Below are 115,343 nucleotides of genomic sequence, written 5' to 3'. Positions count from 1 at the left end.
TACTTCGCCATTCACACCTTCATGAATAACCAGATCAATCGCACTGCAGTGATCCTCAACATACAGCCAATCACGGATATTCATTCCGTCACCATATACAGGCAGCGCCTGATCAGCCAATGCACGGGAGATCATCAGCGGAATCAGCTTCTCCGGGAACTGATACGGGCCGTAGTTATTGGAGCAACGAGTAATATTGACCGGCAATCCAAAGGTCTCGTGATAGGCACGCACCAGCAAATCCCCGCCCGCTTTGCTGGCGGAATAAGGGCTATTCGGCGTAAGCGGCGTTTCTTCCGTGAACAAACCTGTAGCACCAAGTGATCCATAGACCTCATCCGTGGAGACTTGCACGAATTTAGTTATACTGTATTTCTTAGCTGCATCCAGCAGTACTTGAGTGCCCAGGACATTCGTCTTCACAAACACTTCCGGCTCCAGAATACTCCGGTCCACGTGGGACTCAGCAGCGAAGTTAACCACTACATCCACACCATCACCGATTAGCGCATCCATCGCCGCACCATCAGTAATATCCGCTTTGACGAACGTATAGTTGGGATGATTCTCAATCGATTTCAAGTTCTCCAGATTACCTGCGTAAGTCAACGCATCCACGTTGACGATCTTGTAATCAGGGTGTTGCTGCAGCATGTATATTACGAAGTTGCTGCCGATGAAGCCGGCTCCGCCGGTGATGAGAAGTTTCATTTGTGTACCCACCTTTTACTAGAGAAATGATTTATGCTATCGATTCCAGAGCGGAAACAATTCTGTACATCAAGTATTAATCAAAATTCAACTCTGCATCCTTCAATAACGGATGATGCTGATCTTTGCTAGACAACACCGGACTCGCTGTCGGCCAGTCAATCCCAAGTGCCGGATCACTCCATAGTATGCCACGGTCATTCTCAGGGGAATAATATTCGTCCACTTTCTATAAGACTTGGGTGTTTGGCACGATGCCAAACACTAGGTGTAAATATTCACTCGTAATAGCTAAGTCCCTTAGTTGTAATGGCTTTTCCGAACAAAATATAAACTGTATAGATTGAATTGAAAAACTCTACACCCGAATCAGTAGTCGATCAATAACCTCAAGAGGGGCCAGATTGACCGGTTCATGAAGGCTGCGACATGAGATTGTTTACGACATCTTGTTTCAGCCATTTCCACATTCCCTCAGCGGGATTAAGTTCAGGACTGTACTTAGGAAAAAAAGTTGGCGCCTCCGATGCTTCCGAAGAAGGGCTGAATTCCACCAGCAGGATGAGTGTGACATTGTCTAACACCATAACAAGTTTGCCTTTGGAATAGGCCTGCAGCATATCTACCAAAAACCGTTGAAAAGCCGTTGCATCGAACTTTTCATTCTTCTCAATGGATTACATGGCTCGTATCGTAGTCGATGGCAGCAAATAGTTTAGCTCCTTTATGTTCGCAATGAGTCGCGATCTTACGTTACTGTCCCCACAAAAAAGAGGGTCGATCTTTCCTTGGTTCAGTTGCTCTTTAAGTTCAGCAAAGTGACTTCGCGGAATTGTTTCTGTTCCGTACCGGAGTATACGTGGCTTTCGTATAGCTAAAACCCAGCCGATTCAGCATCTTGGAGATTCCTTTTAGCGTATACTTCTCACCGAACTCGCGAAGAATCCAGGCACGGATAATTCTTAAAGACCAATATACTTGGCCTCGAATCCAACATCCACAGGTCTTTGGCCTGCAATCGTTTCTTTCAGCCGTTCTTCTTTTCGTCGGAAAACTTCCGAATTGCACCGGCCAAATTCCAAGCCTGAGTCCTTGCTTGAGATAATCGTTCCAATACCCGTTAATCGCAGGAAATGACATGCCAAAAATTTTCGCAATTTCGGTTAAGGTCCGGCCTTCCAAATGCAAACGGACAGCTAAATATATTTCATACAGGCGTGTGCTCTCCGTTTCTTTCATAGCAATGATCAGCTTTTTAATCTCTTGTTCATGCTTCATTTCGATCCCCGCCCTTTTCGATTCATTACTTTCTTTTGCCCGTTTAGGCGGCTCTCAATTTTATGAGTTCAATCTATATAATTCATTTATTAATCATTCTCAATTCTACTGACTCTTCCTCATCAATAATATTTAGTTCTTCTTTTACTAGAAAAAGAGGTCTTCGTTTAGATTCGTTATAAATTCTACCTATATATTCCCCAATAACTCCTAAAGTTATTAATTGAACGCCCCCAAAAAATAATATTGCAACCATTAAAGAAGGATATCCTGGTACTGGATTACCTAATGTAGCAGTTATTATAACTAAGTAGGTCGCGTACAGTAAAGATAATACTGCAATTAGAAGTCCTAAATAAGTTGCAAATTGCAAAGGTGCAAAAGAAAATGACGTTATTCCCTCTATTGCAAAATTCCATAACTTCCAATAATTAAAACTACTTTTCCCTGCATATCTAGGTTCCCTGTAATACTCTACACTCGTTTGGTTATAACCAACCCAACTAAATAACCCTTTCATAAATCTATGCTGCTCAGGAAGTAGATTTAAAGCTTCTACAACTTGTCTGGTCATCAGTCGAAAATCGCCGGTATCTGCCGGTATATCAAAACGAGTCATTTTGCCAATAACTCTATAAAAGGTATGTGCAGTGGCTTTTTTAAACCAGGTTTCTCCATCTCTTTTCAGACGTGTCGCATATACAACATCATATCCTTCTTCCCACTTTTCAATTAAAAGAGGGATAACCTCTGGCGGATCCTGCAGATCAGCATCAATAGGAATCACTATATCTGACTTGGAATATTTCAACCCTGCTGACATAGCAATTTCTTTACCAAAATTCCTTGATAAGTCAATCACTTTAATTCTTTTATCGTAATTAGCAAGTAAACGCAGTCTTTCCATAGTGTCATCCTTACTACCATCATTAATGCATATAATTTCATAATTGTAATCATGATGTTCTAATACCTTAGTGATTTTCTCATAAAACAAACTAATATTTTTTCCCTCATTATACATAGGAACAATTATAGATAACGTGAAACTAGCAGTTTCCATTTTACAACCCTTTCTTTATAAAGAATAATAAATCAAATACTATAATTTATGAGTGAGTGATCACCAATGTCTAAATGCTACAATGTACAAAAAGTCATCTCAAGGTTTTTTCAAACTTAGATATTCTATTGAGAGTGCTAATAAGCGCTCATCTTCATTTATTCCTAAACTTTTAGGCGACGCTGCATCCGGTAATTTCAATGAAACATTGAGCTCATTTTTAATAATGTCACTGGGTATGGAGAATTGATAAGTACTATTGGAATCTATAATAGTTTCACTTATTTTTTTATTATTTGCGAAGACTAATAAATGTTGTCCCTTAATTCCACCACCAAGTAGAGGTGACATCTTTATAGATAAAACTAGATCTGTATTAGGTTCCTTTATCGAAAAAAGCAATGATGCCTCATTCCCCTCCGTCCAAGTATAATTTTCTTCTGCAAAACTCCATCCACTTCTTTTCACATTAAAGGATTCTCCATCTGCACCAAAGCTAATAACCTCACCATATTTATAATCAAAACTATTTGCATCCAGATTAAGATTTTTTAAATTCGGATCCATAGTCCCATTAGGTATGAGAACATTGAACCCATCAGCAGAAACTAACAGATCAGTATCCTTTTTGGTCTCTTTTACGTTTTCGATCATAGAACTATCAATAATATAAATATCTTTTGAATTGAATTCTCCTTTATCAAAATCACGAATCAATTTTTTACTGTATGCTTCCCTTTTTTCATAATCGTCTCTTGCAGTATAAACAGCATTTATTGTCATGTTTTTTTCAGCTGCTAACATTGAAAATGCTACATATTGACTATTAACAAGCGATGGAACAAAAACTATATTATTGTATCTTTCTCCATCAATTCCACTCCATAAACTTGATCTCAAAGGAGTTTCCCAATTCATTTCATTTGAATACAAATCATGAAATTCAGTGAACTTTCCTGAAAGATCAGCAAATTGAAAAGACAACGCCAATATTAGTAATAAAGCAGCAGCTTTTTCTTTCGTATTTCTAAGAATTTCTGTTAATGTATAAATAATAATTAAATAATATACTGGCCAGAAAAACCTCCCTGACGCTCTGACTATCCCACCAATCTTCAGCGCAAATCCCGGTAAAGGAATATCAAATAATATATGATCTGAAAATGTTACTACATTACTTATTGAAATCAATATAAAGATAATGGATATAATTATAAGCCCAACTTTATCTTTAACCTTTCTGTTTTTTGTATAATTAGTAATAAAAATAAATATAGAGCATATTAGCAATAAAATTACTCCGAATCCTAAATAGTTAAAACCCTCATACTGACCTGGAGTTGCCGAAGGTTGATCTTTAAGGAAATAATAAGACCACCCTTGTGGGTTAAATATGGAATTTATATTCATTGAATAATTTCCAAATCCATCGGAAACCCCTGACGAACCAATATAAAAGTAACCGACACACCAAAGAACTATTAGAATTAATAGGGCTGCAAAAAGATAATGAATGACGCATGTGAGTATGCTTATTTTTCCTGTGAAAAATAATTCTAATACTTTTATGAAATACACTGTGAAAACCATCAAAAATAAATATGGGTGAATTAAAAGACTTACCAACAACAATAGGATCCATAGTAAATTTTTGTAAGAAGATTTATAGAGATATAATGAGGCAAGAATAATCCAATGGCCCATTAATGCTTCATGTCCATAGGCTCTCCAAAGCATTATAGGGCTCATGATAAAAAACATAAGTCCCAAAAATTGCAGTGCAAAATTACTGGTCATTTTTCTCATTAATAATAATCCGAAAACCCCTTGCAAAATATAGCAAATAAGAATCCAGATGCCTAAATACTGAAATGTCTCCGGCAAGATCGAATTAAATATTTTAAAAGAAAAAGCTAATAGGGGAATAGAATCAGTATATGTAATAGAAGTTCCTATCGGCGTATTTAAACTGCTTATCAAACCTGGAGGAAAAGACCACGGATCATTTCTAAAAAAATGCCAACCTAAAAAATGCTGAGCAGGATCCCCTCTAGACAATAACCAATTAATATAAGAAGTATTCAATATCTTTGGACTTAGTATAGTGATAAAAAAAGAAGCTCCCAGCCCACCACTTAATATTAGTAATATACTATTCAATTTTGTTTTACTCAGTTTCCCCATTTTTTCATTTAAATAGAGAAAGATTAAACTGGTAAATATACATAGACCCACAGACGTATATAAAGTGCCGTATTTCCAACCAAAAACTAAAACTAATATAGTTGTTAAAAATATAAACATAAAATTATTTTCTTGTTGATTGTACAGCTTTTTTTTCATAAATCCCCCAATGATTTTGTAGTGAACGTTATTTTTTTGTGACCAATAAACCCTATAATTGTATAGATTCCCGATGAAAAAATAATCACAAAATTATCAAATATCTCTATACTTGGAATAATATTTTCTATTAAATTGCCAATGTAATAACCAAGGCTATAAGAAATTATATAAGAAATTAGAGAAACTAATAGGAATTTAAATAGGCTCTGAGCTTTAACTCCATTATATTTAAAAGTGTAACGTTTATTTAAAAAGAAGCTAACTATAATTCCAATTATATTTCCAATAGATGTAGCAATCCAATAATTTAAATGGAATATATTAAACAATATCAAAATGGAGGTTAATCCCACTAAAGTATTTATCACTCCAACACACAGATACCTCAGGAAAATAAATAAATTTCCTTTTTTCATCGCACACCTCATTTTTCACTTCTAATTTACAGATATTAAACTTTCCCTGTTATATAGGTTAATTTGAAGATTAAATTATCTATCATTGATTGTCTAAAAAAAGGCGTCCTACCAATATATAAAACTCGAAATATCCAGTTACGATTCAGAATATCTAAAAATTGTTCAATAGCCTGCCGATCTTGCGGATCCATTACTGAATAGAAGCAAGAGAGAAATTCACGTGCTTGATATCTTCGAATATAATAGTATTCCCCTTTAAAATAGCGACAAATTCTTATTTTTGCCTTTTCAAAAATAGATCCTGTTTTTCCACCAAGTAGATTATTATTATGTTGTCGATATAAAATATATGGCTCTTCATCAAAAATAACTCTTCCAAACGCGGAAACACATAAATATACCCACCAATCATGCATAATAACTTTTGAAGGATCATCTGGAGGGAATTTCGATATAAGGTTAAGTGTTTGCCGATTAATTACTATTGTGCAACCAACAGCCATATTTTCTATTAATGCGTTGTATAACGTTAACGACTTTGCGGGAATATTAGGCCATCTTGTTAATGATGTTAGTTCAGCATCTACCATCTGGGTTACCGAACAATACATCATAGGAACCTCCTGTTCCTCATTACCATCTTTGTTCATTAGATTTACGGCCTGATATAATTTATTTTGTCCCCACACATCATCCTGATCGCAAAATGAAAAAAAATCGTAATTGCTCTCAATTGATAATGCGTATTTCATGAGCTCGAAGAAACTTCCTCTAGCCCCCAGATTCTCACCAACATATAAATAAACAGATTCATTGTGCGTATTATGATATCGTTTTAAAATATCAATTGTAGAATCTCTAGACCCATCATCCCTAATTACAAGTACTACCTTCACTCCTTTTTGGGATAGCACACTTTTAAGTTGTTCCTCTATATATTTTTCCCCATTAAATGTCGAGAGCAGCACTAGTACGGCTGGTTCTTTCAATTTCTTTACCTCCGTATTTCATTAGGTCTTCAAAATTCAAAACTGAATCCCTCTTGTTTTACAGATAATTTATTGTAAGATGGCTTTTTTAATATCTCCCCATATTAGGGCATCTCTGAAAACATCTTCCTCAAGCAATTCGCCTTGCTGGATTTCAATTATTTCCAGATCCTCATTAGCTTTTATGCTATGCTTTTGACCTGCGTATATCTTAACTAAGTCACCTTCCTTTATTAGTATTAATTTATCATCCAAAATCATTTCTCCGTTGCCAGCTATGATACTCCAGGTTTCATTCCTCTTCATATGTTTTTGATAGCTTAGATTCTTATCTTTTTTGATACAGATTCTTTTTGTTAGAACTTCTTCTTTTTTTGCATTTACTGTGTAATCCAGTACCCTAAACCAGCCCCATCTGCGCTCTTCATACATTGGTCTTGTACTTGATGACTTCAATGCCTCTTTAAGTTTTGGCGTCATTGAAATCTCTGAAACTAAAATGCCATCAGGGCTCGCTGCAACTATTACATTCTGTAATCCCATAAGAACTACTGGAAGATCCAACTCATTAATTAGATTGACATTAGAACAGTCAGTGATAATGCCATTGCCAAATAGTTCTGAGTCCATTTCCTCAACCAAAGCATCCCAAGTGCCCAAATCCTTCCAAGACCCATGGTATGGAACAACAAAAAGCGTTTGTTCTTTTTCCAACACTTCAAAATCGAAGCTGATTTTTTTTTGGTTTTTATATTCTAGGAGCAAGCGATCATAATCACCTGGGATGTCTCGATCTTCCATAATTCCCTTCAAATAGTTCAAATTAAAAGCGAACACTCCACAATTCCATAATGCGGATTTCTCGATTAATTTTTTAGCTTCTGTTGCAAGTGGCTTCTCAACAAAATGATCTACCTCAATTAAGCCTTCATTCGCCCAAGAATCTAAAGGAACAATGTATCCATATTTCTCTGCCGGAGAAGTTGGCGTTACTCCCAGCAAAGCGATAGCAGCATTTTTTGACTTCATCATAGATTCTAAATTTATTATGTGTTTGAAAAAATCATCTTCTACGTACATGTCAACTGGAAGAACTATGACGATTTCATCTTCCTCAGTATTTGTGTTTGATAATAGATATGAAACGGATAGCGCAATAGCAGGAAACGTATCCTTTCTCTCTGGTTCAATGATTAGAGGAGGGCAATCCTCGATCTGAGATTGTAACATCTCCACCTGAGACTTACTAGTTGTTATATAAGATGCATTTTGTAAACCTGCTTTATTAATTTGCCTCCAAACTCTTTGCACCATTGATTCATAATTGAGATTATCATCTTTCAATATTTTAAGAAATTGTTTTGAACGTGAATCATTTGATAGAGGCCAAAGTCTGGTACCAGAACCTCCAGAAAGTAAAATTATCCTCATAATACACCTCGATTAGTTTTGCCCTTTTTAATATAAAATGGCAAGAGCTTAATAAAACCAAATAACGCTTTTATTTTAGCCTTTTTCAAAGCCGGTTTTTGCCGTGTTGTTAGTGTTTCTTTAAGAACATGCCAAACATAACGAGCAAATTGCTTGCAGAATATTGGCAAGGGGAAATTTTTATATATAAAAATTAACTTATTACGGTATATATGGTATACAAAAAATGGGGACCACTCCTGACTACTTCCTGTATGGATATGCCGTACTACAGCCGTAGGACAAAAGTATAGCTTGAATCCTAGCTTTTTAATTCGATAGGAAAGATCAGTATCTTCATAATACATAAAAAAACGTTCATCAAAACCACCAACTTTATCAAATAGCCCCTTATTTATCATCATTGCGGCGCCACAACTAGAATCTAGTTCATAAACATTATTATACTGACCCTTGTCTACTTCGCAGAATCCGATATCATAACCATCAAACTTTTCATTTATTCCCGAGCCTGCATTTTGAACCAGCGTTAGTTTATTAGCTGAAACTACGTTTTCAGTTAAGGTGAAGCTCTTTGTCATTGGCAAGATTTCATCTTCTATAACCCATGAATCAATATTGGAATTATTGATTCTAACAAAATCAAATTCAATATTTAGTCCTGTTTCTTCAACATTAATAAGTGGTACATATATTGTAGTGTGTCCAAAACAAGTTATATCATTTTCACCATACAAAACATTTTCCGTGAACTTGGGATCGATTGTATACTTTTGACCGTTAATGGTAACTCCCTTAGAAAGAAAAACTTTATCATGTGTATTTATATTCAGTTTAATAAAATCATAAAAGAAAATTAACTTTGAAGATACTATTCCAATATCAGAGTGTGTTTCGCTAAATAAAGATAACTCTTGCAACCAATTCTTAGATACGGCTGTGTCATTATTCAAAAACACAACATATTCGCCTTCCGCAAATTGAACACCGAAATTGTTGCCACCAGCAAAGCCAAGATTTTTCTCCGATTTAACTATTTTTAGAGAAGGAAATAAATCCTGATACTTTTCTGTTAAATACAATACAGAATCATCAGACGAATTGTTATCAACAAAAACAATTTCATATGTAACTCCTTGAACATCTAAATTAATGAAAGATTGAAATAAATTATCAATATACCTTTTCCCGTTATAATTTACAATAACTATTGAAATATTATAAGGCATTGAATATCTCCTCATTATGTTTATAGAAATTCTCAACTGAGAAAAACTCCGCCCGCTCTATTGCTTGCAAGGCTAGTTCTTCACGTTTATTGGGATCGGAAATTAATTCAAGAGAATATTCCAAAAGCTCTTCTCTGCTATTCCATAACAACCCATTTTCTTGATGGTTCACTATCTCTGTTTGTCCACCTTTGTTAATGACGATCGGAACTACACCATTACTCATTGCCTCAACTGTAGTTATTCCAAAATGCTCCATTTTGTCCGGAAACATGTCACTTTCTTCGTCTAGCCCTGTTGCATGCCAGAATAGTTTTGCTTTACCGTATAACTCATCAACTTCAACTAATGGTATATTTATATGAAGGTATATAGGGTAATCTTTAATTTTATTTCTTATACTGTTAACATATTCAACATCATTCGGATTATTGGATAGTGCGCCAACTAAGTGCAATTCCCATCCCTCGAACATTGTATGATTTGCAATGTAAAAATCCACCAATATGTCTTGTTTTTTATTATGTGCACCTACAAAAAACCTTCCAACTGATAAAATCACATTCTCCTTCTTCAGTAAATCCACTTTCACCATTTCAGATTCTGAGAAAACCGGTGGGTATATAGGTTTGTTTCTTTTTCCGGTTTCCCAATAATGTTGCTGCCAGTGATTAGTAAATAGTGAGTTAGTAATGAAATAATCGTAGCTATTCTTAAATTGAAAATCTAAAGAACGACCAATTATATTCTGCGGAAATTTACTGAAATTATATTTTTGAGGAGGAAACATGCAACAGTAGATGTTTTTATCGGCTCTTCCTACATGTTTACTAAGGAACATAAAATTAATAAACAAATCATAATTCTTTGTGATCCTTTCAATAAATCGTTTGTTTTTATAATGGCTAGTAAGTGTGTTAGCTGAAGGTAAATCCACTTTCACTATTTTTGTTTTCTCTAATCTAATTCCGAATCTTTCTTCCAAATCATTAATTGTAGGATAATCAGTGGAATGTATATTCACATTATTATAGTTATGAACCATGATGTCTATGGTGACATCCTCGTAGTAAGATTCTATAAATTTGCAAAGATATCCCATGTGTTTCTCCCCACCACCTAATGTGGGCAAATAAGGGTTTAAGACAAGCACTCGTTTAGTCAATGATTTTCTTCCTTTCCTAAGCCTTTATAAATCTGGCTCAGTAAATTCTCATTTTGGTGTTTCATTTGATGAAACTCTTGTTGAAGGCTTTCATATGCATCTACTAGCTCTTTATTTTTAACAGTATTTTCATGGTTTTGTTGTGCTAAATGTTTGTTTTGCAGTTCAACATTGTGATATTTATCTGATATTTCAGTTAAATGAGTATTTAAATGATTAATTTCCAGTTGACCTGATAATACACCTTCTCCATACTGCTCTAATTTAAGTTCCATTTCCTCTAATCTGTGTTGTAGATCTATAATTTCTTCATTTTTCTTAGAAACAAGTTTCGCCTGAAATTCTTCGATCCTCAGTTCATTAGACTTTTCAACCTCTTGGCTTATACCAAAATATTCAGTGCCTATGATTTTCTTTACAACAGTCCCTCTCCAAGTCGCTTCAATACCTCTTATTTTTCTTATTATGTTAGCAATATGAGCATCTGCAGTCACTATTGAGTTACTTAAAATATCTATTTCATTTTTTGCCTGAAGTATAGAACTTTTTAGATTGCTATTCACTTCTTCTGAATTTTTAAATTTATTTTTGTATTCCTCAGACTGAAATTGAGCATGTGTGAGTTTCATAGCAATTTCATTTTTTTGTTGCTTAACAAAATCAATTTCTCTTATTAATTCTTGGTTTTCCATTAAGCTACTCGCTAATAACATTTTACTTTCTTCCAAACTGACGAGATGCTCATTTGTCTGGTCTTTCAATTCAGACAAATGAATAATTCGGCGACGATAATGAGTATTTATTTCATATTGACGATTTCCCAAAACATAAGATTGAAAGCCTGTTTCCATTTCTTGATATAGTTTAATATCTGATATATCTAACACCTTAAAAACTTCTTCAATCTTCAAGAATCCTCTCAAATAATCGCCATACTTCCAAAACAATCGACTGATACTGCGATAAATAATATAATTCAAGGGAGTTTGTGTGTGGAAAATCCATTCAAAATCAATAATCACCTTATTAGATTCATTAATTAAAATATTATCAAAAGTGAGATCTACGTTTGTTTCGGAAAAACACTCAACATTCTCTAATTCAGTTTGAATTTTAAATACCTTCAAAAATTCCTTATCAGATTGGAATTTTGGAATTATCTTTGTTCCTAATGATTTTAAAAGATCGATATATTCTCTTAGATATTTGAAAAACTGATTCATATCTTGTGATCTTATTGACGATAATAACAATTCATCCATTGTATTCCCTTCAATAAATTCAAAACGGATTCTATCTTCCCCCAATATAGTGGTTTTTACAAATTTCACGTTCTGATATTTCGATTGCAATAAATTATAGTTATTATATATATTTTGAATGTGAGCACACGCCGCTTCATTCAGCGCCTGCTTTTCCACATAGATACTTCCTTGATCTTTTAGAATACTCGTTTTTATTTGAAAACCAGGAAGTCTATTTCGGCTGAATTTAGAATATAAGATTTTCATAGTGGGTACTCCTCACCATTTTTACAAAATACTAGAAATGAATTAGCGAAAAAATCAAATTGCGCATTTTCAATAATATTGTTAAATGCCAGATATTCTTGAAAAGTAGCTACTTGATCGGAATCAAAACTGTGAAATTCTTTATCTATGTCACCCATCCCAGGAAGGTAATCGTCAGAAAAAATCTGTGTTGGAATTTTATAATCTGGCATTGGATAGTAAAATTCCGGTTCTATTAACCCCGCTTTATTTATCAATTCGTTCAGTTCATTTTTACTAAAAGTTTTAATCCCCTTGTCATCTATATATCCTTCAATACCCTCAAAACTTATTCCTGTATGATCTTCTTTCTTCCCTGCCCAATATTTAAGACCAAATTTATTCTCAATAGCAATAATCAGCTCTCCATCAGGCTTTAAATATTTTCTTATATTCTTGATAAACTGTAAGTACGGATCTTGAGCTTTTGTGAATTTCCCTGCATATTCAAGAACACCTATCAAAGTGATATAATCAAATTTTTGTTCAAACACCATATCTTCCATATTGCCAACAATAATTTCAAGATTATCTCTCTCACTATTTCGATGAGCATTAATTTCAGCTCTCTTCTTAGAAAGTTCCACAGCAACTACTTTTTTGTTTTTTTCACATAACACTCCTGTTATCCCACCACAACCCGCACCTATCTCAAGAAGTGTACTTTCAGTTTTAAAAGGATACCATTCCAATAAATTGTACCGGTAAGGAGTTAGATGATAAAGTATTGGCCATCTGTGGTCGCTAATGAGGACATTATTAATTTCATTTTCACCCTTTTTGACAATTGAGAGCAATTCATCCTCAATTTCCCCATCACTATATTCATCCAAACCGGTATAAAATTCCAGGTTCAGATATACGTTTCCAATGTTTTCATTCATACCATAGCCCTCGATTTTTCATTTTTATAGACCTCTACTGATGACTCAACATCATAAACTCCAACGATATTTTTAAAAATAGAAGCCTCAAAAGAAAGTACATCGTATAGTCTATGATAAACTACTAATTCTTCATTTTGAAATCCGGTACAGCCAAGCGAAAGAGTGTAGAATCCGCTTTGTAGTTTTAAACTTTGAGTAAAGGTTATTGTTACAGTTTCACCATGAGTCACAGGTGTCATGATAACATTTTCATACATAGTATTTGTTCCACAAAGTTCATTGCCTTTTAAGTCTTTAATTGTGAAAGCAAAAATCGGTTCACTAACTTCCCCGTGAAAGACCACCCTCATTTTTATGACTACCGGTTCTTCACTAATAATCTTAGAGGCTGGGTAATTTTCTGTATCAAAAATTCCAAAATCAATAATTTCGGCGGTTTTATCTCCATATTCTAATAAATTGTTATTTAATGAGAAGTTACTTTTCCATTCGCCTTCTTCAGACAGTTTAGTACTTTTGTTAATCTTCATTTCTTCACTTATATCGTACAGGTTGACTAAAATTTTTTTGTAAACATCAACCATCTCTTTTGCTGTACCCTCAGCTACATTTTCACCATTGTGTATTACTACAGCCCTATTACAGTACTTTAAAATAGTATCCATCGAATGAGTAACAAAAATTATTGTTTTTCCTTGTTCGATAAACTCATTAATCTTTCTGAAGCACTTTGTTTGAAAGGCAACATCTCCAACAGAAAGTGCCTCATCGATAATCAGAATATCTGGTTCAACATTGATAGCTACTGCAAATGCCAAACGAGCAAACATTCCACTTGAATAAGTTTTAACAGGTTGGTTAATAAAATCATTAATATCTGCAAAATTCAAAATCGATTCCAGACGATCATTCATATCTTCTCTGGAAAACCCCATAATATGGCCATTAAAATAGATGTTTTCTAATCCTGTTAACTCGGGATTAAAACCCGCCCCAAGCTCTAGTAATGCAGCAACTTTACCATGTACGGTGACCTCACCAGTTGAGGGGTTAAGGACTCCGGTTATTATCTTTAACGCTGTAGATTTCCCAGCACCATTCTTCCCTAGAATTCCAATACATTCTCCTTTATATATATTCAACGTGAGGTTTCTCAGAGCATAAAAATCTTTATGTCGTTTAGTTTTTCCCGGAATGATCGCTTCCTTTAAACGATCTGAATTACTTTCATAAAGTTTATAAACTTTTGAAACGGACTCTATCTTAATAGCAATTTCTTTATTCTCACTAGTAGAATTCCCTTTATGTTTGGTGTTGATATCTTTCATAATTTACCTCCTAAATTATAAAACGTCAGCAAAGTGAGGACGAAGTCTTTTGAATAATACACGTCCTATAAAAAGAGTAACCAAAGCAACTACCCAAAAGTATATTGTAAGCTGCGGACGTTCCCAAAACCAAAAGCGATAGATAAAAATCCCCCTGTAACCTTCTGTAATATAGTACAACGGATTCAATTTAATCAAAAATGCATACTTCTCAGGCAATGCTGCAAATGAATAGAAAATCGGAGTTAACCAAAACCCAAACTGCAACAACATTGATATTAGTTGACCTATATCCTTTAAAAAAACTACCAAAGAAGATGTAATCCAAGATAATCCAAGAAGCAATACAAACAAACAAATTAAATAGTACGGTATCTGCAAATAATAAATATCTGGATAATACCCATAGATTGAAAAGAGCGCAAATAAAAACAATATAAAGAAAAGATGTACCATTAAAGAAGAATAAATCTTTATCAAAGGTAATATTTCTACTTTAAAAAGAACTTTTTTAACCAAGAAACTTGTTTCTACGACTGCATTGGTCGCCGATTGTAAAGCGTCCGAGAAAAAATTCCAAGGAATCATTGCAGCCGATAGCCACAAAATAAATGGAACATTATCTACAGGTTGATTCTTAAGTCCATATTGAAAGACAAACCAAAAAATCATAAGACTAATAGTCGGTTGAATAAAGGCCCAAGCAATACCAAGATAAGATCCTGCATATTTTCTTTTAAAATCATCTTTTGACATTTGAATAATAAATTTTTGCTGTTGAATAAATGATCGAAGCCAAGTTTTAAACATCTGATTTTTCCAACTTTCGTATTATTTGTTTGATTTATCATGAAGCATGTAAACTCGAAATAAAATATCAATTTCTCACAAATAAAAGTAATATAATGGAATTTTAATAATCGGCAGTCGAATCCAGTATACGGCAAAAAAACCTAACAGTCGAGAAATGCCTTGCCTTTTTAATTTTACTATAAAGCACTTATGATGTAGTCCTATTGTATTTTTTTTATAGATGTCGTTTCAAGTGGGATTATTTAACGAAAAAGAATTAAACAAATAAATTTATTAAAATCACGTAATTTACTTGTCATTTATCATTACCGGTAATTTTAATAACCTCTTTGTAAATGGACAAGTAGTTATTGTTGATAAGAGTAGAATGAATATACTCATAATCAATCAAAGTTTTCCGGAATCTGATTTTCAGTTATCTAGAAAGAGTTGAACTTACAATGAAGGGCATGATCTTAGCTAGTAGCAGCGGAACACTTTTGCACTCCCTAACTATGGTCTCAATTAAATAGTTACTTCCAATCTATTATAAACCCATGATTTATTATCTCCTGTCCCCTTTAATGTTAGCTGGAATCAAGGGAATCTTGATTATCTCCACCCCAGAAGATACACCAAGTTTCTTCGAATTATTCGGTGATGGATCAAATTCGAAATTTCATTTGAATATATTGTCTAACCCAGTCCTGATGGTTTGGCACAAGTTTTTATCTTGGGTGAATCTTTTTCGAAAATGATTCGGTTGCCATGATCGTTGGAGACAATTTAATTAGGCGTATCTGGAACTAGGTGAATTGGATGTTGATCTTTTGGGCCGTGGCTTTACTTGACTAGATACAGGGACTCATCAAAGTTTAGTTGACGCCACCAATTTTGTAAGAACATATAAAAGTTCACCTGGGCATCAAGATTGCGGTGCTGGAGGAGATTGCATATATTAATGGATGGATCACAGAAGAGCATTTTTGGGATTGCGGGCGAAAACTTAGTAAAACTGGTACGGCCAATATCTAATGCAGGTAGCGATAGGTGAAATTCAATATTAAATGAAAGAAAGAGTGGGAACAATGCAATTCACAGAAACTGAGTTAACTGGTGTATGGATAATTGAACCTAAGGTATTTGGCGATCACCGGGGCTGGTTTATGGAAACCTACAGTGACAACAAATTCAAGGAACAGGGCATCGACCTAAACTTCGTTCAGGATAACCAATCTTATTCTGCAACTAAAGGGACTTTGCGCGGACTTCATTACCAGTTAAACCCAAAAGTTCAAAGAAAGCTTGTACGTTGCACAAAGGGAGCTATATTCGATGTTGCTGTCGATATCCGCAAGGGTAGTCCTAATTATTGACTATGGTTTGGCATTGAATTAACTGCAGAGAATAAAAAGCAATTACTAATTCCAAAAGGCTTCGCCCATGGCTTCTGACGTTGGTTGAAGATGTTGAAGTTCAATATAAATGTGATGAACTATACGCTCCTGAATGTGATGGTGGAATCTTGTGGGAATGATCCTACCATCGGGATAAATTGGCCTATTGATGTGATTCCGGTCTTATCTGCCAAAGATGAGAATGCCCCTCTTCTAAAATATACGAATCTGAATTTCATATATTAAATTTCCCATAAAAGACTAATTCCAGAAAACGGCCTATACCCTAATGTTCCATTACGGAGCATGAGGCATAGGCCTAGTATTTGTTTTTTTGTTCTATTGGTAAGTGTTACTTGAAACATAGGCAAGACTATGTTAATAAATATATGCTAAAATAGCTCTTAGCTCTTGTATTTTCGGAAAAGGAGATCATAACGTGTCGAAACCAGTATACGGTAAAAATGCAGTACAGTCGAGAAATGTTGAAAAGATATCCAGCTACATATGGGCTTTGGTTATTGGTTTCATTGTGTTTTTGGTTTGGACCCCGTTTCAAGTGGGATTATTTAATGGGCAGCAGATCGACTTCGAGAAGCCGATTTATGTGTCATCGCTGCTGAGCAGCCTCTTGCTGCTGGTATGGATAGGCTTGTACATCACAAAGTTCAAGCTGGAAGGACAGCGTGACTTGCTCGCCGTGGCCTCGCTGCTGCTTCCTGCTACGTACGCGTTGTCGCTTATTGGCGCTGTTTCGCATTATATGGCGATGAACCTGCTGTTTATACAGAGCATGTATGTCGCAATATTCATTATAGCGTTATATCTGCTCCAGCAAAAGCAACTAAATGTTGTCATTCAGAATGCCATTCTGGCGATTGCCTATTTCATCGTGGGCTTTGGCCTGCTGAACTGGCTTGGAAGCTGGAAATTCGCTGGAGGCCTTGTAGGCTGGTTCTCCAACACAGTACGCAGTGGTAAATACTTGGATGCCGTGATGACAGACTCGAACGGCCTGCGTCTGACTTCTATTTTCCAGTATGCCAACACTTACGCTGCTTTCCTGATGGCTTTCTTGTTTGTTGCAGTGTTTGCACTCGTCCGCTCTAAAAAGTGGTACGGTACATTGACTCACAGCTTCATGCTTGTACCGATTATTGTATCTCTGCTGCTGACCTTATCCCGTGGCGGGCTCGTAATGTTGCCTGTAGTGTTTATTCTTCTACTGTTGTTCCTGAAGCCTGCTCAGCAGATTCTGTGGATTATGCATCTTGCGATTTCTGGTATCGCCGCTCTGCTTGTTACCAGTCCGTTAACTACACTTGGAACTGAGCTGAACACTACCTTCACTTCATCAGCTGCATTAAAAGCCTGGGCGTACCTGCTTGTTGCCTCAGCGGTTGTTGCCGCTCTGGGCTGGGCAAATCAGCGTTTCGCCGCTCCGTGGCTGCAAGAGAAGCTGGGAAGCTGGGAAACACGTAAATTAACAGGGCTGTGGATTCCACTCGGCTCAATCGTTCTTGTAGCTATTGTTGCTTTCCTGCTTATCGGGACAAGCGTACGTAGTATATTACCTGATAATATTGAAACCCGGCTGGAGAACATTAACTTCAAACAGCATAGTGTACTGGAGCGCATCACTTTTTATAAAGATGCTATGAAGGTTGTTAAGGATTATCCGATCATTGGATCTGGTGGCGGAGGCTGGGCCTCCTTGTATGAACATTATCAGAACAACCCTTATGTAAGCCGCCAGGTTCACAATTTCTTCCTTCAGTATTTGATTGAGGTCGGAATCGTCGGATTTATCGTGTTTATGGGATTTATTGGATATATTTTCTATAAATATATCCGCGCTTACTTGAAACGGGACAAGGACGAGTTCAATAATGGCTTCTTCTTCTACATTATCGCTCTATCCATTCTTGTTCACAGTCTGCTGGACTTTAACATGAGTTACGCGTTTATGGGGATTCTAGTTTTCATTGGTTTGGCAGGTATGGGAGCAGGTATGGACAACAAGCCTCTACGCCAGAGCTGGAACAAGGCTGGACTGCGCTTCGGGTACTTTGCTGTGCTGGCCATCGGTTCTGTGTTCCTGCTCTTCCTGTCCATCAGCTATATCGGGTCCAGCAATGCTGCACTCAAAGGTAAAAATCTAGTTAGCGTGAGTCAATCATACGAAGAGATTAAGACTCCGCTGGTTGAGGCGCTGAAGAGCCGTCCGTTCCAACCGGAAGCAGCAATCTACCTTGCATCCCTTGACCTGACGGTCTTTAAACAAACACAAGATGAGCAGTATCTGGCTGAAGCTTATAATGTTCTGAGCCGTGCACTCAAGGATGAGCCTTACAATAAAGATCTACTGAAACAATTGATCAGTTACTACGATCTCAAAGGACAAAATGATCTGGGCTTCAATGTCTACCGCGACAACGCAGATAAATTCAATTGGGATATCGATTGGTATGAAGCATTGATTCGCCGTGCACAGGCTTTTGCAGCTGCAGCCAATGTGCAAAAAGACGAAGCTAAGAAACAGGAGTACCTAACTGCCGGTCTTGAGGCGTACCAGCATGTGGTTGACGGGGTAGAGCACCTGAAGACTTTGCCGCCTGAACAGCTGCAGGGCCGCCCGTTCTCAATCACGCCAACAATTGCATTGAATGCCGGAAAGCTGCAATTGCTATCAGGACAAGCTGAGCAAGCTGCTGCTACCTTGAAGCTCGGTTTTGCAGACAATTATGCAGATATCGTCAGTAGCACAACACTATGGGACACTAACTGGTATAGCTCTCTTATCGCCCGCGCCTTTGAACTGGCGCAACAATCCTTCACTCAGCAAGATGAGGCTAACAAGATCATTCATATCAACATTGGACTGGATGCCTACAACCAAGTGGCTTCTGATCTGCAAGGCCAACCTCTTCCTTCGTCAATCAACTTGAATGCAGGAAAACTTCAGTATATGGCAGGTCAGGTACAGGCAGCTGCGGCGACTTTAAAACTTGCCTTGAGCGATGACTACAGCGATGCAGCCAACCGCGATGCAGCCCGCTGGTATTTAGCGGCACTGAAAAAGACTGGGGCGGCACAGGATCAACCTGTGTACGATAAGCTCATTGCCGCTGATCCTTCAGAGGCTGCAGAGATTGACGTCATTGCGAATAAACAGTACTAATCGTTCAAAGGAAACATCATAAGAACACATAGAGAAAAGCGGTCCACTGTCTGAGTACAGTAGACCGCTTTTTTATGATTAAATGATTATATTTCGCGCAAGAATTGTATTTAATAATGATTCAACCTGCTACCTGCTGTACAGCTTCTCTTCATTTTCTATAACCTCTTTAAGATACTGCAATAGCCCTTCTTTAAGCTCCTCATGCTGAAGTGCATAATGGATGCTTGTCTGAATGAAGCCCATCTTCTCACCGACATCATGACGTTTGCCTTCAAAATCATAAGCAATGATCCGCTCCACTTCACTTAAACGGGAGATAGCATCGGTAAGCTGGATTTCTCCGCCTACACCCACTTGCTGTTCGCCAAGCATATCGAAGATACGCGGAGTCAGGATATACCGTCCCAGGATCGCCAGGTTGGATGGAGCATCTTCTCTCTTCGGCTTTTCGACTAGGCGGTTGGCCTTGTAGACACGTTCTGCTAATTCAGTTCCATCCACTAGTCCATACCGGGACACTTCTTCCCATGGCACCTGCTGAACTCCCACAATAGAGGATTTGTACTGATCGTACACATCAATCATCTGCTTGAGGCAAGGCTTATCCGACTCTACAATATCGTCCCCAAGCAGAACGGCGAAAGGTTCATTGCCGATGAATTTACGTGCGCACCAGATGGCATGTCCGAGGCCGCGCGGTTCTTTTTGACGGATGTAGTGGATATCGGCCATTTCCGAGGATTTACGTACCGATTCAAGCAGCTCCCACTTCTGCTTCTCAGCCAGGTTGAATTCCAGTTCGAAGGAATTGTCAAAATGGTCTTCGATGGCACGCTTGCCTTTCCCGGTCACAATGATAATATCTTCAATTCCGGAAGCAACCGCTTCTTCAACAATATATTGGATCGTCGGTTTGTCTACAATCGGCAGCATTTCTTTGGGCATCGCTTTGGTCGCGGGCAGAAAGCGGGTACCCAGACCAGCCGCGGGAATAATGGCTTTACGGATCTTCATCTTATAGCTCCTTTTATTATCTTGTTTGCACTACTTGATTCTTATAGAAAAATGGCATATTTGATTCAATTATAGCAGTTATAGCAGATTTTTGGCAGGGTGATTGTGTTACATCTTAGAACAGATGTAAAAAAGCAAAGGCCAGATGTCCTGAGAGTGTATTGCTCCTCAAAGGCAGTCTGGCCTAGCATGTATTTATTAGATCCTGCATCAGTACATATACGTCTGAAGATTACACAAATTACCTACTTCGCATTAACCAACTGCCCGCGTGTAACCCCAAGCTGGTTGGTAGCCTTCAGGCTTTTCCAAACCTGCGTTCCGGAGATTTCTCCGCGCAGTGCGCGGCTGTACAGGCTGATAACCTCGGCAACCTGCTCCGGCGTTTCCTCCAAAAACTCTATACGGAAAGAAGAGACTCCAAGCTCACGGAAGTGATTCAGGTATTCTGCCCCTGACTGTTCAACAGCGTTATAGACAGTGTTACGGCAGCCTTCATCTACACGGACGGGATGGGACATGCCGATGCGGTCCTGCAACGAAGCACGCTGCTCCTCGCAAGGACGTCCGCAGTTAGTATAGTCTGTACCTTCACTCATGAAGGTGCAGTAAACGCAGTGCTCGGTGTGGAACATCGGCAGATGCTGGTGAATAACAACCTCCATCCGCGAGGTGTCGCTGTGTCCGAGCAGATCAACCATCTGCTGGATGTTCAGGTCATACGACGGTGTCACCACGTCACAGCCAGCATTCAAGAACAGATCAACCGCTCTGTGGTTGGCGATGTTCAGCGAGAAATCGCCGATCAACCGGGGATGCACAGCATCCGGATGCTCCATCCGGTGGCGCAGGTAATAATACAGCGCGCCGGTATTGCGCACCAGCACAGCATCCGGCTGCAGCCGCAGGATGTTGGCATGGTAGCCGTTCTCGTTCGGCATATGGATGCGCGGTGTGGCCAGCGTGATGCTGGCCCCTGCAGACCGCACAGCGTCTACTGCCGCCGGGAACTGCTTAATGAACTCGAAATCGGCGTAAATGCTCGTCACGCCGGCTTCGAGCGCAGCCTGCACCTGCGGCAGGCTGCGGCACAGCGCGGTGAGCTCCGCTTCACCGCGCGCCTCTGCGGCGCCCCTGCGGGAGGCGCCGCCGTAGACCTCTACCTCCCGTTTCACATACACGGGAGGCTTCGGGCGCTCGCCTGCAAGCAGCTCCACCGCCTGGCGGCGGATGCTGTTCAGCTCGCGCATGGGCACAATCACGTCGCCTTGCAGATGCGATTCCAGCGCTTCAAGCTGGAACACGGTTCCGCCCAGGCGGCCAAATTGTTCTTCCAGCAGCGCGGTATCCATCGGACGCTTTTGCGCTGTCTCCAGCGCGAGCTCCGAATCCACACGGACGGTTACCTTCTTCTGAATGTCCGTCCACCAGGTCGTCAGCTTCTCACCGGCACAGCCTTGCACTCTCACGTGAACCGGGAATACCCGGTAAGGCTTCTCGGTCTCATACGACTGGCGCAGCGCCTTGTCGAGCGCCGGATCATTCGTCTTCCAGATGCGGTCGCCAACATGGAGACGACGCAGATCCACATCATTGCGGCCGGGCACGATGTCGATAATCCAGCCCTCCCCGGCTTCGCCTTCCAGCTTGACGCCTTTGCGGCGCAGATCGTAGACGCGGCCGCCTTCTTCCTTCTTGGTCGGATCTCCGGCATCGAACACGATTCCGTCTCCGCGCTTAAGCGGAGCATGAATACGGCAGACCACACCGTCGCGCAGAATCTGTTCGACGGTTCCCATGAATACGCCCCGACTTTTCGGGAAGGTGCCATCGACTAATTTCTTATTGTTAGTACCGTCCAGGAAACCATGAGTGAAGCCGCGCGAGAAACTCTGCTGCAGCTCACGCATGTCCTCCTTCGAGGTCGGTGTCCAGTTACCGTCAAAATACTTATCAATCGCCTTGCGGTATTTACTAACCACATTCGCAACGTATTCGGGAGTCTTGAGCCGGCCTTCAATTTTGAAAGAGGTCACTCCAGCTTCAATCAGTTCGGGCATCAGATCAATGGCGGCAAGATCTTTCGGGGACAGCAGATAGGTTACATCACCCATCGGCTTCACTTCTCCGTCTACCACCAAGTCATACGGTAGGCGGCAGGCCTGAGCGCATTCTCCGCGGTTCGCAGAGCGTCCGCCCCACATTTCTGAAGTCAGACACTGACCCGAGTAGGATACACAGAGGGCACCATGCACGAAGACCTCCATCGGCAGGCGGGCTTGTTCGCCAATCGTGCGGATCTGCTTCAGATTATTTTCACGGCCAAGCACTACACGCTCCAGCCCCCAAGGCTTCGTGAATTCCACCGCTTCCGGTGAAGTAATCGTCATTTGTGTAGAACCGTGAATCGGGAAATCCGGAGAGATCTCTCGGATCATCTGGACCAGACCCAAGTCCTGAACAATTACCGCATCCACACCGGCATCCACGCAGGCATCAATCAGTTCTTTTGCATCCGGCAGCTCATTCTCAAACACCAGTATATTAAAGGTCAGAAACCCCTTCACTCCATAGCTGTGCAGAAAGGCCATAATCTCCGGCAGCTCGTCCATACGGAAGTTGTTGGCTCTGGCACGTGCATTGAATTTCTCTACGCCAAAAAAGACAGCATCCGCCCCGTTCGCCACCGCTGCACGCATGCAGTCCCAGTCTCCCGCCGGAGCCAGCAGCTCCACGTCTTCTCTGCGTAATCCTTGCTCTTTCATTTATATCCTCCTAAACCGCCGTTCCGGCGGATGTATGTCATCCCTCTAACTAATCAATTGTATCAAATATCACAGCTATCTGCCAGCAAAATAGAAACACTTGGGTGTAATTTTTAACTCTGAGGAATTCTAAAATAGGCTTGCGGTCTTGCCTTAATAGACAAATCAAGAACAACCAGCGTAAAATATGAATGGAAAAGAATAAATACGCAAAAGATCTCACTGTTCCCAAAATTTATATGTAGCAAAAGGAGAGTTGGAAACCAATCATGAAAGGCATTATTCTTGCGGGGGGAAGCGGCACCCGCCTTTATCCACTGACAATGGTAACCAGTAAGCAACTACTGCCGGTCTATGATAAACCAATGATTTATTATCCTCTATCTACACTGATGCTGGCTGGCATCAAAGAGATTCTTATAATTTCTACCACTGAGGATACACCACGTTTTGAAAATTTGCTCGGCGACGGCTCCCAGTTCGGAATCTCGCTGCAATACATTGTTCAGCCAAACCCGGATGGACTAGCGCAGGCTTTTATTTTGGGTGAAGCATTCATCGGGGATGACTCCGTAGCTATGATTCTTGGAGACAATATATACTACGGGAACGGCATGACCAAAATCTTGAAAGAAGCTGCCGGAAAAGAACGTGGGGCAACCGTCTTTGGCTACCACGTGCCCGATCCCGAACGCTTTGGTGTAGTGGAATTTGACGGAGACGGCAAGGTTCTTAGCGTTGAAGAAAAACCGGAGCATCCTAAATCCAATTATGCTGTTACTGGTTTGTACTTCTATGATAACCGGGTGGTTTCTTTAGCTAAGGAAGTAAAGCCATCACATCGCGGTGAGCTCGAAATCACCTCGATTAATGAGGCCTATCTGAAGCTGGGAGAACTGGATGTCGCCTTGCTTGGTCGCGGGTTCACTTGGCTGGATACCGGAACTCATCAAAGTCTGGTCGACGCCACCAATTTCGTTAGAACGATTGAAGATCACCAAGGCATTAAAATCTCTGCACCTGAAGAAATTGCTTATATTAACGGTTGGATTACAAAGGAACATCTGCTGGAATGCGGGCATAAGCTGAGCAAGACCGGCTATGGACAATATCTGATTAAGGTTGCTACAGGCAAAATCCAATTTTAAACAATAGAAAGAGTGAATACAATGAATTTCACCAAAACTAATCTGGAAGATGTTCTCGTTGTCGAACCGGCAGTCTTTGGAGACCACCGCGGCTGGTTCATGGAAACCTACAGCGAGGCTAAATTTCAGGAACAAAACATCAATTATCAGTTCGTTCAGGACAATCAATCTTATTCAGCTGTAAAGGGAACCCTGCGGGGACTTCATTTTCAATTAAATCCAAAAGCGCAGACCAAGCTTGTCCGCTGCACACGCGGATCCATTTTTGATGTGGCTGTAGATATCCGTCAGGGCAGTCCTTCTTACGGCAAGTGGTTCGGAATTGAACTTACAGCCGAGAACAAGAAGCAACTTCTGATCCCTAAAGGCTTTGCCCACGGTTTCATGACACTAACTGAGGATGTAGAAGTCCAATACAAATGCGACGAGTTGTACGCACCTGAATGTGACGGCGGGATTCTGTGGAATGACCCTGATATCGCCATTGAGTGGCCAATTGATGTTACTCCTGTACTTTCTGCCAAAGACGAAAAAGCACCGTTGTTAAAAGACGTTACACTTAATTTTGTATATTAAATGTCAGCATTCGGTTTGTAATGACTACTGAATGTTTTAATGCAGAATCCATTCTGAAATTCAACAAAAATAACGCCCCGGCTCATCGTTAGCCTAAGGCGTTATTTTCTGTTCTTTAGTTTCTTGTCAAAGGACTACCATAAATTTACGTCTGGCCTCATCTCCCCTATTCCCCCCACCCAAACGACCCCAGCACCCTCTCCAGCACCGCCTGCTGACTGGCCGTTGCATTGGCATCGTTCAGCGTGACGGTGATCGTGTAAACCACATCATTTTTGCCGAAAATAATGTTTCGCGTGCTCACAGGGATACTGTTCTTGGTCTGCTGTACGGTGAGGATTGTGGCGGGCACTCCTACAAAGGTGGTTTCCTCCATACTTGTCACCTGCGGCCCTTTCGGGTCTTTTTTGGTGTTCTGATAATAGCTTTGCAGCTGGCTGACGGCATATTCCATGGTAACATCCGGACTGGCATAAATCTGGAACCGTCCGCCGGTGAAGCGGTATTCCACGGTCTGGCTCTCAAAAAGATCCTGATATGGCGTCCACAGGCGCGGAATATCAATACTGTAACCGTAAGCTTTGGAGCTCTTAGGGATCGACTTTGTGCTGAGCAGCGCGTAATCATCGGTTTCCAGACGGCCAAAGTTCTCCTTGATCTGCGCAAAATCAATATCAATGGAGTTAAGCACATCTGTGAACCGCGCCTTGTCGCCATCCTGTCCGGACGCTGTCCGGTATTCAAAATAATAGCGGTAGCCGTTCTTCAACAGCAAAATCTGATATTCCGTACTCCAGCCGTTGCCTGGATTGAGTCCGATTTCATTGATCAATGCCGGTTCACCGGAGACTTTGCCTGCGATGCCCTTCTTCAGCGTATAAGCTTCGGCCACGTAGGTGTCACGCAGCTGCGACTCCAGTTCCCGGCTCCAGCTCTCGAGCGTTGAGCCCGCAGGGGCAGAGCTTACTTTTACACGCAGATAGCTCCCCTGTTTGCTCTCATAATATAAATGCTGGTCATCCACACTCCAGTCTGCCGGCACCAGCAGTGAGATTCCGTAGTCTTCGTTATATCCTTCGCGCAGCCCGTTGGTGACTGTGGAGAGATCACGGATGCTTTTGTCGGAAGAATTATAGGAAGGTTGGAAGGAGTCCAGCAGCACGGCATACTGATCCAGATCTTTATAGTTCACCGCGTTATCTTCCGTCAGATAAATTTCATACAGCCTGCCGTCAGCATAATATTGCCTGCCTTCCCATAGCGCTCCACTGGAATCCTTGCTGACTATCCGGGCGTAAGGAACCTTGGCTTCAGGCACGACCTCCCGGTCCAGTACAGTCTCTCCGCCCTCCTCCGATGACCGCACCAGATTCTCCAGCAGCCCTTCCGGATCAAGCAGCACCTCCTGCGGTGAAGCATGGACCTCCAGATAATAATCATTCTCTGCACTCATAAAAGTCGCTACATTCTCATTCCCCCCGCTGTCACCCACAACAAGTCCGGGAGGATAATTCATGCTCCATTCAAAATAACTGTTGCCGATCCGGGTCTTGCCGACATCACTGTCGATGCCGCTCTCCGATTCTGCTGCCGCTTCCTTCTCCGAAGGAGTAAGTGTAACCAGCAATCCCCCGCCATCTGCCGCAGTAATCCGCGCACCGAGCACTCCGGTCACGAACCGCAGGGGCACCATCAGCACACCGGAAACCATCCGCGGCGGCGCAGCAAGCTTAATTTTGATGCCATCCTTCCAGGCAGTGGTACTGCCTATCGTCATCGCTCCGGTATGTGCACCGTACATCACCTTCACCACATCGTTACCTTCAAGCGAGACTGTGCTGCCGAATGCTTTTTTGAAAATTCCCAGCGGTACCATGACCGCTCCGCTCTCCGTAAAAGGCTTCTGAATCACTATCGGTTCCCCGTTAACCTTTGCAGATGCACTGCCTACTTTGAGGCTTAGCTTTAGAATCGGAGTTTCTGCCGCATAAGCATTCATGCCCGGATATACAGCTAGCAACAATAGCACTACCAACATGACAGACAGTCCGCGGAATATATATCCCATCCCCAATCGCGGCGTTCCTGCTCCTGCAAGCCTTCTACTCTTCCGCCTGATCATCGCCATCCCCCTCCGCCTCTTCCGCATTCACCAGAGGATCACCTTGGCCAAGGACCAGGCTTCTGGCGACGATATCGCCGTCACTTTGCATGAGCAGCTTGACCACTGCACCCGGCTTGTATTGCTTGAACCATTCGTTAATATCTACAAGCGACGTGACCCGGTGGCCATCTATCGCATACAGCACATCTCCCTCGGCAATCCCCGCCTTACGCGCTTCTGCAGTGACTACCTTCGTAACCGTTAAAGGCTCCTGCGTAGGCAGCCCCACAATAACGGGCCAGCTCTCCTCCAGCTCAACTCCGAGACTCGGACGGCGGACTTCACCGTATTTGAGCAGCTGATTCATAATATACTGCACCGTATCCGCCGGAATGGAGAAGCCCATATTTTCCACACCCACTGCCGCATATTTCAAGCTGTTGACCCCAAGCACCTCACCCTTCATGCTGACCAGCGGCCCCCCGCTGTTGCCGGGGTTAATCGCAGTATCGCTCTGGATCAGCCGGTAAGCCGCATCGACCGAACGGTTGAGGCCACTAATTACTCCTACGGTAGCCGAATTTCTGAGGGAGAACGAAATAGGCGTACCGATCGCTATAACCTTTTCTCCGACTTGTATGCCTGCCGGGCTAGCGGCGAACTTTGCCGGCTTCAGGGATTTGGCTGTAATCTTGATCAGAGCGAGGTCACTCACCTCATCCAAATATGTATCCGTAATGTTATAGCTCTTGCCGTCTGAGGTAACCACCACTGCATTCTGCAGCCCCTCCATGACGTGGGCATTGGTAATAATCCACCCGTCTGCTTTGACGATAATTCCGGACCCGTGTGTCAGATTGTAGCGGTCATCCGGGCCTACGGGGTCGCCACTGGCTTTGCCGATAATGCCCACGACTGATGGCGACACAGCGCGGATAATTTGTGGTACCGGATCCACTGCGGGTTTAGCCGTTTGCTCCTTGTTAACGGGTTTGACTCCACCTATTTGTCCAGCCGTTACAGGGCCTGTCCCTCCGTACACTGTGCCAAATGCAGACAGCGGACTACCTGTGAATCCCGACAATATCAACCCGCACAACAGCACAACGCCACTCCGGGCAACTGCGTTCTTTCCCCCGTTCATCGCCTTCCCCCTTTCTCCTGTACAGCTGATTCCTTTATCCTGTTAAAAAAAGACGCCTTTAGGCTCGCCGGGTGGCGGATAAAGGTGTCTTTGAAAGACCTTGCTTCTGAAGTTAGTTGTGCCTGAACTTAGCTGAACCAATTCATAATCATTGCATAGTCAGAGACTGCAAAAACCAGCAGGCTCACCACTCCGAAGCCGATTGCAAATTTGTTCTTCTGCGGAGCTTTCAATAGCCGGACCACACCAATAAGAATCAGGATCGTGAATAGAATCATAAATACATCGAAGGTATGAAATGTAGACGGTTCTTGCGCGGCAGCTTCTGCAAGCAGCATGGCAATCCCTCCCTGAAAGTGTTGTCAAGCAAGTTCATCTAATCCATATCACCTTCTATGTTATCGCTACCATTTCAGTGACGCAATAGAAATTGTCTAAAAATTATGTATTTGTCATAAAAAATATTTCCGAAGCCGGAAATCAGCTGAAATTCAGAGATATTTATCATTGACCACTCGTTGTAATATGTATTTTTCAAGGAGCTGATTCCTATTGCAGCCGCAAACAGCCTTTGCTAATCATTCAACGCAAAACCCTCTCTTTGAATCTTACTGCGGACATGCTGTAGTTATGACTGTTCTGTCTCTCTCCCGCCAGCTTAATTTTTGTCTGCACACATCAAATCGCATGCCACAACCCTCACTGTAAAACTCCGGACGACGATGTTATGATCAGTCATGCAGAACTGGAGGTGCCCGCCGGCTTGAAATACATCGAATTCGGAATAGGAAACAGATGGCTGGTACGAACTGAGACCGAGAAGCCTGATGGTACAGAGACCGAAGCACGGGGAATTATCAGACCTATTAAATTCCGTTCCCTGTATCTCAGACTCTGGATCAGAAGAACGGTATGGATTCTGGATTCACAGGACGGCTTCAAGAAAGCCACCAAAGCGCGCAATCAATTCAAAGTGATCTTCGGCATCCGTAGTGAGTTGTAATAGTGGGTGCACCTAAAATAGACAGAGTTCGAGCGTGTCAGGGTAATTTAGACAAAACATCAAAGCGACTTGAAGATATTGAAAAGGCTCATCTTTTCCAAAGCTTACTGATGCACTCAGACAATTATTTACCCACCATGCGCTTCATACCAGTCTGACGTACCACAACATATAACCTAGAATAAGCGTATGACTACTCATCCACTACTTTATGGAACCATTGCCAAAGCAATGGTTATTTTATACAATGAAGTTGAATTGTATATCCAATTTATGGGAGAGATGGTTTTGAAAAAAGTATTCATTTTCATGATTGTTATTACATCTTTATTTTCTTTTTCTAATAGCACTAGCAGTAATGGTTTAAGGACGAAATCAATTCAAATGAATAAGTTTTTCCGTGCCTGGCAAGGCGTAGGAGCTGATAAGAAAAATATCTATGTGACAACGGATAGGAATACGAAATTTTCTCTTTCAAATACAATATCTGTATATGATGTTTCAGGGAAATATGTTGTAGAAAAACAGTCCGCTTACACCGGTAAAGATGAACAAGGGCGTTTCATGTCTTTTGGAGATTGTTTTGTTTCCAATAGTTTTTTGTATGCTACAGTCTATAATTTCAATTCATCACCGCCTATAAATGAGCGTATTAGCCGTGTTGTAAAATACAGTCTACCAGACTTAAAACAGATAAAAGAGTATGATATCGGACAGGGTACAGCAGAATCATTAGCGACCTACAAGGGGTCTTTCTGGGTAGTGTATCACGATAGAAATGAAGTCAAGCGTTTTGATAGTAAATTTAGATATCAGGCAACCTATCCACTGTCAGCGCAATTTGGGGGCGAGGGAGGATATCAAGGCATATTTTTTAAAGATAACGAACTTTATGGTAACCTGCATGGTTCCAACCAATATGGTAAGGAATATGCCCAAGGATTGGATCATTACAAATTTAACGGTAATACTTTTGAATTTATAGAAAGGATTAAAGCCCCTACTTATGGAGCAGGTCAGGGTGTTGAAAAGGTAGGGAATAGAGTCTATTGGGTCGATCGACCAGCAAATAAGATTATTATTACAAATGAATTTTAAAAAATAATTACTGGCAGGAATAAGTGTTTTTATTTTACTCTCGAATCATAAAGCATAAATTCGGTGGTATGGGAGTTGCTGGAACGCAATACTAAAATGGATATTAGTAATTTTACGGGTACGCCTTTAACTGTGGACTTTGATTCTAGGAAGTATAGCTTAAATTATTGGATGTATAATCATATATGACCGAATTAAGCCTTTTAAAAGGCAGGTTAAATTAAAAACTATTAGCAGAGTTTTATGGCGGTGCTTCTTGTAAATCAGGTAGCGCTTTTACCGTCTGCCTCCTTAAGATTCCGCCTCTCTGCGGGTACTTTGTTCTTGGCTAAAATAGGCGCATGCCTACCACTACACAGGACTTCCACCTAGAGATTACAACCATAATAAGCGTAAAAAAACAGCCCATGCCCCACCTCTCAGTGGACCATGGGCTATTTAAGTTCGCAGCTTCCTCCGGTTACAAAGTATCAGAGGTCTGAAGTTCAAGCGCCTGAGTACGTTCGGTGTCGCGGATGAGGACCGGCTTCAGATACCGGCCTGTGTAGGATTCCTCGACCGTTATCAGCTTCTCCGGCGTTCCGGTTGCAAGCACAGTTCCTCCGCCGCTTCCGCCTTCCGGACCCATATCAATAATATAGTCAGCTGTTTTGATTACATCGAGGTTATGCTCAATGACCAGGACCGATTCACCGGAATCCACCAGACGGTGCAGCACCTCAAGCAGACGGCCAATGTCATCTACATGCAGGCCGGTCGTCGGCTCATCCAGAATGTACAGCGTCTTGCCGGTACTGCGGCGGTACAGCTCGGAAGCCAGCTTCACGCGCTGCGCTTCACCACCGGACAAGGTTGTCCCCGGCTGGCCGATGTTGATATAGCCCAGACCCACATCAAGCAGCGTCTGCATTTTGCGGTGGATACGCGGGATATTCTTGAAGAATTCTGTTGCATCCTCGACGGTCATCTCCAATACATCGGAGATACTCTTGCCTTTATATTTCACTTCCAGCGTTTCGCGGTTATACCGTTTGCCCTTGCAGACTTCACAAGGCACATACACATCCGGCAGGAAGTGCATCTCAATCTTGATAATCCCGTCTCCCCGGCAAGCCTCACAGCGGCCGCCCTTCACATTGAAGCTGAAGCGCCCCTTCTGGAAGCCGCGTACCTTAGCCTCATTGGTCTTGGAGAACAGGTCGCGGATATCATCGAACACACCTGTATACGTGGCCGGATTGGAGCGTGGTGTACGCCCGATCGGTGACTGGTCAATCTCAATTACTTTATCCAGATTCTCCAGACCGCGGATTTCTTTATGCATACCGGGACGGACCTTGACAGCCTTGTTGAGCTGGCGTGCCAGGCTCTTATAAAGAATTTCGTTAATAAGCGAAGATTTGCCGGAACCGGATACTCCGGTTACTGCTGTAAAGACACCAAGCGGAATCTTCACATTTACATTCTTCAGATTATTCTCTTTAGCCCCGCGAATCTCTATCCAGCGCTCATTATCGGTAGGCCGGCGTGTCGAGGTAACAGGGATGAATTTGCGTCCGCTTAAGTATTCACCTGTCAGGGAGTTCGGATCGTCCATAATCTCCTGAGGTGTACCTTGAGCAATTACCTGTCCGCCATGTATTCCGGCACCGGGACCAATATCGATAATATAGTCGGCAGCCATCATGGTATCCTCATCATGCTCAACGACGATCAGAGTATTGCCCAGATCGCGCATATGAGCCAGCGTAGCAATCAGCCGGTCATTATCCCGCTGATGAAGCCCGATGCTCGGCTCATCCAGAATATACAGTACACCCATCAGACTGGAGCCAATCTGTGTAGCCAGCCTGATCCGCTGCGCTTCACCGCCGGATAACGAGCCCGCTGCGCGGCTAAGCGTCAGATAGTTCAGTCCTACATTTACGAGGAATCCTAAGCGGCTGCTGATTTCCTTAAGAATCAGGTTAGCGATAGCCGTTTCTTTCTCACTAAGCTTGAGATTCTCGAAGAAGTCCAGACAATCTCCAATCGAAAGATCCGTAACATCGGCAACATTCTGCTGATTAATCGTCACGGCCAGAATCTCTTTCTTCAGTCTTTTGCCTTTGCAGACATGGCATGGCTTGGCGCTCATGAAGCCTTCGATAAACTCGCGGATGCCTTCAGAGGCAGTGTCGCGGTAACGGCGCTCCAGATTCGGGATGATTCCTTCAAAAGCAACAAGTGCATCCTTGCGCTGGCCAAAGTCGTTCTCATAACGGAAGCGGATCTTCTCACTGCCCGTTCCGTGCAGCAGCTTGGTCATATGCTCCGGTGACAGGCTGCTGACAGGAACATTCTGCGGAATTTTGAAATGCTCACATACCGACTTCAGGAACTGCGGATAATAGTTCGACGTACTGCCTGTCCAGGCCAAGAATGCACCTTCTTCGATGGACTTCTCCGCATCCGGGATCAGCAGATCCGGATCGACTACCATCTTCACACCAAGCCCGTCACATTCCGTGCAGGCACCAAACGGGCTGTTGAACGAGAACATACGCGGAGCAAGCTCTTCTATACTGAACCCGCAGATTGGGCAGGCAAAGCTTGCGCTGAATAAAAGCTCTTCCTGGCCCATCACATCGACCAGAATCTGACCGCCTGACAGCTTCAGTGCAGTCTCCAATGAATCGGTAAGACGGGTCTCAATATCGTCCTTAATGACAATCCGGTCGACAACAACTTCAATCGTATGCTTCTTATTCTTCTCCAGCACAATATCTTCCGTAACTTCGCGAAGCTCACCGTCAACACGCACACGAACGAAACCTTGCTTGGAGATATCCGTGAACAAGCCTTTATGTTCACCCTTACGGCCGGAAATCACAGGTGCCAGAATCTGCAGGCGGGTCTTCTCCGGGTATTGCATAATCCGGTCAACCATCTGTTCCACAGTCTGTGATGTAATCTCTATGCCATGATCCGGACAATGGGGATGCCCAACCCGTGCAAACAGCAGCCGCAGATAGTCATAAATTTCTGTAACCGTACCTACGGTCGAACGCGGGTTGCGGCTTGTGGTCTTCTGGTCAATCGATATTGCCGGGGATAGACCGTCAATGGAATCTACATCCGGCTTCTCCATCTGGCCCAGGAACTGGCGGGCATAGGCAGACAGCGATTCAACGTAACGGCGCTGGCCCTCGGCATATATGGTATCGAATGCCAGTGATGATTTACCCGAGCCGCTCAGTCCCGTCAGCACGACGAAGCGGTCACGCGGAATCGTTACGTCGATGTTCTTGAGATTATGGGCCCTTGCGCCCTTGATTATTATACTTTCGTTCGCCAACGGTACCTCTCCTTTATAAAAAACTATTTCAAAAGCTAGTTTTTTTCTATTTAAAAACTTAATTCAAAAGTTCTAATTCAAAAGCTATTTAAAATATTTTCGATCCCTCCCAAACCCTCCCTTCCAAGGGAGGGCCCCAAGGGTTGCACCCTCTGGACACCCGCAAGCTCGGCGGAAAGAGTTAGGACTGGGATGGAATTGGTTACTGGGGCAACGGGAACGCTAGTCCCTACGGGAACGCTATACTGTAGAGCAGGACACAGTTAGAGCAGGATACGGCTCGCTACTGCTTGCCGATAACGCTGTCCCTACGGGATACGCGAACTGCGGCTGTTCCTACGGAATGCGCTAAGAGCTTGACCACAAGCTGTCCCTACGGGATACGCGAACTGCGGCTGTTCCTGCGGAATGCGCTAAGGGCGTAACTACAAGCTGTCCCTACGGGATGCGTGAAGTGCGAATGTATCTTCAAAAAGAACGGCCAGTGAAGCGCCGTTCCGTGATCATTAAGTGTAAGTGCTGGCGGGGCCAGCTTACTCGGCCCGCAGTTCAAGCAACGCATCGCGCAGCTCTGCGGCGCGTTCAAATTGCAGGTTCTTGGCCGCGTCCTTCATCTCGGCCTCCAGACGCTGCATCAGGCTCTGCTTCTCTTTCTTGTTCAGCTTGCCGCCGGCGCCGGTGAGATAATCGGCCTTCGACTCGGCCACTTTAGTGGCCTCGATGATGTCACGCACTTTCTTGTTGATTGTCGTAGGTGTGATGCCGTGCTTCTCATTATGGGCAATCTGAATTTCACGGCGGCGCTGGGTTTCGCTCATCGCCTTCTCCATGGAATCCGTAATACGGTCGCCGTACAGAATGACACGTCCATCAGAGTTACGGGCCGCCCGGCCGATCGTCTGAATGAGTGAACGCTCGGAGCGGAGGAAGCCTTCCTTGTCAGCATCTAGGATGGCGACAAGGGAGACCTCCGGCAGGTCAAGACCTTCTCTTAATAAGTTAATACCCACCAGTACATGGAACGTACCGAGCCGGAGATCACGCAGGATGGCCATTCGCTCCAACGTCTTGATATCGGAGTGCATATAACGTACCTTAATCCCGATTTCCTTGAAATAATCGGTCAGATCCTCGGACATCTTCTTCGTAAGTGTTGTAACGAGTACACGCTCATCACGCTCTACACGGTCACGGATTTCACTGATCAGATCATCGATCTGCCCCTCTGTAGGGCGTACTTCGATGATCGGGTCCAGCAGGCCGGTAGGACGGATAATCTGCTGCACCATAGTATCGCAGTGCTCCATTTCGTACGGTCCCGGTGTAGCAGACACATATACAATCTGGTTCACTTTCTCTTCGAATTCCTCGAACTGCAGCGGACGGTTATCCAGCGCGGACGGGAGGCGGAAGCCATGCTCCACCAGTACAGTCTTACGCGCACGGTCACCATTATACATAGCCCGGATCTGCGGCAGCGTTGCATGGGACTCATCAATAACAATCAGCATATCATCCGGGAAGTAATCCATTAAGGTATATGGAGTCGCTCCCGGCTCACGGAAGGTAAGCGGGCCGGAATAGTTCTCGATACCGGAGCAGAAGCCCACTTCCTTCATCATCTCAATATCGTACCGCGTCCGCTGCTCCAGGCGCTGGGCTTCCAACAGCTTGCCCGCATCACGAAGCACGGCCAGCCGTTCCTCAAGCTCCCGCTCAATGTTGATAATAGCTACACGCATTGTTTCTTCCTGGGTGACAAAGTGCGAAGCCGGGAAGATCGCTATATGATCGCGCTCACCAATCAGCTCTCCTGTGAGAACATCAATCTCGGTAATGCGCTCTATCTCATCTCCGAACAGCTCCACACGGATCGCATGCTCCCCCTGTGAAGCCGGGAAGATCTCGACCACATCGCCGCGTACCCGGAACGTCCCGCGTACGAAGTTAATGTCATTGCGCTGGTACTGGATCTCCACGAGCCTGCTCAGAATCTGATTGCGCGGCTTCTCCATCCCTACCCGCAGTGTCAACAGCATACTTCCGTATTCCTGCGGCGAACCGAGGCCGTAAATACAGGACACACTCGCAACAATAATAACGTCACGCCGTTCAAACAGCGAACTGGTGGCGGAGTGCCGGAGCTTGTCAATTTCTTCATTTATGCTGGAATCTTTCTCTATGAAGGTATCGGAGGAAGGAATGTACGCCTCAGGCTGGTAGTAATCGTAGTAACTGACGAAGTAGTCAACGGAATTGTTCGGGAAAAATTCTTTGAACTCACTCGCCAGCTGCGCCGCAAGCGTCTTGTTGTGCGCAATGACCAGCGTCGGGCGGTTCAGTTTGGAAATCACTTGTGCGATGGTAAAGGTCTTGCCTGTACCTGTCGCTCCCAGCAGCGTCTGGTGCTTCTTGCCCTGCCGGATGCCGTCCAATAATTCTTCTATGGCATGAGGCTGATCGCCCTGGGGTGTATACTCGGACTCCAGTTCAAATGTCTTTGTACTGACGACAATATCACTCATTTGCCCGTCTCCCCTCTATCGTCTAAAATATATGAATATATTATAATTGTAGCCCTAATAGTTGCCTATCCATACCGTACTGAAAAATATGGAAGATAGGAATACACGTTCCCGTTTATTATACAGCGTTGCCCAGATTGATGCAAACCATAATATATAGAAATTTAAGGAGCCTGAACTTATGGATATCACTTCAATTATCGGCCTGCTGGCAGGCCTTGCCGCAATGATAGGCGGCTTTCTCTGGGAAGGCGGAAGCTTATCCGGCCTGCTGCAGCTGAACGCCGCGCTGATCGTATTCGGCGGCACCCTTGCCGCTGTACTCATCAGTTTTCCGGCCTCCAGATTACGCAGCGTCCCGGCGGCTCTGCGCCTGGCATTCGGCAGACATCCCGACACCACCCAGGAGAAGGCCGAAGAGCTGATCTCCATGGCGGCGATTACGCGCCGCGGCGGCGTGCTCGCACTGGAGAAGAGAGCGGAGGAGCACCCCGATACCTTTACCCGCGAAGGGCTGTTTCTAATTGTCGACGGCACCGATCCTGATCAGGTCCGGCAAATTCTTGAACTGGAGATGGACGCCAAGGAACTGAAGTATGAAGGCTATGCCAAAATCTTCGAAGCCGCCGGCGGCTATGCTCCGACTATGGGCATCATCGGCACCGTAATGGGATTAATACGGGTACTGAGCAATCTGACGGATCCCTCTAATCTGGGGGCCTCGATCGCTGTAGCTTTTACAGCAACGCTCTATGGCGTAGCCAGTGCTAATCTTATATTTTTACCCATCGCCTCCAAAATCAAATCCCGCAGCCAAAGCGAACTGGGCAGCATGGAGATGCTGCTTGTCGGTATCCTGTCCCTGCAGAATGGGGATCATCCGCATCTGGTCCGCAAAAAACTGACCGCCTTTATTCCCGATGTCTCACCTAGACGCAGCAGCAATAATAACCCGGGAGACCCGCTATGAGACAAAGAAACCGCCGCCAGGGACGTAGTAGAGGTAAGGAGAACCGAGACCGCTGGATGATTACTTATGCGGATCTGATTACGCTTCTGCTCATTTTTTTCATCATCCTGTACGCCATGAGCAGTCTGGATACGCAAAAATACGCGATCGTTACCGGTTCATTATCTGATACCTTTAAGAGCGGCAGTCCTGTGCTTGAAGGCGGAAATGGAGTGCTGGATGGTAATCAGGGGAACACGGGAGCCGCAGTCTCGAATGAACAGGAAGCAGGCGGAAGCACTGGTGGCGGTCTTTCTTCCGGGGGCAATGTGAAGGAGAGTGGTTCGAACGGAACCGGGACGGGCACAGATACATCCGGGCAAAACGGGGAAACTGCAGAACACCAGCCTTCGGCGCGCGAGCTCGCTTTTCGTGAGCAGGAGGCCAAACTGGCCGCGCTTATGGGGGTAATCACCAAATACGTGGAAGATAACAACCTTGGGGAGCAGATCTTTGTAGCGGATAAACCGCAGGGCATTGCCATCACGCTTAGCGACCGGTTCCTGTTCGATGCCGGCAAAGCTGAGCTGAAATCACCTGCCTTTCCGGCACTGCGCCAGCTCTCCGGCCTGTTCCGCGGAATCGGTGCCACGATCAGCATCGAAGGCCATACCGACAATGTTCCGGTAACCGCCGCTTCAGATTACACGGATAACTGGGAGCTATCCGGCGCCCGCGCACTCTCTGTGCTGCGCTTCTTCCTGGATAACGAGGGGCTTAGCCCCGATACTTTCCAATATGCCGGTTACGCGGATACCAGACCTGCTTACGATAACACTACCGTTGAAGGACGGCAAAAAAACCGCCGGGTCGAACTCATTGTCCTGCGGCAGCTTCAGGAGGAAGAATAACGCGAATCCGCAAGCGAATCAGCTCAGAGTTCTGCAGATGAGAAGGCACGGCAACCATTTGCTAGTATAAGGAGATTGAACGCTATGCAGACTACAAACGGAACGACACCGGACGCCACCCGTTATCTCTATTTTCTGCGGCAGCTGGTTTCGCTGATCATGATTGTTTTTGCCCAGGGAATAATCACCTTCTTCGCGGGTTTATTATCTGTATTTATGATGTTCTTCTCCTCCGATTACTTCTGGGGAGACCTGGCCCATTTGTATCCACCCGATAAACTGATGTATATAGGCATTGACTTCCTTATTGCCGGCGCAGTCTTTGCCCTGCCCTGGCTCGGGGTCTGGTGGATGCTGTACGGTTTGTCCGAGGATGGACGCATCCGCTGTTTCCCTCTTCTTTTACTCTTCGCCTATCTGACATTTGTGATCCTCTTTCTGCAGATCAATCCGGTCTATAACCCGGAAGCCATGATCCCTTCCTCCGCCGGGGAATCCACCTTTCTGGTCTGTATGGGCATGTCTGCCGTGGTGCTTTTCCCGTTTTATTCGGCCGGTGTGTATTACTTCGTGCTCAAACCCAATACCCGTCCCAGAAAAAGATACCGGTTCCTATTGCTGTGCCTTATCTTTGCCGTTGCGGGTTTGGCTCTGCTCCCCGCCCTTTGGCACTTGGCTCCCCGCATTTATCCGGGCCTGCTCAGCTTTCCGGAATGATACAGAAACGCAAAAAGACAGACCTCTCACATTAGTAACATCTAATGTAATAAGAGAAGCCTGTCATGTTCATCTGTTCGTAAATCCAGTTCAGTCATCTATTCAAAAAATCCGGGTACATAAACGGTTGAAACTATTCCCCAACCAATTCCTTATAAGCAGCCGCATCCAGCAGGCCGGAAGCTGCCTCGGCGAACTCACCGTCAAGCTCCAGCTCAAAAATCCATCCGCCGCCGTATGGCTGATCATTGATCAGCTCCGGACTGGTTTCGAGTGCGTCGTTGATCTTGGTTACCTTGCCGGATACCGGCGAGTACAGCTCCGACACCGTCTTAACAGACTCGATGCTGCCTACGCTGTCGCCCGCGGAAATGGCTGCGCCGACTTCCGGAAACTCAACAAACACGATGTCGCCCAATAAATGCTGCGCATGATCCGTAATTCCCACACGTACTACGCGTCCTTCACCCTGCTGTGCCCATTCATGCTCTTCGCTGTATAGCAGGTTGTCCAACACTTCACTCATTTCCAAGCCGCCTCTTTTCCACATTTGGAGTTCTAAATTTAGTTATAGCCTAAGTTATGACCTTGCCTAATGTCAATATAACTGACAGGAAAATTAAATTTGTCATCTTTTTGACGTTTTTTGATTGACATCGTGCTTGTAAACCCGGTTTAATGGAGTCAGTAGAAAAACATATGGTTTGCGAATGATGGCATAGGGAGAGACTGACCCTCAGGGGCAGCGCCGAAGGAGTAAGCCCGGGATGGGTGAATCTCTCAGGCAAAAGGACCTTTGCCGGACGCATCTCTGGAGAGCATCCACAGCCTGGACAACAGGAAACGGATCACCAACGGGGAAACCTGCGGGCAGGATAGCAGGGTAACTCTCAGGTACAAAGGACAGAGCGAACGTCTATTGATGCATGTTTGATGTGCATTGATGGACTTTCGCCTGTCCTTTTTTGCATGTAAACAGACTAAGGGGTGACACGATGGAGTCTTTGAGAAGAACGCCTTTTTATGATCTCTATGCCGCTTATGCGGAGTCCAGATGCATTGATTTCGGCGGCTGGGAGCTGCCGGTGCAGTTTACTGGCATCGTTAAGGAACATGAAGCGGTCCGCCAGCAGGCCGGACTGTTCGATGTATCGCATATGGGTGAATTCATGGTTGACGGCAGCGGCGCTGAAGCCTTCCTGCAGCAGATGACCACCAATGATGTCAGCCGCCTAGCAGATGGTGCAGCGCAGTATACCCTGATGCTCTATCCGAATGGCGGCGTAGTAGATGATCTGCTCGTCTACCGCCTGGACCATGAGCGCTACATGCTCGTCGTGAACGCCTCCAATATCGACAAGGACTTCCAGTGGCTGCAGGAGCATCTCACCGCTGAATTCAGCGGTGTCAGCCTGAAGAATGTCTCCGATGAGACGCTGCTGCTCGCTCTGCAGGGTCCGCTGGCTGAGAAGATTCTGGCCGAAGTTACCTCTGCCCCGCTCGCAGAGCTGAAGCCCTTCCACTTCATCGAACACGCCGAGGTCTGCGGCGTTTCTGTACTGCTCTCCCGCACCGGCTATACCGGGGAGGACGGCTTTGAGCTGTACGCCCCGGTCCACACAGCGGCTGCACTCTGGAATGGTCTGCTGGCCGCAGGCGCGCCGCATGGCCTGACCCCTGCCGGACTCGGCGCACGCGACACGCTCCGCTTCGAAGCCAAGCTGCCGCTGTACGGCCAGGAGCTCTCGGCGGATATTACGCCGCTCGAAGCGGGTGTCCAGTTCTTCGTGAAGCTGGACACAGCGGATTTTATCGGCCGTGATGCCCTGCTGAAGCAGAAGGAAGCCGGCCTCCCGCGCCGCCTTGTGGGGCTTGAAATGATCGACCGCGGGATTCCCCGCTCCCATTATCCCGTATATGCAGACGGTGTGAAGATCGGTGAAGTCACAACCGGCACACAATCACCGACGCTGAAACGTAATCTCGGACTTGCCTTGCTGGATGCTGCCTATACTGAGATCGGCACAGAGGTGTATGTGGAGATCCGCGGCAAACAGCTGAAGGCTGCCGTGATCAAAGCCCCGTTCTACAAAAAGAGCCAAGGAGTGAAGCCGTAATGAAGCACCGCTATCTGCCTATGACGGAGCAAGACCGCGCAGAGATGATGGAAACTGTAGGGATTCAGTCCATTGATGAGCTATTCGCTGACATCCCTCAATCTGTCCGCTACCAGGGAACGATGCCAATGTCCGGCCCGCTGGACGAATATGCGCTGCTGCGCCATATGAAGGGTCTGGCTGACAAAAATGCCGACTTTGATACCCATGCCAGCTTCCTCGGCGCTGGCCTCTATGACCACCATATTCCTGTTGTCATTAACCATATTATTTCCCGTTCGGAATTCTATACTGCCTATACCCCTTATCAGCCGGAAATCAGCCAAGGCGAGCTTCAAGCGATCTTTGAATTCCAGTCGTATATCTGTGAGCTGACCGGTATGAAGGTCGCCAATGCCAGTATGTATGACGGCGCAACGGCCTTCTCCGAAGCAGCCGTGCTTGCCGCAGGCGCCACCAAACGCAAAAAGCTGATTGTCTCCCGTACGGTACACCCGGAAGCACGCCAGGTACTTCGCACTTCCGCCAATGCCTGGGGCCTGCAAATCGTGGAGATCGATTATAAGGACGGGGTTACCGATCTTGCCAAGCTGGCTGAGGCCATTGATGCCGATACTGCCGCTGTTCTGGTCCAGTCGCCCAACTTCTTCGGCGGCATCGAGGATCTGCGCCAGATTGAGCCGTTGATCCACGCCGTCAAGGGATTGCTCGTGGTCAGCGCGAATCCCATTGCACTCGGCGTGCTGGAAACGCCCGGCAAGCTGGGCGCCGACATCGTAGTCGGCGACGCACAGCCGCTGGGTATCGCCGCATCGCTCGGAGGACCAACCTGCGGATTCTTCGCGGTTGCCGAACCGCTGATGCGCCGCATGCCGGGCCGGATCGTCGGCCAGACCGTTGACCGTAACGGCAAGCGCGGCTTCGTCTTGACCCTGCAGGCGCGCGAGCAGCACATCCGCCGCGAGAAGGCGACTTCAAACATCTGCTCCAACCAGGCGCTGCTGGCGTTATGCGCTTCTGTCTACTTGTCCGTCATGGGCAAAGAGGGCATGCGCGAGGTTGGCGAGCTGAACATCCGTAAGAGCCATTATGCCGCCGGACGGCTGGCTGAAATCACCGGTGCAGAGCGCGTCTTCACAGCCCCGTTCTTCAATGAATTTGTCCTGAAGCTCCCGGAAGGCAGCAACGTCAGTGAAGTGAATTCCAGGCTGCTGAAGGCAGGCTATCTGGGCGGCTATGATCTGGGCCGCGAGTATCCAGAGCTGGCCGGACATATGCTGGTTGCCGTGACTGAGAAAAGAAGCAAAACCGAAATTGACGAATTCGCCACTGCACTGGAGGGCTGTATATGAAACCGGAACAAACTTTGATCTTTGAATTAAGCCGGCCCGGCCGCTCGGCTTACTCTTTGCCTCTATGTGATGTGCCGCAGGAAGAGAGCATCAGCTCACTGATTCCCGAGGGCTTGCTCCGCAGCGAGCCGGTAGTGCTGCCGGAAGTATCCGAAGTGGATGTTATCCGCCACTATACTGCCCTGTCCCGGCGTAACTTCGGGGTCGATAACGGCTTCTATCCGCTAGGCTCCTGCACGATGAAATATAATCCGAAGATCAATGAAGATGTCGCCCGCTTCCCCGGCCTTGCCAAGATCCATCCGTACCAGCCGGAAGAGAGCATCCAGGGTGCACTTGAACTGATGTATACACTGCAAAAGGATCTCGCCGGACTGACCGGCATGGATGCCGTCTCCCTGCAGCCTGCCGCCGGTGCCCATGGCGAATGGACCGGCCTGATGATGATCCGCGCCTACCATGAAAGCCGCGATGAGGTCCGCTCCAAGGTCATCGTGCCGGATTCCTCGCACGGAACCAACCCGGCCAGCGCCGCAGCCGCCGGACTCGATACCGTCACCATCCCTTCCAATGATAAGGGAATGGTCGACCTCGAAGCGCTGAAGGCTGCGGTCGGCAGCGACACCGCCGCGCTGATGCTCACGAACCCGAGTACTCTCGGACTGTTCGAGACGCAGATCGTAGAGATCGCCGCGATTGTCCATGAAGCCGGCGGTCTGCTCTATTATGACGGAGCGAATTCCAACGCCATCATGGGCATCACCCGCCCGGGCGATATGGGCTTCGATGTGGTCCATCTCAACCTGCACAAGACGATGAGTACTCCGCACGGCGGCGGCGGTCCGGGAGCCGGGCCGGTCGGCGTGAAGGCGAAGCTGATCCCGTTCCTGCCCCAGCCGTCGGTGGTGCAGAACGAAGACGGCAGCTTCTCGCTTGACTCCGGCGGGCCGCAATCTATTGGCCGCGTCAAAGCCTTTTATGGCAACTTCGGTATTCTGGTCCGCGCTTACGCCTATATCCGCACCTACGGCCCGGACGGACTGCGCGAGGTGTCCGAGAACGCTGTGCTGAATGCCAATTACATGATGCACCGTCTGGCACCTTATTTCGAAATTCCATTCCCGGGTGTCTGCAAGCATGAATTCGTCATGTCCGGCAGAAACCTCAAGCAGTACGGCGTACGTACCCTGGATGTTGCCAAACGGCTGCTCGACTTTGGTTACCACCCGCCAACCGTGTACTTCCCGCTGACCGTAGAGGAATGTATGATGATCGAGCCGACTGAAACCGAAAGCAAGGAAACGCTGGACGGCTTCATTGAGACGATGATTCAGATCGTTAAGGAAGCGCAGGAGACACCAGAAATCGTAATTAATGCACCCCATACCACAGAGATCAGCCGTCTGGATGAGACCCAGGCCGCGCGGAAGCCGGTACTGAACTGCTCCTGCGGCTAAACGCGACTGGCGGCAACGCGCAGGCGAAATGACTTCACCGCAAATAAATAGCCGGGCAAGCGATACGCTAGTATCACTGCCCGGCTATTCTTATGTATATATAGCGTTACGCGCCTTCTAGGGCGTTAGCCGTTTGACGAACTGGAAGCGGTCATTCACCCGCATTTTACTGTAAATACTCTTCAGCATATTCCGAACCGTGCCTTCACTGATGCCCAGATCACTCCCGATGTGCAGCGCGCTTTTCTCAAGTAACCATAGCCTTGCTACATCCTGCTCCCGCGCGGTCAGCTTATATTCCTGTAAGGTGGCTTCCAGGCGGTATTGCTGCATCTCCGGGTTCTTCTCCATCCACTTCTCCATAATATTCTCGGCAATCTGCTGCACGAACGGAATGGCGAATTCAATCGGTTCTCCTCTATTAAAAGAAATGTCCACATATCCGAAGACGGTATCCTCATTCTGCAGCGGAGCACACACACAGTTCCAGTTCTGGAAGGCCTGGTCGGAATGCTCCGCCCCCCGCACTACCCCGATGCAATTCATCTCCATGGCCAAGGATACGGCATTCATGCCCGAGCGCTGCCTGCATAAGCTAACCCCCGGACGCAGCTCCGCCTGTTCCATCTCATCCCGGGTAACCGGAGAAGAACAAACCAGCTCCAGAATGGTTCCCTCCCTGTCCGTCAGGAATACAACATAAGGAATAGAGAGCAGCTGGCTTAATTTATTCATTTCACTGCGGATGGAAGATATCATGGCTCTATGATAGATATGCTCTTTCGATTCTTCTGGAAAAGAAACTCCGGACTGCCCGCTATGTAATTCGATTTGCTCTGCGTCAAGCGGCCGGAAGGCTTCAAGCTGCTGTGCTTCCAAATCTCCGGGCACGCTCCATGCTCTCGATTGTTCAAAGATTCTCACGACGATCCTCCTCCATTTTTACCATTTCCTATATAACCGATTTTAAAAGAAAGTATTATAACATACAATCACGGAATAAAAAACATTCAGCATTGGACCTGTAAATGAACCTGCAAGCGCTGTAAAATAGAAAAATCTGCAGTCAAAAATCACAAGTGAAAACGGCTATGTTGTCCTGTAATAAGGACCGTACCCTTTCAGCAAGGAGGTTCTACATGCTTCGCATTGGCTATATCTCGGCAGTCCTGAATCTGGCAACCGCTATGGTATCATTCATGCGCTTCGGCAGTAATTATGCGCTGGCGATCATGATCAGCTATACACTAATGTTCTTCCTGGGTTACAGGCTGCTCCGCTCCAAAAGCAATCTGGCCCTAATCCCGCTGCTCACGGTCAGCTGCTCCTGCCTGATGTACAACGTGGTCTATGTTCTATTGAAGCAGATCAACCTTGTAGACCTGTACGCTGTAGACTGGAGACTGGAAGTTCAGCTGGTGCTGCCACTGTTAATAGGGTTACTCCTCAAAGCCATTCTCGAACGAAGCGGCAAATCCCGGTTAGTCTAGTTAACCAGGGTAGCCGCTTTTTTGCAGCATCATTCGCCATAATAATCTAAATAAATATATTCATTCGATGGATTGTGATAGTTTTCGACATTGCCGCAGTGATATATTTATTCATACGTCTTTTACATAGATTGGGATTCATAAATTTATATGCTGCGAACAAGCGAACGCGCTTTCAAAGTAATTTCCAGGAGGGTTAGCCTTGAGTATTATTGAAGCCAGAGGGCTGAGCAAGTCCTTTATGCAGGCAGTGAAGGAGCCGGGCCTGGGGGGAGCGGTTAAGCACCTGTTCCTGCCCCGGCATATCGAGAAGGTGGCGGTTAAGCCGCTGGACCTGAGTGTAGAAGCAGGCGAGACGGTAGCCTACGTGGGCCCGAACGGTGCAGGCAAATCGACCACCATCAAGATGCTGACCGGAATCCTCATGCCCTCAGCCGGCACTGTTTCTGTAAACGGTATCAATCCGTACAAAAAAAGAATGGATAATGCCGCCCAGATTGGCGCCGTGTTCGGCCAGCGTACCCAGCTGTGGTGGGATATCCCGATTGTGGAGTCTTTCTCGCTGCTGAAGGATATTTATCAGATTCCTGGCGCCGTCTACAAGACGAATATGGAGCTGTTCACTGAAATGCTGGGAATGAGCGAGTTCATCCATCTCTCTGCCCGGAAGCTCTCCCTGGGTCAGCGGATGCGCGCCGATCTGGCCGCAGCCCTGCTGCATAACCCGCCGATTCTGTATCTGGATGAGCCGACCATTGGCCTCGACGTATCCGTGAAGCAAAAAATCCGCGAGTTCATCAAACAGATCAACCAGGAGCAGAACACTACGGTGATGCTGACCACCCATGATCTGGGGGATATTGAGGATCTGTGCAAACGGCTGATTATCATCGACCATGGGGCGATTATTTATGACGGCAGTCTGAGCGAGGTGAAGGCCCGTTTTGCCAAAAACCGTGTCATCTTCTTTCAGGTCGGATCGCCGATGCCGGAGTTATATGCGCAGCTCGCGCAGACACCCGGAATGAAGCTTGCGCAGCAGAGCGCGCAGGAATTCTCGGTCTCTTTTGACCGGTACGAATATACCGCCAGTGAAGTGGTGGGCCGGGTGATGAGATATGGCGAAGTGGTCGACTTCCGAATGGAAGATACTAATATTGAGCAGGTCATCAAGGCCGTCTATGACGGCAAGCTGGATCTGACCGGAACCGGGGAATAAGGAGGCTTACACACGATGATGACTGCTGCCCAGTTTAAAATGTACAGAAGTATCGCGAACCGCTCCCTGCAACGGGTTTTGGCCTACCGGATTTCTTACATCATTACCTTTCTGGCGAACTCTATCAATCTGCTGGCCATTTACTTCCTGTGGCAGGGCATTTACAGCGGGCGGGAGGTGGTAGGCGGCTATACCTGGGACCAAATGAAAACCTATCTGCTGGTTACCTTTCTGGCCAACTCCGTGTTGTCCTGGTATTCGGAATCGGCTATTTCCGGCAAAATCCTTGACGGCAGCGTCGCCGTAGACCTGCTGAAGCCGGTCGATTTCCAGACCGCAAGATTCGCGGAAACCTTGGGCTCGAGCCTGCTTGAAGGCGGCATGAGTACGGTGCTGCTGATCCTGTTCGCTACCTTCCTGACCGGAGTCACCTTTCCGGGTTCGCTCTCTGTCTATGTCTTGTTCGCAGTCAGTCTGCTCGGTGCAATCGTGGTGAAATTCGGCGTTGTCTATCTGGCAGCACTTTTATGCTTCTGGTCCACCGGATCGATGGGCATCGTCTGGACACGGATTGCTCTGACCAATCTCCTGTCCGGAGCTTTGGTACCTCTGGCCTTCTTCCCGGACTGGCTGGAAAAGCTGGCGCTCCTGCTGCCCTTCCAGGCCATCATCCACACGCCGTCGATGATTTTTCTGCAGCAGGCAGATACCGGGGAGAGTCTGCGGCTGATCGGTATTCAACTTTTCTGGGGGGCAGCACTCTGGATTGCCGGCAGAGCAATGTGGAACTGGGCGGTACGCCAGGTGACCATCCATGGAGGCTAAGGCAGGAAGAGGCCGCAGAATGAAAATGTCCCAAATGCTCTACCTCTACAAACGGCTGTATGTGCAGCAGCTTAAAGCGATTTTGGAATATAATAAGGACTTCTATATTTTGATGTGCTCGGCCGCCTTGACGCAGATTCTGGGGTTTGTCTTCCTCTGGGTGATCTATGACCGGATTCCGGATATTAACGGCTGGAAGTTCTGGGAAGTTACGTTTATGTACGCCATGATCTTTCTGACGGAGGGGATCGGCTCTTTGTTCTTCGAAGGCACCTGGCGCCTCGGGCGGCTGGTCAACATGGGCGAGCTGGACCGTTATTTGCTGCGGCCGGTGCCCGTTGTCCTTCAGGTGTTCTGCACCGGGATCGGCATCAACGGACTCGGCAATCTGCTGATCGGCGGAGTGATCGTCTGGGAGTCGCTCGTTCATAGCCCGGTTCACTGGACGCTGGGCAAAGCCGCCATCCTAATCCTGCTGTTTCTGACTGCGGTCATCATCCGGGTATCGATCAACCTCGCGGGGAACTCCGCAGCCTTCTGGATCCGCAATGCGGGCAATGCCTTTCCGCTGATGGTGCATAACCTGTCCGATCTGGCCAAATATCCGATTACCCTGTTCCCACAGGCGATCCGCATCTTTATTTCTACTGTGCTGCCCTATGCGTTCATCAGCTTTTATCCGGCAACCTATATTTTCGGCAAAAGCGGATGGTCCGGCTGGTGGCTGCTCGCCCCTGTTGCGGCAATAGGAAGCGCGGCTGCGGCCTATGGTATCTTCCGGTATGGATTGTCTAAGTATGAGAGTACGGGGAATTGATCGTCCGTTAAGTTATAAAAGTCTAGTTTTGGAGTAGGATCAGTGGTAGTTCATTGGTGGACGCTCCGCAAACGGAACGTTGTTCCAATCGCTGTTGTGTCCAGATTTTTTTGATTTCACCTTATCGGTGAAAATCCGGACACAAAGGCGACCGCTAACGCTTTTACACAATCGTTCCGTCCGCTCCGCTGTTTAAACGGGAAACGGGTTTACACCTTTAAACACATAAATGCCTGAACACCTGAATAGCTGAACACCGCAAAATAGACCTCCCTTTATAAAATCGGAATTGTTAGCAACCGGTTCAATAGGAAGGTCTCTTTGTGCATAATGATAGTTATGTTCAACTATGGCTAAAGAGCAACAAATCGCCGCTTGTCCAGATCTAACTCGTATACATGTGGCTCCGGTTCAGGATCACCGCCAGCGCCAACCAGCGGGTACACACATCCGCTTCCTTGAAGCTGATCTTATTGAACTCCAGAACATGGTGAGATGGCCGCACGAATAAGAATGCAGGCAGCTCTAATAGTAACTGATCCTGATGGTCTCCCTGTAGATGATGGTGTCGTAGCAGACAACCAACAACTCAAGCACGATGCCCGGCTGCTATTATCGCCTTTCTCGAAAATCCTGCCCAAAATACAACAATTCCCTCATACAAACGGCCGTATTCCAAAATTGTTGTACAAACGCTCATGACGCTGTGGCGTCACCCCCTAGAATGAAAATAGGTATTCTCTATGTTTCTACATTCTAAACCTGGAAAAACTGAAGATAACAAATCTGTGGACGAGCCTTTATTGGGGCCAAAAACCCTGTTGTACAAACTGTCCCATTGCGACTCTCAGGCACCGCCTATTGCACATCAAAGTGCGTGTATAAAATTCTACACTAATGAGCGCATGATTTGTGAATTGACAGGAAAGTAGGAATAGATTCATGGATGCTATACGCGAATGCTGTGCGGGTCTCGATGTTCATAACAAAACGGTCGTCGCTTTTATTCTAAACGGACCGCTGGACCACACTCCCCAAAAGCAAATCTCGACGTTCGGAACGACAACTCGTGAATTATTGCGGCTTCAAGACTGGCTTATCGCGAATCAGTGTCAGGCGGTGGCGATGGAGAGTACAGGCGTATTGTGGAAACCGGTCTGGAATGTACTGGAATCGACGTGCGACATCGTCTTGGCGAATGCCCGGACGATTAAAAACATTCCTGGACGAAAAACCGATATGAATGATGCCTTTTGGATTGCGAAACTCCACCGGTGCGGATTGGTTCAAGCCAGTGTAGTCCTGCCCGAGCAGCTGCGGGATCTGCGGGACTGGACGCGGTACCGGGTGAAAATGGTCCAAGCGATTACGGCCGAAAAGAATCGGATTCATAAACTGCTGCAGGATGGAAATATCAAATTGTCTAGTTTCATCACGGATGTCTTTGGCGTATCGGGCCGCTTGTTGCTGGAGCAATTAATGGATGGTGAGGTGCTGGACGAAGAGCAGCTTCGTGGGCTCGTGAAGACAAAACTAAAGAAAAAGGTCCCCGAACTCATGGAAGCGTTGAATGGGCGTGTGCGTCGTCATCATCGGGAGATGATGCGGCTTCACTGGGATCATCTGTTGTATCTGGAGAAGCAAATCGAGCAAGTGGAAGCCCGGATTGAAAGCAAGCTAGCACCGTATGCCGAAGAACTGGAGTGGCTCGATTCGATCCCTGGGATTGAACGCAATACGGCTGCAGCTATTTTTGCTGAACTCGGTCCGGAGGTGCATCAGCGTTTCGAAACGGAGGAACAATTGACGTCTTGGGCAGGCGTCAGCCCAGGAAACAAGGAAAGTGCAGGAAGGAAATCTAAAACGAAATGTCTGCCGGGAAACAAGTTTTTGAAACGCGCGTTAACCCAGGCGGCATGGGCGAATGAGAAATCCTCCAATCGCATCGGTCAGCACTTTAGACGGGTTCGAAAACGGCGTGGAGACAAAAAAGCGTGTGTAGCCACGGCACATTTACTGATAAAGATTATTTACAGCCTAATGAAAAACAGATCCGGATACGAAGAAAAGGACGTGCCGGAAAGCACGTCCAAGGAAAAGGCGTTAGCTTATTACTTGAAACAAATCGAAAAGTTAGGCTTAACGGTTCAAGTGACGTCCCCCGAAACGAGCTGATTTTTAAAAAATCGCTCAAAGATTGGGGTAGGGGGACTTTTTGCGCCTTTAAGAGTAAGTTTATCCGAAAGAGTTACTTTTAAAACACGTGCTAAGCTCATCCCTGCTAAAGCCTACGTTTATTTTCGTATAAAAAGACAACAATCCCCCTCATCCCGGCGGCTTAGCGGAACAATTCTTGCATTTCATACGACAATCTTCCTGAACACCCTGGAATCTAGGTAGCCGAGTTGTAATACGTACAACATTTTGTCTACACAGTGTGAACCTGAGATTCTCAATCCTGCCAGCAACAGATCTGGTATGCAAAATGAAGGGTTTCACTAGTCTGGTCACATTATTGCAGGATCAGTTACTTGTTGGGCTGCTGTCTCAAGTGCGGCCTGGTTTGGACGAAGCTGACGAAGAAGACTCCACTGCCGCCCGCAGACGGCGAAGAGCAGTGCGGACAATCCCGCACTGCTCTCATTTATGCTCTCATTACTGCTGCCAACTGCCATTGCTGTCCCAATAACTACTACTTTCCACTACTACTTTCATCAACTACTACTTCCAGCTATTCCATCCCGTTCCCTTCTTCCTGCAGCTACTTCCCCAATCAGCTAGGCAGATCCGTTGACGCCACAGTTCCGGCTGCGGCAGCCTGCTTGCGCTCTTTGGCCGATTTGCGGAAATAGAGCAGCTCATAGATTGCCGGAACTACGATCAGAGTTAACAGGGTTGCCGCAGTCAGGCCGCCGATAACTACAATGGCCAGACTCTGTGAGACGATGCTTCCCTGCTCGGACTGCCCGAACAGCAGCGGCAGCATGGCGCAGACGGTAGCAATGGCTGTCATCAGAATCGGACGCATCCGCGTGCCGGCCGCTTCAAGAATGGCTTCGCGGACCGTCATATGCTCCTCATTATGCTTAATGCGGTCGATCAGCACGATCGCATTGGTGACCACGATGCCGATGAGCATTAATGCGCCGAACAATGCGGTGAAGTCAGGGGTCACACCCGAGATCAGCAGGGCTACGATGGCCCCGATTGCTGCGAGCGGCAGGGAGAACATGATCGCCAGAGGCGCACGCAGCGTCTTGAAGGTCAATACCATGATCAGGTATACCAGGCCAATCGAGATCAATGCGGTCATGCCCAGATCACTGAAATCTCCGGCCTGATCGGCCGAGGCACCACCTGCGAACAGGGTGACTCCCTCTGGCAAGGTAATGCTGTCAGTCGCTGCTTTAATATCTGCACCGATCTCCGAGACCCGCTTCGGATCTGCCTCTGCGGTAATCCGTACATAAGGCTTGCCGTCTTTATGATACAGCATTGCCGGCTGGTCAGTGACCGTAAGCTCTGCCACCTGTGACAGCGGCTGCGGGCCGGCGGATGTCATAAGCGTAATCTTCTGCAGATCCTCCTGCGATGCAGGCTGAACCACTGGCTCCAGCACTACTGAGGCAGGGGAACCATCCAGCTCGATCTGGCCCAGCGGAACCGGATTCAGCATCGCACTAAGCTGCATGGAGATTTCCTGGGCATTCGCCACAGCCGGATTTACTTTGAACGCAAACACCGGCTTGGTATCCTCCATGTTGCTGGCTACCTTCCCTACGCCTTCGATTGTTTTTACTTTGGCAGCAACTTCCTTGGCAACCTTATTGATGGTCTGAAGATCTTCGCCCACAATATCAATGTATTCATTGGTTGAGCTGGAGCTCATCATACTAGCTGCTCCCACGGTCAATGCTGCTCCGTCATAGGAAGACTGCAAGCTGCGGATATGGTCCATGAATACCTGCGCATCTGCATCTTCCTTCATCATGACGGTATAATCCACTTGGGTCAGCGACACCACACTGCCCCATTGTGCCGAATCTGCGCTATTACCGGATTGCATAATGACGATCTCCGCCTGCGGCTGCTTCATCAGTTCAGCTTCCAGCTGCTTGCCGTTCTCCAGCACCTCTGATACCGGCACATTATTCGGATAGACCAGCTGAACGGTTACCGTGCTGGCATCTGTAGCATCGAGCGCCCCTTTGGGCATCGTGACATAGGCGCCAATGGACCCCACAAGCAGCAGCAGTCCGAGGGATAACGTAATCCACTTCCGCTGCAGATTCCACTCCAGGAAGCGGCTGAACTTGCGGGAAGGCTCATGCTCCTTCAAGGAGGAGCCCTTCAGCAGCAAGGAGCTGAGCAGCGGTACTACCGTTAAGGCAACTATTAGCGAGGTCAGCAGCGAGTAAGTGACGGTCAGCGCAAACGGCAGCAGGAAGGCTTGCAGCCCGCCGCGCAGCAGCCCCATCGGCAGGAATACAGCTACCGTGGCAATCGTAGAGGTAGTAATCGCCCGGGCGACCTCTCCAGTTGCGCTGACTACCATTTCGCGGGACAAGCGTTCTTTTTGCATCCGCCGGTAGATGTTCTCGATCACCACGATGCTGTCATCGACCAGCCGTCCAACCGCAACGGCAACGCCGCCCAGCGTAACTATATTCAGCGTGATCCCGGACACCTTCAGCAGGTACAAGGTAACCGCCAGCGATAACGGAATGGAGATAGCCGTAATCAGCGTTGCCCGTACATTGCGGAGGAAGATCAGGATCACAATCGTGGCGAATAAAGCGCCGAGCAGCACCTCACGCAGCATGCTGTTTACCGAGGTCACGACCATATCCGAAGTGCTGAAGATCATGGATACCTCGGCATTTTTGACGCTGGCGCTAAGCTCCTCTGCTGTACTGCGCACCTTGTCGCCCACATCCACCGCGTTGGCACTTGCTTCTTTGGTGATAATGAGGAACAGTACATCCTTGCCGTTCGAGCGGCTCACACTCTCTTGGTCCAGCTTGGGCTCGACAGCAGCAATATCTCCCAGCGTCACTCCCGCTGCCACCGGCAGCTTTTGAAGCGTACCGACGCTCTCAATGGACGAAACCACGTTCACATTGCCCGTGTGGCCGCCAATCGTCTGCTCACCCACTGATGCCGATACGCTGCGGCCCTGAAGCAATCCCATGACCTGCGCCGTGTTTACTCCCTTCGCCGCCATGGCTGCCGGATCAAGCTTCACCCGGACCTGCGGAGAAGTTTTACCGTAGAGGGCTACACTCGCTACACCATCAATTTTTTGCATCTCGGGCAGGATCTTGTTCTCGGCAATCTCCAGATTCTCCTTGGTGAGCCCTTCATCGAACGCTACAGTGACCTGCGACACAGGAATCATCGAGGTATTCAGCTGAATGATGAACGGGTCCATCACGCCTTGCGGGAATTGCAGGGCATGAACTGCCTTCTCAACCTCCTGCGCCGCTTCCTTCATATTGGTTTTGCCGTCAAAATAAATATCCACCTTGGCATAGCCGTCAGCGGAAGTGGACATCTGCTCCGTCTTGCCTTTCACCAGTGAGGTCGCAGCCTCAATCGGCTTCGTCACTTGCGTCTCCATCGCATGCGCATCCTGGCCAGGACCCAGGACCGCAACGGTCACCTGAGGATTATCTGCCTCCGGCATGAATTCCATCGGCAGCGAGGTATAACTCATTATACCGACCACAAGCGCCATAACTACCAGCAGCCCGACTGCCCCCTTATTGCCAAACGACCATTTCGTAAGCCATGTCATTTCTTTTACCCCTTCCATTTCATCAAATGTATTGAACGCTTTATGTCTGTTCTCTTATGTATGAGCTGCAGATTCTTGCTTAAGTGTAGAAGCTTTGGGCTGATGCCAAAACGGTCCGGCGGAGGGTTTCGTTCTCGGTCTTAAGGCGGGTGGCGGCTCCTTCCAGAGGTACAACGCAAAAAAGCTGCCCTGTAGAGGACAGCCTGTTAAAGAATAGCCTGGTATCGACGCATAGCAATTAAGGCGAATTCCGTACCGCTTCTTCCCGGAACACACTCTTTAGCAGCGGCGGTGTCACCAGTGTGGTAATAATTACAGCAATGATAACGCCGGTGAAATATTGCGGCAGCAGCAGCCCGCTCTCAAGCCCCGTGGCCGCAATAATCAGGGCGACCTCGCCTCTGGAGATCATTCCCGTACCAATGACCAGTGATGAGCGGGTATTGAAGCCGGTAAGGCGTGCGCCGATTCCGCCGCCAAGCAGCTTAGCCAGAATGGCGACCAGGGACAGCACCACCATGAATCCGAGCTGGCTGGCGAGGCCCTCAAAGCTGACACTGAGTCCGATGCTGACAAAGAAGACCGGCACAAACAGCGAGTACGCAATCGGCTCTACTTTGGACTCTACCACATGCTTGAAGGAGGTTTGTGCAATAGCAATCCCGGCAGCAAAAGCGCCGATAATTCCGGCCATCCCCATCATTTCAGCGAAATAAGCATATCCGAATAGAATTACCAGGGCGGCCGTGATCGTCGCTTCGGTCACCCGCAGCGGAGCAAGCCACCGCATCACCCGAGGGACAACCAGCCAGCCTGCAAGGACAGCGACGGCGAAGAACAGCAGTTTTTTGCCGATCAGCAGACTTATCGAAATATCATCGCCCGTGCCAAAGAAGCTCATCAGCACCGCCAGCAGGACTACTACCAGAATATCATCGACAACCGCCGCCCCCAGAATTGTGGAGCCTTCCGGCGTATTCAGCCGGTTCATCTCCTTGAGCACCTGAACGGAGATACTGACCGAAGTAGCACTCAGAATCACCCCCAGGAACAGCGCGTTATGATACGCGAAGCCGAACCATTCCCCGATGGCAAAGCCGCCTGCGAACGGCAGGATAATACCGCCAACCGCTACCGCGAAAGCAGACTTCCAGTTTTTGCGCAGCTGATCGAGGTCTGTCTCAAGGCCCGCGATGAACATCAGCAGCAGCACACCGATCTCCGACATGTAGTGAATGAACTCGCCGTCCTGCACCCAGCCCAGCACCGCTGGTCCCAGCAGGATACCGACAATCAGCTTGCCCAGCACGGCAGGCTGCCCCAGCCGCACAGACAGTTCCCCGGCCAGCTTGGTGAATAACAGAATCAGCAGCAAATATAAGATGAATTCCATGATGTACTCTACTCCTTTGGTCTATATTGGCCCCTAAAAAAAGACAAAGAGGAGCCCTTGGTGACAGGCTCCTCCTAAAAACACATAAATATTCAGTTCGGGTCAAACTATTATCTCTAGTATAACTTTAATGATAATGGCTGTAAACCGCTATGCTTATTTAATCTCAGCCACTGATTCCCGCTTCATTCGGACGCAGTATGGTGGAGCCAATCGTCAGCAGGACTGCCGCCATCAGGCTGAGAATGGCAAAAGGCAGCCACAGCTCGTTCCAGCCTCCGCCCGTTGCGGCGATATCTACCGCCTGGATGGCCCATTTCTGCGGTGTGAAATTAGCTAGCTTCTGCATATAATCCGGCATGATTGAGATCGGCCAGAAGCAGCCGCCCAGCATACAGGTGGGTATAAGGATCAACGAATTGAGCATGCCGGCATTGCGCGGATTACGGATCAGTCCCGCTACGGTGCTGGCAATGCCCATGGAGACCAGCATGAATGCGGCTAGAACCAGGAAGTAGAGAAACATCGGCATCTCATAATCGTAGCGCAGTATCCATTTCCCCAGCGAGAGCACCACGATGATCTGAATAATCCCTACGAGAAAGCTGCCAAGGAAATTGCCGAGGGCAATTTCGTAAGAGCGGACCGGGGCGCTGAACATCCGCATCATCGTGCGTCCCCGGCGGTCATCGTTAATCAGGGACACGGAGCTTGTCACCAGTGTCATCAGGAACATGAGCGTCAGACCGGTAATCACACCCAGCGTCTCCCTGGGGTATAAATCATAATCCGTACGAAGGCTTCCCACATGATGCTGCTCCGCCTGCTTCAGCACAGCAGCGAACTGCGCCTGCTGATCTGCTGACGTACCGCCGCTGAGCGCAGCAACGGCATGCGCAGCTTCAGCCATGTTTCCGGCAATCGCATTGACCTTCATCTTGACGATAATCGAGCTCTCGCTCGCGCGAAGCTCATAGATGCTAATCTGCGGCTCCTGCCCGGCAATCAGGGCGGCTGAATACCCCTCTGGGATCCATATCCCTGCCGCCCCCTCCTGCCCGATCGCCGCTTCCTTCAATGCCGCCTCATCCCTGCGCTGCTCTAACTTGTAATCGCCGGTCTGCTCCAGTTCGGAGAGCAGATGCTTTCCGGCAGCACCCGTATCCATATTGGCGTACAATATGGTCGCCGGACCATCGCCAACGCCCCCAGTGAGTGAAATGATTCCTGCAACCACAACACTGGGCAGCAGAATAAATATCAGCACCCCTTTGACAGAGCCAAGGCTTCGGCGGATCATATTCCAGGCAATGGTTATTATTTTATTCATGGTAGCCCACCTTCCGGTATGAGACAGTCATTACACACAGCAGAACTGCACAAATCAGACACATCACCCATAAGTTCGGCAGAATCTGCTTCAGACCGGAATGGAGCATCATGCGGATAATCGCCTGCTGTGCCCAATGGTTGACTGTGAATGCACCGATGCTGTTCACCCAGGAATCAGGAAGCGGAGCCATCCCCCCGCTGACGAAGGTCATCACTACGGTCAGAACATTAATAACATTCGTTGCGCTGGCCGAAGTTTTGCTGAACAGGCAGATGACAATGGAGAACGTCATGGACGCGATGATCATCAACAGGCAGAACAACAATAGAAGTCCCGGCCGGTTGCCCCAATAGACACCGAACAGCCTGTCTGACAGCACAATGATCGCCAGACACTGAAGGATGCTGACCAGGCCTACCCCCAGCATTTTGCCGATAAACAGCTGGGAGCCCTTGACCGGCATCGAATTGATCCGAAAAAGCGTATGGTTCTCTTTATCACTGAAGAGCGAGCCCGTTACCGTCAGCCCGGTGTAAAGAAGAAACATCATCAGCATGGAAGCCGCGTAGAACTGGGAGGCTGTATAGGTTTTACCCCCGTTATTCAGATCACCCATCACCACTGCCCCCGCCTCTGCCGTTACCGGAGGAACTGCAAGTGCTTCCGGCCCAAGCGCTACCGCTGCCGACTGCTTGTAATTGATCGTACTGAGAAAATTGTCAAAGGCCGTTCCCGCCACCAGATTATCGGTATGATTCTTACCGAGAATAAACTCCAGCCGGGCACGCTCTCCGCGCTGTACCTCTTCATCGAAGCCGGAAGGGACAATGACCGCATAGGCGTATTTGCCTGTACGAAGCCCGCTTTCAGCCGCCGCCCGGCTCTCTGTCTTGTGGGCGATGATGAGATCCTTCACTTCAGGAGCCTCCAGAAAAGCGGCTATCATAGCAGAGGTCCCTGCTTCTCCGCCTGCAGCATTCACAACAGCTACCCGTACAGGGTCGATCTCATCGGCTTCTTTCATACCCACCACCCCGGAGAGCGAGGCCCCCAGCAGAAAGATCAGCACCAGCGGCAGCAGAAACATATTAAGCAGCATCGAACGTGAGCGGAACAATCTGCGCAGTTCATAGATCATAATGGTCCAGGTATTCATCTCGCTGTCCTCCCCTCTAATCCCGTAATGTCCGCCCGGTCAGACTGAGGAACAACGTCTCCAGATCCGGCTCTTCAATGTTAAGGGAGGCAATTACCCCTTCATGCTTGGCGATAATAAACAGAATGTCCTGCAGCTCATTTTGTGAAGAAGGCAGATACATCTCCACAGCATCCTGCACGACCTCTACCCGGCTAATCCGTGGATGCTGACGAAGCTCGTTAATTAGAGCGGGAGTAATATTCGCCGCTTTAACCACTATTTTCTCCTCATGGGCTACCCGTTCCCGCAGCTCGCTTTCCGTGCCGCAGGCAATAATATGACCTTTATCCATAATCGCCACCCGGTCACAGACCGCTGCTACCTCTTCCATATAGTGGCTGGTATAGATAATCGTTGAACCCAGCTTATTCAGTGTTTTGACCGACTCCAGAATGTGATTGCGGGACTGCGGATCAATGCCGACGGTCGGCTCATCCATAATGATCAGGCGCGGCCGGTGCATGATGGCACAGGCGATATTGAGGCGCCGTTTCATCCCCCCCGAGAAGGTGGACGGCTTATCCCTGGCCCGGTCGCTAAGACCTGTGAATTCGAGCGCTTCCTGAATCCGTTCCTTCAGCAGCTTCCCGCGCAGGCCATACAGCTTCCCGAAGAAGCTTACATTCTCTGCCGCCGACATATTCTCATATAACGCCAGCTCCTGGGGGACAAGCCCTATACGCTTCTTAACCTCCAGCGGCTTCTCCCTTACGGACAGGCCATCGATCATAATCTCGCCGCTGTCCGCCTTAAGCAGACCGCAGATCATGCTGATTGTTGTGCTTTTCCCGGCACCATTAGGGCCGAGCAGACCGAATATTTCACCTTCCTGCAGACTGAAATTCACATGGTCCACGATCAGTTTGCTGTCATACCTTTTCACCACATCGGTTAATACCGCAAGTGCCATTTGCCATCGCTCCTGTTCCCTTAGTTCTCGTATTCCCATTGTAGCGCAACGAAGGCGCCGCCGAAGGTACAGAAGGTCATCCTCCAGAGGTGACCAAAGTCATCTCCTGAACGATGGCGCTCTTATGCTAAGATGGAGATACCTGAGAAGAGATAGAAGGATAAGTTATCGCGTAAGACATATAAATTCATATATTCCAAAAAAGGATGACCCTAATTGACCAGAGAACTGAATATGCTGCGTTACGGTCTCATTATCATTCCTGCAGTACTGTCTATCTATGTCTATGAGTACGCCGACTATGAACAGTTCACGCTTCATTTCCTCCTGCTGCTCCTGATCGCAACGCTTGGCACAAAACTGCCGAAGCCCTTCCCTCTGCTCACCGGGGGTATTGAGCTGATCTTCACAGCCTGGCTGTGTTACCAGTACAGCACATTGATGATTTTCCCGGCCCTGTCGGCGGTACTGTCCTACTCCTGGCTGCAGCGTAAGAACACGGCAATTGCCTTCTTCTGTATTCACCTGGTGCTGCTCAATGTTGCCTTCCGCGATGCTGCCCCGGCTGTGCAGGCGTTCACGAACCTCACCTTCCTGCTGGCCGCCGCACTGAATATACAGCTGATCCGGACAGGGCGCGGCCGCACAGATACCTTGTTTCTCTACGATGAGCTGCGCAAGAAGCATTTCGAGCTTGAGGAAGCACGCTCGCGCCTGCTCCAGTTCACCTCGCAGGTAGAGGTTGCCGCGCAAGCGGAGGAACGGGTGCGGATCGCACGCCAGCTGCATGATGATATCGGACACCGGCTAATCCGGGTCAAAATGATGACCGAAGCCGCCATCCATACGCTGCCGGCTGCTCCCGAAACTGGCCTTGGCATGATGCATCAGGTCCGGGACCAGCTCTCGGCCAGTATGGAAGATATGCGGGCTGCGCTGAAGCGGATCAACTATACGCCGCAGCTTGAAGGTGCGTATGCGCTCGACCGGCTGCTGGAGGAGGTAGGCCGTGATACCGGCATTGCAACCGCCTATACTGTGCAGGGAATTCCTTATCCGCTCTACCCGAGCATTCAGGTCGTGCTCTACAAAAACGCCCGGGAAGCCATCACCAATGCACTGCGGCACGGCAAGGCGGACTCTGTCTGGATTACCTTATCGTATAGGGATCACGAGATCATGATGGAGGCAGGAAATAACGGCCGGCTGCCCGAAGAAGACGCTCTGCATAAACTGCAAAGCGGCGGAGGCATGGGTCTAACCGGTATGACGGAACGCACCGTCCTGATCGGCGGGACCCTGGAGCTGCGGCCTGTGCCGCAGTTCACAGTCATTACCCGGTTACCTGTGTACAGGCAAGGAGAGGATTTTCAGTAATAGTTATGGGCTGGCAGAGCCCCCCAATTACAGTGAGAAGGAGCTAAGCATAGGATGATTAAAGTATTGATCGTGGACGACGACTCTTTTATCCGTGAGAGCTTGAAGGTGCTGGTTGGGCTGGACCCTGAGATTGAGGTGGCCGGTACGGCAGGAGATGGCTTTGAAGCGCTCGCTTTGCTGGGCGCTCCAGGCGGCGGGGCTGATGTCGCACTCATGGATATCCGGATGTCGGGCTGCGGTGGCGTCGAAGGCACACGCCTGATCAAAGAAGCTTATCCGCACGTAGCCGTTCTGATGCTGACTACCTTCGACGATGATGAATATATCATTGAAGCACTGCGTAACGGAGCCAGCGGTTATCTGCTCAAGAACATTCCGCCGGACCGGATCATTCAGGGCATCAAGACTGTACATGAGGGCAACATGCTCATTCATCCGGATATCGCCCGCAAGCTGGCCGGCTTCCTCCAGCCGCCTGTCCGTCAGGAAGCCGCCCATAGGCAGGCTCTTGAATCTTACGGGCTGACTAAGGCAGAGCTGACCATAGTGTCTTCGATTGCAGAGGGACTTACCAATAAAGAGATTGCCGGGAAGCTGTTCCTAAGCGAAGGCACGGTCAAAAACTATATTACCGATATCCTCAGCAAGCTCGGGCTGCGGGACCGGACACAGATCGCCATTCTCTATTTGAAGAGTCAGGGGATCGGGTAGGGGCTTGGGTAGGAGATCGTGGCGGCTCGGGGAGCGGCACGGTAGTTCATGTGGAGGCAGCTCGGGGAGCGGCACGGTAGTTCATGTGGAGGCAGCACGGGGAGCGGCACGGTTGTACATGCGGAGCAGCTCGGGGAGCGGCACGGTAGTACATGCGGAGCAGCTCGGGGAGCGGCACGGTAGTACATGTGGAGGCAGCGATCTCTCCTCCACTGGCCGTTTGTGGTTTGCCTCAGCACATTGTTGTACTTTTTGCAGGATTTCTGCCGAATTGGCCGGTGCTGGCGTACATTGTTGTACTTTATGCAGGATTTCTGCCGGATTGGCGGGTGCTGAGCGCATATTGTTGTACTTTTTGCAGGATTTTCGCCGAATTAGCTGTTGCTGAGCGCATATTGTTGTATTTTGTGCAGGACTTCCGCCGGATTGGCAGTTAATAAGCGTACATTGTTGTATTTTGTGCAAGATTTCTGGCGGGTTGGCGGGACGGTGGAACTTTCAAGTTGCAGGATTAAGTAAGTAAACTCTTAAATTCACTCAAAAAAGGCCAGTTCCCTGGATGTTAATCTGGGAACTGGCCTTTTAACTGTTACAGGTTAAGTAATTCCGTCAGACTCCGGCAGATTTCTGCTTAGCCTCCGCAGAGGCGGCCGGCTTCTTCCGGCCCCGCCGCCCGGGCGTATGCCCCCGCTGGCGGGTTCCCGTCTGCATCCCGATGATGCTGAAGATACTGGACGGCTTGGCCTCTGCGGTTACGCTTCCGTCCGGCTCCGGCACCAGAATGATGCCGAGCTGATGGTGATCGCCATCGTAGATCGCGCGCTGGAGGTATTTGCTCTCGCCTTCGCGGTTCAGCACCTCCAGCTTGCAGAACGCCGAATTCATGCGCAGCGCCTCATGCAGCTGCGCCGCGCCGGTCAACAGGACCCCGTTGACCTTCAGCAGGACCTCGCCGGGCAGGATGCCCAGCTCCTGCCCAGGGCTGCCCGGCAGCACGGCCAGCACCTTGCGGCCGGCCGGGGGATGCACGAAGACGGGACTGATACTGCGCTCCTCCAGAGCGCTGTACCAGCTTAACCCTTCGTGCAGGAGCACTGCACTGAGCGCCGCGACCACGGTCAGCGGGCTCCACCAGTCCGCAAGCAGGCTTAAGCCGAGCAGGACGATGCTGTATACCAGCAGCCGTCCTGAAGTGCGGGCCGCCTTGCGTCCGGGCAGCATGCCCTGGGTCATCTCGCTGAAGCCGATGATGACCGGCAGGGAGACCAGGCCTAAGGCCCCGCCCAGCAGCGGATGCCAGGGCAGTTCACCGATTCCCGCACCCGGGGGAATCAGCAGGAACAGCGGCAGCGGCCAGAAGGCCTGCAGCTGGTAGCCGCCGACTACCTTGCCGCGCTTGCCGGCCAGGAAGAGCGGGGTCGCCAGCCTGGCGCCCTGCCAGCGCGCCAGCAGCGCTTCAGCCAGATGGAGCAGCGCGGCCAGCACCAGCAGCGCCGGGATATCCATCTCCCGCAGCGCCCCGGCAATCGTTCCCGCGGCTCCGCTCTGCAGCGTATCCGGAAAGAACGAAAGAACAAACTGTACAATTCCCAGCACACCTATAGAATACGCAAAGCATAAATAGCGCACACGAAAAAGCATTAATACCAGACTGACCACCCAGATGCAGGCTACAGCCGTATAGGATAAGGAGATACCCAAGGCTACAGCTGCTAAGGAAACAACAAGTCCCGCCACCCCGCCGGTCCACACTGTCCGCCATGTTTCCCGGCCCCAGCTGTGCAGCTTCACATGGATGAGCTTCCGCTCCAGCGCAACCTGCCTGCGGTAATAGAGTGCAATAAATATAAGAGCGATATAGTAATAAGGCTGAATCAGCAGATGAATGACCGCTGTACCCCAGCTAGCAAGCAGTTCCAACATCACATTCAAACCGTTCGTCACACTCCTTTTGTCCGGGACTAGTGGAAATGTATTAGGTGTCCTCTAAAATGAGCCTATGTTATCGAAGCAGCAATACTCTGTATCGCCTTCAGCTTTTAGCGTACAACATAAACTTTCTTCTATTTGTAGAAAAAAAGAAGGCTGGAATCAGCCTTCTTACTTGTTCGACGCCGTAGCCTTGATTTCCTTCCGGATCTCTTCGATTCCCTTATTCCGCTGATTGTCTTTGGCCGGGTCCTGAATGACCTTGATCAGCGCCAGCTCCAGCGCTTCTGCGGTCTTGGCATCAATCACGCCTGTTGACTTCAGCTTAGCGGCGCTCTGGAATTTCTTGACCGCTTCCTTGGTGCCCGCATCGAAATATCCATCCTTGCGGCCCGGCTTATAGCCCAGACCATCCAGCATCGTCTGTGCGCTTTTGACATCCGTGCTGTTCATATTATATTGCAGCGTTACACTCTTATTAATCGGCGCCACCGAGAAGTAATCCGGCTGGGCGACCGCAATATCCGGCTTGATGCCCTTGCCGTGAATCCAGGTGCCGTCTGGTGTCAGCCACTTGGCAATCGTAATCTTCAGCAGACTGCCGTCACCCAGTTGCTCTTCGAAGCTGGTCTGGACGGTGCCTTTTCCGAACGAGTCCTCACCGATCAGCTTTGCACCCGCAGATTGCTGCAGTGCTCCTGCCATGATCTCCGAAGCGCTCGCGCTGCCTTTGTTCATCAGCACAACTACAGGATACTTTTTACTGGATCCCTTTGAGGTGCTGACCTCGCGCTGTTTGTTTTTGTCTTCGACCTGCACGATTGCTTTGCCGGCCGGTACAAACTGCTCTGCCATTTCGATAACGACCGGCAACACACCGCCGGGGTCATTGCGGACATCAATGACAAGTCCCTTCATGCCTTGCGTTTCCAGCTTGGTCAGCTCTTCCTCGAACCGCTTCCCAGTATTCTGTGAGAATTGCGTAACCTCGATCACTCCGATATTGTCCTTCTCCATCGTAGCGTAGACCGTTTCCAGTCTCACATCATCGCGGGTAATGACGAATTCGAGCGGCTCTGCTGTACCGGTACGCTGAATCTTCAGGGTTGCATCGCTTCCCTTGGGGCCGCGGATTTTGGCTACAGCATCATTAAGCTCCAGCCCCTCCAGCGATTCCCCATTTACGGAGAGGATTACATCCTTGGCCTGAATGCCGGCCTTCTCAGCCGGTGATCCTTTGATCGGCGAGACTACAACGACCTTGCCGTTATCCGAGGAGACTTCAGCACCGATGCCCGAGAAGGAGCCTTCGATACTCTCTTCGAATCTTGCTGCCGTTTCCTTGCCCATATAGTTGGAATAAGGGTCGCCCAGTGCTTCCATCATACCGTTGACAGCGCCGTCGATCAGCTTCTCGCGGTCCACGGTCTCATAATAATTGCTCTCGATCAGGCTGAGGGCGGTACCTAGCTTCTTGGATTCCTTGTCTTGCAGTCCGGCTGTCTGCAGGACCGTCGCAATTCCCTCGCCTGCCGCTTGTCCGAATACATGCGCATAGCCGGTCACGCCCAGGGTCAGCAGGCTGCCGCACAGCAGCGCAGCGACGATCATAAAGGCCGCGGTACTCTTCTTTAACATGATGTTCCCACCGTCCCTTCTTGTCCATCTTATCACCCGCAAGGGTCCGTTCCATGAGAAACGGCATCTCTTCCAGTATATGCCGCTGAATCAAATTATATTTATTAGAGCTTAAATTTACAGATACGGCATAGGATTAACCGTCTTGCCGTCGACCCGCACTTCGAAATGCAGATGCGGTCCGGTCACGCGTCCGGTAGCACCGGATTCGGCAATCGTCTGTCCGCGCTCTACCCGTTCTCCCGGTTTCACTTTGATTCCGCCTTCGCGGATATGTCCGTACAGCGTCCATACCCCGCCGCCATGGTCAATGATTACACAATAGCCGTAACCGCTCCACCATTCCGCCACCAGGACAGTACCGGAATCCGCGGCATGAATATTCGTACCCTGCGGAACTGCAAAGTCTACGCCGGTATGCATTTTGCCGACTTCACCCGTAACCGGATGCGTCCGGACACCATACGGCGAAGAGACACGCGCCGAGCCTACCGGCAGCAGGAACGGCCCGTCACCGCCGGCATATTCCTCTACGCTGGCAATGGAGCTTCCGCCGCTGCTCGCAGACTTGGCGGCCTTGGCCGCTTTGGCTGCAGCTGCCGCCGCCCGGCGTGCCGCTTCGGCTTTGGCGGCCGCTGCCCGGCGGGCAGCTTCCTCAGCCTTGAGCTTGTCCTTCTGCTCCTCCAGGGCAGAGCGGTTGCTGGCAAGCTGCACCAGCTTGGCATTCTGCTCTTCGGAGATCACCTCAGCCTCTTGAATCTCTTCATCGTAATACGCGATAAGCTCCTGCTTCTCCGCTTCCTTCTCCTTCAGCACACTGCGCTGGGATTCCAGATCGGTATACAGCTGCTTAGCCTGGGCGTATTGGCCCTCCAGCTCCTGCTTCTTCGCGATGACCGTCTGCTTGTCCAGCTTATGCTGCACCAGCAGATCCTGATCCTGATCCACGATCATCTTCAGGGAATCGGCCCGGTCCAGGAAATCTGAGAAGCTGGTGGAGGACAGCAGCACATCCAGATAAGAGACTGCACCATCCGTGTACATCAGGCGGACACGCGATTCCAGCAGTTTTTCGCGGGAAGCCACACGTGCCTCTGCATCGTCCAGTTCAGTTGCCGTCACATTAAGCGACTCCTCCGTACTGGCGATTTTACCGGAAATGGTCGTCATCTCACCCTTCACCTGGTCAATCTGGTCCAGCACATACTGGAGATTCAGCGTCGTCTTATTCTTATAGTGCTGCGCTTCCTGATTGCGGGATGCTGCCTTCTCCTGCGCCGCCTTGGCCGCCTGGACCTCCTGCTGCAGCTGCTTCAGCTGCTTGTCAATCTCGGCAACACTTGTTTTCTTCGCATATCCGTCAGAGGGCCCGAACATTGTGACAGCCAGCAACATTACGGCTATTCCGGCGACAATCTTCTTCAAATCGCACTCCCCGTCCTTTGTTCAAATGTGAATTTTATCTATGCTATACCTTCAGGAACTTGCGGATCGACACGGTACTTCCCCACACACCAATCAATACTCCGAGGCCAACCAGCAGTCCGCAGAGCAGCAGCCAGATATCCTCAAAAGGAATCAGCTGCAGCCCAAGCATCGGATCTCCCTGCACCGAAGAGACCAGACTGCTATAGCCCACATACAGCGCACCCGAAGTAACCAGCGAGCCGATCAGCCCGATGAGCGCTCCTTCAATAAAGAACGGCCAGCGGATAAAATAATTCGTTGCCCCTACGAGCTTCATGATGCCGATTTCCTTGCGGCGGGCGAGAATCGTTACGCGGATGGTGTTCGAGATCAGGAACATGGACATCAGCGCCAGACCTGCCACAAAAATAAACCCGATGTTGCGCACAGCCTTAGTTACTTTAAACAAGGTCTCCACCGAGCCTTTGCCATAATTCACTTTGTAGATCGGCTGCTCTTCATGGGTCTTGTTCAGTGCTTCTATCTTCTCAGCTACAAACGGAACAGTTGTCGGCTCGATCACCTCTACGAGCAGCTTGTCCGGCAGCGGATTATTATCTTCATCGAAGCCTTCCAGGAGCTCGGCGGCATCCGGCCCCATATCTTCACGGAATTCCTTCAGACCCTGTTCTTTGGAGACGAACTCCACCTTGCTGACTTCCGGCATACTGCCGATTTCGTTTTCCAGCTTCTCCCGCATTTTCTGGTCCGTATTCAGCGTCAGATGCACGTTGATCTGCACCTGGCTGTCTGCTTTGTCCGCTACTTCATTGACATTGAGCACCAGCAATATAAACACTCCGAGCACGAAGAGAGAGACAACGATGGACGTGATGGAGGCCACTGACATCCAGCCGTTGCGGAATACGTTTTTGAAGCCTTCCCGCACATGCCGCAAGAAGGTTTTAAAACTCATAACCGTAATCCCCTCTCAATTGGTCTCTGACAATCGCCCCGTTCTCAATAGCCAGCACCCGTTTGCGCATTTTGTTGACAATATCCCTGTTGTGGGTAGCCATTACGATCGTTGTTCCGCGAAAATTAATCTCATCCAGCAGCTGCATAATGCCCCAGGAGGTCTCCGGGTCCAGGTTGCCTGTAGGCTCGTCCGCAATAATGACGGAAGGATTGTTGACAATGGCTCTGGCAATGGCGATCCGCTGCTGCTCTCCCCCTGAGAGCTGTGAGGGCTCACGTCCCGCTTTGCTGCGCAGTCCCACCAGATCGAGCACTTCATTCACGCGTTTCTTGATAACCTTCTTCGGCGCCTCGATAACCTCCATGGCAAAAGCGACATTCTCATAAGCAGTCATCTTCGGCAGCAGGCGGAAATCCTGAAACACCACGCCGATGTTGCGGCGGACATAAGGAATCTTGCGGGGCTTGAGCTTGCCGATATTGAACCCGCCTACAGAGATCTGTCCTTTGGTCGGTGTTTCTTCTCTATAAATTAATTTCATGAACGTTGATTTACCTGCGCCGGACGGTCCGACGACATACACGAACTCATTACGGTCGATCTTGACAGATATCCCCTGGAGCGCATGGGTTCCGTTAGGATAGGTCTTCCATACATCCTGCATCTCGATCATCTTTTCACTTCCCGATTCTGACATATTCCGCCGGGCCTTGTCCACCGGGCACCAAACTGCGGAGGCTTCCATAAACTGCATTATTATCGCAGGCGTATCTATTGTAACAAATCCCTAACCCCTTGAGTACCCGAAAGTTTTACCGAATCCTTACATATACATAAAAATATCAGGTTTACTCCAGCTCTTGCTCTTATATATATCGGCATTCCCAGGCGTTCCTTAACACTTGTGTCCATGGCCCGCGCCGCTTCCGGCGCAAATCCGCCCCTACAGAAGGAGATTGCTTATGAAAAAAGTACACGCTGCCCTCATCGCGGGTTTCGGCCTGATTCTGGCCGGCTCGCTGGTTGCCGGAGGGTTTCATTTATATGGCACCCAGACCACCCTGCCCAAGGGAACTGCAATTGCCGGCTGGGATATCAGCGGCCGGGACATCACCGAGGTGCGGGCCGCACTGGAGGCAAGACTTCAGGCGCTGGAAGCTACGCCGCTCACCCTGAAGGCCAAGGGGGATACCGGGCTGAGTGTCTCACTGCAGCAGGCAGGGGTAACCTATGAAGCCCAGGAATTCCGGCGCGCCCTGAAGACGCTGACGGACGGTCCGCTAATGGACCGGGTACAGGCCCGGTATAATTGGAACGGGAACTGGAATATCGGAATTCATCTGGAGATTTCGCAGCTCATGAACAGCCTAAGTCCGGCCTGGGAAAAAGAATCCTTCGGCGTTCCTGTCGACGCGGTGCGGCAGATTACCAGTGATGACCGTGTCGTCTATACTCCCGGGACCACCTCCTTCGAGGTAGACTGGCATGCGCTGGAGCTTGCCCTGCAGGCGGCCCTGCCAACCCGTCTTGCCGGCAACGGGGCACTGGAGGGGGAGCGCATTTTGCTGGAGGTGCCCTTAACGGTCAAGCAGCCGAATGTCACGCTGCAGGCGCTCAAGGATCAGGGCATCGAGCGCAAAATCACCCAGTTCAGCACCTCACTCGGGGCCAGCGGACCCGGGCGCAGCTTCAATGTGGAGGCTGCCGCCAAAGCCGTCAACGGGACCATACTGCCGCCTGGCGCTATTTTCGATTACGGAAAAGCGATCCAGAAGGCCCAGGCGGAATATGGCTTCCGCGAGGCTCCGGTGATTGTAAACGGCAAGCTGCAGCCCGGCACAGGCGGGGGAATCTGCCAGGTCTCCAGCACCCTGTATAATGCCGCGCTGCGCTCCGGGCTTGAGATCGTTGAACGGCGCAACCATTCTCTTCCGGTCAGCTACCTGCCCAAGGGCCAGGATGCCACTTTTGCCGAGGGCTATATTAACTTCCGCTTCCGCAACAATACCGGCAAATATCTGATTATCAAATCCACAGTCCAGGGGCGCATGCTGACCGTCAAGCTGTTCGGCACCTTCCCGAAGAACGTCACCTATTCCGTGGAGTCACGCACTGTTGAGGTACTTCCTCCCACCGACAAGTATGTGAGCGATGCCTCACTCCCCCGGGGCGGAACAAGGGTACTGCAGGCCGGCAAAACCGGCTATGTAGTGGAAACTTATATTACCCGCTATGTTGACGGCAAAGCCATGGAGAAGAACAAGCTCTCCCGTGATGTCTACTACGCCCAGAAACGCGTCATTGCCATCAACCGCGGCGGCATGAGCAAATCTGCGCAGCCGGAATCCCCGGGCAGACAGCTGGTGGAGGACGGAGTAAAGGGCCAATAAGCTACTGCAAGTAAAAACGGCTGTGCCCTCCTTGTAAAAGGGAGGCACAGCCGTTCGTGCGTAACATTAGGCGGAAACTCAAACTGTAGTCCAAGCATGCTTTTTAATAAATAATGGCATCCTTTACATAGGGCTTACCCGGGAAGCCATTATAATTTACGATTGCGCGCTACAGTTGAAGTAGACCTCTTCAGAAAGGATGAATTCTTATGACAACAGCATCAACAACCGATCTGTCCGCGATCCTCCGCCAGGCTCCGGCTGTGCTGCCATCCCTTACCTGCCGCGAAGCTCTGAGGGTATTGTTCCAGCATCCGGAGTCCAAATGCATCGTCGTCCGCAGCAGCAGCAATGAACCCGTGGGACTGATTATGTGCGAACGCTTCTTCCTCAAGGCTACAGGCCGGATGGGTATGGACAGATTCTACCATGAACCTGTATCCCAGCTGATGAACCGCAAACCTCTGGTGGCCGACATCTCCACCCCGGCTGAATTACTCTGGGCCGAAGCCATGCAGCGTCCCGAACCGATGAGAAACGACTGCATTATCGTGACCGATCAAGGCCGGATTGCCGGTATTCTTCATCCTGCGGAGCTGCTGCACTGAGTGCGGCAGAGCTGTTGGCCTCTTAGTTATGCACAGTTCCTTACCATCCCTGTACTAGAACACCGTAGCCGGCGAGACATCAATTCTCCAGTATCCGCTTACCTTTTTGAGTTTCACCACTACATTCTCATTCACACCTGTCGTTCCTGCTGGCGGTACGCTGAGCTCGAACACTGCTGTCTGTGCAGTTTTTGAAACCATCCGGGCTGTGGCTCTGCTGTAATCCAGCGTGTTGCCCAGATCTACATTAGGCTGCGCCATTCTTCCGTTATACTCCAGAAATTGAGTCTGTAGATAGAAAGCTGCGGCGTTGTGGGTGTAGGCCCGTTTAATATAGTTCATCAGCTGCTGCTTGCTGCCAAGATCACTGGAGAGATAACGGTACTCTACTGTATTATAATTAAACAACTCAGGATTGAATTCACTGCCCCCCCGGCTTGCATACGCGTATATCGCCTTCGCATGAACCATGAGTGGAATAATACTCTTCTCGGTCAAATTATTGATTGTAGCGGGACCTTCCTTGCCTGGTGCAGACACTGCTACTGTTCTTACTCCCTCTATTCCCACCGCTGGCGAAGCCGCGAGCGCTCCGCTTCCCGCAGAAACCAGACCCAATGATAGTGCTAATGAACCGATCAACATTTTTTTGTTCATTCTGAATGCCTCCTTGTAATCCTGTTTTATAAATTGAAGAACTATTTCTCTCCAACTGCTGCGATAAGTACTATATAACTTACGATAGCCCGTAAGCTAAAATACCCAATACTACCCCATGTGTAAACGGTTATACCCCAAAACAGCATAAAAAAGCTCCGCCCTCCTGTTTATAGGGGCCAGAGCTGGAATAAATGGAACTATATAGCATGAATCACCTTAATTACTGAGGCTGTGACGCAGCTGCTTCAGCTTCATAGTAAGCCGTAAAGGAAACATTCGCGGTCAGAATACTGCCCGGTTTCGTCAGTGTAGGGAATTCGTATGGCTGCTGAAAGGAAAAGGAGTCTACAGTGATGATACGCGGAAGGTCATGTAGCTGCTTTAACCATTCGTGAATCTCTGCATAGCCGCCTTCTACAATGGCCGCCATTTTAATTTCTTTCAGGCTACTGGTAGCCTCCGGGGGAATCCCCGTCCACCCACTAATTCCGTTAGTCTCTGTTAGCGAGAATCCAATATCCTTCAATCTGGCGTGGGAGCTGTTGCCAATGCTTTTCAAATCCAGAATCAGCCCCTCGCTGTCATCGCCCTGCGGGATTGCTGCCAAGGCAGTGTCTTCACTTGAATCCGGCCCAGCTTCTGCACTTTTAAGCTCATTGATCTTATTCGCCAGAATTTCTTTTTCCTGCTGGAGCATCGAAAACTCATTGTTTTGCAGGGCTATGTCATTATTCACCGGACGTATGGCGAACATATAGAAAGCAAACAGAATCAGGAACAAAACGAGCAACCCTAGTACGATGGACGAACGGTATTTATTGATTTGTTCCACTGCTATCCGTTCCTCCTTCAGCCGGTGTCTGGGCGTCTACATTCTGTTCTGCCACAGGTGTCATATCCACCCTGTAGACAGCGGTGTATTTGGCAAGAGAATTGCCGGAATTCTGAGTTCCTTCTGTCAGCTTCTGAATAGAGGCTCCCTTGGAGAACGACATCTGACGTAATGCAGTCAAATAAGTTGTGCTATGCTCCATTGCCGTGAAGTTCACTGAAAGGGCAATTTCTCCATGGAACGAATAATTAATGTCCCTGATGACTGCGCCATAGGGAAGACCCGCCTGCAATTCGTCGAGAACGGCGGCGGCATCCGAACGGTTGGCCGACATCGCTTCAATAACAGCTGTCCGATCAAGACCTCCCGAGGATGGATTGCTGTTGTTTAATCCGGCTAACTCTGCCTGAAGCATTGCATTCTGATCCTGATAAGCTTGAATCTGTTCGCTCCGCTCCGCATATTGCCCCTGGGCAGATGCATATAGAATGCCTGTCCCGGCTACACCCAGAATCCATATTGCCGCTAAGGATATAGCGAAATAGGGAAAAACAATCATTTCACGGTCTTCACGGGGCAGCAGATTAATGCTGCGGATTTTGTTGTCACGCAGTGCCGCTCCGGCAGCAATCCTGTAATCATTAAGACTACTATCCGGCTTCGCCCCTTGTGAGAATTGGTCCACTGCGATCGGTGCAATTGCCATCTCCGGAAGCGCTAATTGAAGTTCCTGCTGCAGCTGTACCCGCATCTCCGGAGACCCGGTAATCAGCATCTCTGTAATCCGCGTGGAACCATCATGCAGACTGTACTGATAGAAGCTGAGCATACGGGAAATTTCTGCTGTTATTTCTACGACTTGCTCGGTAGAGAGGTATTCCTGTGACGCAGCTGCAACTTCGGATTCAGCCGGGAATGGCAGCTCCTTTTGGAGGTTCAGCGGCTGCTCATGCGTCAGATCTACCAGGTTAATGGTTCTCATGAACACAGGATTACCACTGCGGAACATATAAATATCCAGCAAAGATTGCTCCAGGTGAATCAGCATCGTCTCACTGAATTCATGTCCATAACCTGCCACAATACTTCGCGCAAGCGCAGTGGCTGTTACTTCTACACTCCTGATCCGCAGACCGGCAGCTTCGAGAACATCCACATAATCCTGAACAACCTTACGCGGCGCAGCAAAAATGATTAACTGGCTTTGGCCCTCATCCTGACCGGTAATCACATAATCATATACCGGATTCTCAAACGGCAGATGCAGGCCGGTTTCAACCTCCAGCTTCACAAGCTGGTCAATCTGCTTGTCGCCGATACTGGGAATCATCATCTTACGGACAATCATTTGTGAGGGAGGAATCGACAGATCCACTACACTGCCGCGCAGGCCCTTATTTTTGACCCATTGCTTCAACCGGTCAAGCAGAGCCTCCCTGTCAGCAATCTGATTCTCTACAATCATCCCCGGAAGCAGGGAGATGAATTTCTTTTTATGAACCTGCTTATTGTTATTCTTGAAGCTGATATAGCGGATTCCAGTCTGCTCAATGGAGATACCGGCCGCTCTATGACCTAATCCAAACATGCTCTAGAGTTCCTCCTAACGAATGAGCGCAAGATAACCGCTGATAAGATGTGACCCGTATGAGAAGGCAAGTAGCGCTCCTGCTGCCAGCCAGGGTCCAAAAGGAATATGCTGCTTGCGCTGAATGCGTCCGGTAAGCAATAAAGTACCGCCAACCATCGTCCCTAACAGGCAGGCGATCAGAAAGGCCAGAATGACATTAGGGAATCCCAGCACCAGACCCAGCAATACCATCAGCTTCACATCCCCCATGCCCATTCCGCCAAACAAGGCTAATAATAAGAGAATACCACCACCCGACGCCGCTCCCAGCAGATGAGAGACTAGCGACGTTTCAGGAAACAGCAGCACTGCTATAGAGAGTAATGGGAGAAAAAACAGCAGAACCTTATTCGGAATCCGCATAAACTTAAGATCGGCTACCGTTACAATAACCGCCAGACTGACCAATAGAAAACCAATAATCCCCTTGCCCGTCAGGCCAAACTGCAGGTATATCCATAGAAATAATAAGCCTGTCGCTAGTTCACCAAGCATATATAACGGTGATATCCTGCTCCCGCAATGCCGGCACTTACCCTGAGTAAACAAATAGCTTAGGACAGGCACGAGATCTCTTGCTTTCAGTTGTGTATTGCAGCTTGGACAATGCGAGGGCGGCCGCAGCAGCGATTCGCCTGCCGGTATACGCAAGCCTACTACATTAAAAAATGAGCCCAGAATCAGACCGATAAGCGTGATGTAACAAGCTAGAAAAATCGTCATGGTTCAACGGTTCCTGTCTGGTGAATTTTAAAAAAGGAATCGGGAATTCCGATTCCTTGGTGTAATGTACTCAACTTTCATATAACATTCTCAAAAGTTATAACTATCTCTTAGCTTTGAGGATTTGATCTGGTGTAAATAACCCCGCTGCATCGGCAGCTGAAGAAATAGGTGTAATCGTTACTCCAGTTAAAGCGCCACTTTCATCAAAGGTAACTGTGCCTCCCGTAATTGCGGTTTTTGTACTTGGTAAGTATATAGGGCTTTCAAGATATCCTTTATTTTGAAGTGTATCTGCAGTTGCCTTAGGCCCAATTGTTATTGTAAGTCCTCCAGTTTGAGCAAAGACCCCTCCTTTTTCTCCAACGACATAAAGGCGGGCTGCATCATAGATCTGTCTTGCCGTAGCCACATCAGAATCTTTCTTTGAATTTTCTATAATGTTACTAATTAACGGAACTGCAATTACTGCAATAACCCCCAAAATAACAATAACAGCCAATAACTCAATCAACGTAAATCCTTTTTCCTCTTTAACCGCCTTGCCCAATTTCTTGCGAATTGCTTGTGCCAACATGCCGTTTCCCCCTTATAAATGATGTTATTGAATAAGACCGATACTCCGTTATTCCGCAGTCAATCGATGCCTTACTACTCTGATGGAAATGTACTTGTCTTATCCCAGCTAGTTGGGAAGCCTACTTATACTTAAGCCCCCGGTCCGCCTGCTTGGCGTCACCCCTCTCAATTTACACAAGGAACACCACACTCAAATATTGCTGTAAATACTAAACATCGGCAGCATAATTGAAGCTACTATGATTCCAACCACCCCTGCCAGAAAAGCAATAAGCAACGGCTCAAGCAGTGATTTTAAGCGATCTACTGTATTTTCAACATCCATTTCATAGAAATCAGCTACCTTGGCGAGCATCTGATCCAGCGCCCCCGTCTCCTCACCGATAGCAATCATCTGCGTAACTAGCGGCGGAAATACCCAGGCCTTCTTCAACGGCTCTGACAACGGCTTACCTTGACGCAGAGAATCACTAGCCTTGCGGAGATATCCGCCAATTACCCGGTTACCTGCCACTTCTTCCACAATCGCGAGCGATTGAAGAATAGGCACGGAGCTGGCATACAACGAAGAGAAGGTTCGCGTGAACTGCGCAATGGAGCCTTTTTGATTCAGCTTGCCGAACACCGGAATCTTGAGCTTTGCATAATCAAGCGCATACGCACCACGTTCTGTCCGTTTGGCAAATTGATAAGCAATGACAATTAAAATAATAGCTATTAGCCAAATATACCATTGCCCCTGAATGCTTTTGCTGAGTGCCAGTACCATCTTGGTAATAGCGGGCAGTTCAGCGTCCATGGACTCAAACATGCTGACGAACTGGGGCACAATCGCCCAGAGAAGGTATACCACGGCCGCAATGGCCATAACTCCAACGGTGATTGGATAAGTGAGTGCTGATTTGATCTTCTCGGTGGTTGTATGCTGCTTCTCGAAATATACAGCAAGCCGCTCAAGCGTTCCTTCCAGATCTCCTGTTTCTTCACCCGCGCGAATCATACTGACGAAGAGGGGCGGGAATATCTTTTTATGGTCCTGAATCGCTTGCGAGAACGCCGTCCCTCTTAACAAGCTGGAATTCACCTCCAGCAATGCCTTGCGTAGAGGTTTACTCTCCGTCTGCTCTGCTAATATTCGGGTGGCATCCACGATAGAAACACCAGCACGCATCAGTGTTGCAAACTGGCGGCAATAAATAATGAAATGAATCGTCTTGACCGGGTTCCCGATGTAAATCTCCATAGACAGGATCGTAGTTTTGCGTTCTACAAGCGAGAACACTGTCAGTCCGCGTTTACGGAGCTCTTCCATCGCTATGGCCTTGTCCGTTGCAGTGAGCTTCCCCTTCAATTGCTTTCCGGCATGAGTCTTAACCTGATATTCGAACTGCGGCATCAGCTTCCCACCTCCGTGAGATAAGCACTGGCAGCTTCGGGTTTAATAAGCCCATACTGCAATTGTTCACGGATATTCATTTCAAGCGTATGCATTCCGAGTGAACGCCCGGTTTGCATCACATTTTTAAGCTGATGGGTCTTTTCCGTTCGAATGAGATTAGCCACAGCCGGAGTATTGATTAGCAGTTCCGTTGCGCTCAGCCGCCCCCGGCCTCCTGCCCGAGGGAACAGCCGCTGCGAGAGTACCGCCAGCAGAACCGAGGCCAGCTGTGAACGGATCTGACCTTGCTGATGGCCTGGAAACGTATCAATAATCCGGTCGATCGTCTGCGGTGCATCTGTCGTATGTAGAGTGGCCATCACAAGGTGTCCGGTCTCCGCAGCCGTAACTGCTGCCGACATCGTCTCCAGATCGCGCATCTCGCCTACCAGAATCACATCAGGATCCTGCCGGAGTGCAGCCCGTAATCCGCTGGAGAAGCTGCCCGTGTCACTTCCCACCTCACGCTGATCTATTAAACAAGTGCCGTGGGTATGCAGGAATTCTATCGGATCTTCCAGAGTCACAATATGCTTGCGTTCTGTCCTGTTGATATGATTCAGCATTGCGGCAAGTGTTGAGGATTTACCGCTGCCTGTGGGACCCGTCACTAATATTAATCCTTGCGGCTTCATGGCAAGACTGGAAAGTATGGGAGGCAATGATAAATGTTCAAGAGTTGGGATCTCTACAGGTATTGCCCGCGCTGCTATACTGACTTCCCCTCTTTGCCTATACACATTGACACGATACCGGACTCCGTTGTCCAGAGGATAAGAGAAATCTATTTCTCCAATATCGCGGAATATTCCACTCCTGCCGCTGCCAAGCAAAGTATCCGCCATGCTTGCAGATTCTTCGGGGACGATATTCTCTCCCTCCAGCGTATGAAGCATTCCATCGATCCGGATAACCGGTGGCGATCCAACAGATATGTGCAGATCCGAAGCTTTGGAAGTAAAGGCCATGTGCAGCAGCTGAACAATATCACGATTGAATAATGGCATTCTTACTCCCCCTAACTAATGCGATACCGTCTCACGCATTACTTCCTGCAATGTTGTAATTCCTTTGGACACTTTGATGAACCCGTCCTCCATCAATTGCACCATTCCCTGTTCTCTTCCGGCTGCACGAAGCTCTTCTATGGAAGCAGAGTTGGTAATCAACTGCCGCAAACGATCATTAATCGTCAGCACCTCATGTATGGCAATTCGTCCCCGGTAGCCCGTATTGTTGCAGTTACCGCAGCCTCTGCCGCGGTATATCACCTCAGCAGGCAGGCTATAGCGCCGTAACATAATTGCTTCCTGTTCAGTAGGCTTGTGTTCCTCTTTGCAATCCGGGCATATTTTGCGTACCAGCCGCTGAGCGACAACCCCCAGCAGCGAAGATGCAATCAGATAGGGCTCAACACCCATGTCACGCAGTCTAGAGATCGTGCTGATGGCATCATTTGTATGCAATGTGGACAAGACGAGATGTCCTGTCAGCGAAGCGCGCACAGCAATTTCTGCAGTTTCCGTATCCCGTATTTCCCCTACCATAACGATATTCGGATCTTGCCGGAGGATGGAACGGAGGCCCGCTGCGAAGGTCAGGCCAATCGCCGGATTCACATGTACCTGATTAACGCCCTCAAGCTGATACTCCACCGGATCTTCGATTGTAATAATATTTGCATTCTCAGTGTTCAGCTGACTCAAGGCTGAATATAAGGTTGTTGATTTACCGCTACCCGTCGGGCCTGTAATCAGGAGTATTCCGTATGGCTTGCTGATCATATCTCTAAAGGTTTCCGCGTTCCCGTCACTGAATCCCAGTGTATCTACAGACTTCACTCCGGTACTTAGATCCAAGAGCCGCAGTACGATCTTCTCGCCATGCATAGTTGGAAGCGAAGAGACACGTATATCGACCATCTTGTAGTCAAACTGCATTTTGATCCGGCCATCCTGCGGTAATCGCCGTTCTGCTATATTTAAGCGGGCCATAATCTTAAGTCTCGCGGTTATAAAGCCCTGCATTTGCTTAGGAATGATCCGTTCTGTACGTAAAGTTCCGTCAATCCGGTAACGGATGGAGAGATTATTCTCACCCGGGTCGACATGAATATCCGAAGCCCGTAATGACACAGCCTGCTGAATCATCTGGTTGACCAGACGGACAATCGGTGAATCCTCATCCGTAATTTCTGTTTCTTCTATTTCTTCCTGAGTAGGAAGCTCAACCATCATCTGGCTCATAGAGTCCCGCATGCCATAGTGTCTGGCTATCGCTCTTGTCAGCTCGTCCCGGCTGGAAATCGCCGGTTCAATCCGGAATCCGGTACTCATGCGCAAATCTTCAATGGCGAAATAATCCAAGGGATCTGCCATCGCCACCATCAGCTTGCTGCCTTCCTTCATGAAAGGGAGCACTTGATAGCGTTTAGCCATACTCTCAGGGATAATCTGCGTGATCGCCGGGTCAATTTGATATTTAAACAGGCTTACATGGGGTATACCTAACTGAAACTCCAGCACTTCAATGAGCTGTTGCTCAGTGATATAGCCTTGAGTAATTAGAAGATCTCCCAGCTTGCGTTTGGTTTTGCGTTGCTCCACTAGCGCTTCTTCAAGCTGTTCTTGAGAGATAATCCCGTTCTCTACAAGCAAATCTCCCAGTCTCTTCTTCATGATAGCCATATCCGTTTCACTCCAGAGCGCTTTATTTTTGACCTTAGTACAAACTAATCACTCTAATCCGCTGAACTCAGCGTATCTATTGTCCCCGCGTAAAATATCTTAAATTTTATAGTTATTTAGTCTCAGTTTTCTAGGTTAATATGCATATCTTTTAATTGCCTATCTACTAAATATGTCCTAGAATGTATATAGCATAGAATGGATAATTTTACAACGGAAAGACCACCATAACAAATCAAAATTCAACATAATAAAGTCAACTTTGACAAAAAAGTATATGCAATATATCGGCTGGGGAGAGATGATGATGATGAAGCATATGAAGAAGAGGAAATTGTTTTTCGTTTCAGGTTTTGCCCTAATGGTATTATTGCTTTTTCCTTTTTGGAAACTTATGACTGATGTGGTGGCGGATCAGACCAGCAGTTATGTCGCTAAGGCAAACCTGCTCTTGGAACGCACAATTACAACCAATAGCGGAACAGTGGTAACCGGCAACCTGCCGGTAAATCAGAGTATTTATCTTAACTATACGATTACTCCACAAGCCGTTAATGACAGCAATGCTGCAGGTATTGAGAAGCAAATTGTGTCCAATCTCATATTTACGGAAAAGCTTCCAGCCAATCTTATTATTGAGGATTCTTCGCTCCCGGCTGGATTTGAAAAGGAAGTTGATCCTTTAACCAGCGGATATACTATAAAGGGTAAGCTTACAGATATTCCGTATACTTGGAATCAGTCTAAACAAGCTTACATTGCTAATGCTGACAGTGGCCAGACTAACAAAGTAATCAAGTTCTCTATCTCTGCTCAAGTTCCCACTGCAGACAGCTACAAGTTTAACAATGCCAGTCTGAGTTTTGATGACATCCACGCTGTAGCTGCAACTACGGTGACAGCAACTCCTTCTCCAACACCTACCTTTAATCCAGCTACTTCAACAACACAATCCGTTCTAGGTGCAGCCGGAGATTATAACGTATTTGTATTTGAGGACGCCAAAATAACCGCATCACTTGCAGGTAACCTTGCCTCTGGCGGCAACATGACCACTGGTAGCGTATCAATTAATGAAAGCAACGGACTTAATGTTCCTTATGCACTAGTTGTAGGTGGTACTCTGAACTTTAAGAACGGTTCAGTATACGGAAATATCTATCATCAGGGTGAATTTAATAAGGTAGATGACGGAAATATTGTTGGCGGTAAATATACCAAGGGACCTGTCGGAAAAATAATAGACTTCACCGCAGCTAAAAATTACCTCGAAAATTTCGCAAGCAACTATCTAAATGTTAAAACTAACGGAACAATTGAACCCTATGCATTAACTGGAAATAACACAGTGAATACCTTTAGATTAGCCAATAATTATTTTAATCAAAATCTTTGGCCAAGCTTAACAGCGAAGAGTGGCTCTTCAGTTGTAATCATTCTACCTGGAGAATCAATTACTATTCAAAGTACCTTCACTTCAATAAATGGGATAACAGGAAGTAACATACTATATCTGTTTCCAGATGCTACAACTGTCAATATATCTAATGTTGATATGAAGGGATCAATTCTGGCCCCCAAAGCGACTATTAACTTTTCTAATGGACAAATACACGGAAATATTATTGCAAAGTCTATCAATTCGACATCAACAATCGGGATTCTACCCTATAAAGGTCAAATGCCTGTACTGCCAACACCTGCTCCAACAGCGACACCAGCACCAACGCCTGTACCAACACCTGCTCCCCGTGCAACACTTGTCTTCTCACCAATAACATTAACTGTTATCCAGCCGGTCACAGATATACAGCTGGCAGGTACTACATTGGTAGTGGGAGAACACAAACAGTTAAACGCAACAGTCGTTCCGTCCAACGCCAGTATAAATACTCTGCAATGGAGCTCAGCTGATCCAGCCATCGCTACTGTGGACCAGAACGGTCAGGTCACAGGGGTCACAGCAGGTACTGCCCAGATCACTGCAAGTGCTACAGATGGCAGCGGAGTAAGCCGGACTGTAGATGTCCTGGTAAAAAATGTACTTGTTACAGATATTCTACTTGAGGGAGCTATCCTGAATATTGGTGAGAGCAAGCAGCTCACTGCAACCATAGTGCCTGCCAACGTCACCAACCCTGCTCTACAATGGAGCTCCGCCAACCCAGCTATAGCTACTGTGGACCAGAATGGCCGGGTTACAGGCGTCACAGCAGGTATTGTACAGATAACCGTTAGTGCAACAGACGGAAGCGGAGTCAGTCGTACTGTAGACGTCCTGGTAAACAAAGTTGCAATCACAGATATTCTACTTGCGGGAACTACCTTGGTTGTAGATGAGAGCAAGCTGTTGAATGTCACCATTGTTCCATCTAACGCAAGTATAACTACGCTTCAATGGAGCTCCGCCAATCCAGGGATTGTTACCGTAGATCAGAATGGTCAGGTTACGGGAATTGCAGCTGGGACAACCCAGATAACCGCAAGCGCGACCGATGGAAGTGGTGTAAGTCGAACCGTGAACGTCTCGGTAAGGAAAGTTACGACTGAAGTTACGGACATCATTCTGCAAGGTGCTACCTTGACGGTAAATGAGAGTAAACAGCTGAACGCAGCAGTTATTCCCTCTAATGCGAGCCTTCCGGTGTTGGAATGGAGTTCAAATAAGGCGGCGATTGTTACCGTAGACCAGAATGGTATAGTTACGGGAATTGCAGAAGGGACTGCCCAAATAACTGCAAGCTCTACGGATGGAAGTGGTGTAAGCCGGACAGTCGATGTAGTAGTTACCTTCCAGCGAACACTGACAATTGCGGGAGATAACTCTACTACAATTAAGACGGGGCTAGGTCTAACTGCAGATTACACAGGACCAGCCGGTGAAACAGGACTACACTATGAGTGGACAATCGTATCGGGACCAGCGGGAGCTACATTGAATCCCAAGAGCGGGAAGAATGCTATGTTCACTGCAGCATCCCCAGGTGAGTATAGTGTCCAGCTAAGCTTCACCAGCGATATCATTACTACGCCAATAATTGTAACTAAACAAATATCTGTTAGCAAAATCACGCTTACGGACTTTGATTTCAACGGCGCAAACCAAGTTTATGCAGGCAGAAACTTAAATCTGTCTTTGGAATTGAAGCCTAAAAATGCAGATATTGATGCAAGTGAAATTACCTGGAGCATCTCGGGCGACAATGCAGGAACACTTGCTTCTCTTAGTAGCACAGATGCAACGAAACTTGGAAATACTTTAGTGGCTAAGAAGGTTAAAGTAGACTCCTCCGGGAACGCACTTAAAACTACGGTAACTGTGACTGCAACCATAGGCTCAATTACAAAGAATATTGAAGTTGACATTCTGCCAATGAGCATCCGTTTCTCGAAAAATACAATATCCATTCCAGCCACCAGTGCGCTTAGTGATGACAATAAATTAAAGCCTCTGTTATGGTTGTATCCATCGGATATTCCGCCCGATGAATTGGTATGGACAAGTTCAAATAATGCTGTCGCCTCTTTCGCGAATATCCACGATGGCATTATTACCGGACATACCCCTGGAAATGTAGTGGTAACAGTGAGTTACAAGCCTTCACAGTATGCTGATCCAGTTAGCGCGACTATTATTGTTCAAGTTAAATTACCAGACAATAAAGATAAATATTAATTATTCCCGCACAAATAAGCCGCACTCACTGAATGGTGAGTGCGGCTTATTTGCTCTATTCAGTTGCAAACTTAATCGGCCCTACGGAAATACTTACATTACTTACACGCGGCAGGCTGGACTGTTGATGAATATAGACCTGATTATTATATTCAACTTCGAAACGCCTCATTTCATCGGCAGTCTGAGAGACAAAATCATTATTGGGAACTTGTGCAGAGAGGCTTCTGACCTCACCTACAACCGCATTTACCGTCAAGTCTCCTTTAGCAAAGAAACCGCCATCTAATGAAAATCTCGATCCGACACCATACAACTCTCCGGTAGAATCTGTATAGAAGAACGCCTTCATAGTAACTGGATGATTAGAGAAGGCATCCAGCCGGTTTATAAGTACCTTCCCTTTAGAGATCAGGACTAATTCCTTACTGTTAAGCCCTTGTATAGTAGCATCTTCTACAGTAGTGTTCCCAAGGACAAACATGGTAGAATCAAAGGCTATCTTACCCTTTATTGTTACATTCCCGGCTACAAGGATATTTCCTTTTACATTCATTACAGTCCCTGTATTATTAATAATATTTAGATCTCCCGCAACTACTAACCATTTCGGGCTATCCTTTGCTTCATCTGTAAAGCTAATCCCCTTATATCCAATGGTATCAATTAATAAATCCCCGTCGTATATCGTTGATTTTTCGATATTTTCTATCTTATTTAAGAGATTATTATATTCCTCAACCTTTTTTGCATTATCTTCATCAACTTGTTCTTTTTCTTGCAACGTATAGTTCGGGGGATATGGGTCTAGCTCATATGGATCAGGAATTCTCATGTGCTCACTACTTGTTGTAGTCCCATCTTGAAGTAAAGTCACTAATCCATCTGGTCCTTCCAATTCATCAGTGATGCCATTGTCATTCGAAATAGTTGTATCCAGCTTAATTTTTTCAAGGCTTTGTTTAAATCTATCCTCCGCCCCTGCTGCAATCACCCCTGATTCCAGCAGCTTATCCCAAAAGGATTCAAGAACATCAATTTGCACGAACTTCTTTTGCTCCTTAATCTTCACCTTATCAGCGGTTATCCCCAGGATTTCTTTGAATTTCTGGTTATCACCAGGGGCCACTGTCTGGAGCAACTGCTCACTGATAAAATCAGGAGCATATTTAATACTATCCAATGATTGCACAAACACTTCGCCTGAGTTAGCGTTGGTAGCACCCTCCGAAATTTGTGGATATATTGTCGGCTTAGTCAAATAATTGCCTTTATAGTAATATTCAGCAGTCTGAGTCACGATTAATTCTTTCCCGGCATAAATATTCCCTTTTAATAGCGGGGCACCGTTAAGCCTTAATGTCTGTTCAGAACCAAAAGCATATTTCAGAAAATCCGGATAACTATCCAGAGTGATCCGCTGCTTGAGTTTCCGGTTCACGCCATTCACAAGTGCAGAAGTTGAGATATCAATATAATATCGTCTGGACTGCAGGCTGGCATTTTTAACATCCGGCGTATACACAATTTCATCAATAGTACCACTGACACTATTACTAATAATCCCAAGCTCCGTAGTAATATTACGGTTGTTGTCATTGAGTTTCCCGAGGGATTGAACAACAGCATCCAGCTTGTCCGGATCTATTGCACCCTGAGCTGCAAGCTGTGCTTGAATATACGCCGTTGCTTCATCTAGGCCCTTTTCTGCTAAATGCAGACTTTGTACATCATTCTCCCTCGTTTCAGTACGTTGTGCTCCTCCTATCGTGGCCCCAAGCACTGCCATACCAAGAATAGTGAGCAACAAGACAAGGAACATTACAAGGACGAGCGCAGAACCCTCCTCATTCCGGAGATTCTGTTTTTCTTTCATAAACCAGTATTGCGGCACAACATGCGCCCTCTTCACCAAAAGCCCCCCTAAAAGCCAAATGTGCTCTCTAAAGATAATCGAAACAGTTTACCGCCGTAATTTTTATGAAGATTTAAATTAATCTGAATAAGGCCGCTCTCGCAAGGGACTCCTGTGCTGCAAGTAAGAGTGAACCCTGAATCCTCAATTAAATCTGCCGTGATATCTGTCCGGAGGTCGGTAACACCATTAAAGGTCATTTTCCCATCTGCAATCCTAATCTCTTCCGTTACTCTACTGCCATCGTCTTCAATACGTGATAATGTCAGGGCAGTAGCTGTTGAGGAGACAGCACTCGGTGCAAAGGAGTACATTTCAGTAATAATTGCAGACATCAGCAAATCTCCCTCATCCCTCAGCGTGTTCTCTACCGTTACCTGGTTGTAGCTACGCACGCCAAACAACAGTACCCCATAGATTAGTCCTGCAATCATAGAAAAAAGGGCAATACCTGCAATCAATTCAATGATTGTAAGCCCCTGCTCCCTGCGGAGAAGATTAGCGAATCTCTTCATCTCTTATATATCCCTCCACAACGGTCTCGGTGGCATTTCCGCTATTCTTCTCAGGACTTCTAACCGTGATCAGTACAGGAATAAGATAATCAGCCGCCCTTTGCTTAATTACATCCTCAGATAGCTTCATTTGACTATAAAGATCCGCCTGATAGGCAATGTTAATTGTATAGTTTATACCATTAATGCTGGGGTTAAGCACCTTCTGCAGCACAGTTTCGTCCTTCACAAGGCCGTTATAGCTACAGGGCACCTTAGCAACATCTGTACATTGGTCTGCCAGAATCTTCGGATGCTCCGCAGCCGTGACATCACTCACCTTGAAAAAATTGCCCATAGCCTCAAAATCCTGCTTCTCCATATAAAAGAGCGCATTACGCGCCAGATTGACCATGATCGTCTTATTCTGGTTCGATTTCGAATAGGACAGCGCATTGGTGAAGTAGGAGGTTAGCACCAGGGAAACTATCGACAAAATCACGATGGCTGCCAGCACCTCAATCAGCGTAAATCCCTCTTCCCTGCCCCGCTCACGGTTTCGGTTCCACTTGTCTCTCCAAGACATCCTGTTCGCTCCCTATGCTCTATTGGATTCAATCATCGGTCTTGAGTCCTGCACCCTTTTCCGTTTCTCTGAATCTTTCTACCTACTTCCATTATATTCTTTCAACTCTGGCACCAGCAATGCTTGCAAGGAATAAATCTAGAGATTTCTACAATTTATATCGTTTAGCGGCTGTGCTATTATTTGGGCTGAAAGGGGATATGCAAATGGCTTTAATCGAATGCAAGTTTTATTCGGAAGTGCTGGGGCTGAACACCTCGATGACCGTGATTCTGCCGCAGCAGACCACTACACAGATCGGAATGAGCAATGTGTCACGGGGGAATCTTCACCCTACACTATACTTGCTGCACGGCTTATCCGATGATGATTCGATCTGGCTGCGCCGGACCTCGATAGAGCGTTATGTAGCACAGATGGGCATTGCCGTTGTTATGCCTCAGGTCCACCGCAGCTTCTACACCGACATGGCGGCGGGCGGACAGTATTGGACATTTATCAGTGAGGAGCTGCCGGCGCTTGCCCGTTCGTTCTTCCCATTGTCAGCGAAACGCGAGGATAACTTCGTTGCCGGACTGTCGATGGGCGGTTATGGAGCGTTGAAGCTGGGGCTGCGTAAGCCGGAGACTTTTGCCGCTGCAGCGAGTCTGTCCGGTGCCCTGGATATGGCCCATCATTTCATGAACTGGGAAGATAAATCACAGAAGACGAAGGAGTATGTGCAGATTTTTGGAGACAAGGACATTGCAGGCACTCCTGAAGACCTGCTGTGGCTGCTGAAGGAAGTGGACCGCTCCAAAGGGCCGAAGCCCCTTCTCTATCAGTGCTGCGGCACCGGGGATTTCCTCTATGAGGACAATCAGACTTTCCGTAAGGCCTGCTCCAAGACCAAGCTGTCACTGACTTACGAGGAAGGGCCGGGCGAGCATGAATGGGGATATTGGGATACCAAGATCCGTGATGTACTGAACTGGCTGCCACTCGGCAAAGTAAAGTCCGCTGATTTGTAAGGATACCCGCCACGCATGTGAATTATAACTTCACTCCTGCAAAAAAAGACTGTCCTCCCGCATCCTATCGATGCGGTAGAGGACAGTCTTTTTGAAAAGATAAGAATTTATATGCTTTGCACAATAAATGATCCTTATCTTTCTCGCTGAAACGATACCGTCCTTATTAAAGGACGGTATCGTTTCCACTTGTTGATTCAGTTATATCCGCTGCCAGCTTAGCTGCTTCTTATTGTGCAGCATCCCCATGCTGCACAACCCATTCGTTAGCCGCCAGCAGAGCTGCCTCGGCCCGTTCAATGGCTGCCTGCACCTGAACAGTAGCTGTGCCGCCGTATACGTTACGGGCGTTCACAACAGCCTCCGGCTGCAGTACAGCGTAGATCTGGTCATCGAACAGCGGCGAGAACTGTTTGAATTCCTCCAGGGTAAGATCCAGCAGGAATTTGCCTTCATTGATGCAGTACAATACGGTCTTGCCTATAACCTCATGCGCCTGGCGGAAAGGCAAACCCTTGCCCACCAGGAAGTCAGCGATATCGGTCGCGTTGGAGAAATCGGTATTCACGGCTTCGCGCATCCGCGCCTTGTTCACCTTCATCGTGGAGATCATCGGCGCGAACAGCTGCAATGCTCCTGTCAAGGTGGCTACAGTATCGAACATGCCTTCCTTGTCTTCCTGCATATCCTTGTTATAGGCCAGCGGCAGCGATTTGAGGACGGTCAGCAGCCCGATCAGGTTGCCGTAGACACGGCCTGTCTTGCCGCGTACAAGCTCCGGCACATCCGGGTTCTTCTTCTGCGGCATGATGCTGCTGCCGGTGCAGAAGGCATCGTCCAGCTCCACGAAGCTGAATTCCGTGCTGCTCCACAGTACCAGCTCTTCGCTGAGCCGGGACAGGTGAGTCATCACCAGCGCTGCATTGGCCAGGAACTCAACAATGAAATCACGGTCGCTGACGGCGTCCAGGCTGTTCTCATAGACGCTGTCGAAGCCCAGCTGCTCTGCCACGAAGTGGCGGTCAATCGGGAACGTCGTTCCCGCCAGCGCCCCTGCACCCAGCGGCAGCACGTTGATCCGCTTGTAGCTGTCGGTCAGGCGCTCCGCATCGCGGCGGAACATGGATACATAAGCCAGCAGATGATGCGCGAACAGAATTGGCTGAGCGCGCTGCAGATGGGTGTAGCCCGGAACAATAGTCTCCACATTGTCCTTGGCTTGCCCGATCAGCGCTTCCTGCAGTTCATGCAGGAGAGCCACCAGCTCTACTACACGGTTACGCAAGTAGAGATGCATATCCGTCGCTACCTGATCGTTACGGCTGCGGCCGGTGTGCAGCTTGCCGCCGACCGGACCGATCTCTTCGATCAGATTCTTTTCAATATTCATATGAATATCTTCATCGGCTACGGAGAACACAATCTCTCCCGCACGCACCTTATCCAGTACCTTATTCAGTCCGTTCTTGATCGTCTCCACATCTTCCTGCGGCAGAATCCCGCATTTGCCCAGCATCGTGACATGCGCCAGACTACCCTGCACATCCTCTTCTGCAAGTGCCTTATCGAATCCGATGGAAGCCGTATATTCCTCCACCAGCTTGTTCGTTCCCTTGGTAAACCGTCCGCCCCACAGCTTGCTCACCTGTTGTTTCCTCCTCGATTGACGTTAGAAGGGCCGCCCCTGTCCGGATGGGAGGAACGGCCTTCTTCTGTCCGCTTATATTGTGCGATGCTGTATAAATTCTTATATTTTGAAAAACCGCTAAGCAGCTACATGCTGCTACTTGTTGGACTCTGCTACGCCAGCCGATACCTTCAGGCGCAGAGCATTCAGACGGATGAAACCAGTCGCATCTCCCTGGTCATATGCCTGTGTAGGATCTGCTTCCATAGTAGCGATATCCGGGTTGTACAGGCTGACCGGACTCTTCACACCGGCTCCGATGATGTTGCCTTTGTACAGCTTGACGCGCACGGTGCCCGTTACGTTCTTCTGGCTTTCCTTCACCAGAGCCTGCAAGGCAAGCCGTTCAGGAGCGAACCAGAAGCCATTATACACAAGCGTGCTGTAACGGGTGATCAGGCTGTCGCGCAGGTTCATCACTTCACGGTCCATGGTGATCGACTCCATTTTGCGGTGAGCGGTGAAGAGGATCGTTCCGCCTGGTGTTTCGTACACGCCGCGGCTCTTCATGCCGACGAAACGGTTCTCCACCATATCAACGCGTCCAATGCCATGCTTACCGCCGAGCTCATTCAGCTTCTCCATCACTTGCAGCGGAGATAAAGGTTCGCCGTTCAGCGCCACGCAGTCGCCCTTGAGGAAGTCCAGCTCCAGATATTCCGCTTCATCCGGAGCATCTTCCGGCGCATTCGACAGCAGGAACATTTCCTTATTCTCCGGTGCGCTTGGATCAAACCAAGGATCTTCCAGCACGCCGCTCTCATAGCTGATATGTAGCAGGTTACGGTCCATCGAATACGGCTTCGCTGCTGATGCTTGTACCGGAATGCCGTTGGCTTCCGCGTAAGCGATCATTTCCGCACGTCCCGGGAACTGGTTGCGGAATTCTTCCAGACGCCAAGGTGCAATCACTTTGATGCTTGGGGACAAGGCTGCGGCGTTCAGTTCGAATCGCACCTGGTCATTCCCTTTGCCGGTTGCCCCGTGAGCAATAGCAGTTGCGCCTTCGGCGATGGCGATGTCCACCATACGCTTAGCGATCAGCGGACGGGCGATGCTTGTGCCCAGCAGGTATTGGCCTTCGTAGAGTGCGCCCGACTGGAACATCGGGTAGATGAAATCATTTGCGAATTCGTCGCGCAGATCATCGATGTAGACTTTGGAGGCACCGGTCGCCAGTGCTTTTTCCTCCAGGCCGTCCAGCTCTTCCTTTTGGCCGATATCGGCTGTAAAAGCAATAATCTCCGCGTCATACGTTTCTTTCAGCCATTTCAGAATGACTGAGGTATCCAATCCGCCGGAATAGGCGAGGACGATTTTTTCTTTTGCCATGGGGGTGCAACTTCCTTTCGTTGTGGGGAGGTTATAAGATCAACTGCAATCTCATAATCGGGTTCTGGACGTCACTGCAGAGAATATTTGGACTTTCGGCCGCTGTTGTCTCCAGATATCTTTGAATATACCGCTGTAGCGGCGGACAATATCCGGAGACAAAGGCGGACGTTAACGCTCCTACAGTTCCAAAATTCCCTTTCGATCCTTCTATCCCTCTTATTTCAATCCAGTTCATCTTATATAGGTTTGTATATAAGATAAGATCCAAACAGGATTACCCCTGTTTTACTCTAAGATTCAAACAACTAACAGAACTTACATAGGCCTAGTACAACGTCAGATTTAAACTAGTGAAAACTACTTTGGTAATTCGCTTGCTGAGGGTTTGCAGTAACCCGATTACGGTATATATGCAAGCTTAATTGTACTTTATACAACTAAATCGTCTGATTTTCAACCGATTATCCATTTAGTTGTATTTCGTACAATTAAACTGCCAGTTGTACGCGGTTTTCACCAATTCGGGCAGATTTAGTTGTACAAACTACAGTTATAAGAGGCAAGCCTCCCTTTTCGCTGTTTTTAATTGCACAGTATACAACTATCACTGAATTTCACTTGGATCTGAATACATCAATTGCTTCCTTGTTGTATTAAATTACTTCTTTAGTTCTGGTTGTACTAGGTTAGCCCATCAAAGCAGCCATAAGCGCCTTCTGCGCATGCAGGCGGTTCTCCGCCTGATCGAAGATGACGGAGTTCGGTCCGTCGATGACACCGGTGCTGACCTCTTCCTCACGGTGGGCCGGCAGGCAGTGCAGGAACAGATAGTCGCTTTTGGCACCCTTCACGAGCTCCTCGTTGACCTGATAATCCTTGAACGCCGCCTCACGCGCCAGCTGCTCGGCTTCGAAGCCCATGCTCGCCCATACATCCGTATAGATCACATCAGCGTCCTGTACCGCCTCCTGCGGGCTGCGGGTAACGGTGATGACCGAACCTGTCCCCTCAGCGATCTCGCGCGCCTCGGCCACTACAGCCTCATCTGGCTCATATCCTTCCGGTCCGGCAATCGAGACATGTACGCCCAGCTTGGCACCGCCGATCAGCAGGGAATGCGCCATGTTGTTGCCGTCGCCGATATACGCGAGCTTCAAGCCCTTCAGCTTGCCCTTGTGCTCGTACACGGTCTGGTAATCCGCCAGCACCTGGCACGGATGCGCCAGATCGCTCAGGCCGTTGATAACCGGAACGGATGCATAACGGGCCAATTCTTCCACTTTATCATGGCCGAACGTACGGATCATGATACCGTCCAGATAACGCGACATCACCTGCGCCGTATCACCAACCGTCTCACCGCGGCCGAGCTGGATATCATTTTTGCTGAGGAACAGCGCATGGCCGCCCAGCTGATACATGCCCACTTCAAACGATACGCGTGTACGGGTAGAGGATTTCTCAAATATAAGCCCGATCGTCTTACCCAGCAGCGGCTGGTAGACTTCGCCGTTCTTGGCTTTGCGCTTCAGCTCTATCGCCAAATCAATCAAATACGTGATTTCCTCCGGGCTGTAATCATTCAGCTCCAGAAGATCACGTCCTTTGAGCTGTGCGGCAATAGCCTCTGTAACGCCCGTTGTTCCCTGACTCATGAATCTGCCTCCCCGTTTCCTTTGTTAGCATAAGTATGAATTAGTTCCGAAAGGATGTCCACCGCCTGGTCGATCTCCTCATAGGTTACGTATAAATTAGGCAGCAGGCGAACGACATTCGGTCCGGCTTGGACGAACAGCAATCCGCGTTTCTGTCCGGCCAGCACAATCTCTGCCACTGGTTCTGCACATTCGATTCCGATCAACAGGCCCTTGCCGCGGATATCCTTCACGAAGGTAGTGTCCGCCAGCTTCTCTCTAAGCAAGCCGGTCAGATAATCGCCCATCTCAGCAGCCCGCTGAGCCAGCCCGTCTTCCAGCATTGTCTCAATCGTCGCTTCCATAACCGCTGCCGCCAGCGGTGTGCCGCCGAAGGTAGTCGCATGGCTGCCCGGGCTGAAGGCCTCACGCAGGTAGCCCTTGCCCAGCATAACACCTGCCGGGAAACCGCTGGCCACGCCTTTGGCCAAGGTGAAGATATCCGGCTCAATGCCGTAATGCTGATGGGCGAACAGCTTGCCGGTACGGCCCATACCAGTCTGTACTTCGTCTACGATCAGCAGCAGTCCATGTTCCTTGCATAACGAGACTACAGCGTCAAGGAATTCCTGCTGCACTTCAATCACGCCGCCCTCAGCCAGCACCATCTCCAGCATGATTGCTGCCGTATGCTCAGTGATTGCGGCTTTCAGTGCCTCCAGATCATGCAGAGGCACAGTCTTGAAGCCTGCCGGAAGCGGCAGGAAGCCTTCTTTTACCTTCGCCTGCCCTGTTGCTGTCAGTGTAGCCAGCGTACGTCCGTGGAACGACTGCTCGAACGTGATTACTTCGTAGCGGTCCGCACCCTTCACCTTCTGATGATACCGGCGCGCCAGCTTAATCGCTGCTTCATTCGCTTCCGCTCCGCTATTGCAGAAGAATACCTGATCCGCACAGCTGTTGTCTGTAAGCAGCGCAGCAACCCGGTCCTGGCCCGGAATGTGGAACAGGTTCGAGACATGCCACAGCGTATCAATCTGCGCCTTCAGCTTCGCGCCGACCTTCTCCGGGGCATGGCCCAGGCTGGTTACAGCGAGTCCGCACATGAAATCCAGATATTTGTTCCCCTGATCATCCCACACCCAGCTGCCCTTGCCCTTGACCAGACTAATATCATATCTGGCGTACGACGGGAATACCGCACTCAGCTTGGCAGGAGCAACAGCGGCCCCCTGTTCCTTCGTTTCCACAGAACGTTCCTGCGGCGCCCCCGTCAAAAAATCCTTATCTGCCTGTGTAAGCTCACTCATTCTCAGTCACTCTCCCACCATGCTGCTGCCGGATTACCGTCAGCGCTTCTAATTTACTCTCCACTACACCAGATACCCATCTGCCAGATGCCAATCAGATCAACCTTGCACTCTCTATACCACTCCGGCAGCTAAGCTGCTAACTGCATAATTATCGGACAATCCGCGTCCCCAGCTCTTCGCCCTGCAGCACCCGGCTGAGCACATTTGGCTCTTTGCCGTCGACAATGACAACCTCGGACACCTTGCCCTGAATGCAGTCCATCGCAGCACGCACTTTAGGAATCATTCCGCCGTAGATTTCACCATCCGCAATCAGTTCCTCAATCTGCGCCACCGTGACGGACGGGAGCACAACCTTCTCTCCGTCCAGCACACGCATAATTCCCGGCACATCCGTAACCACGATCATAGTAGGCGATTCCACAAAAGATGCCACCGCTCCGGCAGCTGTATCCGCATTAATGTTGTAACGCTGACCGCCGCCATCCACACCGATAGGTGCGATTACCGGGATGTAACCCATCGCGAGAATACCCGTCACAATCTCCGCTCTGACCTCGGTTACTTCTCCCACCATGCCCAATACATCGCTGTTCGCAACCGGACGCGCCATAATCAGGTTGCCGTCAACTCCGGATAATCCGAGCGCCTGCCCGCCGGTGGCTTGAATCCGGCGGACAATCGCCTTATTAATGCTTCCAGCCAGCGTCATCTCTACGACATCGAGCACTTCTTCCGTCGTCACCCGCAGGCCGTTCACGAAGCTGCTCTCAATCCCAAGCTTCTCCAGATTCCCCGAGATCGCCGGCCCGCCGCCATGAACAATGACAGGCTGAACCCCGCTTCGCTGCAGCTCCCGCAAATCCTCAAAGAACGAATCCGGCAGCGCAGCCAGCGTACTCCCGCCGCATTTCATCACGAACAGGCCACTGCCCGGCTGCTTCTCTATAGGTTCAAACGTCATCTCTCAGTTACCTCCCTATATAAGCTGAACTTAAGATACTAACTTAAAGCTCAGTCGTCACTACGGTGAATATTTGGACTTCCGGCCGCTGCCCGCCGCCAACCAGCGCAGATCAGGTGCGGTACGCGGCATTAATGCGCACATAGTCGTAAGTGAGGTCGCAGCCCCAGGCTGTAGCACTTCCGCTTCCATCTGATAACGTTACTGTAATCAGCACCGTGTCACTTTTTTGCAAATAATGCAGGGCCTTCTCTTCGTCAAAAGCCACCGGACGCGACGTCCGCAGCACCTCTATATCTCCCAGCTTAATGTCTACCTGCTCCGGCGATACCGGCACTCCCGCACGGCCTACAGCGGCGATAATCCGTCCCCAGTTGGCATCTGCCCCGAAGATCGCTGATTTCACCAGACTCGATCCCACGACAGTCTTGGCAATAGCTGCAGCAGCTTCATCATGTACCGCACCATTCACCTGCACTTCGATCAGCTTCGTTGCGCCTTCCCCGTCACGGGCAATCGCCATCGCCAGACTGCGGCACACATGCGTGAACGCTGCGGCAAAAGCCTCCCAATCCGGATGCAGACGCGTCAGCTTCTCATTCCCCGCCAGGCCGCTCGCCATAGTGACCAGCATATCATTCGTGCTAGTATCTCCATCCACTGTAATCATATTAAAAGTAGAGTTGGTCGCACTGCGCAGCAGGCTGAGCAGATCCTCTGCATCAATGACAGCATCTGTTGTCATGAAGCCCAGCATTGTCGCCATATTGGGGTGAATCATCCCCGAACCCTTGGCCGCACCGGCAATCACTACCTCTGAACCGCCGACCGTCAGCTTGACGCAGCTTTCTTTTTTGACCAGATCCGTGGTGAGAATCGCCTGGCTGAACTCCTCTGCACCGGCAGCGCCGCCATCCAGCTTCTCCGGCAGTCCGGCGATGCCGCTGCGCACACAGTCCATCTTCAGCAGCTCCCCGATTACCCCGGTCGAGGCTACCGCAACATCCAGCTCGTTCACGCCCAAATAACGGGCAGCTGCAGCGCGCATCTCATACGCATCCGCTTCACCCTGATCACCTGTGCAGGCATTGGCATTCCCGCTGTTCACGATTACCGCCTGCAGCGTTCCGTTCGCCAGACTCTCCCGTGTTACCTTCAGCGGAGCCGCCTGGAACACATTCGTGGTAAAAACCGCAGCAGCCGTCGCCGGAACCTCGCAGAGAATAGCTCCGAGGTCGTTACGTTCGGTTTTTTTGAGACCGCAATGCAGCCCTCCTGAAGTGAAACCCTTAGGTGTAGTAATACTTCCGCCTTCCACGACGGTATATAGTTTGTTCTCGCTCATGTTATAGTTTGACCGCTGCACTTTATGGATACACTGGTGTGTAGCCAAGACCGCGGGTTTCCTCCCATCCCATCATCAAATTCAGGTTCTGAATCGCCTGTCCTGCAGCGCCTTTAACGATATTGTCGATGACCGACACAATGGTGACCCGTCCGGTACGTGCGTCTGTGGCGAAGCCGATGTCGCAATAGTTCGATCCGCTGACTTCCTTCGTCGCCGGAACCACTCCGGGCTCACGCACCCGCACATACGGTCTGCCTGCATAATACTTACGGTATAACTCCACGAGCTCCTGCTCGCTGTGTTCTCCGGTCAGCCCGGCATACATCGTGCTCATAATTCCCCGGGTCATCGGCACAAGATGCGTAGTGAACGTTACCGTTACTTTTTCCCCCGCGATATCCGTAAGCACCTGCTCAATTTCCGGGATGTGCTGATGTTTGTTAATTTTGTAGGCTTTGAAGTTCTCATTGATCTCGGCAAAATGAACCATCAGACTCGTTCCCCGCCCTGCCCCGGACACCCCGGATTTCGCATCAATGATGATACTGTCCGGTTTGATCCAGCCTGCCGCAAGCGCCGGAACCAGTCCCAGCAGCGTAGCTGTGGGATAACAGCCGGGATTAGAGATGAAATCCACACCGGCCGCACGCTCGCCGTATACCTCGCATAACCCGTATACCGCCTGCTGCAGATAAGCTTCCGGAGGAGCGGGATGCTTATACCACTGCTCATACTCCGCGCCATCCTTCAGCCGGAAATCCCCGGACAGGTCGACGACCTTGAGTCCGGCTTCGAGCAGCTGAGGCACCAGCTTCGCGCTCACACCCGAAGGAGTAGCTGTGAATACGACATCCGCCCTGCCGGCAATCTCTGCCGCATCCACACCATCCAGATTGCGCTGCACAATTCCCGTTAAATGAGGGAACCCTTCCTCAATCGGCGCACCGGCGCTCGAAGAAGATATTACTGAAGTAATCTCTATATCAGGGTGGCCCTGCAGCAGCCTGATCAGCTCCACGCCCCCATATCCCGTTGATCCGACAATCGCCGCTCTCAGCTTGCCTGTCATTGTCATCCCCGCTTCCCGTTTCTGCTTTATATCATTATTACCTGTGAATAACCGTTCTGCAAATATGTATTATTATACGACCGAATTAATATAAATACAACATGTAACGTTAACTTTATTCCGATATTCCCACTGGAAATGGCCATGCCTTTTATCAAAAGAAAAGCGCAGAGCTCCCCTAAAGGGAGTCTACGCTTCTCTTTTGAAACCTTCGCCCAGCACTTCATGGGCTTCCGTAATAATTACAAATGCACTCGGATCTACCGAGCGGACGATCGCCTTGAGCCTCGTAATTTCATTCTGGCCTACCACCACCATCAGCACGGTACGATTATCTCCGGTGTAGCCGCCTTGCGCATTCAGCTTGGTCAGCCCGCGGTCCAGATCATTCAGAATCGCCTGCGAGATATCCTCTGTCTGATCGGAGATGATATACGCTACCTTCGTGGTGCTGAAGCCTACCTCCAGCGCATTGATTACCTTGCCCGTCACGAACAGCCCGATCAGTGCATACATCGCCTGCTCCATGCCCAGCACAAAAGCAGCCAGCGTAATCACCGTACCATCCAGCAGCACGACGGACAGCGAGAAGCTGAAGCCGGTAAGCTTTTGAATAATCTGCGCGAGTATGGTCAGTCCGCCCGTAGATCCGCGCCCGCGGAAGACCAGGCCAAGCCCCAGACCCACACCAATTCCTCCATATATAGAGGCAAGCAGCGGATTCGTAGTCGGCACCGGACCATCCTTGGTTAGGAAGATAAACAGCGGCAGCACAAAGCTCCCCAGCAGCGAGCGGATACCGTACTGTTTACCGAGGAATATGACCCCGAGAATAAAGAGCGGAATATTAAGCGCCCATTGGGTAAAAGCCGGCTCCGCCCCAAACCAGGCCTCGGCAAGCACGGATAACCCCGATACCCCGCCGGAAGCAATCTGGTTCGGGAGGAAGAACAGGTTGAACGCCAGCCCCGTAATCAGCGAGCCGATCAGAATGAGCGCAATATCCACTGTATGACGCAGCGGCCCGTTTAGCGGGATGAGCGGAGGTTTGTTGCGTGAATTGATTTTTTGCATGGATGCCCTGCTCCTTAGATGTGATCTTACTGTCCTTGTTATTCTTTTCAGAAAAAAATCCCTACACCTCCGAAGACGCGTAGGAATATCCATGCCCTTATTCAGTTTCCGTCTTGATCTGACTGCGCAGATAGCCGTCAATGAAGCTATCCAGGTCGCCGTCCATCACCGCTCCGACGTTGCCCGTTTCTACAGAAGTGCGGTGATCCTTCACCATGCTGTAGGGGTGGAACACATAGGAACGAATCTGGCTGCCCCAGGCAATCTCCGATTGTTCGCCGCGGATCTCATCGAGATGCGCCTGCTGCTCCTGGATTTTGCGCTCATAGAGCTTGGAACGCAGCATCTTCATCGCTTGTTCCCGGTTCTTGATCTGTGAACGTTCATTCTGGCACGTTACCACGACTCCGGTTGGCAAGTGGGTAATCCGCACCGCCGAGTCCGTAGTATTGATATGCTGACCACCCGCGCCGCTGGCCCGGTACGTATCGATCTTCAGATCCTCTGTACGGATATCTACTTCCACATCGTCCGCAATCTCCGGTACCACATCGCAGGATACGAAGGAGGTATGCCGTCTGCCCGAGGAGTCAAAAGGTGAAATGCGCACCAGACGGTGTACACCCTTCTCCGCCTTCAGGTATCCATATACATTGTAGCCTTTAATCAGCAGTGTTACACTCTTGATGCCTGCCTCATCACCCGGCAAATAATCAAGCACGTCTACCTTGAAGCCCCGCTTCTCCGCCCAGCGTGTATACATGCGCAGCAGCATCTGGCCCCAGTCCTGGGATTCTGTTCCGCCTGCACCTGGATGCAGCTCCAGAATCGCGTTCAGCTTATCGTACGGCTGATTGAGCAGTAGTTGCAGCTCGAACTCATCTACCCTGCTGCTTACACTGCGGATCGTTCCGGCAATCTCAGACGCAAGCGCGTCATCGCCTTCTTCATCCGCCAGCTCCGCCATCATCGATGCATCGTCATAATCCTGCTGCAGCTTATCGTATTGATCGACCACCGACTTCACGGCGTTCATCTCGCCAATAACGCTTTGCGCCTTCTCCGGCTCATCCCAGAACCCGGGCGCTGCCATCTTTTCTTCAAAGTTCGCTATAATCTCCAGCTTAAGGTCTAAGTCAAAGTGACCCCCTAAGATTGGTTAGTTTCTTGCCTATTTCACGCAGGTCCTGCTTCACATTAGGATCGATCACTTGGATCACATCACCTTTCAAAATAAAATATTGCGCCGGCCGCTGGGTTTGGAGGTTTTGCGGACAGGGGGAGATGCAGCTTCTGCCGCTGCATCATTGCTCTTAAGAAATGCCTATCGGTGTACGCCGTAACTGCGGGGAATGTTTGGACTTCCGGCCGCTGTTAGGATTGAATTTCCTCATTCAAACTGCTCATCGCAGTAGAAATTCAATCCTAAAGGCGAACGCTGACGCTCCTACAATTCCAAACTTCCCCTCCGTCACTTCCACCACAATTGCAGTTCTACAGAGCCATTCCGTTCGCTTCGCTTGAAGCAATCGACCCATTCCTTCAATCATCCAAAAAAGCGGCCGGGCCGCAAACGGGGAGTCCCCCGGGCCCAGCCGCTTTTATTGTCATTATAACCTAAGTGCGAGTGAACAAAACTCGAAGTGCATTACGGTGAAACGTGCTCGCAGATTTAATGCCTGCTCGCTATTCCACCAGAATCAGGCAAGTGAATTTCTTCTCTCTTACGCCTGACCGTGACAGTTCTTGTATTTCTTGCCGCTGCCGCAAGGGCATGGATCATTACGGCCGACTGTAGATTCCACATGCACCGGACGTTTCTCAGCAGGCTCAGCGTTCGTGGAGATCTTATCTTCTTCCACTACCGACTGACGCTCCTGATTCGCCTCGATGTGCGCCTTCATAATGTAGGTCGCCACTTCCTCCTGAATGTTCGCAGTCATGGCATTGAACATTTCGAAGCCTTCGAACTGATATTCGCGAAGCGGATCGGTACCGCCGTAAGCACGGAGGTGAATCCCTTGACGAAGCTGATCCATGGCATCGATATGATCCATCCATTTGCTGTCTACGGAACGAAGTACAATAACCTTCTCGAATTCACGCACCAGCTCAGCTCCGAGACGTTCTTCACGTGCTGCATATTTCTCCAGTACACGGCCAAAGATGAATTCGATGATTTCTTCAACTTCTTTGCCCCATAGATCATCACGGGTCAGGGAATCTTCCTCCAGCAATTTGCTGTTCACATAATCCGCGACTTCCTGCAGCTCCCAGTTTTCCGGAATATCGTCACTGCAGTGGGCATTAACAATACGGTCAACGACCGGTTTGATCATTTCCACTACGATATCTTTGATATTGTCAGACTCGAGAATTTCGCGGCGCTGTTTGTAGATAATCTCACGCTGCTGATTCATCACGTCATCATATTGCAATACGACTTTACGGATATCGAAGTTATTGCCTTCCACCCGTTTCTGGGCAGATTCAACAGCTTTGGTAATCATACGGCTCTCAATCGGCTGATCTTCTTCGAATCCAAGACGGTCCATCATGTTCAGCACGTTATCCGCGCCGAAACGTTTCATCAGTTCATCCCCAAGAGACAGGTAGAACTGCGTGGAACCCGGGTCACCCTGGCGTCCGGCACGTCCGCGCAGCTGATTATCGATACGGCGGGATTCATGACGTTCTGTACCAATAATATGCAGACCGCCAAGATCGGTCACGCCTTCGCCCAGTACGATATCCGTACCGCGTCCAGCCATATTCGTAGCAATCGTTACGGTTCCCGGCTGACCGGCAAAAGAGATGATTTCAGCTTCTGCAGCATGATGCTTCGCGTTCAGCACCTGGTGTCTGACACCTTTGCGCTTCAGCATTTCAGATACGCGTTCGGAGTTCTCAATCGATACCGTACCTACAAGCACCGGCTGATTCTTTTTGTGGCGTTCCACAATTTCAGCGACTACAGCGTTGAACTTGCCATTCTCGCTTTTGTAGACCACGTCAGGCATATCGACACGCTGATTTGGTTTATTAGTAGGTACCTGGAGGACTTCCAGACCATAGATCTTCTTGAATTCCTCTTCTTCCGTCTTCGCAGTACCGGTCATTCCACCTAGCTTGCGGTACATACGGAAGTAGTTCTGGAAGGTGATTGTAGCCAGCGTCATGCTCTCATTCTGGACTTCAATCTCTTCCTTAGCTTCGATAGCCTGGTGCAGCCCGTCGCTGTAACGGCGGCCCTGCATTAGACGTCCCGTGAACTCATCGACGATCATAACCTCGTCTTCGTTGACCACATAATCTACATCGCGGCGCATAATTGCATTCGCCTTCAGCGCTTGTACGATATGATGATTCAGCGTAACGTGACTGTGATCATACAGATTCTCTATGCCAAAAGCACGCTCAGCTACAGCAACGCCCTTCTCGGTTAAAGCAACGGACTTCACCTTAATATCAACAGTGTAGTCTTCTTCAGCAGTCAGCTTCTTCACGAAACGGTCTGCTGCATAATACAGCTCTGTCGATTTCTCAGCTTGTCCGGAAATGATCAGAGGTGTACGGGCTTCATCGATGAGGATGGAATCGACTTCGTCAATAATACAGAAATACAGCGGACGCTGTACCATCTGTTCCTTATAGAGCACCATGTTGTCACGCAGATAGTCAAAACCAAACTCATTATTCGTGCCATACGTAATATCGCAGGCATATGCTGCTTGTTTATCATTATGGTCCATGCCGTTGAGGTTGACCCCAACCGTCATGCCCAGAAAGTTATAGATTTGCCCCATTTGTGCGCTGTCGCGCTGAGCCAGATAATCATTTACGGTTACGACATGCACGCCTTTGCCCAAGAGTGCATTCAGATATACCGGCAGTGTACCTACCAGCGTCTTGCCTTCCCCGGTCTTCATTTCGGAGATCCGGCCTTCATGCAGCGCCATACCCCCAACTAACTGAACGTCAAAATGCCGCATGCCCAGCGTCCGTTTGGAAGCTTCGCGTACGGTTGCAAATGCCTCGGGAAGAATCTCTTCCAAGGTTTCACCCTTCTCAAGACGGGCACGGAACTCTACTGTCTTAGCCTGCAGCTCTTCATCCGTAAGCGATACGAAATCCGGCTCCAAACCATTAATTACTTCGACCGTCTTCATGAGACGTTTGACATCACGTTCATTAACGTCGCCAAATATTTTTTTAACAAGTCCTAGCATGGTTAACCCCTTTCATGCAACACAGATGGTGGAACCGAGCCCATCCTCAACAAATTGAAAGGGCCATATATGATTTCGATTCCGCTGCTTCATAAATTGTAACAGTTTGTAAGAGAAGCCGCAATACAAGCTGCCGCAACCTTATTCTGCATAATGCCTTTTCATAGGAACAGATGCAGGTATTCTTGCCTCTACCTTCTGTATATACGCACAAGAGCCCTATTCGCTTTAAGCGAATAGGGGCTCGTCTAATTGTCTACGTCAGGCTGAAACGGAAGCCCTTCCTTATACCAGCAATTTCCGGTTAGCAGGTTAGTTCTGTTCGATCAAACCATACTTGCCGTCATCGCGTTTGTAAACAACGCTAACTTCAGAAGTGTCGATGTTGGAGAACACGAAGAATGTATGTCCAATCATGTTCATTTGCAGAATCGCTTCTTCCACATCCATAGGCTTCAAGGTGAAGCGTTTGTTCCGCACAACCTCAAGATCATCATAATCCTGTTCCTGATCCTCAACAGCTACGGCGCTGGCCGAACCTTCTACGAACAAGGTCTTCAAGCTGCCTTCCTGGCGGAACTTGCGGTTAAGTTTGGTCTTGTGCTTGCGGATCTGACGTTCCAGCTTGTCCACTACGGCATCGATGGATGCATACATATCATCGCTGCGGTCTTCCGCACGAAGCGTCACACCTGCCAGAGGGATTGTAACTTCCACCGTATGAAGGCCGCGAACGACGCCAAGCGTCACATATCCTTCTGAGGTAGGGGGTGCATCGAAATACTTCTCAAGTCTGCTGAGCTTCTTATCAACATAGTCTCTCAAAGCGTCGGTCACTTCAATTTGTTGACCTCGAATGCTGAATTGCATGGGCACTCCTCCTTTGTTTACCTTTTCATTATAGCAAATTGTCAGGGCTAAGTAAAAAACAAATCATGACAGCCTTTACATTTAGCTAACAAAAGATGTCATAGCCTTGCCCTAAACAATAAACAGGCCCGGCTAGCGCATGAACTCGCCCTGGCCGGACCATTACAGCTACAGTATTATCTCACTTTGAAGTCTAGATTATGAATGATTGCTGACATATTGCATATTGCAGACAGTAGCGTCTGATTTATTTGTCTTACTTATTTGGTCTGGATGCGCAAAATCTCTACTTGGGAGAAGTTACCATTAGAACCAGTGATGAAAAAGACTTTATAGGCTGTGTTGGAAGTCAGTCCGGTTAGCGTAAAGGTATGCTTGACACCTGGAGACACTGTAGAATTCGGACCAGCAAAAGTTCCCGTTAAGACAACGCCAGCACTATCCTTTCCTTCAGAAATTTGTTGTGCTGTAGGATCAGCTTCCGTTGCTTTAACCACAACATATTTCAGCGGTGTAGCGAGTTCGCCAGTCTGGCCGTATTTAGCATATACATCGGCAGTCACCGTTCCAATGCTAGTCACTCCAACCTGTGTAAGCGATATGGTGCTGCTTGCTGCTGTTTTCAATCGAAGCGGTGTTACGCCAGACCAATTGCCTGAATTATCAGCCAGAGCGACATATACGGTATATTCAGTACCTGCACTCAGACCATATACAGAGAACGCAACGGTTGTATTAGCAGTTGTTGCGATTGTGCCAGAGTGAACGCCTGCTGTTCCTGCACTAGTCAATCCGTCTTTCATTTGCGCTGTAGTTGGTGCTGTTACATTCATGCTGTAAGGAGCAACTACATAGTATACTGCCCCTGTTACCGAAGGCGTAACATATACATCTGCAGTAACCGAACCCACATGACCGTAGGTCACATTGCTTACAGAAGGCAAGGTAACGGTGCCGCCACCACCGCCAGTGCCGCCACCACTACCACCGGTAACCGGGGTTGCTGTTGGGCTGGTGCTTGGCACAGGTGTTGCTGTAGGAGCAGGCGTTGCTGTAGGGGCCGGTGTAGGTGTCACTCCACCAGTGCCTGCCGGTTTATAGACAACAGAGTTACTGATGATTCCTACCGCTTCGGCCCGTGTAAGTGATTTCTTCGGTCCAAAGGTTCCGTCCGGATAACCATTAATAATCTTCTTGTCTGCTGCTGCTACAACCGCACCTTTGGCCCAGGCTGCCACTTGGGCACTGTCCTTGAACTTAAGTGTAGTAGAGCTTGTACTCAGCTTCAGGACTTTGGCTGCAATGACAGCCGCTTCCTGCCGGGTAAGCGGATTGTTGGCACGGAAGGTATTATTCTCATACCCGCCGATGTAACCGGCCTTTACGGCTTTGGCTACTTCGCTGTAGACCCAATTTGTGCTTTTGACATCCGTGAAGCTAATGGAAGCCGTTTCGGTGAACCCGAACAGGCGATTGATCAGTGCAACATACTCGCCACGGGTAATAGCCTTGTTCGGCTTCACCGTTCCGTCAGGATAACCGCCCAGGTATCCTTTATCCAGCCAGCTCTGCAATTGCTTCTGCGCCCAGTGACCTTGAATGTCTTTGGGGGTAGCCGCAGCTGACACACTGCCTAATGATCCGAGCAACATCGAAATACCAAGTAATCCGGCCATAAGGCCACGCCATGTTTTCTTCATTCTTTTGTTCATCCTCCTGAGTGTTTGATGGGCATAGGCTTCACTGCATGTCTTCTTATCTAGGTTCTTTTCGGAAGCATACGCCTAAGCTAATAATGAGGTGCTATCTAGGCAACAAAAAGCCCAACGTCTCTCATTACCCATATTTTGGAGGGAATTAACGGATTATTGAAATAAAACTTTACAAAGTGTCTAATGATGTGTCTTTTCCGCCTTATGTTGCGTGTCATTTGTGAAATGAACGTAAAAAAGACCCTGGGAGTTATCCCAAGGTCTAACGCTAGCGTTGTCTCAATTGCTAACCATCTACCATATATGTAGGTCGGCTTCGCCGGATGATTATAATTTGATGACGTTAGCTGCTTGTGGTCCGCGTGCGCCTTCAACGATATCGAACTCTACGGATTGGCCTTCGTCCAATGTCTTGAAACCGTCAGTTTGAATCGCGGAGAAGTGTACGAATACGTCGCCACCATCGGCAGTTTCGATGAAACCATAACCTTTTTCTGCGTTAAACCATTTTACTTTACCTTCCATTGACTAAACATTCCCTTCGTCATCAGATGAACGTGAGTCTTGCTCACAATTCGACTATACCACCGCTGCTTCTCTATTGTCAATTGGAATAGTAAATGATTACTTTCAATATTTTACCATCCTTAAATTTCTCTTAAAAAAGGCAAATTCTGTGATACAAGATACAAAAAAGGAGCAGACGCTATTTAAATACCCGCCCGCTCCCCAGCTGAAACATCTGGAATCTATTATTTTTTTCGGTCCATTAGAATGCTGTCGGGAGTGTAATTCTGCTCGTAGGCACTGCGCTGTATCTTGGCTTGGCCGCGTTTCTGCAGAAAGTTCTGGGCTTCCTGACGAAGAGCATTCATCCGGTCCAGCAGCTCATTATCGTATCCTAGAATCCGATTGATTTCTTGTTTTTGTGCAGCCGACGAAGGATAAATTGCGACTTTTTCTGCAATGGAATCGACAAGTTTCTGGCGTTCCTCTACAAATACTACAAGCTCCTCGTATGTTGCTTCCTGAAGCCTGCTCATCATCTCACGGGTAAGCAGGTCCAGACTACGGATTAGTTCATCCATTAGCAATCTCAGTCTGAGTCGCGGCAAGCTTGGATGCCTGCAGCCAGGTTTCGCGCAGATCCGTAAGATAGCCGATGGCTTCTTCGGCCTTTGCCGGGTTCTTGTGGATGTTGGCTTCGATTAACAAGTAGTTCGTATATTCGTATAGAGAGTAGAGACCTTTGGATACCTCAATCGAATGATCCAGTGTACTCATTAACTCGCTGATGATCGTCTGAGCCTTGCCGAAATTGAGATTGGATTTCTCCAAGTCCTGTTTGTTCAGCCCATCCAAAGCCGTTTTCACGAAACGGATAGCCCCGTCATACAGCATAATTACGAGTTGCGCAGGTGTTGAGGTCTGGACTGATGACTGGCGGTATTTGTCGTAAGGAGATTTAATCAATGTTGTCACCCTCTAATTTAAAATAACTTAACTGGAAGTTGAGAATAGACTGGAAGACTGAGACTGGAGCTTATTCATGGCAGTTTCCATAGCGGTGAATTGTTTATACAAACGAGTTTCCTGATTATCCAAGTAAGTGAGCATTGTAGTGATACGCGAGTTATACTCTTTGAGTTTCTTCCCCATTACACTTTCTTCTTTGAAGGTACTGGTAAGATCAGCAGAGTAACGGTTAGTCCCTGCACGATTAGAGATTTTTTCAATGGCGCTAAATACAGAAGATGCCATCTTATCAAAAATACCAGTCGTAGGTGCACTCGGTGGCCCTTGTAGTATATTCATAAGTTTCGTGGGATTGGCTTCCATAGCTGTTTTGAGTTTATTTTCATCCAGGATTAGTTTCCCATTCTCAGCATACGTCCCGGTAGTAATCCCCATTTCAGCAAGTCCACCCAATTGCTCAGTAATATGGGCTCTCATTTCAGATAATACTGATTTGATAATATCATCATTTTTGAGCAGGCCGCTTTGTGCCTTCAGGGTCCATGTTGTAATGTCCGCTTCTTTCATTTCTGCCTTCTGCTCGTCTGTAAGTGGTGCGTAATCTCTATATTTCTCTTCATCAATCTTAGTATTCAACGCAGCAATTAACGTATTATAATCAGAAACAAAGCTTTTAACAACGTCCACTGCTGCTGTAGTGTCTGTCTGTGTTGTTATTTTAGAAGGGATATCTGTCCCGGATGTATTAGTTCTAGTTAAAAGGGTGATAGCCACCCCATTTACAGTAAATGTATTGTCAGGTTTGATGTATTCAACACCATTTATTTTCGAAATTGAATCTTTTCCCGTTTCAGTCTGCCATTGTAATTCAGTCTGATCTTTTTTGTTAAACAGACTCAGCAGCGTATTATCATCCGTACCAGAACCCAATGTAACTGTGCCGGTTGTACCACTTGTTTTAGAGGCTAAGGCAAACTTCCCGGTTGTCTCATCAAAAGTAGCGGTGACATTAGCCAGAGAATTGTCATTTATAGTAGCAATAACCGTCTGAATATCAGTAGATCCTTTAAAAGTAAAGGTCTGATCATTTACAACTAATTTAAATTCTTTCGCCTTGGCCTCATCGGAGGTTGGGACAGAGCCGTCAAAGGCGGATTGCAGCGACGCTAGTGTGTTGGTACTCTGCTTACCCGATCCAGCCCCCGCCGTCGTAACAGTTGTCTTCGTTGCTAATTGGCTCACAGATACTTCCATATCAATTCCATTGGCTTTAGAGCTTGCGGTAGCTTTGATAGCATCCGTATTCCCCGATACAACTGCCTTACTGACTGTAAGAACATCATTACTTCCATACTTAGTAATAAGTTTATTGTATCGAAAATCATAAAGCTTACTGCTTACTTCTCGATAGCTCTCTCTTGTCCAGTTTAAAAGCTGCTTCTGCTGATTCATTTTGTCGAGCGGCGCTTTTTTGGCCGTCATCATGCTCTTAACCATACTGTCAATATCCATACCCGAAAATCCATTTACGCGTGTTACCAATTCGACACCCCCTTGTTCTATATTTTCTCGTCAACCAATATCCCCGCAATTTCCATCATCTTGGCTACCAAATCCAGTGTCTTCTCAGGGGGCACTTCACGTATAAGCTCACCGGTATCCTTGTTAAGTACTTTCACCATAATATCGTGTGTTTTCTCATGGATGCTGATCTCAAGCGTGGTCTGGGGTCCCTGAAGAGATTTCACAGCTCTTTCAATGGTTCGGATCAACTGCTCCTCCGCAACGGATACATTCACGCCCTGCTTTTCCTTTACATTCATATCCCTTGTAGTACGAATTCCTGCTACTTGATTAGCAGATGCTGCTTGTTCAGAACTAACCGGCACTACTTCCGGCTTGTTGTTCTGGACGCTTGTTGTCGAACTCGCAGAAAGAGAGAACTGTACATTCATAACCCCGACCTCCACCAACACTCATTTTATACTCTATATATCGGTTACTTTCAGGGATAATTTAGGATTCGGGGTGAAGTCAAGAGAAAAAAGCTCTAAGTTATTTATATAACTAGAGCTTGAAACTAAAATATGGACATGTAATATCGATTCTATTAGAACTATAACCTTAAAAGAAGCAGTATAGTAGATGATCTCAGCGTTATCTGTTATTAATCATAAAAAACGCCCTTATAATCACCATTGGCCTTATCATAGTCCGCCGCCTGTCCAATATCAAGCCAGTATTCTCTTAATGGAAAAGCAGCGACCTCTTTATTCATCGTAATCAACTTCTTAAACAAGTCCGGCATATCATAGAATTCATCTCCGGGAACATATTGCAGTATTTCTGGATCAAGCACATAGATGCCTGCGTTAACAAAGCTTTTATGCTTAGGCTTTTCTACGATAGAGAGCAGGCGATGGTGCTCCGTTTCTATTACGCCATAAGGAATCTGATATTCATATTCTCTCACACACATAGTTGCCATTGAAGAAGATTCTTGATGAAAATCCAGCAATTGCTCATAGTTAATTTTAGTAAGGAGATCTGAATTCATTACAAAGAAAGGAAGATTGGGCTGCTGTGTTAATAAAGACAGCGCACCGGCCGTGCCTAATCGTTTGCTTTCTTCAATATACTGGATACGAACGCCGAAATGCGAACCATCCTGAAAATAATTTTCAATAACTTCTTTTTTATAATTAACTGACAGCATAAAGTTCGTGAACCCGAAGCTCTTAAAGCTCTCAATAATTGTCTCTAAAATAGGTTTGCCTCCAACCATAAGCATCGGCTTTGGAATATCGTCTGTAAGCGGACGTAGCCGAGTCCCCATACCCCCTGCCATCAAAATAACAATGTTATCTTTTTGAAGGAACTTAAGAATATCTTCCGCAAATAGAATATTTTCAATTTGCTTTCTACCATTTACGATAGGAAGCTGCTTCAGCTTCTTCTCTTTTATTAATTCCTTATAATAAGAAATCCGCTTCCCTTGTCTCTCATATACTGGATTGTTATTCATTACCTGTTCGATTGCGGTGTCTAACGGATACCCTCGTAAAATTCCCCGTCGAATATCTCCATCGGTGACTGTTCCCAGCAAGCGATTTTCTTCATCAATTACTACTGCAAACTGCAGTGATGATTTATCGATTATTTCCATAACATTTAATATGGTAGTCTCTGGAGCTATCAATATTTCTCTCCATTTTTCCATCTGCATCGCTCCTTGGAAAAGATGATGTTATTAATTGAGCAACTCGCCTTCCTCAAAGTCTTTCGCAGCCGCTGTCTCTAGCATTTTCCAGTACTCAAACGGTGAAATCCCCCCACCCGGACGTTTAACTGCGATATTATTCGCCGTTAATTGCTCGCCTTGCATAATTCTTGTATGAGCAACAATGCTCTTACGGGCAATACTAATATTTTTCATTTCAGATTCAGCAGGAATTTTGATGCCTGTACCTCTCGCTGTCTCTACTTGGCGAATGCTTTGAACCAACAACTGTAACTCTTCCGGAGAAAGCGATGCTTTATGATCAGGTCCTTCTGCTTGTTTATCATGTGTAAAATGCTTCTCAATAATCGACGCACCTAACGCTACGGCAGCAATCGTTACAGCTATGCCTTCCGTATGATCAGAATAGCCGGTTGCCAGTCCAAACGCCCTATTCATTGTCTCTATAGCCAGTAAATTCACATCTTCAACAGGAGCTGGATATTCTGTAGTACAGTGTAACAGCTTAACCTTAGACCGCAATTTCCGCTGTCCCGCTGGAGATAAATACGCCGACCGAAATGCGCTGATAGAGGGTAGCTCATTTTTCTGAAGAAGACCAAAAGCAATTACTCCAAGAGCTTCTTCTATTTCGCTTAAAGTAGCCATCCCTGTTGATAAAATGATATCCGACTGTTTGCAGGCAATATGATAAAGTAATGGAGCATTTGTAATTTCCCCAGAGGGTATTTTAATAGTAGTTAGATTTAACTCATCAATTAAAAAATCCGCACTTTCTATATCAAACGGAGTTGACAGAAATTCAATACCCGAATTATCACAATATGTTTTCAACTCGCGAAATTGATCGAACGAAAGTTCAAGCTTTTTCACCATTTCAAATTGCGATTCATTCCCGCCAGTCGACTGTATCTGATATTCCGCCTTAGGTGCATTTTTACTAACTAAAAGTTCAGTTTTAAATGTTTGAAATTTCACAGCATCAGCTTTGCTATTCACCGCTATATCTACTAACCGCTTCGCCATTAGCATATCACCATTATGATTTACACCAGCTTCAGCAATCACATACGTCGAGCTCATCCCTTTACCTCCGGACCTGTGAAAAATGTTTTTTGTAAAATGTTTTTTAAATCTATCGTTTTAAGGATATGTGTAATATCTGCCGATGTCGTTGTCCCATTATACTGCAGCACAATTTTGCTTACAAAATGTTGGAATGACGGAGATAGCGCTTGATGAATGGATTTGATGATATCTCCTTCTTCCGTGACACAATCAATGATGGATCCTGCTCTGAGTCGCCCCTTCTGTCTGTCACCGATATTAACCGTTGGCTTAGAGAATACCGGAGCTTCAATAATTCCACTTGAAGAGTTGCCAATCACCGCTGAGCAATACTTCATTGTGCTCAGGTATTTTAACTGTCCAAGTGAGAATACAGCCCTGACACGTTCAGGGTGCTTTGCAGCATATTCATCTATCTTTTGATTAATAATTCTCCCTTCTGTATCAGCATTAGCTTTAGTGAAAACTATCATAAAATCCGGAAAATGATCCAATGCAGACAGCAGTTCTTCAACCTGCTTCTCTGCTGTTCGCACTTCGAGTGTAACTGGATGAAAAGTAACTAGAAGAAGCTTGTCTAGTGGGAATTTATAGAAATCTATAAGCTCAGCTTCTGTCATTAATACCATTCTGCGAATCCCTTCAACACCCAGGCTTCCTACTTGAAACACACGATCCGGCTGTTCCCCAAGCTGAATCACTCTATGAGCATACTCATCCGCGGAAGTAAAGTGTATATGGCTCATCTTCGTGATAGCGTGGCGGATAGAATCATCAAAGGCTCCTTCTGTTAACTCACCCCCGGAAATATGCGCTACAGGAATTCGCATAACAAGGGCTGTCTGAGCAGCACTCATTATTTCGAAACGATCCCCAAGAAGAACTAATACATCCGGCTGCAAACGTTGAAACGCATCAGCAAGTCCCAACACCCCAACTCCCATTGATTTAGCAACCGAGGTAGGCGTATCAGCCGATAAGAGCATCTCAACCTTCTCATCTATTACGAAGCCATCTGTTTCAATTTGCTGGTAGGTTAATCCGAATTCCGGAGACAGATGCATTCCTGTTGCAATGATCTGCAGCTCTAATTCAGGTTCTGCCTGAATCGCTTGCATCAGGTAGAACAGCAAACCATATTCCGCTCGAGTCCCGGTTACTACACATACTTTTCGCTTAGACATCAGAATCTCCTTTCAACGGAGTAGAAGGGAGATTAACAATTTGTCGTTTCAATTGATGCGTAACTGATAAGTCTGCTTTGGGGCAACATGCATACGGTACTAATTCATTTAACGGAGTCCAAATTGGTCGTGCCATCACACCTTCAGCATGTAGCTGCTCCAATACATGGTCACGATCATGAAGTTGCTCATCTAGTAGTAATGTTTGCAACCAATAGTTACTTGAGTTATATGGTGCTTCTATGAATAAATTCACGCCATTAACCTTTTGAAATAAACTACGATATTTCTCTGTCAAGACCCGTTTAGAAGACAGAAATTGGGGGAGCTTCTCTAACTGTGCACAGCCAATTGCAGCATTAATATTAGGCATCCGATAATTAAAACCAGCTTCATCATGCTGATATTCCCAACGGTGTGGAATCTTCGCTGTAGTTGTAATATGCTTCGCGTAATCGGCAAGTTGCACATCATCCGTTACAATCGCTCCGCCACCACCTGTAGTTATGATCTTATTGCCATTAAAGCTAAGCGCACCCACCAGGCCAAATCCACCAGTATGTTTACCTTTATAGTAAGAGCCTAGTGACTCAGCAGCATCTTCAACCATAATCAGGCCATAATCCTGACAAACGTCAATCAAAGCATCTAACTCAACCGGATGACCAAACGTATGCATTGGCAGGATAGCACGAATTACTCTTCCTGTCTGCTTATTTACCAGGCAGCCGTCTTTACGCTCTCCTATCATTCTGATATGCTCAGAAAGCTTGTGGGGATCAATACCTAAGGTATCTTTAGAAACGTCTACGAAGTGTGGGATAGCCTGCAAATAAGTAAGCGCATTAGCTGTAGCAACAAAAGTTAATGCAGGCATAATTACTTCATCGTTAGCTCGTACCCCTGCGATTTTCAGTGCAATATGCAATGCCGCCGTACCATTAACGACAGCTACAGCGCGGCGCACTCCTACATAATCTGCAAGATTCCGTTCAAATTGATCGACATATTTACCAACAGAAGATACCCAACCGCTCTGAATACAGTCTGTTACATAATCCAGTTCTAGCGCATCAAATGTCGGTTCATGCAATGGAATAGTCGGTTGTCCGTGATAAATATCTTTCACGTTTCGGGCAATATCATGCCATACTATACTCATATGTTGTACACCGATTCCTTATACTGAGATAGATTCCCGTTATCTCCAAACCAATCGGCAGTTTCTTTCAATCCTCGTCTTAATCCGTTAATCCCACCATAGGAAGGCTCCCATCCCAATAACTGCTTAGCCTTTTTATTGTCTGCCCAAAGCCTCTCAACTTCACTTTTCTCTGGCCGTAAACGTATTTCTTCCGTTTCGATCTCTACCTTCTTACCCATCACTTCCGCAATCAGAGCAACTGTATCCCCAATTGAGATTTCATAATTACTACCTATATTAATTACTTCGCCAATTGCCTTGTTACTGTTCATAACCGAGATGAAACCGTTAACTGTATCTTGCACGTAATTAAAATCTCTAGTCGGGCTCAAGGCTCCTAACTTAATCCTGTCTTGGCCTACCGCTAACTGTGAAATAATAGTCGGAATAACTGCACGCGCAGACTGTCTCGGACCATACGTATTGAAAGGACGAATAATCGCTACCGGTGTGTCAAATGACCGATAAAACGAGAGTGCCATCTGGTCTGCGCCAATCTTGGAAGCCGAATATGGCGATTGTCCCTGTAGAGGATGAAGCTCATCAATTGGTACATATTGCGCCGTTCCATATACTTCACTTGTAGAAGTATGAACTACTTTTGAGACTTCCAATTCGCGTGCTGCTTGCAAAACATTCAAGGTCCCTTTTATATTCGTATCAATATACGTATCGGGAGAATGATAGGAGTATGGAATTGCAATCAGCGAAGCCAAATGAAGAACCTTATCGCAATCTTTCATAGCGGTTTTTACCCCATACGGATCTCGAATATCTCCAGCAAAAACCTCAAATTCCCCCTGGTATTTCGAATGATCCAACCATCCCCAAGAATTGAAAGAGTTATAATACACGAAAGCCTTCACTTTGTATCCTTGTTCGACCAGTTTTTCCGTTACATGCGAACCGATAAATCCATCTGCACCCGTAACTAATATTTTCCCTGTTCCACTCATTTTCTACACCCCGATGGTTATAAGACTTCTATTCTAGACTTAAAATCCAATAGATAACTCATTTTCACAATCCTTCGTCATTCTTACTACGAACTTCCATGCAAGGATTACCATAAGCGATTACATCGTTTCGTAAATCAGATACAACTACACTACCTATACCAATCGTTGTGCCAGAACCAATGGTGAGATGCTGTCTGATGACACTCCGTGCTCCAACGTGAGTATGTTCACCAATCTGAACTCCTCCACTTAATACTGCTCCAGGAGCAACATGAGCAAACTCCCCAATAAAACAATCATGTTCAATGATCGCACCAGAGTTAATAATTGCTCCAGTATTTATGACAGAACCGGCATTTATTATCGCATGTTTCCCGATGAAAACACCTGCTCCAACATCTGCATCATGGCTTACAATAGCTGAATGATCAATGATATTAGGAGTCTGAAACCCAACCTCTAACATATGTTGAAAAAGCTTGATCCTATGCGCAGGGTTTCCAATACTTCCAACAGTCACAAAAGCATAGATATAACCCTGAGTTAACAGTCTTTGGAGATCATAATCACTGCCAATAATCGAGATCCCCAAAATATCCTTCCCTACATTTTCTTTCCTATCGATAATTCCAATATCTGAGTAAACGTCTAATCTAAGAAGGCTGTCAAGAACAGATTTACAATGTCCTCCACCGCCAATTAAAAGTATTTTCTTCATCCTGCTCCAACTTTCAGCTTTTTTGCAAGCTTATAAAGCTTCCGCCGTTGCTTCTAAAATAGAAACGATCTCATTTAAAGTATAAACACTTATATCCAGAAACCCAAGATTTATATCTCGCGCTTGTATTACATTAGTAGGGATAATTACACGCTCAACATCATATAGATTCCAAACGGAATTGATCATTGCTGGTTGCAAACAGTGCCGCAGAAGCCAATTGTTTAAAATAATACCAAAAAACTCTTCCGTCCGATCTATCTTCTTTAATGCTTCCTTTATTTCTTTTTCAGAAGAAAATTCATTGATTTTCAGTCGTCTGACTTGCTTCTGCTGTTGTTCAAATTGCAGCTTGATATCAAGAAAATAATTGTATTGCTCTCTTATCACACGCTTCATTTTCATATGATCTAGAGGATATTCAGCAATTCTCTGTAACATTTCAGGAACAGAGGGAATATTGGCTGCGCAATATTCATTACCAGCCTCTTCTAAACTCAACTGTTCTGAATAAGCAATTTTTGCTCCACCCTCAGTTGCATTTATCACGTTCAACTGCTTATTCGCGATCTCCAACTCAAACCAGGTACGAAAGGCATTCCAGATTTCAGTCGTTGCAACAGTCCCTCCGTAATACCCCTCGGTTTCAAGACTTTCAATTTCAGCATACATACTGCTAGTTAGTTCTTTATCATCATAAATAGTCCCCCCGGCATGCGTCTCCTTCTCAGAACTTCCATACGCTAAATCTTGCCCAATTAATATAATTGGGGACGCCCCGATATGCTCTGCAACACCGAACGCCACATGAGCACAGGATAAACCAATACTAATAGAATAATCATCTTTCAAACCCATAATTTCCTTAAGCCAAATAAACTCTCCCACATTCCCTCTCATAGGTATTACTACCTCGCCAGAAAACTCTTCAAACACTTCAGGATAGAGAACGAGCGGGCCAACAAGAGTCGATTCTACAGGATATGTTTTACCTTCATAGAAGTAAGTGTAGGTTTCAATTCCCCGCTCTATTGAGCATATAAAATCAGGAACAACTCCTTCATTACAGAGTCGCTGCGCGATTGTATCTACAGCAATAATTACCGCTTTATTTTTCAATCCCTGCAATTGTTTAATATTTTTGTTCAAAGATGGACCTGCAGATACCACGATAGCAGGTACATTTAGCATCGCATTTTTCAGTAAAGAAACATCTTTTGAGCGTGGTAAATGTTTCAGATTCTTCATGTGATGCCTGAATCCAATTAAGCTATCCTCCACAGAGTTTCCATACATAAGTGTTTTATATCGAACGGCCTCTTTAATGATCTTTACAATCGCTATACTGGAGGTGATGTCGGATTCTCGATAATAGTAGGTGAAATAAAATTTAATTGTTTTGAGATAAAATATCGCATCTGTTAAAAGAAACTTATCTAAAAAAAGAGGTAACTCACTTATTTTATCAGCAAAAAGAACGATCCCTGATGAATTAATAAATGAAAGATCTTTATACTGTAAAGTATGATTGAACAAAGCAGCGTTTGGTTCGATAATAACGAGCAAGGACTCGCCACTTTTCATTTGAATAAGCTGTCTGATTTCTTCTACAGAATAAACTCCGATAACAAAAACAAGCTCCCGCTTCAGCGGGTTAGGTTGATTTGTATAATCAAAGACACTCTTCAAATGGATGGTCTGATCTTGTGAAACCAGCACCTCATTCCCGGAGTCATCTACGCCCACCATCACCTGGGCTATTTCGCTTGCGTCCGGTGTTCCAATTCTATGGTTGTGATTACTGGACAAGATGTCTATATTATGGCTTAACAGATCCATCATTTCTGCTCCCTTGCTAATGTTTAATATTTTTCTAGAGAGAAGTTACAGAGCTAGTATAGCAAGAAAGCCCCACAAAGTGGGGCTTTCTTAAGCTATGGTCAGTAATTTCTTCAATTACCTTAATCTACTGCTTGAATTATCTCAGCAGTTGCAGTACGCCTTGCGGCTGTTGGTTG

Annotated in this window: 92 protein-coding genes, 3 pseudogenes and 1 riboswitch (2 of these 96 running past the window's edge); of the genes and pseudogenes, 25 read left to right on the top strand and 70 right to left on the bottom strand. The window is 47.6% G+C overall.

Annotated elements, in window-relative coordinates:
- The 15 genes and pseudogenes from rfbB to MHI42_RS23460 form a co-directional block, all read right to left on the bottom strand.
- A protein-coding gene (gene rfbB, locus MHI42_RS23530; RefSeq protein ID WP_342420836.1) for a dTDP-glucose 4,6-dehydratase crosses the window boundary here: on the bottom strand, positions 1-711 show its 5' portion. 312 nt of this gene lie to the left of the window's left edge; the window shows 711 of its 1,023 coding nt (coding positions 1-711); its start codon is at positions 709-711; its stop codon lies off the left edge, out of view.
- Between the two features lie 76 nt (positions 712-787).
- Positions 788-967 (bottom strand): annotated as a pseudogene (locus tag MHI42_RS23525) (dTDP-4-dehydrorhamnose 3,5-epimerase family protein); the annotation flags it as partial.
- A gap of 157 nt (positions 968-1,124) precedes the next feature.
- Positions 1,125-1,385, bottom strand: coding sequence for a transposase (locus MHI42_RS23520; protein ID WP_342424792.1), 261 nt, complete (start codon positions 1,383-1,385; stop codon positions 1,125-1,127).
- 136 nt (positions 1,386-1,521) lie between these two features.
- Positions 1,522-1,989, bottom strand: coding sequence for a winged helix-turn-helix domain-containing protein (locus MHI42_RS23515; RefSeq protein ID WP_342420835.1), 468 nt, complete (start codon positions 1,987-1,989; stop codon positions 1,522-1,524).
- A gap of 82 nt (positions 1,990-2,071) precedes the next feature.
- The gene (locus MHI42_RS23510; RefSeq protein ID WP_342420834.1) at positions 2,072-3,052 is read right to left on the bottom strand and encodes a glycosyltransferase family 2 protein; all 981 of its coding nucleotides are present in this window, start codon (positions 3,050-3,052) and stop codon (positions 2,072-2,074) included.
- A gap of 99 nt (positions 3,053-3,151) precedes the next feature.
- On the bottom strand, positions 3,152-5,395 hold the full coding sequence (locus MHI42_RS23505) for a DUF6311 domain-containing protein (protein ID WP_342420833.1): 2,244 nt from the start codon (positions 5,393-5,395) through the stop codon (positions 3,152-3,154).
- Positions 5,392-5,814 (bottom strand): GtrA family protein, encoded by a 423-nt coding sequence (locus MHI42_RS23500; protein ID WP_342420832.1) that lies wholly within the window; start codon positions 5,812-5,814, stop codon positions 5,392-5,394. The genes MHI42_RS23505 and MHI42_RS23500 overlap by 4 nt, the downstream gene beginning before the upstream one ends.
- A gap of 35 nt (positions 5,815-5,849) precedes the next feature.
- The gene (locus MHI42_RS23495; protein WP_342420831.1) at positions 5,850-6,806 is read right to left on the bottom strand and encodes a glycosyltransferase family 2 protein; all 957 of its coding nucleotides are present in this window, start codon (positions 6,804-6,806) and stop codon (positions 5,850-5,852) included.
- Positions 6,807-6,875: 69 nt separating this feature from the next.
- Positions 6,876-8,237: a sugar phosphate nucleotidyltransferase gene (locus MHI42_RS23490; RefSeq protein WP_342420830.1), complete on the bottom strand. Its 1,362-nt coding sequence runs from the start codon at positions 8,235-8,237 to the stop codon at positions 6,876-6,878.
- Positions 8,234-9,466 (bottom strand): glycosyltransferase family 2 protein, encoded by a 1,233-nt coding sequence (locus MHI42_RS23485; protein ID WP_342420829.1) that lies wholly within the window; start codon positions 9,464-9,466, stop codon positions 8,234-8,236. Before MHI42_RS23485 ends, MHI42_RS23490 begins: the two co-directional genes overlap by 4 nt.
- On the bottom strand, positions 9,456-10,631 hold the full coding sequence (locus tag MHI42_RS23480; protein WP_342420828.1) for a glycosyltransferase family 4 protein: 1,176 nt from the start codon (positions 10,629-10,631) through the stop codon (positions 9,456-9,458). The genes MHI42_RS23485 and MHI42_RS23480 overlap by 11 nt, the downstream gene beginning before the upstream one ends.
- Positions 10,628-12,142 carry a hypothetical protein gene (locus MHI42_RS23475; protein WP_342420827.1) on the bottom strand — a complete coding sequence of 505 codons (1,515 nt, stop codon included), beginning with the start codon at positions 12,140-12,142 and terminating at the stop codon, positions 10,628-10,630. The genes MHI42_RS23480 and MHI42_RS23475 overlap by 4 nt, the downstream gene beginning before the upstream one ends.
- Positions 12,139-13,065 (bottom strand): class I SAM-dependent methyltransferase, encoded by a 927-nt coding sequence (locus MHI42_RS23470; RefSeq protein ID WP_342420826.1) that lies wholly within the window; start codon positions 13,063-13,065, stop codon positions 12,139-12,141. The genes MHI42_RS23475 and MHI42_RS23470 overlap by 4 nt, the downstream gene beginning before the upstream one ends.
- Positions 13,062-14,396 (bottom strand): ABC transporter ATP-binding protein, encoded by a 1,335-nt coding sequence (locus MHI42_RS23465; RefSeq protein WP_342420825.1) that lies wholly within the window; start codon positions 14,394-14,396, stop codon positions 13,062-13,064. Before MHI42_RS23465 ends, MHI42_RS23470 begins: the two co-directional genes overlap by 4 nt.
- A gap of 15 nt (positions 14,397-14,411) precedes the next feature.
- Positions 14,412-15,206 (bottom strand): ABC transporter permease, encoded by a 795-nt coding sequence (locus MHI42_RS23460; RefSeq protein ID WP_342420824.1) that lies wholly within the window; start codon positions 15,204-15,206, stop codon positions 14,412-14,414.
- 443 nt (positions 15,207-15,649) lie between these two features.
- Here MHI42_RS23460 and MHI42_RS23455 point away from each other — a divergent pair.
- The 3 genes and pseudogenes from MHI42_RS23455 to MHI42_RS23445 all read left to right on the top strand — a co-directional run bounded on the left by MHI42_RS23455 (position 15,650) and on the right by MHI42_RS23445 (position 19,766).
- A pseudogene (locus MHI42_RS23455) lies at positions 15,650-16,255 on the top strand (sugar phosphate nucleotidyltransferase).
- A 21-nt stretch (positions 16,256-16,276) separates the two neighbouring features.
- Positions 16,277-16,831, top strand: a pseudogene (rfbC, locus tag MHI42_RS23450) (dTDP-4-dehydrorhamnose 3,5-epimerase).
- 193 nt (positions 16,832-17,024) lie between these two features.
- Positions 17,025-19,766: an O-antigen ligase family protein gene (locus MHI42_RS23445; RefSeq protein WP_342420823.1), complete on the top strand. Its 2,742-nt coding sequence runs from the start codon at positions 17,025-17,027 to the stop codon at positions 19,764-19,766.
- A gap of 129 nt (positions 19,767-19,895) precedes the next feature.
- Here the strand turns inward: MHI42_RS23445 and galU are convergent, their stop codons facing one another.
- Both galU and MHI42_RS23435 read right to left on the bottom strand, forming a co-directional pair.
- Positions 19,896-20,783 carry a UTP--glucose-1-phosphate uridylyltransferase GalU gene (galU, locus tag MHI42_RS23440; protein ID WP_042217979.1) on the bottom strand — a complete coding sequence of 296 codons (888 nt, stop codon included), beginning with the start codon at positions 20,781-20,783 and terminating at the stop codon, positions 19,896-19,898.
- A gap of 245 nt (positions 20,784-21,028) precedes the next feature.
- Positions 21,029-23,548: a DUF3656 domain-containing protein gene (locus tag MHI42_RS23435; protein WP_342420822.1), complete on the bottom strand. Its 2,520-nt coding sequence runs from the start codon at positions 23,546-23,548 to the stop codon at positions 21,029-21,031.
- Between the two features lie 269 nt (positions 23,549-23,817).
- Here MHI42_RS23435 and rfbA point away from each other — a divergent pair, with 269 nt between their 5' ends.
- Positions 23,818-24,696 (top strand): glucose-1-phosphate thymidylyltransferase RfbA, encoded by an 879-nt coding sequence (gene rfbA, locus MHI42_RS23430; RefSeq protein ID WP_342420821.1) that lies wholly within the window; start codon positions 23,818-23,820, stop codon positions 24,694-24,696.
- A gap of 21 nt (positions 24,697-24,717) precedes the next feature.
- Complete coding sequence (gene rfbC / locus MHI42_RS23425) at positions 24,718-25,272, top strand: dTDP-4-dehydrorhamnose 3,5-epimerase (protein ID WP_342420820.1); 555 nt, start codon at positions 24,718-24,720, stop codon at positions 25,270-25,272.
- 166 nt (positions 25,273-25,438) lie between these two features.
- Here rfbC (MHI42_RS23425) and MHI42_RS23420 read toward each other — a convergent pair whose 3' ends face one another.
- From MHI42_RS23420 to MHI42_RS23410, 3 genes are all read right to left on the bottom strand, one after another.
- Entirely contained in the window at positions 25,439-27,310 is a 1,872-nt protein-coding gene (locus MHI42_RS23420; protein WP_342420819.1) for a stalk domain-containing protein, read from the bottom strand.
- Between the two features lie 64 nt (positions 27,311-27,374).
- Complete coding sequence (locus MHI42_RS23415; protein WP_342420818.1) at positions 27,375-28,520, bottom strand: trypsin-like peptidase domain-containing protein; 1,146 nt, start codon at positions 28,518-28,520, stop codon at positions 27,375-27,377.
- Between the two features lie 128 nt (positions 28,521-28,648).
- The gene (locus MHI42_RS23410) at positions 28,649-28,858 is read right to left on the bottom strand and encodes a DUF2759 family protein (RefSeq protein ID WP_039307102.1); all 210 of its coding nucleotides are present in this window, start codon (positions 28,856-28,858) and stop codon (positions 28,649-28,651) included.
- Between the two features lie 425 nt (positions 28,859-29,283).
- Here MHI42_RS23410 and MHI42_RS23405 point away from each other — a divergent pair, with 425 nt between their 5' ends.
- Positions 29,284-29,523 (top strand): DUF3977 family protein, encoded by a 240-nt coding sequence (locus MHI42_RS23405; protein WP_342424791.1) that lies wholly within the window; start codon positions 29,284-29,286, stop codon positions 29,521-29,523.
- 288 nt (positions 29,524-29,811) lie between these two features.
- Complete coding sequence (locus MHI42_RS23400; RefSeq protein ID WP_342420817.1) at positions 29,812-30,621, top strand: hypothetical protein; 810 nt, start codon at positions 29,812-29,814, stop codon at positions 30,619-30,621.
- Positions 30,622-31,081: 460 nt separating this feature from the next.
- Here the strand turns inward: MHI42_RS23400 and uvrA are convergent, their stop codons facing one another.
- Together uvrA and uvrB are read right to left on the bottom strand one after the other, a co-directional pair.
- Positions 31,082-33,958: an excinuclease ABC subunit UvrA gene (gene uvrA / locus MHI42_RS23395; protein WP_342420816.1), complete on the bottom strand. Its 2,877-nt coding sequence runs from the start codon at positions 33,956-33,958 to the stop codon at positions 31,082-31,084.
- Between the two features lie 533 nt (positions 33,959-34,491).
- Entirely contained in the window at positions 34,492-36,483 is a 1,992-nt protein-coding gene (gene uvrB, locus MHI42_RS23390; RefSeq protein WP_042140176.1) for an excinuclease ABC subunit UvrB, read from the bottom strand.
- 181 nt (positions 36,484-36,664) lie between these two features.
- On the opposite strand from uvrB, the gene MHI42_RS23385 reads away from it, so the two are divergent.
- The 3 genes from MHI42_RS23385 (at position 36,665) to MHI42_RS23375 (ending at position 39,060) form a co-directional block, all read left to right on the top strand.
- Positions 36,665-37,453, top strand: coding sequence for a flagellar motor protein (locus tag MHI42_RS23385; RefSeq protein WP_342420815.1), 789 nt, complete (start codon positions 36,665-36,667; stop codon positions 37,451-37,453).
- A complete protein-coding gene (locus tag MHI42_RS23380) occupies positions 37,450-38,343 on the top strand; it encodes a flagellar motor protein MotB (RefSeq protein WP_340948829.1) in 894 nt (297 codons plus the stop codon). Before MHI42_RS23385 ends, MHI42_RS23380 begins: the two co-directional genes overlap by 4 nt.
- 84 nt (positions 38,344-38,427) lie before the next feature.
- On the top strand, positions 38,428-39,060 hold the full coding sequence (locus MHI42_RS23375; protein WP_342420814.1) for a hypothetical protein: 633 nt from the start codon (positions 38,428-38,430) through the stop codon (positions 39,058-39,060).
- A 133-nt stretch (positions 39,061-39,193) separates the two neighbouring features.
- Here the strand turns inward: MHI42_RS23375 and gcvH are convergent, their stop codons facing one another.
- Positions 39,194-39,586, bottom strand: a complete 393-nt coding sequence (gene gcvH, locus MHI42_RS23370) for a glycine cleavage system protein GcvH (protein WP_342420813.1) — start codon at positions 39,584-39,586, stop codon at positions 39,194-39,196.
- A 184-nt stretch (positions 39,587-39,770) separates the two neighbouring features.
- A riboswitch (glycine riboswitch) is annotated at positions 39,771-39,866 on the top strand.
- A 189-nt stretch (positions 39,867-40,055) separates the two neighbouring features.
- Here gcvH and gcvT point away from each other — a divergent pair.
- Genes gcvT through gcvPB form a run of 3 tightly spaced genes read left to right on the top strand, consistent with a single transcriptional unit; the run spans position 40,056 to position 43,986 of the window.
- Positions 40,056-41,177 (top strand): glycine cleavage system aminomethyltransferase GcvT, encoded by a 1,122-nt coding sequence (gene gcvT / locus MHI42_RS23365; protein WP_342420812.1) that lies wholly within the window; start codon positions 40,056-40,058, stop codon positions 41,175-41,177.
- Positions 41,177-42,529: an aminomethyl-transferring glycine dehydrogenase subunit GcvPA gene (gene gcvPA / locus MHI42_RS23360; RefSeq protein ID WP_342420811.1), complete on the top strand. Its 1,353-nt coding sequence runs from the start codon at positions 41,177-41,179 to the stop codon at positions 42,527-42,529. Before gcvT ends, gcvPA begins: the two co-directional genes overlap by 1 nt.
- Entirely contained in the window at positions 42,526-43,986 is a 1,461-nt protein-coding gene (gene gcvPB, locus MHI42_RS23355; protein WP_342420810.1) for an aminomethyl-transferring glycine dehydrogenase subunit GcvPB, read from the top strand. The genes gcvPA and gcvPB overlap by 4 nt, the downstream gene beginning before the upstream one ends.
- A gap of 117 nt (positions 43,987-44,103) precedes the next feature.
- Here the strand turns inward: gcvPB and MHI42_RS23350 are convergent, their stop codons facing one another.
- On the bottom strand, positions 44,104-44,910 hold the full coding sequence (locus MHI42_RS23350; protein WP_171717099.1) for a helix-turn-helix transcriptional regulator: 807 nt from the start codon (positions 44,908-44,910) through the stop codon (positions 44,104-44,106).
- Positions 44,911-45,125: 215 nt separating this feature from the next.
- Between MHI42_RS23350 and MHI42_RS23345 the strand changes: the two genes are divergently transcribed.
- The 5 genes from MHI42_RS23345 to MHI42_RS23325 all read left to right on the top strand — a co-directional run bounded on the left by MHI42_RS23345 (position 45,126) and on the right by MHI42_RS23325 (position 50,512).
- Positions 45,126-45,476: a hypothetical protein gene (locus MHI42_RS23345; protein WP_342420809.1), complete on the top strand. Its 351-nt coding sequence runs from the start codon at positions 45,126-45,128 to the stop codon at positions 45,474-45,476.
- A 202-nt stretch (positions 45,477-45,678) separates the two neighbouring features.
- On the top strand, positions 45,679-46,695 hold the full coding sequence (locus MHI42_RS23340) for an ATP-binding cassette domain-containing protein (protein ID WP_042140186.1): 1,017 nt from the start codon (positions 45,679-45,681) through the stop codon (positions 46,693-46,695).
- Between the two features lie 15 nt (positions 46,696-46,710).
- Positions 46,711-47,520, top strand: a complete 810-nt coding sequence (locus tag MHI42_RS23335; protein WP_342420808.1) for an ABC-2 family transporter protein — start codon at positions 46,711-46,713, stop codon at positions 47,518-47,520.
- Between the two features lie 19 nt (positions 47,521-47,539).
- Positions 47,540-48,337: an ABC-2 family transporter protein gene (locus MHI42_RS23330; protein WP_342420807.1), complete on the top strand. Its 798-nt coding sequence runs from the start codon at positions 47,540-47,542 to the stop codon at positions 48,335-48,337.
- A gap of 942 nt (positions 48,338-49,279) precedes the next feature.
- Positions 49,280-50,512, top strand: coding sequence for an IS110 family transposase (locus tag MHI42_RS23325; protein ID WP_342420806.1), 1,233 nt, complete (start codon positions 49,280-49,282; stop codon positions 50,510-50,512).
- Positions 50,513-51,110: 598 nt separating this feature from the next.
- On the opposite strand, the gene MHI42_RS23320 is transcribed toward MHI42_RS23325, so the two are convergent.
- From MHI42_RS23320 to MHI42_RS23300, 5 genes are all read right to left on the bottom strand, one after another.
- Positions 51,111-54,134, bottom strand: coding sequence for an efflux RND transporter permease subunit (locus MHI42_RS23320; protein WP_342420805.1), 3,024 nt, complete (start codon positions 54,132-54,134; stop codon positions 51,111-51,113).
- A gap of 238 nt (positions 54,135-54,372) precedes the next feature.
- Complete coding sequence (locus MHI42_RS23315; RefSeq protein ID WP_342420804.1) at positions 54,373-55,527, bottom strand: cation:proton antiporter; 1,155 nt, start codon at positions 55,525-55,527, stop codon at positions 54,373-54,375.
- 166 nt (positions 55,528-55,693) lie between these two features.
- Positions 55,694-56,857 carry an ABC transporter permease gene (locus MHI42_RS23310; RefSeq protein WP_342420803.1) on the bottom strand — a complete coding sequence of 388 codons (1,164 nt, stop codon included), beginning with the start codon at positions 56,855-56,857 and terminating at the stop codon, positions 55,694-55,696.
- On the bottom strand, positions 56,850-58,016 hold the full coding sequence (locus MHI42_RS23305) for an ABC transporter permease (protein ID WP_342420802.1): 1,167 nt from the start codon (positions 58,014-58,016) through the stop codon (positions 56,850-56,852). Before MHI42_RS23305 ends, MHI42_RS23310 begins: the two co-directional genes overlap by 8 nt.
- 16 nt (positions 58,017-58,032) lie before the next feature.
- Entirely contained in the window at positions 58,033-58,968 is a 936-nt protein-coding gene (locus MHI42_RS23300; RefSeq protein WP_342420801.1) for an ABC transporter ATP-binding protein, read from the bottom strand.
- 216 nt (positions 58,969-59,184) lie between these two features.
- On the opposite strand from MHI42_RS23300, the gene MHI42_RS23295 reads away from it, so the two are divergent.
- The 3 genes from MHI42_RS23295 to MHI42_RS23285 all read left to right on the top strand — a co-directional run bounded on the left by MHI42_RS23295 (position 59,185) and on the right by MHI42_RS23285 (position 61,496).
- Positions 59,185-60,345 carry a histidine kinase gene (locus MHI42_RS23295; protein ID WP_342420800.1) on the top strand — a complete coding sequence of 387 codons (1,161 nt, stop codon included), beginning with the start codon at positions 59,185-59,187 and terminating at the stop codon, positions 60,343-60,345.
- A 54-nt stretch (positions 60,346-60,399) separates the two neighbouring features.
- Positions 60,400-61,059 (top strand): response regulator transcription factor, encoded by a 660-nt coding sequence (locus MHI42_RS23290; protein WP_342420799.1) that lies wholly within the window; start codon positions 60,400-60,402, stop codon positions 61,057-61,059.
- Between the two features lie 188 nt (positions 61,060-61,247).
- On the top strand, positions 61,248-61,496 hold the full coding sequence (locus MHI42_RS23285) for a hypothetical protein (protein WP_342420798.1): 249 nt from the start codon (positions 61,248-61,250) through the stop codon (positions 61,494-61,496).
- Between the two features lie 172 nt (positions 61,497-61,668).
- Here the strand turns inward: MHI42_RS23285 and MHI42_RS23280 are convergent, their stop codons facing one another.
- From MHI42_RS23280 to ftsE, 5 genes are all read right to left on the bottom strand, one after another.
- Positions 61,669-62,982 carry a PDZ domain-containing protein gene (locus MHI42_RS23280; protein ID WP_342424790.1) on the bottom strand — a complete coding sequence of 438 codons (1,314 nt, stop codon included), beginning with the start codon at positions 62,980-62,982 and terminating at the stop codon, positions 61,669-61,671.
- 177 nt (positions 62,983-63,159) lie between these two features.
- Positions 63,160-64,626: a S41 family peptidase gene (locus tag MHI42_RS23275; protein WP_076246471.1), complete on the bottom strand. Its 1,467-nt coding sequence runs from the start codon at positions 64,624-64,626 to the stop codon at positions 63,160-63,162.
- A gap of 117 nt (positions 64,627-64,743) precedes the next feature.
- Positions 64,744-66,051 carry a M23 family metallopeptidase gene (locus MHI42_RS23270; protein ID WP_042140202.1) on the bottom strand — a complete coding sequence of 436 codons (1,308 nt, stop codon included), beginning with the start codon at positions 66,049-66,051 and terminating at the stop codon, positions 64,744-64,746.
- 43 nt (positions 66,052-66,094) lie between these two features.
- Positions 66,095-67,009, bottom strand: a complete 915-nt coding sequence (gene ftsX / locus MHI42_RS23265) for a permease-like cell division protein FtsX (RefSeq protein ID WP_171717110.1) — start codon at positions 67,007-67,009, stop codon at positions 66,095-66,097.
- Complete coding sequence (ftsE, locus tag MHI42_RS23260) at positions 66,999-67,685, bottom strand: cell division ATP-binding protein FtsE (protein ID WP_171717111.1); 687 nt, start codon at positions 67,683-67,685, stop codon at positions 66,999-67,001. Before ftsE ends, ftsX begins: the two co-directional genes overlap by 11 nt.
- Before the next feature lie 289 nt (positions 67,686-67,974).
- Between ftsE and MHI42_RS23255 the strand changes: the two genes are divergently transcribed.
- Positions 67,975-69,402, top strand: a complete 1,428-nt coding sequence (locus tag MHI42_RS23255) for a VanW family protein (protein ID WP_342420797.1) — start codon at positions 67,975-67,977, stop codon at positions 69,400-69,402.
- A gap of 209 nt (positions 69,403-69,611) precedes the next feature.
- Positions 69,612-70,010, top strand: a complete 399-nt coding sequence (locus MHI42_RS23250) for a CBS domain-containing protein (RefSeq protein ID WP_342420796.1) — start codon at positions 69,612-69,614, stop codon at positions 70,008-70,010.
- Positions 70,011-70,064: 54 nt separating this feature from the next.
- Here the strand turns inward: MHI42_RS23250 and MHI42_RS23245 are convergent, their stop codons facing one another.
- From MHI42_RS23245 to MHI42_RS23210, 8 genes are all read right to left on the bottom strand, one after another.
- The gene (locus MHI42_RS23245) at positions 70,065-70,667 is read right to left on the bottom strand and encodes a DL-endopeptidase inhibitor IseA family protein (protein WP_342420795.1); all 603 of its coding nucleotides are present in this window, start codon (positions 70,665-70,667) and stop codon (positions 70,065-70,067) included.
- Between the two features lie 223 nt (positions 70,668-70,890).
- Positions 70,891-71,502 (bottom strand): type 4a pilus biogenesis protein PilO, encoded by a 612-nt coding sequence (gene pilO, locus MHI42_RS23240; protein ID WP_171717116.1) that lies wholly within the window; start codon positions 71,500-71,502, stop codon positions 70,891-70,893.
- Entirely contained in the window at positions 71,486-73,090 is a 1,605-nt protein-coding gene (pilM, locus tag MHI42_RS23235; protein WP_342420794.1) for a pilus assembly protein PilM, read from the bottom strand. Before pilM ends, pilO begins: the two co-directional genes overlap by 17 nt.
- 15 nt (positions 73,091-73,105) lie before the next feature.
- Positions 73,106-73,855: a prepilin peptidase gene (locus MHI42_RS23230; protein ID WP_342420793.1), complete on the bottom strand. Its 750-nt coding sequence runs from the start codon at positions 73,853-73,855 to the stop codon at positions 73,106-73,108.
- Positions 73,856-73,958: 103 nt separating this feature from the next.
- On the bottom strand, positions 73,959-74,432 hold the full coding sequence (locus tag MHI42_RS23225; RefSeq protein WP_342420792.1) for a type II secretion system protein: 474 nt from the start codon (positions 74,430-74,432) through the stop codon (positions 73,959-73,961).
- Between the two features lie 192 nt (positions 74,433-74,624).
- The gene (locus MHI42_RS23220; protein WP_342420791.1) at positions 74,625-75,830 is read right to left on the bottom strand and encodes a type II secretion system F family protein; all 1,206 of its coding nucleotides are present in this window, start codon (positions 75,828-75,830) and stop codon (positions 74,625-74,627) included.
- Entirely contained in the window at positions 75,830-76,879 is a 1,050-nt protein-coding gene (locus MHI42_RS23215; RefSeq protein WP_342420790.1) for a type IV pilus twitching motility protein PilT, read from the bottom strand. Before MHI42_RS23215 ends, MHI42_RS23220 begins: the two co-directional genes overlap by 1 nt.
- A gap of 15 nt (positions 76,880-76,894) precedes the next feature.
- Positions 76,895-78,559: an ATPase, T2SS/T4P/T4SS family gene (locus MHI42_RS23210; RefSeq protein WP_342420789.1), complete on the bottom strand. Its 1,665-nt coding sequence runs from the start codon at positions 78,557-78,559 to the stop codon at positions 76,895-76,897.
- Between the two features lie 301 nt (positions 78,560-78,860).
- On the opposite strand from MHI42_RS23210, the gene MHI42_RS23205 reads away from it, so the two are divergent.
- Positions 78,861-82,235, top strand: coding sequence for an Ig-like domain-containing protein (locus MHI42_RS23205; protein WP_342420788.1), 3,375 nt, complete (start codon positions 78,861-78,863; stop codon positions 82,233-82,235).
- Between the two features lie 55 nt (positions 82,236-82,290).
- Here the strand turns inward: MHI42_RS23205 and MHI42_RS23200 are convergent, their stop codons facing one another.
- Genes MHI42_RS23200 through MHI42_RS23190 form a run of 3 tightly spaced genes read right to left on the bottom strand, consistent with a single transcriptional unit; the run spans position 82,291 to position 85,230 of the window.
- Entirely contained in the window at positions 82,291-84,111 is a 1,821-nt protein-coding gene (locus tag MHI42_RS23200; RefSeq protein WP_342420787.1) for a hypothetical protein, read from the bottom strand.
- 47 nt (positions 84,112-84,158) lie between these two features.
- Positions 84,159-84,665 (bottom strand): hypothetical protein, encoded by a 507-nt coding sequence (locus MHI42_RS23195; protein WP_342420786.1) that lies wholly within the window; start codon positions 84,663-84,665, stop codon positions 84,159-84,161.
- Positions 84,649-85,230 (bottom strand): prepilin-type N-terminal cleavage/methylation domain-containing protein, encoded by a 582-nt coding sequence (locus MHI42_RS23190; protein WP_342420785.1) that lies wholly within the window; start codon positions 85,228-85,230, stop codon positions 84,649-84,651. Before MHI42_RS23190 ends, MHI42_RS23195 begins: the two co-directional genes overlap by 17 nt.
- Before the next feature lie 206 nt (positions 85,231-85,436).
- Between MHI42_RS23190 and MHI42_RS23185 the strand changes: the two genes are divergently transcribed.
- Positions 85,437-86,240, top strand: a complete 804-nt coding sequence (locus MHI42_RS23185) for an alpha/beta hydrolase family protein (RefSeq protein WP_342420784.1) — start codon at positions 85,437-85,439, stop codon at positions 86,238-86,240.
- Positions 86,241-86,469: 229 nt separating this feature from the next.
- Here MHI42_RS23185 and argH read toward each other — a convergent pair whose 3' ends face one another.
- From argH to MHI42_RS23060, 25 genes are all read right to left on the bottom strand, one after another.
- Positions 86,470-87,885 carry an argininosuccinate lyase gene (gene argH, locus MHI42_RS23180; RefSeq protein WP_342420783.1) on the bottom strand — a complete coding sequence of 472 codons (1,416 nt, stop codon included), beginning with the start codon at positions 87,883-87,885 and terminating at the stop codon, positions 86,470-86,472.
- 138 nt (positions 87,886-88,023) lie between these two features.
- The gene (locus MHI42_RS23175) at positions 88,024-89,259 is read right to left on the bottom strand and encodes an argininosuccinate synthase (RefSeq protein WP_039302739.1); all 1,236 of its coding nucleotides are present in this window, start codon (positions 89,257-89,259) and stop codon (positions 88,024-88,026) included.
- Between the two features lie 689 nt (positions 89,260-89,948).
- On the bottom strand, positions 89,949-90,917 hold the full coding sequence (gene argF / locus MHI42_RS23170; RefSeq protein ID WP_171717133.1) for an ornithine carbamoyltransferase: 969 nt from the start codon (positions 90,915-90,917) through the stop codon (positions 89,949-89,951).
- A complete protein-coding gene (locus MHI42_RS23165) occupies positions 90,914-92,206 on the bottom strand; it encodes an aspartate aminotransferase family protein (RefSeq protein WP_342420782.1) in 1,293 nt (430 codons plus the stop codon). Before MHI42_RS23165 ends, argF begins: the two co-directional genes overlap by 4 nt.
- Positions 92,207-92,357: 151 nt before the next feature.
- Positions 92,358-93,173 carry an acetylglutamate kinase gene (argB, locus tag MHI42_RS23160; protein ID WP_342420781.1) on the bottom strand — a complete coding sequence of 272 codons (816 nt, stop codon included), beginning with the start codon at positions 93,171-93,173 and terminating at the stop codon, positions 92,358-92,360.
- Between the two features lie 112 nt (positions 93,174-93,285).
- Complete coding sequence (argJ, locus tag MHI42_RS23155; protein WP_342420780.1) at positions 93,286-94,518, bottom strand: bifunctional ornithine acetyltransferase/N-acetylglutamate synthase; 1,233 nt, start codon at positions 94,516-94,518, stop codon at positions 93,286-93,288.
- 22 nt (positions 94,519-94,540) lie between these two features.
- Positions 94,541-95,590 (bottom strand): N-acetyl-gamma-glutamyl-phosphate reductase, encoded by a 1,050-nt coding sequence (gene argC, locus MHI42_RS23150; RefSeq protein ID WP_342420779.1) that lies wholly within the window; start codon positions 95,588-95,590, stop codon positions 94,541-94,543.
- Between the two features lie 189 nt (positions 95,591-95,779).
- Positions 95,780-96,664 (bottom strand): YitT family protein, encoded by an 885-nt coding sequence (locus MHI42_RS23145; RefSeq protein ID WP_342420778.1) that lies wholly within the window; start codon positions 96,662-96,664, stop codon positions 95,780-95,782.
- Positions 96,665-96,761: 97 nt separating this feature from the next.
- Positions 96,762-97,875 (bottom strand): peptide chain release factor 2 gene (prfB, locus tag MHI42_RS23140; protein ID WP_342420777.1). Its coding sequence is split into 2 segments (ribosomal slippage): positions 96,762-97,802 and positions 97,804-97,875, totalling 1,113 coding nucleotides; the frame shifts between segments, so codons are not numbered across the junction.
- A 513-nt stretch (positions 97,876-98,388) separates the two neighbouring features.
- The gene (secA, locus tag MHI42_RS23135; RefSeq protein WP_076246415.1) at positions 98,389-100,893 is read right to left on the bottom strand and encodes a preprotein translocase subunit SecA; all 2,505 of its coding nucleotides are present in this window, start codon (positions 100,891-100,893) and stop codon (positions 98,389-98,391) included.
- Between the two features lie 312 nt (positions 100,894-101,205).
- Entirely contained in the window at positions 101,206-101,763 is a 558-nt protein-coding gene (raiA, locus tag MHI42_RS23130) for a ribosome-associated translation inhibitor RaiA (RefSeq protein ID WP_042140221.1), read from the bottom strand.
- 260 nt (positions 101,764-102,023) lie between these two features.
- A complete protein-coding gene (locus tag MHI42_RS23125) occupies positions 102,024-103,463 on the bottom strand; it encodes an S-layer homology domain-containing protein (RefSeq protein ID WP_342420776.1) in 1,440 nt (479 codons plus the stop codon).
- Positions 103,464-103,802: 339 nt separating this feature from the next.
- Positions 103,803-104,000: a cold shock domain-containing protein gene (locus tag MHI42_RS23120; RefSeq protein ID WP_019915069.1), complete on the bottom strand. Its 198-nt coding sequence runs from the start codon at positions 103,998-104,000 to the stop codon at positions 103,803-103,805.
- Between the two features lie 227 nt (positions 104,001-104,227).
- On the bottom strand, positions 104,228-104,563 hold the full coding sequence (locus MHI42_RS23115; protein ID WP_342420775.1) for a flagellar protein FliT: 336 nt from the start codon (positions 104,561-104,563) through the stop codon (positions 104,228-104,230).
- Positions 104,556-104,948, bottom strand: coding sequence for a flagellar export chaperone FliS (fliS, locus tag MHI42_RS23110; RefSeq protein ID WP_340781857.1), 393 nt, complete (start codon positions 104,946-104,948; stop codon positions 104,556-104,558). The genes MHI42_RS23115 and fliS overlap by 8 nt, the downstream gene beginning before the upstream one ends.
- A gap of 27 nt (positions 104,949-104,975) precedes the next feature.
- Positions 104,976-106,493: a flagellar filament capping protein FliD gene (gene fliD, locus MHI42_RS23105; RefSeq protein WP_342420774.1), complete on the bottom strand. Its 1,518-nt coding sequence runs from the start codon at positions 106,491-106,493 to the stop codon at positions 104,976-104,978.
- 17 nt (positions 106,494-106,510) lie between these two features.
- Positions 106,511-106,906, bottom strand: a complete 396-nt coding sequence (locus MHI42_RS23100; RefSeq protein ID WP_342420773.1) for a flagellar protein FlaG — start codon at positions 106,904-106,906, stop codon at positions 106,511-106,513.
- Between the two features lie 212 nt (positions 106,907-107,118).
- Positions 107,119-108,171, bottom strand: a complete 1,053-nt coding sequence (locus tag MHI42_RS23095) for a nucleotidyltransferase family protein (protein WP_342420772.1) — start codon at positions 108,169-108,171, stop codon at positions 107,119-107,121.
- Between the two features lie 30 nt (positions 108,172-108,201).
- Positions 108,202-109,275: an N-acetylneuraminate synthase gene (gene neuB / locus MHI42_RS23090; protein ID WP_342420771.1), complete on the bottom strand. Its 1,074-nt coding sequence runs from the start codon at positions 109,273-109,275 to the stop codon at positions 108,202-108,204.
- A complete protein-coding gene (neuC, locus tag MHI42_RS23085; RefSeq protein ID WP_342420770.1) occupies positions 109,272-110,444 on the bottom strand; it encodes a UDP-N-acetylglucosamine 2-epimerase in 1,173 nt (390 codons plus the stop codon). The genes neuB and neuC overlap by 4 nt, the downstream gene beginning before the upstream one ends.
- The gene (locus MHI42_RS23080) at positions 110,437-111,606 is read right to left on the bottom strand and encodes a LegC family aminotransferase (protein ID WP_342420769.1); all 1,170 of its coding nucleotides are present in this window, start codon (positions 111,604-111,606) and stop codon (positions 110,437-110,439) included. Before MHI42_RS23080 ends, neuC begins: the two co-directional genes overlap by 8 nt.
- Positions 111,603-112,604, bottom strand: coding sequence for an NAD-dependent 4,6-dehydratase LegB (locus MHI42_RS23075; RefSeq protein WP_342420768.1), 1,002 nt, complete (start codon positions 112,602-112,604; stop codon positions 111,603-111,605). The genes MHI42_RS23080 and MHI42_RS23075 overlap by 4 nt, the downstream gene beginning before the upstream one ends.
- A 64-nt stretch (positions 112,605-112,668) precedes the next feature.
- Positions 112,669-113,325 carry an acetyltransferase gene (locus MHI42_RS23070; protein ID WP_342420767.1) on the bottom strand — a complete coding sequence of 219 codons (657 nt, stop codon included), beginning with the start codon at positions 113,323-113,325 and terminating at the stop codon, positions 112,669-112,671.
- Between the two features lie 30 nt (positions 113,326-113,355).
- Entirely contained in the window at positions 113,356-115,167 is a 1,812-nt protein-coding gene (locus tag MHI42_RS23065) for a 6-hydroxymethylpterin diphosphokinase MptE-like protein (RefSeq protein ID WP_342420766.1), read from the bottom strand.
- Positions 115,168-115,303: 136 nt separating this feature from the next.
- Positions 115,304-115,343, bottom strand: partial view of a flagellin gene (locus tag MHI42_RS23060; RefSeq protein WP_342420765.1) — the 3' portion only. 1,643 nt of this gene lie beyond the right edge of the window; the window shows 40 of its 1,683 coding nt (coding positions 1,644-1,683); its start codon lies beyond the right edge, outside the window; its stop codon occupies positions 115,304-115,306.

Origin of the sequence: Paenibacillus sp. FSL E2-0178, from assembly GCF_038593005.1 — a bacterium.
In the GTDB taxonomy this organism is placed as follows: domain Bacteria; phylum Bacillota; class Bacilli; order Paenibacillales; family Paenibacillaceae; genus Paenibacillus_AQ; species Paenibacillus_AQ phytohabitans.
The sequence above is the reverse complement of the archived record's forward strand: the minus strand, read 5'-3'. Positions and strand labels throughout refer to the sequence as shown.

Excerpts from the sequence above, each read along its gene's own strand:
- MHI42_RS23145 (WP_342420778.1), bottom strand. The coding sequence starts at position 96,664 with ATGCAAAAAATCAATTCACGCAACAAACCTCCGCTCATCCCGCTAAAC.
- MHI42_RS23205 (WP_342420788.1), top strand. The coding sequence starts at position 78,861 with ATGATGATGATGAAGCATATGAAGAAGAGGAAATTGTTTTTCGTTTCA.
- MHI42_RS23125 (WP_342420776.1), bottom strand. The coding sequence starts at position 103,463 with ATGAAGAAAACATGGCGTGGCCTTATGGCCGGATTACTTGGTATTTCG.
- MHI42_RS23275 (WP_076246471.1), bottom strand. The coding sequence starts at position 64,626 with ATGTTAAAGAAGAGTACCGCGGCCTTTATGATCGTCGCTGCGCTGCTG.
- gcvH (WP_342420813.1), bottom strand. The coding sequence starts at position 39,586 with ATGAGTGAAGTGTTGGACAACCTGCTATACAGCGAAGAGCATGAATGG.
- MHI42_RS23250 (WP_342420796.1), top strand. The coding sequence starts at position 69,612 with ATGACAACAGCATCAACAACCGATCTGTCCGCGATCCTCCGCCAGGCT.
- argB (WP_342420781.1), bottom strand. The coding sequence starts at position 93,173 with ATGACGTTTGAACCTATAGAGAAGCAGCCGGGCAGTGGCCTGTTCGTG.
- MHI42_RS23230 (WP_342420793.1), bottom strand. The coding sequence starts at position 73,855 with ATGACGATTTTTCTAGCTTGTTACATCACGCTTATCGGTCTGATTCTG.
- galU (WP_042217979.1), bottom strand. The coding sequence starts at position 20,783 with ATGAAGATCCGTAAAGCCATTATTCCCGCGGCTGGTCTGGGTACCCGC.
- MHI42_RS23410 (WP_039307102.1), bottom strand. The coding sequence starts at position 28,858 with ATGCTGCTTGCAGAAGCTGCCGCGCAAGAACCGTCTACATTTCATACC.
- MHI42_RS23120 (WP_019915069.1), bottom strand. The coding sequence starts at position 104,000 with ATGGAAGGTAAAGTAAAATGGTTTAACGCAGAAAAAGGTTATGGTTTC.
- MHI42_RS23320 (WP_342420805.1), bottom strand. The coding sequence starts at position 54,134 with ATGACATGGCTTACGAAATGGTCGTTTGGCAATAAGGGGGCAGTCGGG.
- raiA (WP_042140221.1), bottom strand. The coding sequence starts at position 101,763 with ATGCAATTCAGCATTCGAGGTCAACAAATTGAAGTGACCGACGCTTTG.
- neuB (WP_342420771.1), bottom strand. The coding sequence starts at position 109,275 with ATGAGCTCGACGTATGTGATTGCTGAAGCTGGTGTAAATCATAATGGT.
- MHI42_RS23210 (WP_342420789.1), bottom strand. The coding sequence starts at position 78,559 with ATGGCTATCATGAAGAAGAGACTGGGAGATTTGCTTGTAGAGAACGGG.
- MHI42_RS23200 (WP_342420787.1), bottom strand. The coding sequence starts at position 84,111 with ATGAAAGAAAAACAGAATCTCCGGAATGAGGAGGGTTCTGCGCTCGTC.
- gcvPA (WP_342420811.1), top strand. The coding sequence starts at position 41,177 with ATGAAGCACCGCTATCTGCCTATGACGGAGCAAGACCGCGCAGAGATG.
- MHI42_RS23300 (WP_342420801.1), bottom strand. The coding sequence starts at position 58,968 with ATGGCACTTGCGGTATTAACCGATGTGGTGAAAAGGTATGACAGCAAA.
- MHI42_RS23185 (WP_342420784.1), top strand. The coding sequence starts at position 85,437 with ATGGCTTTAATCGAATGCAAGTTTTATTCGGAAGTGCTGGGGCTGAAC.
- argC (WP_342420779.1), bottom strand. The coding sequence starts at position 95,590 with ATGACAGGCAAGCTGAGAGCGGCGATTGTCGGATCAACGGGATATGGG.
- neuC (WP_342420770.1), bottom strand. The coding sequence starts at position 110,444 with ATGTCTAAGCGAAAAGTATGTGTAGTAACCGGGACTCGAGCGGAATAT.
- MHI42_RS23485 (WP_342420829.1), bottom strand. The coding sequence starts at position 9,466 with ATGCCTTATAATATTTCAATAGTTATTGTAAATTATAACGGGAAAAGG.
- MHI42_RS23460 (WP_342420824.1), bottom strand. The coding sequence starts at position 15,206 with ATGTTTAAAACTTGGCTTCGATCATTTATTCAACAGCAAAAATTTATT.
- MHI42_RS23215 (WP_342420790.1), bottom strand. The coding sequence starts at position 76,879 with ATGCCATTATTCAATCGTGATATTGTTCAGCTGCTGCACATGGCCTTT.
- MHI42_RS23280 (WP_342424790.1), bottom strand. The coding sequence starts at position 62,982 with ATGTTGGAACTGCTTGCTAGCTGGGGTACAGCGGTCATTCATCTGCTG.
- MHI42_RS23325 (WP_342420806.1), top strand. The coding sequence starts at position 49,280 with ATGGATGCTATACGCGAATGCTGTGCGGGTCTCGATGTTCATAACAAA.
- rfbC (WP_342420820.1), top strand. The coding sequence starts at position 24,718 with ATGAATTTCACCAAAACTAATCTGGAAGATGTTCTCGTTGTCGAACCG.
- gcvT (WP_342420812.1), top strand. The coding sequence starts at position 40,056 with ATGGAGTCTTTGAGAAGAACGCCTTTTTATGATCTCTATGCCGCTTAT.
- MHI42_RS23505 (WP_342420833.1), bottom strand. The coding sequence starts at position 5,395 with ATGAAAAAAAAGCTGTACAATCAACAAGAAAATAATTTTATGTTTATA.
- MHI42_RS23100 (WP_342420773.1), bottom strand. The coding sequence starts at position 106,906 with ATGAATGTACAGTTCTCTCTTTCTGCGAGTTCGACAACAAGCGTCCAG.
- MHI42_RS23380 (WP_340948829.1), top strand. The coding sequence starts at position 37,450 with ATGAGACAAAGAAACCGCCGCCAGGGACGTAGTAGAGGTAAGGAGAAC.
- MHI42_RS23255 (WP_342420797.1), top strand. The coding sequence starts at position 67,975 with ATGAAAAAAGTACACGCTGCCCTCATCGCGGGTTTCGGCCTGATTCTG.
- MHI42_RS23080 (WP_342420769.1), bottom strand. The coding sequence starts at position 111,606 with ATGAGTATAGTATGGCATGATATTGCCCGAAACGTGAAAGATATTTAT.
- MHI42_RS23470 (WP_342420826.1), bottom strand. The coding sequence starts at position 13,065 with ATGAATGAAAACATTGGAAACGTATATCTGAACCTGGAATTTTATACC.
- MHI42_RS23075 (WP_342420768.1), bottom strand. The coding sequence starts at position 112,604 with ATGAGTGGAACAGGGAAAATATTAGTTACGGGTGCAGATGGATTTATC.
- MHI42_RS23330 (WP_342420807.1), top strand. The coding sequence starts at position 47,540 with ATGAAAATGTCCCAAATGCTCTACCTCTACAAACGGCTGTATGTGCAG.
- ftsE (WP_171717111.1), bottom strand. The coding sequence starts at position 67,685 with ATGATCGAGATGCAGGATGTATGGAAGACCTATCCTAACGGAACCCAT.
- MHI42_RS23465 (WP_342420825.1), bottom strand. The coding sequence starts at position 14,396 with ATGAAAGATATCAACACCAAACATAAAGGGAATTCTACTAGTGAGAAT.
- pilM (WP_342420794.1), bottom strand. The coding sequence starts at position 73,090 with ATGTTTGGATTAGGTCATAGAGCGGCCGGTATCTCCATTGAGCAGACT.
- uvrB (WP_042140176.1), bottom strand. The coding sequence starts at position 36,483 with ATGAGTGATATTGTCGTCAGTACAAAGACATTTGAACTGGAGTCCGAG.
- MHI42_RS23310 (WP_342420803.1), bottom strand. The coding sequence starts at position 56,857 with ATGAATAAAATAATAACCATTGCCTGGAATATGATCCGCCGAAGCCTT.
- MHI42_RS23095 (WP_342420772.1), bottom strand. The coding sequence starts at position 108,171 with ATGGAAAAATGGAGAGAAATATTGATAGCTCCAGAGACTACCATATTA.
- MHI42_RS23115 (WP_342420775.1), bottom strand. The coding sequence starts at position 104,563 with ATGGATGAACTAATCCGTAGTCTGGACCTGCTTACCCGTGAGATGATG.
- MHI42_RS23165 (WP_342420782.1), bottom strand. The coding sequence starts at position 92,206 with ATGAGTGAGCTTACACAGGCAGATAAGGATTTTTTGACGGGGGCGCCG.
- MHI42_RS23510 (WP_342420834.1), bottom strand. The coding sequence starts at position 3,052 with ATGGAAACTGCTAGTTTCACGTTATCTATAATTGTTCCTATGTATAAT.
- MHI42_RS23500 (WP_342420832.1), bottom strand. The coding sequence starts at position 5,814 with ATGAAAAAAGGAAATTTATTTATTTTCCTGAGGTATCTGTGTGTTGGA.
- MHI42_RS23335 (WP_342420808.1), top strand. The coding sequence starts at position 46,711 with ATGATGACTGCTGCCCAGTTTAAAATGTACAGAAGTATCGCGAACCGC.
- MHI42_RS23220 (WP_342420791.1), bottom strand. The coding sequence starts at position 75,830 with ATGCCGCAGTTCGAATATCAGGTTAAGACTCATGCCGGAAAGCAATTG.
- rfbA (WP_342420821.1), top strand. The coding sequence starts at position 23,818 with ATGAAAGGCATTATTCTTGCGGGGGGAAGCGGCACCCGCCTTTATCCA.
- MHI42_RS23415 (WP_342420818.1), bottom strand. The coding sequence starts at position 28,520 with ATGAACGGGGGAAAGAACGCAGTTGCCCGGAGTGGCGTTGTGCTGTTG.
- MHI42_RS23065 (WP_342420766.1), bottom strand. The coding sequence starts at position 115,167 with ATGATGGATCTGTTAAGCCATAATATAGACATCTTGTCCAGTAATCAC.
- MHI42_RS23195 (WP_342420786.1), bottom strand. The coding sequence starts at position 84,665 with ATGAAGAGATTCGCTAATCTTCTCCGCAGGGAGCAGGGGCTTACAATC.
- secA (WP_076246415.1), bottom strand. The coding sequence starts at position 100,893 with ATGCTAGGACTTGTTAAAAAAATATTTGGCGACGTTAATGAACGTGAT.
- MHI42_RS23225 (WP_342420792.1), bottom strand. The coding sequence starts at position 74,432 with ATGTTGGCACAAGCAATTCGCAAGAAATTGGGCAAGGCGGTTAAAGAG.
- MHI42_RS23475 (WP_342420827.1), bottom strand. The coding sequence starts at position 12,142 with ATGAAAATCTTATATTCTAAATTCAGCCGAAATAGACTTCCTGGTTTT.
- MHI42_RS23420 (WP_342420819.1), bottom strand. The coding sequence starts at position 27,310 with ATGTTGGTAGTGCTATTGTTGCTAGCTGTATATCCGGGCATGAATGCT.
- MHI42_RS23345 (WP_342420809.1), top strand. The coding sequence starts at position 45,126 with ATGCTTCGCATTGGCTATATCTCGGCAGTCCTGAATCTGGCAACCGCT.
- MHI42_RS23175 (WP_039302739.1), bottom strand. The coding sequence starts at position 89,259 with ATGGCAAAAGAAAAAATCGTCCTCGCCTATTCCGGCGGATTGGATACC.
- MHI42_RS23385 (WP_342420815.1), top strand. The coding sequence starts at position 36,665 with ATGGATATCACTTCAATTATCGGCCTGCTGGCAGGCCTTGCCGCAATG.
- gcvPB (WP_342420810.1), top strand. The coding sequence starts at position 42,526 with ATGAAACCGGAACAAACTTTGATCTTTGAATTAAGCCGGCCCGGCCGC.
- MHI42_RS23490 (WP_342420830.1), bottom strand. The coding sequence starts at position 8,237 with ATGAGGATAATTTTACTTTCTGGAGGTTCTGGTACCAGACTTTGGCCT.
- MHI42_RS23375 (WP_342420814.1), top strand. The coding sequence starts at position 38,428 with ATGCAGACTACAAACGGAACGACACCGGACGCCACCCGTTATCTCTAT.
- argJ (WP_342420780.1), bottom strand. The coding sequence starts at position 94,518 with ATGAGCGAGAACAAACTATATACCGTCGTGGAAGGCGGAAGTATTACT.
- ftsX (WP_171717110.1), bottom strand. The coding sequence starts at position 67,009 with ATGAGTTTTAAAACCTTCTTGCGGCATGTGCGGGAAGGCTTCAAAAAC.
- argF (WP_171717133.1), bottom strand. The coding sequence starts at position 90,917 with ATGAGTCAGGGAACAACGGGCGTTACAGAGGCTATTGCCGCACAGCTC.
- MHI42_RS23515 (WP_342420835.1), bottom strand. The coding sequence starts at position 1,989 with ATGAAGCATGAACAAGAGATTAAAAAGCTGATCATTGCTATGAAAGAA.
- MHI42_RS23305 (WP_342420802.1), bottom strand. The coding sequence starts at position 58,016 with ATGAATACCTGGACCATTATGATCTATGAACTGCGCAGATTGTTCCGC.
- MHI42_RS23290 (WP_342420799.1), top strand. The coding sequence starts at position 60,400 with ATGATTAAAGTATTGATCGTGGACGACGACTCTTTTATCCGTGAGAGC.
- MHI42_RS23190 (WP_342420785.1), bottom strand. The coding sequence starts at position 85,230 with ATGTCTTGGAGAGACAAGTGGAACCGAAACCGTGAGCGGGGCAGGGAA.
- MHI42_RS23435 (WP_342420822.1), bottom strand. The coding sequence starts at position 23,548 with ATGAAAGAGCAAGGATTACGCAGAGAAGACGTGGAGCTGCTGGCTCCG.
- MHI42_RS23070 (WP_342420767.1), bottom strand. The coding sequence starts at position 113,325 with ATGAAGAAAATACTTTTAATTGGCGGTGGAGGACATTGTAAATCTGTT.
- MHI42_RS23315 (WP_342420804.1), bottom strand. The coding sequence starts at position 55,527 with ATGGAATTCATCTTATATTTGCTGCTGATTCTGTTATTCACCAAGCTG.
- MHI42_RS23245 (WP_342420795.1), bottom strand. The coding sequence starts at position 70,667 with ATGAACAAAAAAATGTTGATCGGTTCATTAGCACTATCATTGGGTCTG.